The organism is Mycobacterium venezuelense (assembly GCF_054919535.1).
In genome coordinates this window covers 57672-173014 of sequence record NZ_JBONDW010000005.1, presented here as the reverse complement: position 1 = coordinate 173014, position 115343 = coordinate 57672, and the positions used below count along the sequence as shown (strand labels likewise).

Here is a 115343-nt window from a genome sequence, read left to right as displayed (position 1 = left end):
CAGGAAGTAGGACGGAAAGCCCTTGTCGCAGATGACCTTGATCTCGTAGGCCGCGCGTTCGGTGTACTCGGCAGGCACCGCGTCACCGCGGAACCGCCGCTGCAGGCCGGCCGTGACCTCGTGCGTCAACCAGGACGCCTGATCGTGACCGTCGGGGACCGGGAAAACCGGCATCCGGTCGGTCGGCTCCCACACATCGGCGTAGGACTGCACCCGCTCGCCGATGAGCACCGTGGAATCGCACGCGCCCGGCACCTGGGAATCCCACAGCGCCCGCATCTCCTCGGCCGACTTCAGGTAGTAGCCGTCACCGTCGAACTTGAACCGGTTCGGGTCCGACAGGGTCTTGCCGGTCTGGATGCACAGCAGGGCTTCGTGATTCTGCGATGCCTCGCGCGTCACGTAATGGCAGTCATTGGTCGCCAGCGGCGGAATGCCGAGCTTCTGCCCGATCTCCAGCAGGCCCTCGCGGACCCGGCGCTCGATGTCGAGGCCGTGGTCCATCAACTCAAGGAAGAAGTTCTCCTGGCCGAAAATGTCGCGCCACTTCGCGGCGGCCTCGAGCGCCTCCTGACGATGACCGAGCCGCAGCCGCGTCTGCACCTCGCCGGACGGGCAGCCGGTGGTTGCGATGATGCCCGCGGAGTGCTCGGCGATGAGCTCGGCATCCATGCGCGACCACTTGCCGAGCTGGCCCTCGAACGAGGCCAGCGAGGACAGCTTGAACAGGTTCCGTAGACCCGTGGCATTCTCGGCAACCATCGTCATGTGCGTATAGGCGCCGCTACCCGAGACGTCGTCGCCCTTCTGGCTCGGATCGCCCCATTGCACGCGCTTCGTGTCGAACCGGGAACCGGGGGCGATATACGCCTCCACGCCGATGATGGGCTTGATCCCCGCCTTGGTCGCCGAGTTGTAGAACTCGCTGGCGCCGAACATGTTTCCGTGGTCGGTCATGCCGATCGCCGACATGCCCAAACGCTGCGCCTCGGCCAGCATGGGGGTGATCTTCGCGGCACCGTCCAGCATGGAGTACTCGGTGTGGTTATGCAGGTGCACGAAGGACCGCGAAGATGAACCGCTCATAGGCACGCCAGTCTATTGCGGCCCACCGACACATTCGGGCGTGTCGGATCGCGTGTCTTTGCCGGCTGTTCAGATTCCCAGGCCCGCATCCGTCAGCAACCCTCTGCCGAGCATGTGATCAAGTTGCTTGGTTACCAATCGCGGATTGGGCACCGTCCCGCACCCGGCCCACGCGCCGACACCCCACAGGATCGCATGCAGAAGCTCGGCTATCGGTTCGGGCTGCGTGCGAGGCGGCAGTTCGTCCCGGGCGATCGCCTGCTCGACCACCTCGTCGAGAAAGCCGCGGATGGCCGCCACGGACGTGTTGGGCAGGGCCGGGTCGCGCCCGGCCTCCAGGCGCGCGCTGACAAGAAACGCGACGAGCGTCGGGTCGCGATGCCATACGTCAACCAACGCATCGACCAAGGCGCCCAATCTGTTCAGGGGTGCCGCGTGCCGTTTCGCCTGGTCGATGCACTGGTGGACGACCCCGGCGGCGTCCTCGACCAGCGAGTCGTACAACGCCGCCCTCGTCGCGAAGTAGTAGTTCAACGTGGGCCGGCTCAGCCCGGTGCGCTTGGCGATCTCCTGGAAGGTCATGGCCGCGTAACCGCGTTCGTTGATGATCTGACAGCCCGCACGCTTGATACTCGCCCGCGTTTGCGCAGAATCCGCGCCTACCGGCCGACCGGGTCCGCGGCTGGGCCGAAGCCCCCCAGCTTCAGTCATAAGAGCAAACGCTATGACATAGCTACGGTCGCGTCAACAATACGAGTCTGGCAAACTATGCCTCGTCTGCCGTCGACAGCAGGCCGGGCAAGACTCTCAGACCCGGTCACCGCCCCCGAGCGCCGCCAGTCGCCCCGACAGGTACGCGCGCACCTCCGGATCGTCGGTCAAGGCGATCGCCCGCCGGTATGCCGCCGCAGCGTCCACGGCCCGCCCCGCGGTAGCCAGCAGGTGAGCGCGCGTGGCCCACGCCGGCTGAAATCGGTCGGCTCCGCGGTCGGTTATCCCGTCAAGAGCACGCAGACCCGCCTCGGGGCCGTCGATTTCGCCGTCCAGCGCCGCCAACGCCACTCGCGCGCCGAGGGATGGCGCCATCCGAACGAGCGCACGGTGGAGTTTGCGCAGCACAGTCCGGTCGACCGGTCTGCTGCAGTGCGCGGACTGGATCGCGGCCTCGTACTGGAACCGGCCTGGCCGCCCGAGCCCGTGTGCGCGACGCAACAGCGACTCGCCCCGATCGATCAGTCCACGGTCCCATCGGTCACTGTCCTGTTCATCGAGCGGGACGAAAGCGCCACCGGCGTCCCGTCGTGCCGGGCGCCGCGCCTCACACAGGCACAGCAGTGCCGCGAGCCCCAACACCTCGGGCTCGGTCGGCAGCAGTTCAGCCAGGATCAGCGCGAGATGCAACGCCTCGGCCGACAGCGTTTCGATGGCAGCGCCGGCCGGCACAACCTGCCAATCGATCGCGTATGCGCCGTAGATCGCCTCCAGTAGCGACGGCAACCGCTCGGCGAGGCCGGCACGGCCGGGGACGACGAACGGGACGCCCGCGTCCCGGATCCGTCGCTTCGCACGCACCAGACGCTGCGCCATGGTCGCCGGGGCGACGCCGAATGCGGCGGCTATCGCGGCCGCGTCCACCCCGAGAACCACTTGGAGCATCAACGGGCTGCGGATGTCTGGAGCGATGGCCGGGTGAGCACACACCAGCATGAGTTCGAGCCGGCGGTCGGGTATGTCGGCCGGATAACTACCGGGCGCGGCTTCGGCGCTGGTCTCGGCCAGATCCTGCGGCAGCACCCCGGTGAGCCGGTAGGCCGACGATTTCCACAGATCCCGCAGCCGGTTGCGGGCGACAGTCAGGATCCAACCTTCGGCGTTGTCGGGCACACCGTCATGCGGCCACCGTTGCAACGCCCGCTCGAGTGCATCGGCAAGCGCGTCCTCCGCGGCAGCGATGTCGCCACCCGGTGCGGCGAGCACGGCCAGCAGCCGCCCGTAGGACTCCCGGGTGACCCGAGCGACCCGGTCCGCAGCGTTCAGGGCGTGTACCAGCCCTGACCACTCCGGTACGTCACCGCCACGGGACGCACCTCGACCGAACCCCATTGCGCGGCCGGGCAGCGCCTCGCCCACGCCAGCGCGGCGTCAAGGTCGGGCACATCGAGGACGAACACCCCACCCAGCTTTTCCCTGGTGTCGGCGAAGGGGCCGTCCTGGATCTCGGGTGTTCCCGTTTGTGCGCTGTATGTCGTTGTCGCCGAGGCGGATTGGAGTACGTGTGTGCCGACCAACACGCCCGCCTCGTCGAGATCGGCGGCATATCGGTCGAACGCGGCCCGGCCGGCTGCCATGTCCTCCTCGGTCAGGCCGATCTCCTGGCCCTCCTGGTAATGCATGAGCAGGCAGTAGTGCACGGTGTCCTCCCGATGTCGTCGATGTCAGCCTGTCACCGTGATGACGATTCCGGCTCCACACGATCGACACTTTCGGACGCGAATTCTTCGGATTTCCGCGACCTTCGGGTCAAGGCCTCCACCGCCATGATCGCCAACGCGAGCCAGATCAGCGCGAAACCGATCCACCGGCCCACCGGCATGGGCTCGTGCCCGATCAGCACGCCCCAGGCCATCTGCAGCGCCGGATTGAGATAGAACAACAGACCGAGCGTGACCAATGGCAGTCGCTGTGCCGCCGCTGCGAACAGCAACAGCGGAATCGCCGTGACCGGCCCCGCCAACAGCAGGAGTAAGGCATGCCCGGTGCCGTGGTTGACGAAGTTCGCCTGGTCGAGAACCTGCAGCGCAATCAGGTAGCCGCCGGCGATCGGCAGCGCGATCAGCGTCTCGACCGCCACGGAGACCCGGGGGTCGGCGGTCACCACCTTCTTGACCAGACCGTAGAAAGCCCAGCTCAACGCCAACGCGAACGCAATGTAGGGCGGCGCGCCGACTTCAACCGTGAGCAGCACGACGGCCGCGACAGCCAGCAGCAGCGCGGCGAACTGCCAGCGGCTGATCCGCTCCCGGAACACGAGCACACCCAGCGCGACGCTGAGCAAGGGGTTGATGAAATACCCGAGCGCGGCGTCCACCACGTGCGCGTGGGTGACGGCGTAGATGTAGACGCCCCAGTTCACCGATACCAGCGCCGCCGCGAGCGCCAGCTGCAACCACGTCTTCGCCCCGAGCCGAAGCAGATCGCCGACGCGTCGGGCCACGATGACGACCAGGAACAGGAACACCGCACTCCACACGATGCGGTGCGCCAGAATCTCCAGCGGCCCGGCGGGAAGAAGCAGCACGAAGAATCCCGGGCACAGGCCCCACCAGGTATAGGCACCCGTGCCGAACAGGAGTCCGGACCGCCGCCTGTCGCTCACAGCTGGTGGTTGCGTAGTTTGTCGAGCGCGGCCTGGAGGTCAGCAGGGTACGGGCTCGTGATCTCGATTCTGCGACCGTCCGCGGGATGGGCAAACGCCAGCGACCGGGCGTGCAGCCACTGTCGTTCGAGCCCAAGCTTTTTCGCGAGCGTCGGGTCGGCCCCGTAGGTGATGTCACCGCAACACGGGTGGTGCAGCGCGGCGAAGTGCACGCGAATCTGATGGGTGCGCCCGGTCTCCAGTTCGATGTCGAGCAGGCTCGCGGCCTGGAACGCTTCGAGCGTGTCGTAGTGGGTGACGCTGTGCCTACCGCCCTCGACGACCGCGAACTTCCAGTCGTGGCCGCGGTGACGGCCAATGGGTGCGTCGATGGTCCCGCTCGACGGATCGGGGTGGCCCTGCACCAGCGCGTGGTAGCGCTTTTCCACCGTTCGCTGCTTGAACGCGCGCTTGAGCACGGTGTAGGCGCGCTCCGACAACGCGACGACCATGACACCCGAAGTGCCGACGTCGAGCCGGTGCACGATGCCTTGGCGCTCGTGGATTCCCGACGTACTGATGCGAAAGCCGGCAGCCGCCAACCCGCCCAGCACGGTCGGGCCGTGCCAGCCGACCGTTGCATGCGCGGCGACCCCCGGCGGCTTGTCGACCGCGACGATGTCGGCGTCGGAGTACAGAATCTCCATGCCTTCGATGTCGACCGGAGTGTTCTCCACGGGGGCCGGCGCTTCCGGTAGCCGTACCTCGAGCCAGGCCCCGGCAACGAGCTTGTCCGATTTACCGGCCGGTGCGCCGTCGATATCGACCCCGCCTTCTTCGGCGAGCGTCGCGGCGACGGTTCGGGACAATCCGAGCAGCCTTGCCAATCCGGCGTCGACCCGCATTCCCGCCAGCCCTTCGGGGACCGGCATCGACCGGGTGGCCACTATGAGGGCTCGGCCTGGCGGCCGACCGCGCTCGATTCGTCGGACTGGGTCACCTCACCGGCAGGCTTCGCGGGGGCATCCGCCGCTCGTGCGTCTTCACCCGATGGCGTATCCGGCCGCCTGCGGCCGACGGTGTCGAAATCGAACCCGAACAGCGACAGCGCCACCAGCAGGATCGCGCCGCCCACCACGGATGGGTCGGCCACGTTGAACACCGGCCACCAACCGACCGAGAAGAAATCGACGACGTGGCCACGCAGCGGGCCGGGCGACCGGAAGAACCGGTCGACCAGATTGCCTGTCGCGCCGCCCAGGATCATGCCGAGCCCGATCGCCCACCACGGCGACACAAGCCGGCGCCCCATCCAGACGATGCCGATCACCACGCCCGTCGCGATCAGGGTCAAAACCCACGTGTAACCGGTCGCCATCGAGAACGCTGCCCCCGAGTTGCGCACCAGGGTCCAGGTCACGGTGTCTCCGATGATCGACACCGGTTGGCCGGGCGTCAGGAGGCGCACCGCGAGCACCTTGGTCACGACGTCGAGGAACAACACCACTCCGGCGACCGTGAGCAGCAGGCGTAGCCGACGCCTGGGCGGTGCAGGGGATTCTGCATCCCCGGGTGCGTCGGTCACCGGCTCCGCCGGCCCTGACGTTTCATCAGTCACTCCCCCATCATCCCAAAGTGCCGGTGCGGAACAATCACGAGCGTGACCCGCGCTGCTGACATCGTCGTGATCACCACTGGCGGCACCATAGCGACCAGCACCGACAACGCCGGCGTGCGGCGTCCGACGCGAAGCGGCGCCGACCTCGTGGCGGGCCTGGCGAGCGCGGGCAACGTGCAGGTGATCGACCTGATGGCGGTCGACAGCGCGTCGTTGGGACCGGCCGAGTGGGACAGCATCCGCACCGCCGTCGCGACGGCCGCCGAGTCGGCGGACGGCGTCGTGGTGACCCACGGCACCGACACCATGGAAGAAACCGCGCTGTGGCTGGAGCTGACCTATGCCGGCAGCGTGCCCGTGGTGCTCACCGGCGCCCAGCGCGGCTCGGACGCTACGGACAGCGACGGCCCGGCCAATCTGCGCGACGCCCTTGTGGTCGCGTCCAGTCCGCAGGCGCGCGGTCTCGGCGTGGTGGTGAGCTTTGCCGGCGCGGTGTGGCAGCCGCTGGGTCTGCGCAAGCAATCCACGAGCGACCTCGCCGGGTTCACCGGCAGCAGCCTGGGCACCGTCGACGGCGGGTTGTTCGAGCTCGCCGGGAAGAAGCTTCGCCCATTTCTTGGCGAGCTGTCTGCCGCGGATGCGCCACGGGTCGACATCGTCGCCACCTACCCCGGCGCTGACACCGCCGCACTGGACGCATGCGCGGCGGCCGGAGCACGCGCCGTGGTGCTCGAGGCGATGGGCTCGGGCAATGCCGGCGCGTCGGTGATCGACGGGGTTCGCCGGCTTTGTCGAGACGGCGTGCTCGTCGCGGTCTCCACCCGCGTGCCCAACGGCCCGGTGAGCCCCGATTACGGGCCCGGCAGGCAACTGGTCGACGCCGGGGCGATGGTGATGCGCGGGCTGCGCCCCGCGCAGGCGCGCGTTCTGCTGATGGCGGCACTGGCGTCCGGCCGGCCGGCCGCCGAGGTCGTCGCGGCTTGGGGTTGACGGCCCCGGTTAAATAGGGAACGTGCGTTTCCACATTGCCATTGCCGCGGCGGTTGCCGTCGGCTTATCGGTGCTCGGACCGCTTCCAAGCGCGCAGGCTCTCCCAACGCCACCCGGCGTCCAAGAAATCGACGGCTTTCCGATCGCGACGGGCAACTACAGCTCGCCCCCTGACTTCTACGGACTGTTCTTCCGGACCCCGGACGGCCGCTTCTGCGGCATCCGCCCGAACCGGGGACCGGTCGGCTGCGACGCGGTGCCCGGCGACGCTCCGGCGGGCACCAACCAGACGTTCGTGGAGAGCGGCGCACCGGCCTCCTACCGGTATACGGGGACCGCGTCGTTCACGCGCGACGTCGACGTGCTGCCCGTGGGCTACCGGCTGGAGAGCTGGGGGGCCAGCTGCGGCGTCGTCGACGACGTCACGGTGACCTGCAAAACCTCAGGCCGGCATGGCTTCTCCCTGAACCCCACGTCGGGTGTGCTCTGGTAGTCGGTGCCACTGACATCGCGGCCGCGGGGTTGACGTCGCCGGTTGAATGGAAGCTATGCGCCACTTCACGGCAATCGCCGCGACCGGCCTGATGGCGCTTGGCGCGGCGCCGACCGCCACGGCCGAGCCGCCGCTCGGCGCCGACGACATCGACCGCTATCCCGTCGCACAAGGGCACTACAACTCGCCCACCGACTTCTACGGCGTGTTCTTCAAGACGCCGGACGGGCGTGCCTGCGGAATCGGGCCCAACGGGGGCCCGGTCGGATGTGACGCGGTACCGATCGACGCGCCGCCCGGCATGAACCAGACCACGGTCAGCAGCGGAGTGGCTGCGACATACCGGTTTTCGGACCATCCGTCGTTCACCCGCGATGTCGACGTGTTGCCGGAGGGCCACCGGCTGGAGAACTGGGGCGCCAGTTGCGGCGTGGGCTATCAAGGCACGGTGACGTGCAAGACCTACGGCCGCCACGGCTTCATCCTGTCGGCCGGCTACGGCGTGCTCTGGTGATCGGCGAGCCCGCTGAGGTAGTCGGCCCAGTCCAGGCTGTCGAGCGGATTGGCGCGGCGGAACCCTGGCGTGTCCTCGGGGAAGGTGCGTGCCGGACCAGGCCCTGACGCGCGCGTCTCGAACCGCACCGTCATCACGCCGTGCCCGGCGCCCTGGATCCAGCCATGCCCGTGGTCGGGGTGTACGACGTCATCACCGATGCGCCACGCGGCGGTGGGCTGCGCGGCCGGAGCGGCAACCTCGGGCGAATACGTGAGCTGATGATCCGATAGCTCCTCGGGCTGCTCCAGATCCGGGAACAACGATTCCTGCCTCGCGTCGGTCAGCCCCGAAAAGCCAACGCCGACAAGGCGTATCGGGCCGATCTCCACGGGATCGAGCAGCAGCCGGCGAGCCGTCCCGATGAGCGTGGCCGGCTCGGTGGTCGCGTACGCCAAGGTGGCCGAGCGCGTCAGGGTGCTCATGTCGGATTTCTTCAGCTTCACGGTCACCGTGCGCGCGCCGCGGCCGTCCTTTTCCAGGCGACGGTGCGCGTGCTCGCCGATCGGGCCGATGGCGTCCTGCAGTTGAGCCAGCGTCGTGAGGTCTTCTGCGAATGTCGATTCCGCACTGATCTGCTTGGCCTCGGCCCGTTCTGCCACCGGGCGGTCGTCGATGCCGCGAGCCAGCCGGTGCAGTGCCGGGCCGATCGTCGTGCCGAGCACGCTGGCCGCTTCGGTGTCCGACAGCGCAGCGAACGCGCCAACCGTCTCGATACCCAGCCGGTGCAGTTTCTCCTCGGCGACCGGGCCGATCCCCCACAGCCGGCGCACCGGAAGTCCCTCGAGCAGCAGCGCCTCTTCGTCGCGGCTGACCACGCGGATACCGTCGGGCTTGGCCAGCCCCGATGCGATCTTGGCGATCTGTTTGCCCGAACCGGCTCCCACCGAGGCCACCAGCCCGGTCTCCTTCAGCACCTTGGCGCGCAGATGCTGGCAGAACGCCTCGACATCGGCGGCGTCGGCGCCGGCCAATTCGGCCGGTTCCCCGAACGCTTCGTCGAACGAGAGTTGTTCGAGCACCGGGACGACGCCCCGCACGGTGTCGAGGGCCCGGCGGCTGGCCACGCCGTAGACCGCGCCGCGGGGCGGGAGCACGACGGCTGGGGCACCGACGAGCCTGCGCGCCTGGTGCATCGGCATCGCCGAACGCGCACCATAGCGGCGGGCCTCGTAGCTGGCCCCGGCCACCACGCCGCGACCACCCAAACCGCCGACCAGTACGGGCCTGCCCCGCAGTGTCGGCCGGGTCAGCTGCTCGACCGATGCGAAGAACGCGTCCATGTCCAGGTGCAGGACCCAGCGCCCGCTCGCAGCCCGGAATGCGCCGCCGTCCATAACAGCCGATGCTAAGGCGTTAGCCTGACCAGCATGGAACCGGATGACGTGCCGATCACCGACGAGTCGATTCGGCTGGGGCAGTTCCTCAAACTCGCCGCGCTGATCGACAGCGGCGCCGACGCCAAGGCCGCGATCAACGATGGCTCCGTCACAGTGAACGGTGAAGTGGAGCTACGGCGCGGCCGCCAGCTTCGCCCGGGCGACACGGTGTCACTGGGAACTCGGTCGGCGCGCGTCACCCGGGGCTGACGCGGCCGGGATCACGCCTTGGCGATCTCGACCCGTACGCCGTCCCCGATCTCGGCCCCGTCGGCGATATCGGTGAATTCGAAGGTCGTGGCAAGGATTTCACCCGCGATGAGGTCGCGGTGCGTACGCGCCCAGGCCTCGTAGTCCGCCGGCACCGACATCTGGACGGCGATCCGGTCCGAAACCTCCAGCCCCGTCGACTTGCGCAGCTCCTGCAGTTCGCGGATCCGGTCCTTCGCCCAGCCCTCGGCCTCCAGTTCCTCGGTCACGGTGCCGTCCAGCACCACCAGGCCCGTACCGTCGGGCAGCGCCGCCGTCCACTCCGGGTCGGCCGCAACCAGCTTCGAGGTGTATTCCTCGGGCTGCAGTACCACCGGGCCGGCCGTCAGCGTGCCGTCGGCGTTGACCACGCCCTCGCCCGCCTTGACGGCTTTGATCGCCGCCTGGACGTCCTTGCCGATACGCGGCCCGGCGACGCGCGCATTCACCGCCAAGTCGAACCGTCCGTAAGCCGGGACGTCGTCCGTCAAGTCGACCTGCTTGACGTTGAGCTCATCGGCGATCAGATCGGCGAACGGCGCCAGGCTGTCTGGATTATCCACCGCCACAGTCAGTTTGGGCAGTGGCAGCCGCACCCGGAGCTTCTTGGCCTTGCGCAGCGATGAACCCACCGAGCACACCTCGCGCACCTGGTCCATCGCCGCTACCAGGTCCGGGTCCTTGGGCAGCACGTCGGCCTCGGGCCAGTCGGTCAGGTGCACCGAGCGCTCACCGGTCAGGCCACGCCAGATGACCTCGGTCGCGAGCGGCAGCAGCGGCGCAGCCAGCCGGCAGGTCACCTCGAGAACCGTGTGCAGCGTGTCGATGGCATCGGCATCCTCTTCCCAGAACCGCGAACGAGACCGGCGCACATACCAGTTCGTCAGCGCTTCGGTGAACTGCCGCAACTCGTCGCAGGCCCCGGAGATGTCGCAGACATCAAGCGCGGCGGTGAGGTCATCGCGCAACTGTGCGAGCTTGGCCAGGATGTAGCGATCCAGCACATTCGCCGAATCCGTGCGCCAGTTGCCTTTTTCGGGCGCGTAGAGCGCCAGGAAGCTGTATGCGTTCCACAGCGGCAGCAGAACCTGGCGGACACCCTCACGAATGCCCTGCTCGGTCACGATGAGGTTGCCGCCGCGCAGGATCGGTGAGGCCATCAGGAACCACCGCATGGCGTCGGACCCGTCGCGATCGAACACCTCGCTGACGTCGGGGTAGTTGCGCAGCGACTTGCTCATCTTCTGGCCGTCGTTGCCAAGCACGATGCCGTGCGACACACAGGTTTTGAAGGCGGGCTTGTCGAACAGCGCCGTCGCCAGCACGTGCAGGGTGTAGAACCAGCCGCGCGTCTGGCCGATGTACTCGACGATGAAGTCCCCGGGGAAGTGCGCGTCGGCGCCTGCCGCATCGCCGTCGAACCACTTCTGGTTCTCGAACGGGTAATGGACCTGTGCGTAAGGCATCGAACCGGAGTCGAACCACACATCGAGCACGTCCTCGATACGGCGCATGGTCGATTTCCCGGTGGGGTCATCGGGATTGGGGCGAGTGAGCTCGTCGATGTACGGCCGGTGCAGGTTCGCCGGCCGGACTCCGAAATCGCGTTCGAGTTCGTCGAGGCTGCCGTACACATCGATCCGCGGATAGGCCGGATCGTCGGACTTCCACACCGGAATCGGAGTGCCCCAGTATCGGTTTCGCGAGATCGACCAATCCCTGGCGCCCTGCAGCCACTTGCCGAACTGCCCGTCCTTGACATGTTCGGGATACCAGGTGATCTGCTGGTTGAGCTCGACCATCCGGTCCCGGAACTCGGTCACCCTGACGAACCACGACGATACGGCGCGGTAGATCAACGGATTCCGGCACCGCCAGCAGTGCGGGTAGGAGTGTTCGTAGGTCTCGTGGCGCAGCAGCACCGCACCGTTGACGCCTGCCGAACCGTCGCCGTTCTTGAGGTCGCGGATGATCTGTGGGTTCGCTTCGAACACGTGCTGTCCCGCATAGTCCGGCACGGTCTCGTCGAAGCGGCCCTTGGAGTCGACCGGAGTGACGGCCACGATGTCGGCGGCATCCGCGGTGGCCTTGTCGTCCTCGCCGTATGCCGGCGACATGTGGACGATTCCCGTGCCGTCCTCGGTGCTGACGAATTCGGCGGGCAACACCTGAAAAGCGTTGGGGGAACCCATGAAGTACGGAAACGGCGGCAGATAGCGCGTGCCGAGCAGCTCACGGCCGGTAAAGGTGGCCACAACACGGGGGTCCTCCCCCAGCTCCCTGGCATACGCCGCGAGCCGGGCCTGCGCTAGCACGTAGCGCCGCCCGTCAGCTCCCTCGACCTGCACATACGTCACGTCGGGGTTGACGGCGACAGCCTGGTTCGACGGCAACGTCCACGGTGTCGTCGTCCAGATCAACAGGTAGGAACCGGCCAGCTCGCCGTCCTGAACCCGGAAGCCGACCGTGAGCGCCGGATCCTGGCGGCTCTGGTAAACGTCGTCGTCCATGCGGAGCTCGTGGCTGGACAGCGGGGTCTCGTCGTTCCAGCAGTACGGCAGGACGCGGTTGCCCTCATACGCCAGACCCTTGTCCCACAACTGCTTGAAGGCCCAGATGACCGATTCCATGAACGACGGGTCGAGGGTCTTGTAGTCGTTGTCGAAGTCCACCCAGCGGGCCTGCCGCGTGACGTAGGCCCGCCATTCGTTCGTGTACTTGAGTACCGATGCACGACACGCGTCGTTGAACTTCTCGATACCCATCTCTTCGATCTGGGCTTTGTCGGTGATGCCGAGCTGGCGCTGCACCTCAAGCTCGGCGGGCAGCCCATGCGTGTCCCAACCGAATCGCCGCTCCACCTTGTAACCGCGCATGGTGCGGTAGCGCGGCACGATGTCCTTGACGTAGCCGGTCAGCAGGTGGCCGTAGTGAGGCAGGCCGTTGGCGAACGGCGGTCCGTCGTAGAAGACGTACTCCTCGGCGCCGTCTCGCCGCTCGACACTCGCGCGGAAGGTGTCGTCGCGGGCCCAGTAGTCGAGCACCTCGAGCTCCCGCTCGGGGAAGTTCGGTGCGGCCGGCTTGGGATAGGCGGTCACTGCTTCGTCTCCTGTGCCTGATGTTCGGCACGGGGACGACGTCGCGCCGGTGCGCGAGCGCCGCGGTACCACCCCGCTTGCGCGCAGAATGCGCGCCGCTCAACTGTCAGGCGATGACGGGCCCACCCGTTCGGTTCTACTTGGCCGGAAGGTACGAGACCCGCCGCGGCTGTTCTTCCGAAGGCTCCCCGGTGATGGCCGGATCAGCGCCGATGCATCAAGTTTAAAGGCCGACGCAAATCGGATTGCCAGGGCTAACCGGACGTGACCTCGATGAGCGCCAGCGGGAACTGCTCGGCCAGCTCCTCGACCGTGTAGGCATCGAAACTGCGGACGTCGAACGACCAGTCGACCGTGAGCGTGCCGGCCGGCCCGGAGTGCACATCCATCTCCAACAGATACCGGCCTGGCTCGGCGAAGGCGCCCTCGCCATGGCCGATACGCACGGCGGCCGTGACGTGAGCGGCGCCTTCGGCTGCGGAACGGGCCGTGGCCAGCAGTTCCGACCCCGAGAGTCCGCGCTGTGAGACGCACGGAACGGCGACGCGGCGCGATGCACCGTCGTGAGTATCGACATCGACGACGAGCATGCCGTCACCGATCACCCGTGCGACGGTCCGCCCGAACGCCGCCAGCACGATCTCGTGAGCAGAGCATCCCATCACTTCCTGTGCGCCGTGGAGTTCGGCAGCCAGAACGGCGTCCAGCGCGTTCGACACCGTGGACACATCGGAAGGGCGGGGCGGCGTGGCGGTGGCGTGATCAGCAATCCAGCACGTCACGCCCGACGCGCCGGTCAATAGAGGAGCAGCCATGGCTTCAACGCTAGCCATACTGTCCCAAAAATGGGAGAGTAGTGCCAGAACTCTTACACGCCTGTCAATTAAGGAACACCCACAGACATCTCGGTTCGTGATGCCCGAGATCGACAATGGGGTTTATGGTGTGGTAGTGCCACGCACCGATGAGAACGGCAGGCAACTCAAAGCCCTGTTGGACTACCTGCTGGACGGCGAGATCGACGCCAAGGCGATTTACACCGCCCTCGGTGTATCGAGCAGCACGTATTACCGGCGCATCAAGGAAGCCGACTACCCCAACGCCGAGGAGTTGCGCCAGGTCGCCGACCGGTTTCACCTCAGCTATCCAGACCTCCAGATCCGGTTCGGTTTGATGAGCCGACAGGAGGTCTGGCACTACATGGAATCGGCACCGGTCACCGTGGCGCCCGTCGAGACCGCCACTCGGGTGAGCCGACCCAAGAAGCTCTCCGAGCTGACACCCCGTCCGGACGCGCCACCCCTTTAGCCATACGATTTGCTGAAACGCAAACCCGCCCGAGGCAAAATCTGATGTCCGTAGCCATACTCATCGCCATCACGTTGCTCTGCATCATGTGGAGCTTGTGGATCCGCCGTGTCACGTGGACATGCCGGTGGGAGGTCGCCGCCACCCTCAACATCGCGCTGCAGGGGTTGGCCGTACTGCTGATGTCGCCGTTCGCCTCGGAGACTGTCGGGCAGCTGCTCTACGAGCTCACCGGCAAGTGGAACGTCGAGGATTACATCGGGCACGACTGCTACATCGTCGCGGCGTCGGCCGTCGTCTACAACGCACTCGGCCGGCTGCAGGACGACCACGGGATGCAGCACTCGTTCAAGCAATATGTCGAGCGCCCCGCCACGGTGTGCATCCCACTCCTGCTCGCCGCATTCTCGATCGGCAACGGCGCGGCGGTCTACCGCCCAGACTTCTTCCAGGTGCCCACCGACTTCTGGCTCAACGTCTACTGGGCGCTGCTCTGCGGCATGCTGATCTATCTGCTCGGCTACGGTGTCCGCGCGATGCTGATCCTGCGCCGGGATCCCCGGTCCCGGCGGATCGCGAACATCTATCTGTTCGCATCGGTCAGCGGAATACTCGCGTGCGTCGTGCGGATCGTCACCGCGTTCGTGCCGCAGTTGCAGCCGATCGAGAACGGCCGGATGGTGTGGCTGTTCGCGTGCACGTGCGGCGCGGTCTTCGCGCTATCCGCAGCCCACTCGTGGCGGTTGAAGACACGGGTCTTCACTGACGCGAGGCGTTGAGCGCAGCGGGCAACTGGGCACGTCGACCCTCATCGGATGTTTGCATGTGTGACGATCATCTGGTGTCCGATCATCTGAGGAAGATTGCCGCGGTCGGTTTGCTCGCCGCCGGGCTTACTGTGAATCAGCCTTTGGCGCATGCCGATTCATGTCCCGATGTCGAGGTTGTTTTCGCCAGGGGAACCGGCGCCCCGCCCGGGATCGGCGTGGTCGGGCAGGCGTTCGTCGATTCACTGAGAGCGAACGTACCGGCGAAGACAATCGGTGTGTATGCAGTCAACTATCCCGCAGGGCTCGACTTCAGCAACTCTTCCACCGCGGGCGCGAACGATGTGAGCGCACATCTGCAAACCATGGTTGTCAACTGTCCCAGAACCGAATTCGTGCTTGGCGGCTTTTCACAGGGTGCCAATGTCATCGAGCTCGTCACCGGTACCGAGAGCGCCGCCTGGGGGTATTCGGCACCGCTGCCACCTACCGTCGCCGATCATGTCGCGGCGGTCGCGCTGTTCGGCAATCCGGCCCGAAAATCCGGGCGGGCTTCGTTCACGCAGACGAACTCACTCTATGGAGAGAAGAGCATCGACCTGTGCGCGATCGGAGACCCCGTGTGCTCGAACGGCGTCAATCTGCCGGTGCACGGCGCTTACGTACAGGTAGGCGCCACGGCGGAAGCCGCCAACTTCGTGGCCGGTCGCCTGTAGCCCGGCCACCGGCAAATCACACGCACTGCGCCGGCAATCCGCCAAGCGCCAGCGCAGTTTTGGGCAACCGGTAAACTCCGATGTGCCTAAGCCCGGCCAATCAGTTCCCGGGCTGGAGTTTTCGAGAGGGCGCCCATGAGTCAGTCATCCATCCCCGCCGTGTTGCGTGAGCGGGCGAGTCTTCAACCCAATGACGTCGCCTTCACATTCGTCGACTACGAGCAGGATTGGAATGGCGTCGAACAAACGCTGACCTGGGCCGAGCTGTACCGACGGACGCTGAACCTGGCTCAGGAACTGGTAGCCAACGCCACCGTCGGCGACCGCGCGGTAATCTTGGCGCCCCAGAGCCTCGAGTACCTGATCGCGTTTCTCGCATCGCTCGAAGCGGGCATCATCGCGGTGCCGCTCTCGGTGCCACACGGTGGTGCCCACGACGAGCGCACCACCTCGGTGCTCACCGACACCTCCCCGACCGTCGTCCTGACCACGTCCGCGGTGTCGGCCACCGTCCGCGAGTACGCCAACGCGAACGGTAACCAGCCCGTCGTCATCGAAGTGGACACGCTCGACCTCGACAGAAAAGGGGCACGCCCGGCACGCGTGCGCCGTCCCGACATTGCCTACCTGCAGTACACGTCGGGGTCGACGCGCCGCCCCGCCGGTGTCGAGATCTCCCACGGCAACCTGTCGGCCAACTTCGAGCAGATGATGGCCGGATTCTTCGCCGACTACGGAAACGTCGCGCCGCCGGACACCACGTTTGTGTCCTGGCTGCCGTTCTACCACGACATGGGACTGATGCTCGGCATCTGTGTGCCCATCCTCGGCGGCATTCGCACGGTCCTCACCAGTCCGGTCGCGTTCCTCCAACGGCCGGCGCGATGGATGCAATTGCTGGCCAGCCATCCCCGAACCGTCTCGGCCGGACCCAATTTCGCGTTCGAACTGGCGCTGGGACGCACCTCGGACGAGGACATGGCCGGGCTGGATCTCGGCCATGTGATGTATCTGCTGAGCGGCGCGGAACGAGTGCATGCGGCGACCGTGCGGCGGTTCACCGAGCGCTTCGCACCGCTCAACTTCCCCGCGGCGGCCATCCAGCCGTCATACGGTCTTGCCGAGGCGGTCGTGTACGTGGCGACGCGCGAACCGGGCGAACCACCGCGCATCACCAATTTCGATGCGGACAAGTTATCCGCGGGTCATGCCGTCTCCACCGAAAGCTCAAGTGGCAGCCCGCTTGTCGCATACGGCTTACCCGCATCGCCTATCGTTCGTGTCGTCGATCCGGATACCCGGATCGAGCGACCCGACGGCGCCACGGGCGAGATCTGGGTGCACGGCAACAATGTCGCGCTCGGCTATTGGCAGCGGCCCGAGGACAGTGACCGAGTGTTCCGGGCAACGATCGACAATCCGTCCGAAGGTACGCCCGCCGGTCCTTGGCTGCGCACCGGCGACCTTGGCTTCGTCGCCGACGGTGAGCTCTACATCATGGGTCGCATCAAGGATCTGCTGATCGTGTACGGCCGCAACCACTCCCCTGACGACATCGAAGCGACCGTGCAGGAGATCAGCCGAGGCCGCGTGGCGGCCATATCGGTGCCGGATGACCGCACCGAACATCTTGTCGTGATCATCGAACACAAGAAGCGCGGCGACTCCGAAGAGGAAGCCCTGCAGCGTCTCGATTCCGTCAAACGCGATGTGACGTCGGCGATTTCGAAGTCACACGGACTCAAGGTCACCGACTTGGTGATGGTCCCGCCGGGATCGATCCCGATCACGACCAGCGGCAAGGTGCGGCGAGCATCCTGCGTCGAGCAGTACCGCCAGGATCAATTCGCACGTCTCGACGCCTGAGAGAGGACGGTGGGGCGGGTGCAGCCCGGCCCCACCGGAGCCTCAGTTACACGGCGACATTCTGCGCGTAGGCCGTGATCGGCCGGCCATCGGCAACGCGGGCATACACCGATTTCATGGTGTCGATGAATTGGGCGACGGAGTTTCGCGCCACCGAGTTGCCCGGGAACAGTGCGGTCACCACGGTTTCGTTCTTGAGGCGCGTCACCCACATCGAAACCTGGTGCGACGCACGGCCTTCGTTGTAGATCTGGAAGTTGAGATCAGAGCTCGCGACGGTGGACAGCGGCGCGACGCTGGCATCAAGGAACGACATCACGAAGTTACCCGGCCGCGGGCTCTTGATACCGCGATTCGGCGGCGCCAACTGCATGACCCGGTCGAAGGGCACCTTGGCGAGATGAGTACCCGAGTCGAACGATTCCTGCGCTGCCTCCGCGGCCTCCGGGAACGACATCGATGCCACCGGGACACTGACCGGAACCAGACCGGTGAACCAACCCGTGGTGACCAGTTCGGTCGGTGTCGTGCGAGTGTCGGTGGGCGTGATCACGTGGAAAGAGTCCACGCCGGTGAGCTCTCCCGTGGCAAGCGCCGCACACGCGAAAACCCCACCGCTGAAGCGAGCACCGCCTGCGACACAAGCGGATTCGAACCGCTCGGTCTGGCGTGAATCGAGCACCGAGACGGTCATCGTGTCACCGTCGCAGGGCACCGACAGATCGCCGAGCGGCAACGGGAACGCGGGCAGGGTGCCGTCGTTGTTCGCCGCGAAGTCGATCCAGGCGCGAATCTCGGGTGAATCCGCGGTGAGTGCTGCTGTGTACTCGCGCTGCTGCAGGCAGTACTCCTCGTAGCTACCCGCCTGCGGCAACTGCACGGGTGCGGCACCCTGTACCAGCGCGCCGTACATCATGTAGATCTCGCCGAACAGAACTCCCATGATCATCGGATCGATGTACAGGTGAGCGATGCTGGCGTAGAAGGTGAAGTGATCCTGGCGCTGGATCACCCCGAAGCGGAACCCGTCCCAGTGCCGCGGATCTGGCGTCGTCAGGATGTGTTCACGCAATTCGGATGGGCTCAGTTCGCCGTGCCGCTGCGGCGCCACCGCAATGTCGGCAGGATCGGCGATGGTGTGGCGCACGATGTGGTCCGGGTCGTCGAACTCGAACCAGCTGCGATAGGTGTCATGGCGGCGCAGATGGGCGTTCAGGACATACGTCATCGCGCGGACGTCGCACTTGCCGGGTATGTCCCACGTGAAGATCATCAGCCGGGACATGTCGAGTCCGCGTGCGGCGTGGTCGGCGAAGCGGCGCAGGTGCTGGGTCTGCTGATAGCTGGGCGGCACGGGATTCACGGGTGCCTGCGACGCCTTGGCGCACGAAGCCGGTGATGCATGCCAACAGACGACAGAGCCTCTGCTCGGATTCCACTCGTCGATCGTCGCTATCCCAAACACACAGCCTCCTTCGAACGGGCGTTCAATCGAGCGACGCCCCTGTCGGTTGCGTCCGCCGCCGTCTCATGCCGCGACAGGCTTACGATCACGCTTCGCTCCGCGGGTATCAACACGGAGCACCATCTCGCCATCTGGCCGACACATGCCGGCCGTCGCCTCTCCTGCTCTGGTTTCGCCTCCGCCGAATCGCGCACGTCGTTGTCGCGCGAAGTTCTCACTGTGTCACACCTAACCAGAGGACCATAGAAATTGGGAGACTACCGGCATCTGCTTGCATCGATGTTACAAAACGCCGAACCGGCGAAAAGCGGCGATGAGGCGTTTGCCTGACACATACGACAACTGACGTTTTCGCTTCAGCTGCGATGGCTCGGGGCGCATGCGCCGCGCTCGGGCACCGCTCATTACGGTCGGATTCGGGCAAAGTAGGGCCTGTGAGCACCAGCGTTGTTGAATGTTCCGCGGACGCGCCGCAACACCGAGGCCGGGCGGCGTGTGGGAATTCCCAATATCGCCGCCCCGTCGGCTTCAAAGAAGTCACCACCCCGGATTGCGGCTGTCACCGCGATTCCGGCACAGAGAAAAAGGCGGCCAGGGTTCGTTGTTCAAGATTGCGATTTCGTTTTCAGCGGCGCTCGATGCGCTGAGGCAATTGGCACAATTCGGCCCGGCGTAAAACGATCAACGATCAACGCTCGATCAATTGCGAATGAGGTATCGGCGGGATACAACACCGAAGGACCCGGCCCGTACTGCGGCCGTCACCGCCTACCAACCAGTTTGCTGTCTACCGGCGACCACAGACTCGGCACTGCGTCGGGGGACACACGCTCCGGTAAGCGCTGTGCCAGATTTCCGCGTCGGGCGGGCAGTCAGCGCTGTTGCGCGGCTCGCGCGTGCCGCGAGTGAGCGCAAGGGAAAGAATCACGTTGATTCCGTCCCGGCTTGAAGATGAACAATGGCAGGCGGTTCGCCGGGTCATCGGGCGAATGATCCATACCGGCGAATTCGCCCACAACGGAGTAAGGCTGCGAAGCCGGGTGGATCACCGTCTCAACCGATGCCGCCACGCCTCCGGAATGAGTCCGGCGAGCAGTTCCGAGAATGGTGGGCCGAGCCGACATTCTATGACGTCTACGTCAATTAATGTTTCCCACGTCTTCACTTGTGCGCGACGCCGATAGGCGTGCCAGCGCTCGTCCGAGCAACGCCCACAAGGAATTCCGGCAAAGATGTGCCGGTGTCTGACATCGCGCGCCGACTTCGGACCAGGCGGATCAGGTTGGCAGCCCGTGCTTCACGGCATCGTCGCGGTAGAGGTTCGCCCACTCGTCGGAGCGGCCGTCAGCCTGCCGCTCCAACGCAGGCCCGGGCGCCAGGCCCGGATCGAGGCCGAGCGCGGACATGATGGAACCCGCGACACCCGTGAAGTCGCTGCACAGTACGGGATACGAGACTTCGATCGGCGTGATGTCCTCCTCGGCGAACCAGCTGCGCCAGCCTTCCTCCTGCGCTCGCAGCATGCGCACCAGATGAGCGATCGCCCCGGCGTGATACTGGGCATGCGCGTCGCGGACCGGCTCCGGCCTGCCCCGCCACACCTTCGTCTGCACCGCGCGCCAGAACGAAACAGCCTGTGACACCACGTCCGGGCGATGCACATGGACGAACAGCGGTTCCTCGCCGATCACATCCCGAATCGCGGCACGTAAGCCGTCTCCCGACCGATCCGGCAGGTCCTTGGCACGGTTGAGCAGCAACGGAGTCTGATTCCACATCAACTTGCCGCCCCAAACACCATTGGGGGTTCGGCCCACCGTGCGGACGTATTCACGCCAAATCCGCGCGGGCGCAAGGTCGGGTGTTCCGGGATCGAACGGGTCGAGCAGCCGCAGTATCGAGTCATCCTCGACGCCGGCGAACCACTCGCGCGGCTGCGGAGCCCGACTTGTCCACGGCTGATATTGGAAGAACTCCTCCGGTTTTCCGGCAAGTCCCGTCGAGCGCAGCGATTCGACAAGCAGCGTACTGCCGCTGCGCTGCGACGCCAGGACCAGATACGACGACGGCCTATCCGCCACAACAAACCGCCACATCAACGCGCGATATGCGCAGGTCTTCGCCGAACATTCGTCTCCTTCGCCCGCTTTGGCACCGTGCGCGACTCCCCCCGGAAAGCGCGACCGACGGACCTTAAGTCAGTACCCTAGGCGAGCAACCTGTTTCTCGCCTATCCCTGGACCGATCTCCGATCCGTGTTTTGTCGGCACATGCGTGTGATCGCAACGAATTCGAGGTTGTCCGAACAACTTCCACAGAAACTGCGGCGCGCTCGCACGCTGGACAAACCGCCCTGAAGTCAGACGGCAGGTAACCCGGAACCGCCATGCGGATGCGAGATCCGCAAACAGCGGCGCGATACGAAGTTTCATTCGACCGGTGCGGCAACATGGCGCGACCACCCGATCCGAAGGGTACGGTGCTTGGTCATGTGGGCAACCGTGTTGGTCATGGCCTTCGCGGTGATCTTCGAACCGATTCGCATCGGACTCGCTGTCTTGATGCTCAATCGACCGCGCCCGCTGTTGCAACTTCTGGCGTTCCTGTGCGGCGGATTCACCATGGGAATGGGTGTCGGCCTCATCGTGTTGTTCGTTCTTCGTTCGACGCCGTTGGCATCCGGGCGTTTCACTGTCCCGTCGGTACAGATCACCGTCGGCGTCATCGCCCTGCTCATCGCAGTGGCTCTGGCCACCAACATCTCCATGCGAGGCCTGCGCAGGCGCCCGGCACCGGCATCCACGGGGCCGGAGGCGGCGTCGTACGACGATGTTCCGGCAGGGCGCCGCAGTCAGATCGCGATCCGAATCCGCCAGATCCTGGGCGGCGACTCACTGTGGGTCGCATGGGTGAGCGGACTTGGAACCGCTTTACCCTCAGCCAATTTCATGGGCGCGATGGCAGTGATACTGGCTTCCGGCGAGGCGCCCATCGCGCAAGCCCAGGCGTTGCTGCTGTTCAACGTCGTTGCGTTCACCCTGGTCGAGATTCCCCTCATCGGATACATCGCCGCCCCCAAGCGAACTCAAGCTCTCCTGTCGTCCTTTCACGTGTGGTTGAAGAATCGACCACGGCGCGACATGGCCGTAGTTGTTGCCGCGGGAGGGTGTCTGATGCTCGCCATGGGGCTTGCGCACATGTGACGGAGTTGGCCTGATCACGTCCGCCGCACCAACACCGTTTGCTGAAAGTGCTTCGATCGAACAGTTTCTGTGCCCGATCCATCGAACCGCCACTGCGTACGGCCACAAGGACACATCCGATGAGGAACGGGACTCGATCCTGCCGCCGACACGGGTTACGATCACAGGGATGCATATTTGCCGGGCGATCGCTCTTGCCCACCGTCAGGAGGACGCATGAACAGACTGTTCGCGGCCGCCGTCGCCGCGGGGATGGTGGGCTCGGTCACCGCCTTCGGCAGCGGAGTGGCATCGGCTGAGACAGCGTTCATCGTTCCAGGAACTGCACCCTCGCCGTACCCGGCGCTGCGCGCGTTGTACCACTTCAACCCCGCAACGCAACCGGCCATCGGCGAAAACTATTACGACAGTGCCGGCGCGACACGTGAAGTCGTTCCGTACCCGGGCAGCCTGTGGCCGATCACCGGCGAGAATTCGCCGACGCTCGCACAGTCGGTCGCCGATGGCACCAACAGCCTCGATTCCCGAATTCGGAGCACTGACGGGAATGTCACCGTGACGGGTCTGTCGCAGGGTGTGCTGGCTCTCAACGCCGAGCAGGCCCGACTCGCGAACGACCCGACCGCACCCGCCCCCGACGACCTGACCTTCGTCAAGACGGGCAATCCCGATCGTCTGTTCACCAAGTGGTTCCGCCCCGGCACGACGGTGCCCGTCCTCGATTACACCGTCCCGGCGCCGGTCGAGAGTCAGTACGACACGGTGGAGGTCGTCGCCCAGTACGACATCTTCAGCGATCCGCTGGATCGGCCAGGCAACCTCCTGGCATTGGCCAACGCTCTCGTTGCGGGCGGCACGTCACACACCGCGACCGCGTTCTCGGATCCCGCGCGTGTCCCGGCACAGAACGTCACCGTGACCACCAACAGCCGGGGTGCCACCACCACCACATATTTCATTCCGGCAGAACAGCTTCCGCTCGTGGAGTATCTGAGCCAGGGCGGAATGTCACCGGAAATGGCCGCAGAGCTCAACCGGTACCTGACGCCGATGGTCAACCGCGCCTACGGTCCGCCACCGCCGCCGGTGGAGCCGGGCGTGCGGCTGGCTGACCTCCGCGGCATCGCACCGGGCAACATCGCGACGCCGATCTCGATTCCGATCAACGCCGTTTCCACCGCGACCAATGTTGCGTCGAACGCCGTCAACGCGGTCAACATCGCCAACCAGGTTCGCAATCTGCTGCCCAAGAACGGCGTGCAGCTTCCCAAGAACGGCCTGCCGTTGCCGAAGAACGGCATCCCGCTGCTGCCCAAGGGCAAGAAGAAGCGCTGACGCACCAACGCGATCGAACCCGATCAGTGGCCGTGGGTCACGGCGTCTGCCCGTGACGGCCACCAGTTGGCCTTACCGACCAATGTCGCCGCAGCGGGCACGGTGATGGTTCGCACCAGGAACGTGTCGAGCAGCAGTCCGACGCCGACGACGAATCCGGACTGCACCATCGTGCTGATGCTGCTGAACACCAGGCCGAACATGGTCGCGGCGAAGATCAGCCCGGCTGCCGTGATCACGCCACCCGTCGCCCCCACCGTACGGATGACACCGAGCCGCAGACCCGGTGACGATTCCTCCCGGATCCGCGATATCAACAGCATGTTGTAGTCGGCTCCGACCGCCACCAGGATGATGAACGTCAATCCCGGTACGCTCCAATGCAATTCCTGCCCGAGCAGGAACTCGAAGAAGAGGGTGCCGATTCCCAGAGCGGCCAGGTATGAGACGACCACCGACAGGATCAAATAGATCGGCGCCACGATGGCCCGCAGCAGCACCACCAGGATCAGCATCACCACCAGGATCGTCACGACGACGATGAACCGGATGTCATGGTTGTAGAAGTCGCGGGTGTCGCGAAGGATCACGGGGAACCCCACGACAGACACCGAGGCGTCCGCCAGCTCGGTGTTCGGCTGTGCGCCGCGGGCGGTGTCCATGATCTCGTTCACCTGGTCCATCGCCTCGACACTGAACGGATTCAGATCGGTCTGAAGCAGGTACCTCACCGAGTGACCGTCCGGCGAGATGAACAGCTGCGCTGCCTTCTTGAAATCCTCGATCCCGAAACTCGTTGGCGGAACGTAGAAACCGGCCATCGCGGGGGTGTCCGCGTCGTGCTTGAGCGTCATGAGGAACGCCGAGGCCTCGGCCAGGCTGCCGCTCATCTTCAGGGTCTCGCCCACCAGCTGCTGCACGCCGTCGGCCACCTGCCTGCTGGCGTCTGCAAGTTTGTCGGCCCCGTCCTGCACGTTGTTCAACCGAGATTGCACGCTGCTCGGATTGTTCAACCCCAATGAACGCATCGCACTCGACGCGGTGTTGAGTGCCCGCCGCAATCCTGCCGTTGTGCTGGCCAGCGACTGCGCAGCCTGCGTCGATTGCAGCTCCCGGCCCAGTTCTGCGAGCCGGTCGAAGGTGCCGTCGGTGCGCGCAGCCGAGAGCCGCACCAACTGATTTCGCGCGGTGACGCAACCAGGATCGGCGTCGCATACCGGGCTCGCGTTCAGTGCGTTGAGTACCGGCCCTATCCATTCGAAGCTGTTGGACAGGTTGGTCACGTTGACCCCGATCGACTCGCCAAGCGACCGCATGTTGTTGACGAACTTCGTCGCATTGTCGATGTCGCGCAAGGTCTTATTGCCGCCCACCGAGTTCTGGACCGCGGCGAGCGTGTCGAGCATGCCCCTGGCCTGGGTGATCGCCTGGCTGACCTGTGCCCGGACCGTGCCGAGGCTGTCGGCGAGGGCGTCGGCACCGGAGTTCAGCCGCGTGAGATCGTTTGTGCGGTCGACGATCTGCTGTGATCCCGCACCGAGCTGCTTGCCCACCTCGCCGGCCTGATAGGAGATCTTCGCCTGCTCGAGCGGCTCGCCGGTGGGTCGGGTGATACCCCGGACCGGCCCCATCCCCGGCAACTGGCCGACCCGCTGGGCCATCTGTTCGAGGTCGGCAAGGGCCTGCGGTTCGCGAAGGTCCTTCGTGGAACTGATCACCAGGTATTGCGGAACGATCGAGTTCAGCGGGAAGTGTTGTTCCAGTGCGGCGTATCCCTGCGAACTGGTGGCGGTCGCGGGCAGTGCCTTGCGGTCGTCGTAGTTGTAGCTCGTCGTCAGTACGAATCCGGAAAGCACCGCCAAGATGATCAGGCTCGCGACGAGGTGAGCGACGGGCCTGCGCACGATCCGGATACCGGAGCGCCGCCAGAAGCGCGTCGTGAGATCACGTCGGGGGGCGATCCAGCCACGCCGCCCCACGATCGTCAACACCGCGGGAAGCAGCGTGACGGCACCGAGGAACGCGACCGAAATCGCTATCGCCAGAGCCGGGCCCACCGAGGAGAACAACGCGAGCTTGGTGAACGACATGCCGAGGAACGTCACCGCAACGGTCGCGGCGGACGCCGCGATCACCTTGCCGATGGATGTCAACGCCTTTCGGACCGCGTCGTCCGAGCTTTCGCCCTGACGCAAGTAGTCGTGGTAGCGACTGATGAGGAACACGGCGTAGTCGATGCCTGCCCCAACCATCATTCCGCTCATGAAGACGATCGTCTGGTTGGCGATGCCGAGACCCAACAACGCGGCACACGCCACGACGGATTGCGCCACCACCACCGCCACACCGATCGACGCGAGCGGCACCACCATGGTCACCGGGTTGCGATAAATCATCAGCAGGATGAACAACACCAGGACGGTGATCGCGGTTTCGATCACCTTGAGGTCGCGCTCCCCCACGGCATTCAAATCCGCCACGGTGGCCGCGGGCCCGGTCATGTGCGGGGTCAGCGCCGTATCGACGACTTCGCGTTCGACGACCTCGGCGACCCGCGCGTAAGCCTCCTTCGACTGCGGCGTACCGAGGGTGCCGGGCAGCGTGATGGGCAGCAACCACGCCTTGTTGTCCTTGCTCGTCATGACCTCGCGCAGCGGAGGTGCACTCAAGAAGTCCTGGAGCTTGGCAACGTCACCGGTGTCGCGGTGCAGCGCATCGACGAGTTTTCGGTACACCGCCTCGTCGGACTTGCTCAGGCCGTCTTCGTTGGTCAGGACGACTACGACGAAGCTGTCGGTTCCGGCTTGCTGGAAGGCCGTGAGCATCTGCTTGCTGGCGACCATCGCCGGAGCGTCCTCCGGCAGGATCGCCACGGGCCGCCGCTCGGCCATCTCCTTGAGCGTTGGCGACACGGCGGGCAGGCATACGGCAAGCGTCAGCCACAACGCGATCACCGCCCACGGGAACCGCACGATGACGTCGCCGAGCCGGGCGAACACTCCGACGCCTGCGTCGGCCGGATCCGTTCGCCGCGCCACTCGAAACCGCCTGATAACTCTGCTGACCCTCAAAATAGTACGCCGACGCGCCCTTCCATCCCGTCGCTCAGTCAGCGCACGGGCTGCCGCTCAGCCCCATTTCGAGTGGCCGGCACGAGCGCCTCACGGCCGCCGGTGACGCGGTCACAGACCTCTTTGAGCGCAGCCACATACCGGTCGACGGACTGGCGAGCCACCGGGTTCTTCGGGAACACGACGGTTGCGAACGTCTCGTTGAACCGCCCGACGAGGGTACTCAGCGGATACGTGACGCGGCCATCGCTCAGCGTGGCAATCCTGACGCCGTCCTGCAGGTTCGTGAGCAACGGAGCCATCGGACCAGAACTGGCGTCGAAGAAGTTCAGCATCGGGAACAGCGGCTGCGGCGGCGTCAGGTGCGGGGCCAATTCGACGACACGCTCGAACGGCACGAGCGCAGCGGACCGGCCGCTGTCGAAGTCACGTTGGGCGGCGCGGATACTGTCGGTGAACGACGCACCGGCGACGGGGACGACAACCGGGATCAGGCCGGTGAACCAGCCCTGGGTCGTCAGCTCATCCGGCGTGCGGGTATCGATCGGGGTCAGCCCGTAATAGGTGTCGAGCCCGGTCAGCTCGTGGAGTGCGTGCGCCACCACCGCGAACAGACCGCCGATGAAACGGGACCCGGCTGCCACACAGAGGTCCTCGAACCGTTCGGTCTGCTGCCGATCCATCAGCTTCACCGCGACGAGATCACCGCCGGCCGAAGGCGATCCATCGTCGAGCGGCAGCGGGAACACCGGAAACGTCCCATTGTTCTTCTCGGCAAACGACTTCCAGGTCTGCACCTCGGGTGTGTCGAGCGTGAGCGATGACGTGAACTCGCGCTGGCGCAGGCAGTACTCGTCGTAGCTGCCCGCATCGGGCAACTGCAGCGGCGGGGCACCCGACACCAGCGTGGAGTACATCGCCTGGAACTCCAGCAGACCGACGCCGACGAACTGACCGTCGACGTGCAGATGGTCGATGCTGGACCAGAACGTGAACTTGTCTTCGCGCTGGATCACCCCGAACCGGAAGCTGTCCCACTGCAACGAATCCGGCGTCGCGACCACCTGGCTGCGCAGCTTGTCGGCATCGGCCGAACCGTGACGCTTCGGCACGAACTCGATGTCGGCGGCGTCCGTCATCGTGTGCCGGACGACGGTGCCCGATGTGCCAGGGCCGTCCGCGCGACGGTATTCGAACCAACTCCGATAGGTGCTGTGCCTGCGCAGGTGTGCGTTGATCACATACGTCATCGCGCGGATGTCGCAGCGACCCGGCATATCGCACGCCGCGATGAACAGCCGCGAGTGGTCGACGCCACGGCTGCCCTGCTCGACGAAGCTGCGCAGATGGCGTGTCTGGATGTAGCTGGCAGGCACCGGGCTTTCCGGCGCCTCCCGCGCCTTGGCCAACGCGGCTTCCGTCGGCTGCCAGGAAATCAGCGAACCCGGTTCAGGTGTCCATTCGTCGATCGATGCGATCTCTACCGGACCTAACAGCACTCTTGTCTCCCGATGTCCGGCCCCCGCTCAAGGATCACCAATTCCTCAGTGCCGACGGTGATCACGAGGCCGCCGTCGCGGGTTCCTGGCCGGCCAGCCTCTCACACAGGTGATCGGCCAAGCCCCGGATGGTCGTGATGTCCATCGAGTTGATGCGCACACCGGTCTCGGCCTCGATGCGGGTACGCAGTTCGAGGTTGCCCAGCGAATCCAGCCCGTATTCCGGCAGCGGACGGTCGGGATCGACCGCACGGCGAAGCAGCAGACTCACCTGCTCGGAGATGACCCGGCGCAGGTGCGTCGGCCACTCCTCGGTGGGCATGGTGTTCAGCTCGGCCCGCAACTTCGAGCCCTGCGGGCCACTTTGCGCTGCGGACTTGAACATTTCGGCGAACGGCGTCCGCTCGGCGAACGCGACAAGCCACGGGGCGCCCATGATCGGCGCGTATCCGGTGTACGCCCGCCGATAGCGCAGCAGCGATTCAAAGGCATACGCGCCCTCGTCCGGTGCGATCGAATTGTCGCCCGCCGCCATCGCGACGCCGCGGCCGATCTCGGCCCAGGCACCCCAGGCGATCGTCGTGGCGGGCAGCCCCTGCGACCGCCGCCAGAAGGTGAACGCATCCAGCCAGCTGTTGGCCGCGGCGTACGCGCCCTGCCCCGGCGAACCGACCAGCGGCGCGGCGGAGGAGAACACGCAGAACCAGTCGAGCGGTAGCGACGATGTGGCCTCGTGCAGATTCCAGGCGCCGTAAACCTTTGGCGCCCAGTCCCTTTGGATGATGTCGTCGGTGATGTTCGTCAACGTGGCGTCCTCGACGACGGCGGCCGCGTGCACGACGCCACGCAGCGGCAGCCCGGTGGCTGTCGCGGCTTCGACCAGACGCTCCGCTGTCCCGTCCTCGGCGATGTCTCCGGACTCGACCACGATGTCGCCGCCCGCGGCACGGATCAACTCGATGATCTCAAGTGCCTCGGCACTGGGCCGGCTGCGAGAACTCAGCACGATCCGGCCACAACCCGCCGCGGCCATCTTCTCGGCGAGGAACAGACCCAGACCGCCGAGACCACCCGTGAGGATGTAGGAGCCGTCCTCCCGGAATACCGGAACCTCTTGCGGCGGAACGACAACGGTGCTCTGTCCGGTACGTGGCACGTCGAGCAGTAGCTTGCCGGTGTGTTGAGCCCCGCCCATCGCGCGGATCGCGGTGGCCGCATCGGCCAACGGGTAGTGCGTGCTGCGCGGCATCGGCAGATACCCCTCCGCGGTCAGCTGGAAGACCTTCTCCAACAATGCCCGCATGATCCCGGGGTGGGTCACCGACATCAACGCCAGGTCAACCGCGTAGAAGGTCAGGTTGCGCCGGAACGGGAACAGCCCGACCCGGGTGTCGCCATAGATGTCGCGCTTGCCGATCTCCACGAATCGCCCGTTGAAGGCCAGCAATTCGATGCCCGCGCGCTGCAAGGGACCCACGACCGAGTTGAGCACGATGTCAACGCCGTAGCCGTCGGTGTCGCGGCGAATATCCTCGGCGAAGGACACCGAGCGCGAATCGTATACGTGCTCGATTCCCCAGTCGCGCAGGAGCTGTCGACGCTGGTCGCTACCCGCGGTGGCGTAGATCTCGGCTCCGGCCGCCTTCGCGATCGCGATCGCGGCCTGTCCGACGCCGCCCGTGCCCGAGTGAATCAGAACCTTGTCGCCCGCAGTGATCCGGGCCAGATCGTGCAAGCTGTACCACGCGGTCGCTGCCGCCGTGGCGACCGCCGCCGCCTGCGCCTCGGTCAAACCCTCGGGAAGAGTGACGGCAAGGTCGGCATCGCACGTGACGAACGTGCCCCAGCAACCGTTACCGGAGACTCCGCCGACGCGGTCGCCGACCTTGTGCCGCGTCACGTCCGGCCCCACTGCGGTCACGACACCCGCGAAATCCGTCCCCAGTTCGGGCAGGCGGCCCTCGAAACTCGGGCACTGCCCGAATGCCACGAGAACGTCGGCGAAGTTGATGCTGGAGGTGCTGACCGCCACCTCGATCTGGCCGGGACCCGGCGCCTCCCGATCGAAGGACACCAGTTCCAGCGACTCGAGGTCGCCCGGATTGCGCACCTGCAGGCGCGTACCCGCGCGGTCGTTGTCGATCACCTTTTCCAGCCGCTCATCGGCCTGCAGCGGCGCCGGGCACAGCCTCGCCACATACGACTTCCCTTGGCGCCAAGCAGTTTCGTCTTCCGCGGAGTCGCTGAGCACCTGCTTGGCCACCAACTCGACATCGGTGTCGGCGTCCACGTCGACCTGGGTGACCCGGCTGTGCGGGTACTCCATCGCGATGACTCGCATGAGGCCGCGCAACGCGGCCTGCTCCATGTTGAGCGCGTCGCCGTCCGTCACGCGCTGCGCGTTACGGGTCAACACGACCATACGAGGCAGTTCACCGTGGGCGTCGACGAGCGCCTGCGCGATGTGCACCAGGTCGTGCACGGACTGCTCGCCGCGACGGCATGCCTGCCAGTCGACCTCTGCCGACGCCGGACCCGCGACGATCACCACACCGGTGAGTGACTCATCGCGCAGCGCGGCGATCTGGCTTGCCGTCGCCTGCTTGTCCGATTCGGTCCATGGCACGACGGTGCAGTCGGCACCCTTTGCTTTCAACGCCGCAACGAGGTTGGCGCTCAAGGCATCTCGATCACCGCCGCGGTCGATCAGCAACCACGAACCCGGCTGGTCGTGCTCGGGTTCCTTCAGATCGCGCTGCAGCCAGTCGATTGTCAGCAACCGTTCGTTGAGCACCTGGTCGGCGCGGCCACTCTCCGACATGCCGGTGCCGAGTCGCAGGCCCTCGACCTCGATGAGGACCGTGCCGTTCTCGTCGAGCACCTCCAGGTCCGCCGCGACCCCCGACGTGTCGGTGCCGGTGACACGCACCAGGCAGAACGCCGCGTGACGGGTCGTGTTGTGCAGTCGCAGCCGGCGCACGCCGAGCGGCAAAAGCAGGCTGCCATTGGCCACCGCCTGTACTCCGGTATCGGCGACGACCGCCTGGAAGCACGCGTCGAGCACGGCCGGGTGCGCACCGTAGCCGCCCTGCTGCGAGCGCAGCGGGCCGGGCAGGGCGACCTCGGCAAGGACGGTGCCACCGTCTCCGGTGTGGGCGGCCGCAAGTCCGGCGAACGCCGCACCGTGATGGACGCCTGCCGCCTGGAAGGCCGAACGCAGATCCTCACCTTCGACACGCTCGGGGTGAGCGGCGCGGAGCGCTTGAATGTCGCGGACCGCAACGCCTTCGCCTGCCGCGCCCGCACGCAGGGTCGCGGTGGCACGCTGGGTCAGTCCACCGGCGATGTAGGTCTGCACGGCGAAATCGACGACGCCTTCCGAGACCACCGTGGCCGCCGCGGACACCGGTGTCTCCTCGTCGAGCAGAAGCATCTCCTCGAACGTGATGTCGTGCACCTCACCGGATTCACCGAGCACGGTGTGTGCGGCCGCCAGCGCCATTTCGCAGTACGCGGCGCCGGGCAGCACCGCGACATTGTGCACCTGGTGATCACCCAGCCACGGCTGAGCCTCGGTACCGACCTCGCCCTGCCACACATGGCGTTCCGGCTCTTCAGGCAAAACGACATGCGAGCCGAGCAATGGGTGAACCACGACGCTTGCGGCTCCGCGACCGCTCTCATGGCCGTCCCGGTCGAGGAGCAACTGGCGATGGGTCCAGGTGGGAAGCGGCGCGTCCGTCACCTGCCCGTCGGCGTAGAGCACCGAGAAATCGACCGCGGCACCCGCGCAGTGCAGATCCGACAGCAGTCCGCGCATCCCGAACGGGAGTTCCTGCTCGCGCCGCATCGCGGCCAGCACCGTGAGGGGGATGTCGAGACTGCGGGCCGTCTGGTCGACGGCATGGTTGAGGAGGGGATGCGGTGACAGTTCGGCGAAGACACGGTGACCGTCCTCGAGTGCGGCCTGAACCGCGGCCGCGAATCGCACCGTGTGGCGCAGGTTGTCGGCCCAGTACCAGCTGTCGAGCTCGACGACGTCGCGGGGATCGTAGGAGGTCGCCGAGTAGTACGGAACTGTCGGTGCGCTCGGGGTGAGCTCCTCGAGTTGTTCACCCAACTCGTCGAGGATGGGATCGACCTGGGCCGAGTGCGATGCCACGTCGACCGCGATCTCGCGCGCCATGACACCGCGTTCGTCCCATGCGGCTACGAGGTTGCGAATGGACTCCGCGTCGCCGCCGAGCACCGTCGACTGCGGTGAGGCGACCACTGCCAGGCTCACATCGGTGATGCCGCGCGCCGCGAGCTCCGACAGCACTTGCGCGGCAGGCAGTTCGACAGACGCCATGGCCCCGCCACCGGCGAGCCGCAGCATCAGCTTGGAGCGACGGCAGATGACGCGCACGCCGTCTTCGAGAGTGAGGGCCTCGGAGACCACCGCAGCGGCCACCTCGCCCATGGAGTGGCCGATGACCGCTCCCGGCACGACGCCGTAGGACTTCATGGTCATCGCGAGGGCAACCTGCACGGCGAAGATCGTGGGCTGGATGCGGTCGATTCGGGTGACCGTCTCGGCCGCCGACATCGCTTCGGTGACGGAGAACCCGGACTCGGCCTCGATCAGCGGTTCCAGCTGAGCGACCGTCGCGGCGAACACCGGCTCTTTGGCGAGCAGCTCACTGCCCATCGCGGCCCACTGCGAACCCTGTCCCGAGAACACCCACACCGGTCCCCGGTCGCCCTGTCCGACCGCGGGTTCGCTGAGGGTGTCGCCGTCGGCGACCTCGTTGAGCGCGGTCACCAACTCGTTCGCATCGGTGGCGGTGAGCATCGCTCGGACCGTGCGGTGGCCTCGCCTGCGGGACAACGTGTAGCCGAGATCGGCCAACGCGGGGCCGTCGGGCGTTCCCACGCGCTTGGCCGTCACCCAGTCGGCGAGCTGCCGCGCGGTCCGGCGCAGTTCTTCTGCCGAGCTCGCCGAGATCGGGAAGACCATCGGTTCTGCGGTCGCCGGCGCCGCGGGCAAAGCGGCCACGGTGGATTGCTCGGGCGCCTGCTCGACGATGGCGTGAACGTTCGTACCGGACAAGCCGTAGGACGAGACCGCCGCGCGCCGTGGCTGACCGCCGTTGGACGGCCACTTCGTCGCCGCCTGGGGTACGAACAGATTCGTCTCGACCGAGGCCATCTCGTCGGGCAGGGCGGTGAAGTGCAGATTCTGCGGCACCACGCCGTGTTGGACGGCCAGCACGGCCTTCATCAGCCCCAGCGTGCCTGCGGCCGACTGCAGATGTCCGAAGTTTGTCTTGATCGAGGTCAGCGCGCACGGACCCGCGGTTCCGTACACGGCCGCGACGCTCGCGTACTCGAGCGGGTCACCGACGGGGGTTCCGGTGCCATGCGCCTCGACCATGCCGACTGTTGCCGCGTCGACGCCTGCGACGTCGAGCGCCGCCCGGTAGACCGACTCCTGCGCGTCGCGCGACGGAGTCGCGATGTTGACCGTGTGGCCGTCCTGATTGCTCGCGACACCGCGGATCACGGCGAGCACGCGATCGCCGTCACGCTGTGCGTCAGCCAGCCGCTTGAGCACCACGACCACCGAGCCCTCGGCAGAGACGAACCCGTCGGCGCCGACATCGAAGGCACGGCAGCGCCCACTCGGTGACAACATGCCTGCCGCGGAACCGGAGGCCGCCTTACGCGGCTCAAGCAACACCGAAACGCCACCTGCCAGGGCGAGGTCGCTTTCGCCGTCGAGCAGGCTGTGGCAGGCCAGGTGCACTGCCGTGAGCCCCGACGAACATGCCGTGTCGACGCTCACCGCGGGCCCGTGCGCACCGAGCGCATAGGAGATCCGCCCCGACGCCAGGGAGAAGCTCGTACCGGTGAAGCCGTAGGGCCCCTCGAGCGATCCGGTATCGGCAGCCAGATAGGCGTAGTCATTGTGCGTCACGCCGGCGAACACGCCGGTTTTGGAACCGGCAAGCGATGCCGGGTCGAACCCGGCCCGTTCGACGGCCTCCCACGCGGTCTCCAGCAGCACGCGGTGCTGAGGGTCGATGGCGATGGCTTCACGTTCACTGATGCCGAAGAAGTCGGCGTCGAACCCGCCGACGTCGTCGAGGAAAGCGCCACACTTGGACACCGACCGGCCCGCGACTCCGGGCTCGGGGTCGTAATACTCCTCGACGTCCCAGCGGTCGGAAGGCACCTCGGTGACAAGGTCCTCACCACGCAGCAGTGCGTCCCACAGCTGGTCCGGGGACTCGATGCCGCCTGGCAGCCGGCAGGCCATACCGATCACGGCAATCGGGGTGACAGAAGTATCAGCCAAGTCGGCTCACCTCTTTCGATGTGATCGATGGGCAAAGCATCGATGGACAACATAAAACGCGGAAAAGAATGTTCGCCACGTCGACATCGACGCACGCTACCGGATCCCCGTATCCAGTCAGAGTTGTTGCCAACTCGCGTGCGTAGCGTAGCGCTTCGGCCAACTACGATGTTGGAAACATCTGATCGCAAAAATGGCGATCAGGTTCCTGCTGGACGCCCGTCTTCCGGACATCGTCGGGTATGTCAGTTTGACCCCCCACCCGCACACGACGCGATCTCTCTCGTCTCCCCCAAGGCGAAAATCGTTGTAGCACAGCACTGTAGCGTTGATCCGCCAGCCTCGGTAGGCCTGCACACCATGTCTAGCGCGGCACCGCGCAGACGTCAATTCTGACAATACACGCTGTCATAAGCTCAATTTCCCGCAGGTCGCGCCGCAATTCCGGCCCGGGGTTCAGAATATCCATATCTTTTACATAGGCAGTTAGCTGACAAGTGCGGTGCAAACATCGGATCGCGTTGCAGAATCGCTATTAACTTCTATTGCGAGTATTTATTTACTTTTGCGAAGCATTCCAAAACCGCAATTTCAGCTAATCCACGCCGAGGGTCGCCGATCGCGTGAACTGGATGAACACCCACAGACTCACTGTGATCGCAATGCTTGACGCCACGAGCGAGCAAGCCCCGAGGCGGAAGGTCCGACCTCTCCGGTGCGCGGCAGGCCCACACGGAAACGGTGGTGCGCGTCACAATTTACGTAAACGGCAAATTGGATCACGTTAACGAAGGACAGTTCTCCCAGATTTGATAGCACATTCCCAAGACTGGGAATGGATGTGATTCAAATCACTAGTTTCGGGTACTAACGAGTCCCTGCACCACCCAGAAGGTAGCTGACGACCATAGGGTGAGTTCGCTGGAACTGCGCCGCCGGGCATTTTCAAGATCGGCCCGCGCCGTCGAGCGCTAGCCGGCGACCGGTTTGGGTATCTCGTACGGCGCCGCCCCGAGTTCGGGAACCGGCAGGTATCCACGCTTACGCGCGCGGGCCACATCGTTGCGGATCAAGGCGTTCAGGCCGACGAAGGCCGCCATGTCCAGAACCATCGGCGTCAGCAGGCGGTTGTGGACATACCCGATTGCCAGCCCACTGGCCGGGTCCGCCCATCCCACCGAACCACCGAGCCCGACGTGGCCGAAGCCCGGCATCACACTAAACGGGACGGAGTGATAGCCGAGATGAAACGCCAAGGGAACCACCAGGTTCCGATCCGGGCGCAGGCTCGGCCGGCCCGTGAGCCCGGCGACGGTGCGCTGCGACAGGTACTCGGCGCCCCCGAACCGCCCGCGGTTGGCTATCGCGCCGTACATCTTCGCGAGGCCGCGAGCCGTCGCGACTCCGTTGGCGGCGGGAACCTCGGCGTCGAGGAACGGCGTATCCCCCTGCACCAACGACATGACCCCGGGAAAGTACGTCGACCCGAAGAATCCGGAGAACTCCAACGCGGCCACTCTGGGCGCGAAAAAATCGAACACCTGGTTGGGCCAGGTGCGCTGCGGTGCGAGGATCTGAGCTGCCCGAGTAGGGGCGCCGACCGGTGGGCGCCCGAGGTGCAGGCCATCGGTGCGCAACGGTTCAGCGAGCTCGGTGCGGAACAAGGCCCGCATGTCGTGACCGGTCACCGCCCGAGCCAGCCCGGATATCAGCCACCCGTAGGTCAGCGCGTGATATGCGGACTTTCCGTAGAGCAGGCGATTGACGGGCGTGGCCGCGATGCGCGCTTCCATCGCCCGGTGATCCAGCAGATCCGCCTTACTCACCCCGTTGAGCTGGGACAGTCCGGCCTCGTGCCGCATCACCTGCCGTACCGTGATGTCGGCCTTGCCGTTCGCGGCGAATTCTGGCCAGTAGGCGCACACCGGGGTGTCGTATTCGATCAGCCCGCGATCGACGAGCCGGTGTATGACCGTCGACGCCATGCCCTTGGTCGCCGAGAACACCATCGCGCCGGTATCGGCGGTCCACGGTTGAGTGCCGGCGCGGTCGGAGTACCCCGTCCACACGTCGACGACGGGCTCGCCGTCGAGGTAGATCGCCAACGCGCCTCCGCCGAACCGCCGGCCCGGGAACAACTTGGCGAAACCACGCACGGTGCACGCGAAGCTGCGGTCCGCAGCGCCATCGACGCCCGGTGAGAGCGCCACACTGCGCTCCCGAATGTGATCGGTCACACTAATGAATTTACCTGGACCCCCGGCAAATTCTCCATGCGTTACCTATCTGTTAGGTCGGCCGCGCCCGGGTGTCATCCCATCGGCTTGTCATCGACCTTGAAGTCGACGTTGACGTTGGCTTTGTCGCCATCGCCGTCGACTCCTTCGACCGTCGCGGTGAGCCCGATCCTGGTGCCGTCTTTCGCGGTCAGTACGCAACGTTGCGTCGCACCGACAACGCCGGCGATGCCGTCCTCACATTCCACCGATTTGGCTTTCTTGCCCGCCGCGGCCTCGAGCTCGGCTTTCGCCAGGGACTGCAGCTTCGATTTGGCGACAGTCGGCTGGCTACCGCCCCCTGTCGCACCGCCGCAACCGGTCAGTGCCGCGCCGGCTACTGCCACGGTGATGACGAGCAGGCGGAATCTCGACTTCGCATCCATCATTCGGGTTCTTCCAGCCTTTCGCGCGGCGCCGTCACTGCGATCAGCGTAAGCGGGGCGGCCGGCCGCCCGTCAGTCCGCCGCGTCCAGAATCTGCTGTGCGGCCAGCGCCGGGGTGAGTTCACCCTCGCGCACCCGGCGTTCGACCTCGGCCCGGATGCTGCGCACCTCGGGATGCGACATCAACCGGTCCAGAACGGTGTCGCGCACCATCGACCATGTCCAGTCGACCTGTTGCGCACGGCGGCGTGCCTCGAACTCGCCGGCTTCGGTGAGCACCTGACGATGTTTGAGCACCGTCTCCCACAGCTCGGGCAATCCGGTGCCCTCCACCGCACTCATGGTGAGAACCGGTGGTCGCCATAGGGTTTCGCGCGGATAGATGAGCCGGATCGCCGCGGTGAGTTCCCGCGCGGCGCCCTTGGCCTCGACGGCGTGCTCACCGTCGGCCTTGTTCACCACGATGACGTCGGCGAGTTCCAGCACGCCTTTCTTGATGCCCTGAAGTTGATCTCCGGTGCGGGCCAACGTGAGGAAGACGAACGTGTCGACCATGTTCGACACCGTGACTTCCGACTGTCCCACGCCGACCGTCTCGACCAGGATGACGTCGTAGCCGGCCGCCTCGAGCAACACGATGGTCTCGCGGGTCGCCTTGGCGACCCCGCCGAGCGTTCCCGACGTGGGCGAGGGACGGATATAGGCATCGGGATGCACGGCCAGCCGTGCCATGCGGGTCTTGTCCCCCAGGATCGACCCGCCCGTCCGGGTCGACGACGGATCGACGGCCAGGACGGCGACACGGTGGCCCGCCTCGATCAGATGCATGCCGAGCGCTTCGATGGTCGTCGACTTACCCACCCCTGGCACCCCGGTGATACCGACGTGCAGTGCCTTGCCGGCATCTGGCATCAGCTGCAGCAGCAGCTGTTGGGCCTGGTCGCGATGATCGGCCCGGGTCGATTCGACCAGCGTGATGGCACGCGCCAAGGCGGCGCGGTCACCAGCACGGATGGCGTCGGCGAGGTCAGGGACGGTAGGCATACCCCTAGCTCAACTGGTAGCCGAGCCGCTCAGCCAACTTGCGCAGCAGGCCGATCGCCGCATCGGCGATCACAGTGCCTGGCGGGAAGATCGCGGTCGCGCCTGCCTCGTACAACTCGTCGAAGTCACCGGGCGGGATCACGCCGCCGACGACGATCATGATGTCGGGCCGGCCCACCTCGGCGAGCGCGTCACGAAGCGCCGGTACCAGTGTGAGGTGTCCGGCGGCCAGTGACGAAACGCCCACCACGTGGACGTCGTTGTCGGCGGCCTGACGCGCCACCTCGTCCGGAGTGGAGAACAACGAGCCGACGTCGACGTCGAAGCCGATGTCGGCGAACGCGGTCGCGATCACCTTCTGGCCGCGGTCGTGCCCGTCCTGGCCCATCTTGGCCACGAGGATGCGCGGCCTGCGCCCATCGGCTTCGGCGAACTTCTCGACGAGTTCGGTCGCGCTTGACATTCCGCCGACCTTTCCAGCTCCCCCGATTTCGTCGCGGTAGACCCCGGAGATGGTACGGATCTCCGCTTGGTGGCGTCCGTACACCTTCTCCAGAGCGTCCGAGATCTCCCCCACCGTCGCCTTGGCCCGTGCCGCGTTGATGGCGAGCGCCAGCAGGTTGTTGCCCAATCCGTCTTCGCCCGCGACGCCGGTGGTCCCGGCCGCCCGGCTCAGCTCGGCGAGCGCGGCCTGGGTCGCCGTTTCGTCCCGATCGGCGCGCAGCTGCTGCAATTTGGCGAGCTGTTCGGCGCGCACCCGGCTGTTCTCGACCTTGAGGACCTCGATCTCCTGATCCTCGTCAACCTGATACTTGTTCACGCCGATCACCGGCTGGGCGCCGGAGTCGATACGGGCCTGGGTGCGGGCGGCGGCCTCCTCGATGCGCAGCTTCGGGATGCCGTCGCTGATCGCCTGAGCCATGCCGCCGTGCTCGGCGACCTCCTTGATGTGGGCGCGGGCCCGCTCGGCGAGCTGGTGAGTCAACCACTCGACGTAGTACGAGCCGCCCCACGGGTCGATCGGTCGGGTCGTACCCGACTCCTGCTGCAGCAGCAGCTGGGTGTTGCGGGCGATGCGGGCCGAGAAATCGGTCGGCAACGCGAGCGCCTCATCGAGGGCGTTGGTGTGCAGCGACTGGGTGTGGCCTTGGGTGGCGGCCATCGCCTCGATGCACGTGCGGGCGACGTTGTTGAACACGTCCTGGGCCGTCAACGACCAGCCCGAGGTCTGCGAGTGCGTGCGCAGCGACAGCGATTTGTCGCTCTTCGGATCGAACTGGGCCACCAACTCACTCCACAGCAGCCGGCCCGCGCGCAGCTTGGCCACCTCCATGAAGAAGTTCATGCCGATGCCCCAGAAGAACGACAGTCGCGGCGCGAACTTGTCGATGTCGAGGCCGGCGTCCAGCCCCGCCTTGATGTACTCGACACCGTCGGCCAGCGTGTAGGCGAGCTCCAAATCGGCTGTGGCCCCGGCCTCTTGGATGTGATAGCCGGAAATCGAGATCGAGTTGAACTTCGGCATCCTGGCGCTGGTGTAGCCGAAGATGTCGGAGATGATCCGCATGGACGCCTGGGGCGGATAGATGTAGGTGTTGCGGACCATGAACTCTTTGAGGATGTCGTTCTGGATGGTCCCCGCCAGCTTCTCCGGGGGAACCCCCTGCTCCTCGGCGGCGACCACGTACAGCGCCAGAATCGGCAGCACCGCGCCGTTCATGGTCATCGACACCGACACGGTCGACAGGTCGATGCCGTCGAACAGCTGACGCATGTCGAGGATGGAATCGATTGCGACACCGGCCATTCCGACATCGCCCTGCACCCTCGGGTGGTCGGAGTCATAACCCCGGTGGGTGGCGAGGTCGAACGCGACGGACAAACCCTTCTGCCCCGCGGCGAGGTTGCGACGGTAAAACGCGTTGGATTCCGCGGCGGTGGAGAATCCGGCGTACTGCCGGATGGTCCACGGCTGGTTTACATACATCGTCGGATAGGGCCCGCGGACGAACGGCGGTGCGCCGGGGAAGCTGTCCAGCGGGTAGCCCGCGGCGACAGCTGCGTCCCGGTCGGCCGCGACGTAGACGGGCTTGACGTCGATGCCTTCGGGCGTGGCCCAGGTCAACTGGTCGGGGGTGTAGCCGTGCGCGGCCGCGGCAGCGGCCACCTGCGCGTCGACTGCCTCCGGTGTCGCCGGTTGGCCCGCGGCGTCTCCGTTGAGGGGTACGTCGGCGAAGCTGCGGATCTCGGATCCCGTTGTTGCGGTCATGTCAGGCCCCCAGTCCGGTGAGCAGGTTCGACAAGGCTTCGACCGCGTCGATCTTGGCGGTCAGGTAGCCGTCCGGTTTCGAATCAGCCTCTGCTACGGCCTTTTCCGGACCGGCCAGCAGAATTTGGCGCACGCCCGCGGCGCGTGCGGCGGCAACTGCCGCGCCGGCGTCGGCACCGTAGCGGGCGTCGGTCCCACACAGCACGGCGACTGCCGGCGCCCCCGCCTCGGCGACAGCCGCTGCGATTCCGCTCGCGTCGACGGTGCCGGGGTTGACGGCTTCGATACCCCCGGAAGCCAACAGGTTCGACGCGAATGTCGTGCGGATGTTGTGTTCGGCCAGCGGACCGAGCGGCAGCAGGAGCACCTGTGGCCGCGTTCCGGTCCTGGCCAGGTACGCATCGGAGCGGTCCCGCAGCGCTTCGAAGCCGGCCGCGTAACGTGCGATCGAATCGGCCGAGTTGCTTTGCGGCAGCGGCTTTTCCGCGAGATTCGGGAACTCGTTGACACCGGTGATCGCGGTACGGCGATGGGCGATGTCGGCACTGCGCCTGGCGGCGACCTCGGCGATCTGGGCGCCGACGTAGTCGCGCGCCGCCACGAATCCGCCGCGCGCTTCGATGTCCTGGAAATGCGCCCAGGCTTGTCCCGCCAGCTGGGCGGTGAGATCCTCGACGAACCACGAGCCGCCTGCCGGATCCAGCACCTGCCCGATGTGCGACTCCTCCAGGAGCAACAGCTGGGTGTTGCGGGCGATACGCCGCGCGAACGTCGCCGAAGTGCCCTCCAACCCGCCGGGGATCGCGACGTCGAACGGATGCACCTGAACGGTGTCGGCTCCCCCGACACCCGCCGAGAACGCGGCCAGCGTCGTGCGCAGCATGTTCACCCATGGGTCGCGTTGGGCCATCATCGGCAGCGACGTCACGGCGTGGATCGTGGCTGCGCCGGCATCGGCGGCGCCCACCACCTCGGCGACCCGGGCCCACAGTTGCCGCGCCGCACGCAGCTTCGCGATGGTGGTGAACTGGTCGTCGTCGGCCGCATAGCGGAAACTGATCTGTTGCAACGCATCCGAGATCGAGGACGCTCCAGTGGTCAGCATGCGCAGGTACTCGACTGCGGCGGCGATCGAGCCCGCGAGCTCCCAGGCGGCACTGGCGCCGAGATTGTGCAACGCCGGGCCGTCCACGGTGATGGCACGCACCCCGCCCCGGTAGCCGGCCGATTTGGCGGCCACGCTCAGCAGGTCGGCGTCGTCAGCCGCGGGCCGCCCGGAAAGCGGAGCCGTCAACGGGTCGGCGCCCAGGTCGATGGACAACCGCGAGCGCTGGTCGTCGTCCAGCCCGGCCAGCAACGACAGCACCGCGTCGGCGGTGGCGGCCAGGTCCGTGCCGGTGTCTTCGAAGATCACCGGCACCAAATCGAGGAAAACCCCGTCCAGGAGGCGGTCGAGTTCAGCCGGGGCGATACCGTCTGCCCCGCCGATCCGCAGAGCGAGTGCGCTTGCGCCCTCGGTGAGGGCCACGAGCACCGCGCCGTTGACGGTGTCCACGCCGCTCCCGGAGACCGCGGGGAATCCCTCCACGACCTTCCAACCCGACTTCACGTCGCGCAGGGCGTCACCGCCGCGGATGAAGGGCCATTGGCCGGGCAGTGCGGGCTCGGGCAGCGCGTCCAGGCTGGTGTAGAGCGGCCGGATCGCAAAACCCTCGTAGGTCGGGGAATCGAGCAGTCGTTCGGGCTCCGGCCCCAAGTCGGCCGGCTCGCGCCGACTGCTCTTGGCGAGCACACCGGCGACTCCCGCACGCCACTGGTCGCGATCCGCTTCGATCGCGCTTGACCCCTGTAAAGACACCCGCATCTCCTGTTGTCGCAGCGTGTGACCTACCCACTTGCCCCTCAGGCTAAATGATCGCCATCACCGCTCTGACCGCCGGTCAGCAGACTCACGGCGCTGCGCAATGGGGCCGCGGGGCGACGCCCCGTAGTCTTGGTAGACGTGAAAGCCGTAGTCAGCACCCTGCGTACCGTGCGCGCTGCGGTAATCACGACGGCTTCGCAGCTCTCGACATGGCGCATCGTCGCCCTTCTCGCGGGCATTGTGATTCTCGTCGCAGTTGCGCTGCTCGTGCCGTTGCCCACCGCGATGCAGCTGCGGGACTGGGCCACCTCGGTCGGCCCGTGGTTCCCGCTCGCCTTCCTCGGCGCACACATCGTGGTGACCGTCTTCCCGTTTCCCCGCACTGCTTTCACACTGGCGGCCGGTCTGCTGTTCGGCCCCGCGACCGGCGTGGCGATCGCTGTCGTCGCCAGCACGGTCAGCGCGGTACTGGCGTTGCTGTTGATCCGGGCCGCCGGTCTGCAGCTCAACCGGCTCGTATCGCATCCGCGGGTCGAGTCACTCGATGCACGCCTGCGCCAGCGTGGCTGGCCGGTGGTCCTGTCCACGCGGATGATCCCCGCCGTGCCGTTCTCGGTGCTGAACTACGCCGCGGGCGCCTCGGCGGTGCGGGTGCTGCCGTACACCCTCGCCACGGTGGCAGGCCTGCTGCCCGGCACTGCCGCCGTCGTCATCCTGGGTGACGCGCTGACCGGCAATATCAGTCCGATGCTGTTCGTGGTGTCGCTGTGCACCGCCGGTCTCGGCGTGGCCGGGTTGGTGTTCGAGGTGCGCAGTCACCGCCGCGAGCAGCGCAAGAACAAGTCACCCGATACTCCGGCACAGAAGGCCTTCTCCCGCTGAGTCACGCCGCGCGGCCGGTGCCCTTGGCTGTCAGCGCCGCATAGGTGGCCACGAAGCCGGCTGCCGGAATCGCGTTCACGGGCTTGTCGTGGGCCCGGATGTGGGCACCTACCGCGAGCACGAAATACACCGTCAGCAGCGCGGTGGTCAGCCGGCCAAGCGCCGGGTAGCGCCCGGCCGCCAGCAGACCCACCGCCGAAGCCGACTTGATGACCGGAAATATCCACCGGATCCGCTGCGGCACACCGAGATCGTCGAAGGCTTTGACGACGGGCGGCGCCTTGAACGCACATGCGGCGGCGTCGCCCGCCTGGATCGCGGCCAACGCAGCATATGTCTTGGAGACAGCCATACCTTCACGCTAACCAGGCGACGCCGCGCGTCAACTGCTACTGCGCGCGGTGTGCACCACCGGGCAGTTCCTGCGAAGGCGGAACACCCAATGACGGATTGACCGGCGCCGACCCGAGCGGCGGGGTGGTCTTGCGCGCTTCGGCCTCCGCCTTGGCGACCGCCTGCGCGATCTCCGGATCGGTGTCGGTGGAGAACCAGTCGGCGACCTCGTCGCTGTCGTCCTCCGGCTTGGGCAGGTCCTCGTCCACCGGCGACGGCGTGTAGCGGAACACGCCGTCCTCGCCGGGCGCGCCGAGAAGCTTGGTGAATCCCTGCAGGGCGGCTCCGAAATCGCTTGGCACGAGCCACACTTTGTTGGCCTCGCCCTTGGCCATCTGCGGGAGCGTCTGAAGGTACTGATAGGCCAGCATCTCGGGAGTGGGCCGGCCGGCCTTGATGGCGGCGAACGTCTTCTCGATGGCCTTTGCCTGGCCCTGCGCCTGCAGGTACTGGGCAGCGCGCTCGCCCTGCGCCCGCAACATGCGCGACTGGCGGTCGGCCTCGGCGGCGAGAATCGCGGCCTGCTTGGCACCCTCCGCGGCGAGGATCTGCGACTGCTTCTGGCCCTCGGCCTGCTTGATCGACGATTCGCGCACACCTTCTGCGGTCAGGATCATCGCGCGCTTCTCCCGGTCGGCCTTCATCTGCTTCTCCATCGATTCCTGGATCGACGGCGGCGGATCGATGGCCCGCAGTTCCACGCGCGCAACCCGCAGACCCCATCGCCCCGTCGCCTCGTCGAGCACACCGCGCAGCTGGCCGTTGATCTGGTCGCGCGACGTCAGCGTCTGCTCGAGCGTCATACCGCCGACCACGTTGCGCAGTGTCGTGGTGGTCAACTGCTCGACGCCGACGATGTAGTTGCTGATCTGGTACACGGCCGCTTGCGGATTGGTCACCTGGAAGTAGACGACCGTGTCGATGTTGACCGTCAGGTTGTCCTCGGTGATCACCGGTTGCGGCGGGAACGACACAACGCGCTCACGCAGGTCAACCCGGGCCCTGATCTTGTCGATGAACGGCACGAGCAGCGTCAACTGGCCCGAAACGGTCTTGCTGTACCGGCCGAGCCGCTCGATGACCGCCGCCTCGGCCTGCGGAATGAGTGCGACCGACTTGGCAACGATGATGATCGCGAACACCACGAGCACGATCAGTAAGACCAGGCCCGCTACCGCACCTTCCATGGGGATTCCCTCCTGAGGTCAAAGCGTCTTGAAGACAACCGCGGTGGCACCGTCGATCCGGACCACCGTCACATGGTCACCCGGTTCGTACACATCGTTGTCGTTGAGTGGCCGGGCCGTCCAGACCTCACCGTCGAGCTTCACCTGACCCTCGTGCTGCGCAACCCGGTCGAGCACCAGCGCGGACTTGCCCTCAAGGGCCTTCACCGGCTCGGGAAGGCCCTTGCCTGCCTCGAATCGCCGCCGCAACGCGGGCCGAACCAGCACGAGCAGCAAAACCGAGACCACGAGGAACACCAGACCGTCCGCCCAGATCGGCCAATCCAGCAGCCAACTCGAACCGGTTGCCGCCAGTGCGCCGCCCGCGAGCATCAGCAAGAACATGTCGCCGGTCAGCGCTTCAGCCCCGGCGAGCGCCAGCGCCAGGATGAGCCAGATCAGCGGAACGGGCATGCGCCTACCCTAGCGAATCCGGCCTGATCGGCGGCCGACAATTACACTGCGAGCATCATGTGGTGTCCAAGTGCAACGCTGTCGATGTGGGTCAATGCCTGGCTCGCCGGTGCCGCCGCGCCTGACGATGTTCTGGATGCGCTATCGCAGTGGGCGCCAACGCATTCTGTGACGGCCTACGATTCGGGCGCGGCCGCCAGGACCGGCTTGCCCTGGCCCGATCTGGAGGACTCCGGGTCGGTGTCGCTTCTGCAGACACTGCGCACCGCTGTCGCGGGCAGCACGTCGAAGCCCGCGATCACGGTCGCCCAGCCGGTGCCCGGCGACGTGCGCGGTCTGCCCGCGGGCACCCAGTTCCAGCGCGATGCGCTTGCGGTCGGGGAAGCCGTGATGGTCACGCACGACGAACTCGACAGCGTCGGGCTGGTCCCGGAATTCGAGTACTACGAACTCGACGACGTCGAGATGGCGTCGGCATTCGAACCGGAACCCCGCGCGCTGTCCTGGACGGTGTACTCCGTTCCGACCATGCCCGTGGCCGAGTACTTCGACCTCGGCGAAGCCGAGTACGAACTGCGTGCGGCCGTCCGATCGGCCGCCGAAACCCTCGGTGCACTCCGCGCCGGCGTGGGAATCGACGTCGACGACCCGCGCGGGATGGTCGAACAGATCCTGGAGGCCAACCGCCTGCACCGGATTCCCGACCACGCACCCACGCGAGCGGTCCGGGTGCTGGAGACCGCGGCACACGTCGACGCGATCATCGCGGTGAGCTCGGGGCTGATGCCGATCGGACTGCAGAGCTCGTCGGAAGTGCAGATCGCAGGCGACGCACTGCGACCGCTCGCACTGGTTGTCCGCTCGGCACGCCTGGCCGCACTCAACGCGATACTGCGGTCGGCCTGGAGCGACTAGGGCGCGACCGGCCTAGGCAGGCCCACCGCAGCACTGCGGCGCACACGGGGCCCCGTTCACACAGAATCCGTAGCCCGGCACCGGGTTTGGGTCGACCACTCGCTGCGGCTCCGAGCCGTTGCGGAGTTCGTCGATCAAGCTCACCGCGAGCCGGGCGAACCGCGGATCGGCATTCGGGGTGGCGGCCCGCACGAAGGCGATGCCCGCCGCTTCGGCCTGCAACCGCAGTTCGTAATCGAGATCCCACACCACCTCGATGTGGTCGGCGACAAAACCGATCGGGCAGACGATGACCGCCCTGGTCCCCCGCTCACTCAACGCGGTCAGGTGATCGCCGACATCGGGCTCCAGCCACGGGATGCTCGGCGGTCCCGACCGCGACTGCCACACCTGGTCGTAGTCGTCGAAGCCCGCGGCGGCCGCCACCAACCGGGTGGCATAACCCACCTGCCGGCTGTACAGCCGTGGGCCGTGGCGCTCATCCGCCGCGATCGGGATGGAGTGCGCGGTGAACACCAACCGCGCCTCGTCCCGCAGTTCGGCGGGCAGCGAGTGGGCGGCAGCACCGATCGCGTCGGCGAACATCTCCACCAGCAGGGGGTGGTCGAAGTACTGCCGCAGCTTGACCAGTTCGGGGGCGCCCGCACCGACTGCGGCCCTGGCCCGCGCGATGTCCTCGACGTACTGCCTGCAGCTCGAGTAACCGCCCCATGCCGACGTGGTAAATACGGCTGCTCGTCGAATTCCGTTGTCGCGCATGGCCGCAACCGTGTCCTCGACATACGGGTCCCAGTTCCGGTTGCCGAAATAGACCGGCACACCCGGCAACTGGACCCGCAGCTGTTCGATGAGCGCACGGTTGATGCCGTTGATCGGCGAAACCCCACCGAAGTGCAGATAGTGTTCAGCGACTTCGGCGAGTCGTTCCGTCGGGATACCCCGGCCCCGCGTGACGTTCTCGAGAAACGGCATCACCTGCTCGGGACCCTCCGGGCCACCGAAGGACAACAGCAGAACGGCGTCGAAGGTGAGGCGTTCCATACCCGGTGGCCCTAGAGCAGCTGGGTGCTGGCGCCGCCGTCGGCGTAGATGACCGTGCCGGTCGTGGCGGGCAGCCAATCCGACAGCAGGGCGCACACCGTCTTGGCGACCGGCGTCGGATCCTTCATGTTCCAGCCCAGCGGGGCACGCTGATCCCAGCCCTCTTCGAGCAGCTGCATCTGCGCCCCGGCTTCGTCACCGAGCGCCCCACCGACGATCGCGCTCATCGCGAGCGTCCGGATCGGCCCGGCGGCAACGAGATTCGACCGAACACCGACCTTGCCCGCCTCCCGCGCGACGAACCGGTTGACCGACTCCAGGGCGCTCTTGGCCACCGTCATCCAGTTGTAGGCCGGCATCGCGCGAGTCGGATCGAAGTCCATACCGACGATGCCGCCACCCGGGTTCATGATCGGCAACACGGCCTTGGCCAGCGATGCGTATGAGTACGCCGAGATGTGGATGCCCTTGGCGACGTCCTCGTACGGCGCGTCGAAGAACGGGTTGACGCCCATACCGGTCTGCGGCATGAACCCGATCGAATGCACGACGCCGTCGATCTTGTTGCCCTCGCCGATCACCTCGGTGATGCGGTCGGCCAGCGTCGCCAGGTGCTCCTCGTTCTGCACGTCGAGCTCCAGCAGCGGCGCCTTCTCCGGCAGCCGGTCGGCGATGCGCTGAATGAGCTTCATGCGGTCGAAGCCGGTAAGCACCAGTTCCGCGCCGGCCTCCTGCGCGACCTTGGCGATGTGGAACGCGATCGACGAATCGGTGATGATCCCCGTGACGAGGATGCGCTTGCCTTCTAGAAAGCCTGCCATTTGAAAGTCCTTTTCTCTCTTAGTGGCCCATGCCCATGCCGCCGTCGACCGGGATGACCGCGCCGGCGATGTAGCTCGCGTCCTCCGAAGCCAGGAAGCTGACCGCCCCGGCGACCTCCTCGGCAGTGCCCACCCGCTTCGCCGGGATGAACTCGAGGGCGCCCTGCTGGATCCGCTCGTCGAGCGCGCGGGTCATCTCGGTGTCGATGTAGCCAGGGGCCACGACGTTCGCGGTGACACCGGCCTTGGACAGTTCGCGCGAGATCGACCGGGCCATGCCGATCAGGCCGGCCTTCGCGGCCGCGTAGTTGGCCTGGTTGCCGATGCCCCACATACCCGACACCGAACCGATGAAGATGATGCGGCCGAAGCGCTTGCGCTGCATGCTGCGCGACGCGCGCTGCGCCACCCGGAACGCCCCGGTCAAGTTGGCGTCGATGACATCGGTGAACCGGTCCTCGGTCATCCGCATGAGAAAAGCGTCCTTGGAGATGCCTGCGTTGGACACCAACACCTCGACCGGACCCTGGTGCTCCTCGACCTCTTTGAACGCGCGATCGACGGCCTCGCTGTCGGTGACGTCACACACGACGCCGAACAGCCCGTCGGGCGCTCCGGATCCGCGGTGTGTCACGGCCACCCTGTGGCCGTCGGCGGCCAGCCGCTGCGCGATCGCCAGGCCGATACCCCGATTTCCACCGGTGACCAGCACGGAACGGGATACGAAGGCAGGGCGGCCCGCAGCGGACTCACCCGCGGTCTCGGCTGGATTGTCGGTCACAGTAATTTCTCTGCTCCTCGCGTCCGCAGTCATCACCGTCAACTTAACGTGCGGCCTGCGGTTCCCCGAAATCGACACCGGGGGGCGCTCGGCGTAGCTCGACCGTGCGGTTACGGCGTCGAGTGTGCCGTGGCGGCGGGATCTACGCCGGAGACCCACCACCTGCGCACACTCGATCGGCCGCCACCTATCCGGGCAACCGACGATTGATCAGCAGCGCCGCGACGCCGGCCAACGCCAGCACCAGTGCGCCCAAACGCAGCCATCCGACACTCGCGTCACCCTTGATGGTCTCGTAGCCGATCTGCTGCTGCAGTGAGGTGAACACCGCCTTGAGCTGTTCGAGGCTCGACGCGGTGAAGGCGTCGCCACCGGACAGCTGCGCGATCTTCTTGAGCATGTCGTCGTCGACCGGCACCGGTTGGCGCTGATCGTTGATCTCGACGTAGCCGTACGGGGTTCCGAACGACACGGTCGAGATCGGCACACCCTGGTCGTGGGCGGTCCGCGCGGCGGTGAACGCGCCCTTCGGGTTGTCGGGGTTGGACGGCACGGTCTCCTTACCGTCCGACATGAGCACGATCCGGGCCGGCGGCGGTTCGTCGCCGCCACCGATCACCGCACCGACCGTGGCGATCGCCTGCAACGCCGTGAAGATGCCCTCGCCGGTGGCCGTGCGGTCGGCCAGCTGCAGTTTGTCGAGTCCGTTCTTGGTGGCCTCGCGGTTCGTCGTGGGCTGCACCAGCACGGTGGCGGTGCCCGCATAGGCGATGAGCCCGAGGTTGATGCCCGGGGTCAGCTGATCGGCGAACTGTTTGGCGGCCTCCTGTGCGGCGACGAGGCGGCTCGGCGAAACATCGGTTGCGCGCATCGACTGCGACACGTCGATCACGAGCATCACCACCGCGCGGTTGCGCGGGATCCGGACGTCATTGGTGGGCCCGGCCATCGCGATCGTGAACAGGACCAGCGACGAGACCAGCAGGATCGCGGGCACATGGCGCCAGCGAGTCGGTTGCTTGGGTGCAACGCTCTCCAACAGCTCCATGTTGGCGAACCGCAGGATGCGCTGCTTACGCGCGCGCTGCACCGCGATGTAGAGCGCCACCAGACCCGCGACCACGATGAGGAACAAGAACCACCATGCGTGCGCGAAGCCCGATAGGCTCATCGGACCGAGTAACGGTAAAGTCATGTGCTACTTGCCATTTCAGTTTCGTGTCCTCGACACCGGACGGGTCGGCCTAATGACCGGCCAGGGCACCGCGCCTCCGGTTGGCGACGAACCGGACCACATCGGCGATCCAGTCCCGGTCGGTGCGCAGGGTCAGCAATGGGGCGTCGCAGCGCCGCAGGGTGCGGGCCACCTCTTCGCGGTGCGCGGCGGCCGCCTGTTCGAAATCGCTGCGCAGTTGCGCGTCGATCGTGAACTCGCGAGTGACCCCGGTTTCGGTGTCCTGCAAGATGACGTCGCCGACGTCGGGTAGCTCGACGTCACGCGGGTCCAGCACCTCGATACCGAGCACCTCGTGCCGGCCCGCGATGGCCCGCAGCGGTCGCATCCAGTTGATGGGACCCAGGAAATCGCTGATGATGACCGCCATACCGCGACGGCGCTCGGGCCGGCGCAGCGCGTCGATCGCGGCCGCCAGGTCACCGCGGACACCGGTCGGCGCCTTAGGCGTGGTGGCGATCGCGCGCAACAGTTCCTGCTCGTGCACCCGGCCGCTCAACGCCGGAACCCGGCGCATCGTGTCACCGTTGGCGATGATCGCGCCGATCCGGTTGCCACCACCGCTGTTGAGAAACGCGATGGCCGCGGCGGCGGCCACCGCCAGATCACGCTTCTCACATCCGGTAGTGCCGAAGTCCAGGCTGGCCGAGACATCGACGACGAGCCAGGTCTCCAGCTCGCGGTCGGCGATCATCTGCCGCACGTGCGGCTGGGTGGTGCGTGCTGTCACCGACCAGTCCATCCGGCGCACGTCGTCACCGGGCTGGTAGATCCGCGACTCCCCCGGCTCCGACCCCGGACCGGGGATCAAGCCGAGGTGATCACCGTGCAGCACGCCGTCGAGCTTGCGGCGCACCGTCAGCTCGAGCTTGCGCAGCGCCGCCGTCAGCGCGGGGTCACGGATCTCCCCGCGCTTGAGCGACGGCAGGTCGACGGCGCGTCGGGAACTGGTCACCGACCGCTGGCCGCGGCAGCTGCGGCGGGAACGGCGGGCGGAACCGAATGACCTTGCTGCGGAAGGGCATTCACCTGCGGCAGGGCCACCGTCTGCAGGATGCGGTTGACAACGGTTTCCGCGGAGATCTCATCGGCCAGCGCGTCGTAGGTCAGCACAAGGCGGTGGCGCAGCACATCCGGGATGACCTCGACGACGTCCTGCGGGATGACGTAGTCACGCCCGCGCACCAAGGCGAGCGCACGCGCTGCCGAGATGATGCCGAGCGAGGCGCGCGGTGAGGCGCCGTAGGCGATCCACGCCTTGGCGTCGGGCATGCCGAACTTCTCGGGCTCGCGCGTCGCGGTCACGATGCGCACCACGTAGTCCACCAACGCGTGGTGCACGAACGTGTTGGCCGCGATGTCCTGCAGCCGCAGCAGATCGCCGGTCGCGAGGATCTGCTTGGGCTCTGGCGGCTTGACGCCCATCCGGTAGATGATCTCGCGCTCTTCCTCCGGCGACGGATAGTCGACGTTGAGCTTGAACAGGAAGCGGTCGCGCTGGGCTTCCGGAAGCGCGTACACGCCTTCCTGCTCGATGGGGTTCTGGGTGGCCATGACCAGGAAGGGGCTCGGCAGCGGGAAGGTCTTGCCGCCGATCGAGATCTTGCGCTCGGCCATGACCTCCAGCAACGCCGACTGCACCTTGGCCGGGGCGCGGTTGATCTCGTCGGCGAGCAGGAAGTTGACCACCACCGGGCCGAGCTCGATGTCGAAGTCTTCCTTGCCCTGCCGGTAGATGCGCGTACCGATGATGTCGGTGGGCACCAGGTCGGGGGTGAACTGGATACGGGCGAATGTCCCGCCGACCACCTTGGCGAACGTCTCGACCGCGAGGGTCTTGGCGACCCCAGGGACGCCTTCGAGGAGGACGTGCCCCTTTGCGAGCAAACCGACGAGCATGCGCTCAACCAGCTGGTCCTGGCCGACGATGATGCGCTTGACCTCGAAGATCGCGCGTTCGAGGGTGTGCACCTCGGCCTGCAGACCACCGTTGGTGGCTGCCTGCGGGGCGGCCTGCGCGGCATGGGAGCCGGTCGGCCCGGGCGGATAGCCCGGCGCGGGGCCCGAGCCGGGATACCCTCCGGCGCCCTGCGGCGGTCCACTCGGTGACGTCATCAACTTCCTCCCACGGTCTTGATCTGCAAAACGCTGGTCTTGCCGGTTCTACTTAGCCGGGCAATCAGGTGCCCGCAGTCAACTATTCCAGGCACCTCGGAATCCGTCGACGCTGGCCGGAAGTGCTCAGCTTCCCCTCAGGATTCGATGATGCGGGCCGCGTACGGCTGCAAACCCGATGTGCGCACCGGGCTCACCGTCACTTTGCCCGCGCTGCCGGACGCTTCGATCATCCGGCCTCCGCCGAGGTACATCGCCACGTGCTGGCTGCCGCCCGGCCCCCAGAACAACAGGTCGCCGCGCTTGGCCTGCGCCACCGGGACTTTGCGGCCGGTGTCGTACTGATCACCGGAGTACTTCGGGATCAGCACGCCGACACCCGCATACGAGAACTGCGTGAAGCCCGAGCAGTCAAAGCCGACCGTGTTGGCTCCGGAGTCGATGCCACGGCTCGGGCCGCTGGGCTTGCCGCCGCCCCACGAATACGGCACACCCATCTGCGTGCCGCCGCGCCGGATCACGTACTCGATGGCCTGCGGTCCCCGAACACTCCCGGCGGCCACGCTGGTCGGCGCATCGTTGACCAGTCCGAGGCTGGCAAGGAATTTACGGCCCAACCCCATGGTGACCTCGGTGGCCTGCGCGGTCGCTTGCAATGAAGCGTTGGCGATCGCCAGTGGGTCGCCCGGCGCCCCGGCACTGATCAGTTTGGGCAGCGTGGGGTCCCACTGACCGTCGTCGGGCGCGGCGCCGGCCGGGGTCACCAGTCCGATGGCCGCGACGGCGAGCGCCGCGACGACGGTCAGGCAACGTAAGACGAAGGAGCGCAAAGTAATCCCATCAGTATTCGATTAGCCGGGTCACGAACGGCGTCATGCCGCTGGTGCGTACGGGCGAGATCTTGACGTGCGATCCGGTGTAGGGCGCCTCGAGCATCTGCCCGTTGCCGAGATACATCGCGACGTGCTGACTGGCGTTGGGTCCGTAGAAGATCATGTCGCCGCGGCGCATCTGAGAAGACGGGACCTTACGTCCGGCGTTGTACTGCGACCCCGAGTAGTGGTCGAGCTTGATGCCGACGCCGGCGAACATGTACAGCATCAGCCCCGAGCAGTCGAAGCCGACCGTGCCTGCACCCGAATCGATTCCGCGGCTCGGGCCGGCCGCGTTGCCGCCGCCCCACGAGTACGGCACACCCATCTGCGACATCCCGCGCCGGATCACGTACTCCATGGCCTGGCGCCCGTAGACCCGCGGGATCGCGCCGTTGGTGTAGCCGGTCGGGGTCGGCAGGATGCCCAGCTTCTGCAGGAACGTCCGCCCCATGTTCGCAGTGACCTGAGCCGAGGTCTGCGAAATGCCGAGTATGGCATTGATTATCGCGACCGGGTCACCGCTCACGAACGCGCTGGGGATCGCGGGAAGCGTGGGATCCCATGCGGTGTCCCAGTTCTGGCCGGCCTGGACCGGCGCCCCCGGCGCCCGATCCCAGTCGCCTGCCGCGGCTTGCGGTGCCGGCTGGGGTGTCCGCGCCGGCGCACCGGATGGTGCCGAGACCTTACGCACCTGGTCGAGTTGGCTTTGGGCGGCGGCCCGTTCGGCGGTCAACCGCTGCAATTCGGTCTGCTGCGTGCTGAACGTCTGCTGCGCCTGCTTGAGCGCCGACACCGCGGAGTCCTGGCTGGTTTGCGCATCGATCGTCGCCTGGTCGGCTTTCTGCTTCGCCAGCCGGGCCGTCGATTCGCGGTTCACCTGCTCGGTACGCGCCCGCTGCAGATCTGCGATCACGTGATCGGCACTCGCCGCCAAGGTCTGTCCGGTGGCAGCGGTGCTGACCATGTCGGCGGGGTCGGCCGCCGTCAGGTACGAACTCGACGGTCCGTTGACATAGGTCGCCGCCGCGAACGTGTCGAACCGCTTCTGGGCGGCGTCGATCGCCGCATTCGCGTCGGCGATGCCCTGTTGGCTCGCCTCCACCTCGCGTTGCGCGGTCGCGGCGCCGTCGCGTGCGGTCTGCACATCGAGGATCGCCTTGTTGACGGTCTCCTGTTGCGCCTGGATCGCCGCACCGAGTTCCTGCAACTTCTGATCCGCGTTGGCGACGGCGGCGACCAAGGTCGCGAGGTCTGGATTACCGGGGTCGGCGACCGCTGGGCCGCCGCCGGACAGCGCTGTCGCCAGCAGCATGCCGAGCGTCAGCGGCACCGCGAAGATCCGGCCATACAGACGGGACGGAGAGGTTCGATCTGCTCCTCGCGTCCGCGTGCCCCAATCTGCTCCTCGCGTCCGCCACGCGCGCACGGTGCGTCTCATTCGACTCAAGTCTCCTATGGCTCAACGTCGGCCTACCGGCAGATTTGCTCGGCGCCTATGCGCAGAAGTCACATGAAGCACAACTACAACAATTGGTACCGATTGCACCGTACGTCACATGTGAAGCTAAAGAAACTTTAGTCACAAATTACAATAATGTAATTGCGGAGAGTGTGACCAATTAGAGATATTCGGACAATTCCGAACTAATGTTCGATGGCCTCTTCCGGCCTGTCCGGGCGCGCATCCGACGGCCCTGCCGTAGCCAGCCGTTTGCTGCGAACCTGCAGCATGCGGGTGGCGACGGCACCCGCGGCGACCCCGAGGACCAGCACGATCGTCAACGCCGTCCATGGGAAATCCGGCGTCGTAATCTCGCCGACGAAATTCTGCGAGGAAAGGACCGGGTTGCCCGTCTTTGCGACATCCTGACCGGCCTCCAAAGTCACCCGATCGAGAGTCGGGCTGTAGGTACCGGCGAATGACGGACTCAACGCCAACACGGTCGATCCGGGATTGGCCTGCCCGACCTCGGTCGCGATATCACGCAGCGGCGTATCGATGCCGGGATTCCTCGGCAGCACCACGATCTTGAGGTCGATGCCCTGCTGGCGCGCATCGCTGACCACCTGCCGCAGCGCATCGACGTCAGCGGCGGGCGCACTGACGCCGTCGTCGCGCACATCGGCCTGCACCGCCGCCATGCACTGGGCCACGCCGTCGGGCTGACCCGGATCGATGCCGACGGTTTCGCACACCTCGACCGGGATGAATGCCGGGAGGAACGGGATGACGTGCGGTCCAGTCACACAGGCAAGGTACCTGTGCCGTCGCCCCGCAGAGAATCGACACCGTCCATCGCGACGCCATCGTCATCGTCCCGTGCGCCGGTTGTCACGCCAGCGTGACCGTCGGCGCCGAGCGTCACGCTGGCGTGGACGCCAGCGGCCGGTTGTCACGCCAGAGTGGCCGTCGGGGCCGAGCGTCACTCTGGCGTGACAATCAGGAGTTCACTCGAACCGGGTGGCAGGCACACAGCGAGGAAGGAAGACTGGACCCCGGCGTGGAGCCCATTGCAGGACAAGCGTACTGTTAACATCGGAACGCCGCAGACACAGCCCGTCGCGGCGAGATTTGAGCCGGGAGTTGATGTGAGCAGCGAAAATACGGAAAGTTCGTCCCTTAACTCGTTTGGTGCCCGGGACACCCTGAAGGTCGGGGACCAGAGCTACGAAATCTATCGCCTGGACGCAGTGCCCGGTACCGAGAAGCTCCCCTACAGCCTCAAGGTGCTCGCGGAGAATCTGCTGCGCACCGAAGACGGCGCGAACATCACCAAGGAACACATCGAGGCCATCGCCAACTGGGATCCCTCGGCCGAGCCGAGCGTCGAGATCCAGTTCACCCCGGCCCGCGTGCTGATGCAGGACTTCACCGGTGTGCCCTGCATCGTCGACCTGGCCACCATGCGCGAGGCCGTGGCCGCCCTCGGCGGCGACCCGAACAAGGTCAACCCGCTTTCCCCCGCCGAGATGGTCATCGACCACTCCGTGATCCTCGACGTCTTCGGCAACGCCGGCGCCTTCGAGCGCAACGTCGAACTCGAATACGAGCGCAACTCCGAGCGCTACCAGTTCCTGCGCTGGGGCCAGGGCGCGTTCGACGACTTCAAGGTCGTCCCCCCGGGCACCGGCATCGTGCACCAGGTCAACATCGAGTACCTGGCCCGCGTCGTCATGGTCCGCGACGGCAAGGCTTACCCGGACACCTGTGTGGGCACCGACAGCCACACCACCATGGAGAACGGGCTCGGCGTGCTGGGCTGGGGCGTCGGCGGTATCGAGGCCGAGGCCGCCATGCTGGGCCAGCCCGTCTCGATGCTCATCCCCCGCGTCGTCGGCTTCAAGCTGACCGGTGAGATCAAGCCCGGTGTCACCGCCACCGACGTCGTCCTCACCGTCACCGACATGCTGCGAAAGCACGGCGTGGTCGGCAAGTTCGTCGAGTTCTACGGCAGGGGCGTGGCCGAGGTGCCGCTGGCCAACCGCGCCACGCTGGGCAACATGAGCCCCGAATTCGGTTCCACCGCAGCGATTTTCCCGATCGACGACGAGACCATCAACTACCTGCGCCTGACCGGCCGCAGTGAGCAGCAGCTCGCGCTCGTCGAGGCCTACGCCAAGACGCAGGGCATGTGGCACAACCCGGACAAGGAGCCGGTCTTCTCCGAGTACCTGGAGCTGGACCTGTCGACGGTGGTGCCGTCGATCTCGGGCCCGAAGCGCCCGCAGGACCGCATCGAGCTGTCGGATGCCAAGAACGCGTTCCGCAAGGACATCCACAACTACGTCGAGGAGAACCTCCCGACGCCCCACACCCAACTCGATGAGGCGGTCGAGGAATCGTTCCCGGCCTCCGACCCCGCCAAGCTGTCGTTCGCCGACGACGGCGCGGTGGACGTGCGTCCGTCCGCGGCGAACGGTTCCGAGGGCCGGCCGTCGAAGCCGATCACCGTGCGCTCCGAGGAGCGCGGTGAGTTCGTGCTCGATCACGGGGCTGTCGTCGTCGCGGGTATCACGTCGTGCACCAACACCTCCAACCCGTCGGTCATGCTCGGCGCGGCGCTGCTCGCCAAGAAGGCCGTCGAGAAGGGACTGAGCACCAAGCCGTGGGTCAAGACCAACATGGCGCCCGGCTCGCAGGTCGTCACCGACTACTACAACAAGGCCAACCTCTGGCCGTACCTGGAGAAGCTGGGCTACTACCTGGGCGGCTACGGCTGCACCACGTGCATCGGCAACACCGGCCCGCTGCCGGACGAGATCTCCAAGGCCATCAACGACAACGACCTGTCGGTCACCGCGGTGCTCTCGGGTAACCGCAACTTCGAGGGCCGCATCTCCCCCGACGTCAAGATGAACTATCTGGCTTCTCCGCCGTTGGTCATCGCCTACGGCATCGCGGGCACCATGGACTTCGACTTCGAGACCGACCCGCTCGGCCAGGACCAAGACGGCAACGACGTCTTCCTCAAGGACATTTGGCCCTCCGCCGCCGAGATCGAGGAGACCATCGCATCCTCGATCAACCGCGAGATGTTCACCGACTCGTACGCCGACGTGTTCAAGGGCGACGACCGCTGGCGTTCGCTGTCCACGCCGGAGGGCAACACCTTCGAGTGGGACGAGTCGTCGACCTACGTCCGCAAGGCCCCGTACTTCGACGGCATGCCCGCCGATCCGGAGCCCGTCACCGACATCAAGGGCGCCAGAGTGCTTGCGCTGCTTGGCGATTCGGTGACCACCGACCACATCAGCCCGGCCGGTTCGATCAAGCCGGGCACCCCGGCCGCGCAGTACCTCGACGCCAACGGTGTGGAGCGCAAGGATTACAACTCGCTGGGGTCGCGGCGCGGCAACCACGAGGTGATGATCCGCGGCACATTCGCCAACATCCGGCTGCGCAACCAGCTGCTCGATGACGTCTCCGGTGGCTACACCCGTGATTTCACTCAGCCCGGCGGCCCGCAATCGTTCATCTACGACGCCTCGGTCAATTACAAGGAAGCGGGCATCCCGCTGGTCGTCCTGGGCGGCAAAGAGTATGGATCGGGTTCCTCCAGGGACTGGGCGGCCAAGGGCACGGTGCTGCTGGGCGTCAAGGCCGTCATCACCGAGTCGTTCGAGCGCATCCACCGGTCGAACCTGATCGGCATGGGTGTCATCCCGCTGCAGTTCCCGGCCGGTGAATCGGCCGCGAGCCTCAAGCTGGACGGCACCGAGACCTACGACATCACCGGTATCGAGGCACTCAACGAGGGCAAGACGCCGAAGACGGTCAAGGTCACCGCGACCAAACAGGACGGCGCCAAGGTGGAGTTCGACGCGGTCGTCCGTATCGACACCCCCGGTGAGGCCGACTACTACCGCAACGGCGGCATCCTGCAGTACGTGCTGCGCAACATGCTGAAGGCGAAGTAGGCCCGGCGGACCGGCAGAAGGTAACGCGTTGCCCCGGGTAACCGATGACCATCTCGCGGCCCGGCGCCGTCAGATCCTTGACGGCGCCAGGCGCTGCTTCGCCCAATACGGGTACGAGAGTGCGACCGTGCGGCGGCTCGAGCAGACGATCGGGCTGTCGCGCGGCGCAATCTTCCACCACTTCAAGGACAAGGACACCTTGTTCTTCGAGCTGGCCCGCGAGGATGCCGAACGCATGGCCGACGTCGCGGCGCGCGAAGGCCTGATCCAGGTCATGCGCGATCTGCTCGCCGAGCCGGAGCAGTACGACTGGCTGGCGACCCGGCTCGAGATCGCCCGAAAGCTCCGTAACGACCCGGCTTTTCACCAAGGCTGGGCGGAACGGTCAGCCGAACTCTCGGCCGCTACCACCGAGCGATTGCGTCGGCAGAAGCAGGCCGGGCGCCTGCGCGACGATGTGCCGAGCGCAGTGCTGCACATCTACCTCGACCTCGTGCTCGACGGCCTGGTCGCCCGGCTGGCCTCCGGCGAAGACCCCAAGAATCTCAGCGCGGTGCTGGATCTCGTGGAAGCCTCGGTGCGACAGCAGCAACCGACGATTCAGTGAGCTCAGGCTCGCGACTTGGTGCGATGGTTTGGCCCACCGCGGCTACGCATGGTCGTCCCGGATTCGCGTAGCAAGCTGTGTATCGAGCCGTAGGACCGTCCGGTCCTAGCAACCAGCGAGCGGATGCTGGCGCCCCCCTCGTAGGCGCGGCGCAACTCGTTCAACAGCTCGTCCCGGGTCTTGTTCATATCCTTCATCGACATCTCCCCGCTCTTGATGTCCCGACGCATACCCACCCTAGGAAGCAGTCACACACCGATGGGCGGATTTGTCCAACGTCTTAAGATTTACGCGGCCGAAAATGAGACGGGTCTTGAGTTTTCGCGTCAGGCGAGTTCGATGAGGTCCCGGTAGTCGTTGGACCAGAAGTCCTCGGTGCCGTCCGGGAGAAGCACGACGCGCTGCGGGTCGAGAGCCTCGGCGGCACCCGGGTCGTGCGTGACCAGCACGACGGCACCGACGTAACTGCGCAGTGCGTCCAGCACCTGTTCGCGCGACGCCGGGTCGAGGTTGTTGGTTGGCTCGTCCAGCAACAACACATTGGCAGTCGAAGCGACGAGCCCGGCCAGTGCCAGCCGGGTCTTCTCGCCACCCGACAGGGTGCCGGCAGGCTGGTCCAGCTGCGGCCCGGTGAACATGAACGCGCCGAGCAGACCACGCAGATCCTGCTCTCCGGTGTCGGGAGCCGCGTGGCGGATGTTCTCCCACACCGTCGCGTGGTCGTCGAGCGTGTCGTGCTCCTGAGCGAAATAGCCGATTTTGCAGCCGTGTCCGGGTTCCAGTCCGCCGGCATCCGGCGTCTCCGCACCGGCCAGCAGCCGCAGCAACGTGGTCTTGCCCGCACCGTTGAGCCCGAGCACGACAACGCGAGACCCACGGTCGATCGCCAGGTCGACTCCGGTGAAGACTTCGAGCGACCCGTAGTTCTTGGTCAACCCTTTGGCCACCAACGGCGTCTTGCCGCACGGAGCCGGGGTCGGAAACTTGATCCGGGCCACCTTGTCGGCCACCCGTTCCTCGTCCAGGGAAGCCATCATCCGCTCGGCGCGACGCAACATGTTTTGCGCGGCAACGGCTTTCGTCGCCTTTGCGCCCATCTTGGCAGCCTGTGCGCGCAACGCGGACGCCTTGCGTTCGGCATTGGCGCGCTCGCGGCGGCGGCGCTGCTCGTCGGTCGCGCGGGCGTCGAGGTATTTCTGCCAGCCCATGTTGTAGACGTCGACCTCACCGCGGACGGCGTCGAGGAACCACACGCGGTTCACCACCTCGGCCAGCAGGTCGACGTTGTGGCTGATCACCACCAGACCACCGGTGTGATTGTGCAGGAAATCGCGCAACCAACCGATCGAGTCCGCGTCGAGGTGGTTGGTCGGCTCGTCGAGCAGGAGCGTGGTGGCCGACCCCGAGCCGGTGTCGCTGGCGGCGAACAGGATGCGCGCGAGTTCGATGCGGCGCCGCTGGCCGCCCGAGAGCGTCCGCAACTGCTGAGTGAGCACGCGCTCCGGTAGACCGAGGCTCGCGCAGATACGGCCCGCCTCGCTCTCGGCCGCATAGCCGCCGAGCGCGGAGAACCGTTCTTCGAGTTGACCGTAGCGACGCACCGCCTTGTCCCTCGCCGCGTCGTCGGCGACCTCGGCCATCAACACCTGCTGCTTCTCGAGGTCGGCCAGCAACGTGTCGAGGCCCCGCGCGGACAGCACGCGATCGCGGGCCAGCACGTCGAGATCGCCTTCTTTGGGATCCTGCGGCAGGTATCCGATCTCCCCCGTGCGCGAAATACTGCCCGCGTACGGTTCGCCCTCGCCGGCAAGGATGCGCATCGTCGTGGTCTTACCCGCGCCGTTTCGGCCAACCAGACCGATGCGGTCACCCGGCTGAATGCGCAACGCGGCACCCTCGGTCAACAGCAGCGTGCGCGCGCCGGCGCGGACCTCCAGGTCCGTTGCGGTGATCACGCTGCTCTACTCCTATCCACGGGTTCTCCCGGATGCGCTGTTTCGTCGGTGAGGGCTGGGAGTCGCATCTCGGCACGGGCCGCCCCGGCGTTGTCGAGTTCGCGGTGGCGGGCGCACGAAGAGTAGTCCCAGGCCTTCGGCCCGCATGTGCCCCTCCAGGCTAGCGGCGTCCAGTCCACTCCAAAGACCGCGCCTGGTCAACTCGGTTTCGTCACGGAAGACGCCGGTACCTGAGTTTGCCGACTTGCGACGGTGGCCCGAACAGCGTTTCCTGAGACGAACCTCACCGGCCAAGGGGGGCATCGGGCAGAGGGCACACCAACCAGATCCGTTCGCCTAAGCTCGTTTGGTCGTGCATCGGAGAGCTATGAGAGGGGCATAGTCATCGAGTCGTCAATCCCTGCCGTCCTGAGGGAGCGCGCGAGCATACAGCCCAACGATGTCGCGTTCACCTACATGAACTACGACACCGCTTGGGAAGGTGTTCCCGAGAGCCTGACGTGGTCGCAGCTGCATCGCCGGGCCGTCAATCTGGCCGACGAGATACGCCAGCGCGCCGAGTTCGGCGACCGTGCCGTAATCCTCGCGCCACAGGGCATGGAATATGTGGTCGGTTTCATCGGCGCACTGCAGGCCAATCTCATCGCGGTCCCGCTGTCGGTGCCCATGCCCGGCGTGAGCGACGAGCGCGTCAGCGCCGTCCTCGCCGACGCGACACCCACGGTGATATTGACCACGTCGGCCATCGTCGACGATGTCAGGCCGTACGCGACAAGCGTCGACGGGCGCCCCGCGCCGGCCATCATCGAAATCGACAAGCTCGACCTCGACACCCGGCGCCGCGTCGCACGCCGCCGCGAGGAGTGCCCGGAACTCGCCTACCTGCAGTACACCTCCGGTTCGACGAGGATCCCGGCCGGCGTCATGGTGTCGCATCTCAACCTGGCGACGAACTTCGAGCAGATGACCACCTACTTCTTCGCCGACCACGGCAAGGTGGCCCCGCCGGGAACCTCGGTCGTCTCCTGGCTGCCCTTCTACCACGACATGGGCTTGCTGCTGGGTATCTGCGCACCGATCCTCGGCGGTTGGGAAACCGTGTTCACCAGCCCGGTCGCCTTCCTGACCCGGCCGGCCCGCTGGATGCAGCTGCTCAGCAACCGGCAGTGGGGCCTGAGTGCGGCCCCGAACTTCGCGTTCGACCTGGCCGCCGCGCGGACCACCGACGAGGACATGGCCGGCGGCGATCTCGGCAACGTGCTCGCCATCATGAGCGGCGCCGAGCGGGTGCAGCCGGTGACGGTCCGCCGATTCGCGCAGCGATTCGCCCCGTTCAACCTGTCGGACACCGTCATCCGGCCGTCGTACGGCCTGGCCGAGGCCACGCTGTACGTGGCCACCCACGCGCCCGGCGCGAGCCCGACGGTGGTGACGTTCGAACCCGAGAAACTCTCTCAAGGCCAGGCTGAACGGGCTGACGGCGGAACCCCGTTGATCAGTTACGGCACTCCGGAGTCGCCTGCGGTGCGCATCGTCGATCCCGACACCCGGCGCGAATGCGGCGCAGGCTCGATCGGCGAGATCTGGACACGCGGCGACAACGTCTGCCTCGGCTACTGGAACAAGACCGACGAGACCGCGCATACCTTCGGCGGCCGGATCGAAAACCCGTCGGACGGCACCCCGGCCGAAAGCTGGCTGCGTACCGGCGATCTGGGCTTCATCTCGGAAGGTGAACTGTTCATAATCGGCCGTCTCAAGGATCTGCTGATCGTGCGCGGCCGCAATCACTATCCCGACGACATCGAGTCCACTGTCAGCGCTATTTCGAAGGGCCGTGTCGCGGCGATCTCGGTCGACCAGGACGGCACCGAGCAGTTGGTCGTCATCATCGAGGTCAAAGAACACGGCAACGACCCGGAGAACCGCGACAAACTCCGGGCGCTGAAGACCGACGTGACAGCCGCGATCGCCAACGCGCACGGGATTGGGCCGGGAGATCTGGTTCTGGTGTCCCGCGGATCGCTGCCGATCACCACGAGCGGCAAGATCCGCAGACAGAAATGCGCGGAGCTGTACCGAACCGATGCACTCACCCGCGTCGACGGCTGACGGGACGGTACCCAGCGGATGTATCAACAATCCAGCCAGGGCCGCCCGGTGCGATCGGCCGGGGCGTCATGATCTCGTTCGTCATACCGACGCTCAACGAAGAGGAGACGATCGGGAAGACCCTGGCATGCCTGTCGGAATACGTAGGCGAGCACGAGATCATCGTGTCCGACGGACGCAGTACCGATCGGACCGTCGACATCTGCCGCGAGTACACCGACACCGTGGTCATCCATGACAAGCCGCATCGGCAGACGATCGCCGAAGCCAGGAACGCGGGTGCCGCGGTGGCCCGCGGTGACTTCATCGTGTTCCTCGACGCCGACGTCATCGTGCCCGACGTCAACGAGTTCTTCCGGCTGGCCGACGACGCCTTCCGGTCGATCGACGGCTTGGTGGCGTTGACGGGCAAATATCGGGTCCTGCCGGAAGTGAGCACCGCTGCCGACAAGTACGTGTTCACCATGTTGGGCCTGCAATTCCTGCTGCAGAACAACGTGTTTCGGGTCGGCGCGGCCGGCGGCGAGTTCCAGATGATCGCTGCCGACGCGTTCAGATCGGTGGGCGGCTTCGACGAGAAACTCGTGGCGGCCGAAGACATGGACCTGTTTCGCCGGCTCTCGCGCATCGGCCGTACCCACTTCGCCCGGCAGTTGACGGTCTATCACTCCGGTCGCCGCGCGCACTCCATCGGTTGGCCGCGACTGCTGTGGAAATGGTTCAGCAATTCCGTCTCGGTGTTCCTGTTCAGAAAGTCGGTGAGTAGGGAATGGGAGGCGATCCGGTGATGATGACCACGGGCGTCAACCGCAACATCGATCCAGCCCAACGGTTTTCGCGATTTCGATATGGTGCGGCCGCGTGATCGAGCTGAGCGGCCTCACCAAGGCCTACCACGGAGTAGCCGCCCTCAACGACGTGAGCTTTTCGGTCCCGACCGGATCGGTCCTCGCGCTGCTCGGTCACAACGGGGCAGGCAAGACCACAACCGTCAAGATCCTGTCGACCTTGATCCAACCGACGGCAGGCAGAGCGCTCGTCGCCGGCTACGACGTCGTGACCCAGGCCGGTCAGGTCCGCGAGAACATCGGCGTGACCGGACAGGAAGCGTGTCTGGATCAGCTACTCACCGGTCGCGAGAATCTGACCCTGTTCGGCCGGCTCCATGGTTTGCGCCGCAAGCAGGCCCGTGCGCGCGCGGACGAGTTGATCGCCCAGTTCGATCTCGAGCACGCCGCCGACCGCTCGGTTCAAACCTATTCGGGCGGCATGCGGCGTCGGATCGACATCGCGGTAGCCCTCGTGGTGCCGCCCAAGGTGCTGTTCCTGGACGAACCGACAACGGGTTTGGATCCCCGAAGCCGCAGGCAGGTCTGGGCACTCGTGTCGTCGCTCGCGGCGCAGGGCGTCACCGTGCTGCTCACCACGCAGTATCTGGAAGAGGCCGACATCCTGAGCGATTCGATCGTGATCCTCGACTCCGGCCGAGTGGTCGCGAGCGGCACCGCCGATGATCTCAAGGGCCAGATCGGAACCAGCTACTGCCAGGTCACCCTGGTGCGCACCGCGGACGTCGCGCGCGTTGCGGCCGCGCTGGCCGACATCGACGAGATCGATGCCGACGAGGAGTCCAACACGGTCTCGGTGCGCGCGGCCGACGGTGTCGGCACGCTCAGCGAGGTGTTTCGGCGTATCGACCAGCTCGGCGTCGAGCTGATCGACATCTCGCTGCGCAAACCGTCGCTCGACGAGGTTTTCCTGCACCTGACTCCCCCGGCACTCACACCATGACCGCCGTTCCCGCCCTCACCGAGCGGGTGTTGCAGGTTGCGTTGCGCGACTTCGATTTACTGCTCGGCGTCCTTGCACCGGTGTTGACCCTGCTCGGTTTGAACTTCGCCCTGCAGAACGTCATCGACACCGGCGACATGAGCTATACCGAATACGTACTGCCCGCCACCATCGTTCAGGCGATGCTGCTGGGTACCGTGACCGCCGCGGACCGAGCGGCCTGGGAGCAGTCCTCCGGATTCACGATGCGCTTGCGCACGCAACCCATTTCGGCTCTCGCTCCGCTGGCCGCCAGGATGGTGTACGCGCTGATCCGCGGCAGCCTTGCCCTCGTCGCGACGGTGATAACGGCGTATGTTCTCGGCTTCCGGTTGACCGGCGGAGTGCTGTGGACCGCCGTATTCCTGCTCGTGCCACTCATACTGGCCCTCGGCCTGTCGTTGGGTGCGGACGCGACCGGCACGTGGGCGCACCGGGTGGGAGCCGGACAATTACTCCTCTTCCCGCAACTGCTGCTCGTCTTGGTGTCGACGGGTCTGGCGCCTGCCGAATCGTTCCCGGACTGGGTGCAACCGTTCGTGCAGAACCAACCGGTCTCCCAGATCACCTCGACACTGCGTGGTTTGGCCAGCGGACACGTGACGGGTGCGGATCTGGCGATCACGCTGGCGTGGTGTCTGGGTCTGCTCGCGGTGTTCGGCGGTATCGCGGTGCGGCTGCAGCGGCGGCGCGGATGAGCATCGATTCCTCGCCGCGGACGTCTTCGTGGACGGCGAGCCTGATTCTTGCGGGCCGCCTGCTGACCCATTGGCGTCGCCATCCGCTGGTGCCGATGCAGTCGCTGTTACTGCCCGCGCTTTTGCTGGTGACCTATTACCTGTTGGTGAGCAAGTCGATGGTGCGTCTCACCGGAGCCGACAATCTCACCGCACTGGTTCCCATGTGCACCGTTGCCGGCGCGATGATGGCGACCATCGGCGCGGGGTTCCAGATTCCCACCGAACGCGACAGTGGGCTGTTGAGCCGATTCTGGGTCTCGCCGGTGAACCGCGGCAGCTTTCTGGCCGGCACGTTGATCGCCGAGGCGGCAAGGACTCTGGGCGCCGGTGTCATCATCTTGGGAATCGGCATGGTGCTGGGTCTGCGATTCGACGGCGGCGTGCCTGCCCTGATTGCGTTCCTGCTGATACCGGTTCTGGTCGCGGTCGTGTTCGCGACAATCGTTGTCACCGTTGCGGTCTCGACCCGCAGCGCGGCACTGCTCACATTGTTGGGCACCGCGGCGACGGGCATGGCGTTCTGCACCGGCGGGGTGGCACCCGTCGAGCTGTTTCCCGCATGGCTGCAACCCATCATCCAGATCCAGCCGTTGACACCCGTCGTCGACTCGATGCGCGCACTTGCCGAGGGCGAACCCGTCGGCTGGTCACTGGTCGTGTGTTTCGCGTGGTTGGCCGTTCTGATCGCGATATTCGGCCCACTGGCGGTCCGCGGCTACCGCGCGGCCGCGGAATCAGGCGGTTCGGGATAGTCCGCCGCGCAATCCGGTGACGCTACCGGTTGCGCGATTCGTCGCTCCATGCGTCGGCGACGACACTCGCCGCGTGTGCTGCCGCGGCGAATTCGCAGGTTTGCAGTGCACTGTCGGCGTCGTCATCGTCGTCGTCAGAAATCACCGGCGTGTGCACCGGCGCGCCGGTGCGGGCCTTCTGGCGCCGAACCACGGTGGCTTTCCGTTGTGCGGGCGTGGTTTTCGCGGGCCACCAGTTCGCCTTGCCGATCAGCACGCAGGCGGCAGGCACCGTGATCGTCCGCACGAGGAACGTGTCAAGCAGCAACCCGACACCGATGATGAAGCCCATCTGGACGATCGTCGTGATGCTGCTGACGGTGAGGGCGAGCATGGACGCCGCGAAGATCAGACCGGCAGACGTGATGACGCCGCCGGTGGCACCCACGGTCGTCACGACCCCGGACCGCACACCGTAACGCGATTCGTCGCGTATTCGCGAGATCAGCAACAGATTGTAGTCCGCGCCGACCGCAACGAGCACCAGGAACGCCATGCCCGGCACACTCCAATGCAGATGCTGGCCCAGGATGAACTGGAACAGCACCACACCGATCCCGACCGCTGACGCATAGGACAGGATCACCGACGCCACGAGGTAAATGGGTGCGACCAGGGCCCGCAAGAGGAGCACGAGGATCAGGAAAACCACGATGAGAGTGGCGATCACGATGAACCGGATGTCGCCGTTGTAGTAGTCGCGGATATCGCGGTTCACCGCGGAGAAGCCGACCATCGAGATGTCGGCGTTGGCCAGGGTGGTGTTGGGCCGCGCGCTCTCCCCGGCCTTGATGATGTCGGCCACTTGGTCCATCGCTTCGGTACCGAAGGGATCCAGCGCGGTCTGCACCAGGTAGCGCGCGGTGTGACCGTCGGCGGACACGAACAGCTGCGCGGCCTTCTTGAACTCATCCTGCGTCAGCACCTGGGGCGGTATGTAGAAGCCCGACATGGGCGGGTCGGCGGCGTCGCGCTTCATCGCGAGCAGGAACGCCGAGGCCTGGTCGAGGCCGCCGCCCATCTGGCGGGTCTGATCGACGAGCAGCTGTACGCCTTCGGCGAGTTGGCGACTCGAATCGGCCAGGGTGTTGGCGCCCTGCAGGGCACTGTCGAGAGTTCTCTGCAACCCGCTGGGCGAATCGATGCCGAGCTCGCGCGCAGCCGCTGTGGCGGTCGTCAGATTTGTGTTGAGGGTGCGCAGAGAGTCCGACAGGGTGTCGGTGCCCTGGGTGGCTTCCAGCTGCCTGCCGAGCTCGGCGATGCTCTGTATCGCCGGATCGTCCCGTGCGTTGGCGATGCGTTGCAGGTCTGCCCGGGCCGCGACGCATTCCGGGTCGGTGTTGCACGTCAGGCTCGTGTTGAGGCCGTTGGCGACCGGACCGGCCCACGTGGACAGATCGGTGATCCGGGAGATGTTCACACCGAGGGAGTCCCCGAGCGTCTGCATGTTGCCCACCAGAGTGGCCGTCTTGTCGATCTCATCGAGCGTCGTGGTGCCGCCCTGCTCGGACTCCATGTCGCCGAGCGCGCTCGCGAGCCCGCGGACGCTGCCCAAAGCACCGACCATCCCGTTGCGGATCTCGTTGAGGACGTCGGCTAGCTGATCGGCGCCGCCGCTGAGCCTGCTCAGGTTCGACTCGTTCTGGCTGATCGTGGTCGAGGCTTCCTGGAGTTTTCCGCCGACCTCGCCGGCCTGATGAGTGGCCCGTGCCTGCTCGAGAGTTTCACCCGCCGGGCGGGTGATACCCCGGACGATGTCGATACCGGGCACCTGGCTGATCCGCGTCGCGAGCTGTTCCATGTCGGCGAGCGCTTTCGGCGTCCGCAGGTCCTGATCGGGCGACTGGATCAGGATGAACTGCTGCAGCGTGGTGCTGATCGGGAAATGCCGGTTCATCGCCTCGTAGCCGAGGTTGCTCTCGGAATCGGCGGGCAGGGTCTTGCGATCGTCGTAGTTGAACTTGACGAACGCCGCACAACCCGCGAGCGCGACCAGCACGGTGAGGCTTCCCGCCAGATGGATCGCGGGCCTGCGCACGATCTGAACGCCGGAACGCCGCCAGAACCGGCGTGTCCCCTCACCCTTGCGTGGTTTGATCCAGCCGCGCCGCCCGGCAAGCACGATCTGGGCAGGCAGTAACGTGATCGAGGCCAGGAAACCCACCGCGATCGTGACCGCGAGAGCCGGGCCGACCGTCGAGAACACACCGAGGGTCGCGAACGACAACGCGAGGAAGGTCAGCGCCACCGTGCCCGCCGAGCCTGCGATCACCTCGCCGATCGTGCGCAAGGCCTCGACGAGGGCATCGTCGGATTTCAGGCCCGTTTTGACCAATTCCTGGTAGCGGCTGAACAAGAACACCGCATAGTCGATGCCTGCCCCCATGATCATGCCGGTCATCAGCACCATCGTCTGGGGTCCGAGCCCGAGGCCGAACTCGCCGAGCGCGGCCACGACTTGCTGGGCGACGACGAGTGATACGCCGATCGTCAGGATGGGCATCAGCATCGCAACGAGGTTGCGGTACACCACAATCAAGATCAGCAGGACCGTGATCACGGTCGAGAGTTCGATGACGATCTGATCGCGCGCCCCGATCGCGTTGACGTCGTCCAACGTCGCCGCCGCGCCAACAATGTTGGCGGTCAGCGATGTGCCCGCCGTCACCTCTTTGACTTCGGCGATCACCGCGCGATACGCGGCCTGTCCCGACGGGGTACCCATGGTCCCCTTCAGGTTGATCGGCAGATTCCACGCCTTGCCGTCTTCGCTCGTCATCACCTGACGCAACTCGGGGATGGTGACGAAGTCCTGCGTGGATTCGACGTTGGTCGTGTCGGCCCGCAGTTTCTCGACGACTGCCCGGTAGACGCCTTCGTCGGCTGGGGTCAGCCCGTTTTCGTTGCTCAGAACGACCACAGCGACGTTGTCCGAGCCTGCCTCGCTGAATGCCGCCTTCATCTTTTCGCCGGCGATCAGAACACGCGACTCCGACGGCAGGAACGGCGGCGGATTGCGCTGTGCGACAACCGCCAACGGAGGCACCGCGAGGAACAGCGCCAAGGCCGTCGCGACCCAGGCTATGATCACCAAAACCGGGTGGCGGACGATCAGTCTGCCGAGTGCGGGAAGTCCGCCATGAGCGAGCACGCCGCTGGAGAAGGCGTGCCGAATCATCCCCCAAAGCTACATGGGAGGGGCATCGCCAGTGGGTTCTCCCCACGTGCCCTCGCGCCCCGCGAACCGACCGGTTCCCGCCTTGGCCGCGGGTGACCTGAGACCGGCTCGCGCGATCCACCCATGGTCTAATCGGGTCATGCCGCGGAGCGACGGATGAGGTTAGCCATTGCCGCGCACGGGACCCGTGGCGACATCGAACCTTGCGCGGCACTCGCGCTCGAATGCGTGCGCCGCGGACACGATGTGCGGATGGCGGTTCCGCCGAACCTGGTGTCGTTCGTCGAGGCGACGGGTCTCGGACCGGTCGCCTCCTACGGCGTGGACTCACAGCAGCAGCTCGAGGCCGAGATCTTCCGGAAGTCGTGGAAGCTGCAGAATCCGCTCACCGCGCTACGCCAGCTCAAGGACTACACGACCGAGGGCTGGCAGGACATGAGCCGCACCCTGGTCGAGGTTGCCGACGGCGCCGATCTCATTCTCACCGCCACGACCTACGAAGAAGTGGCCGCCAACGTCGCCGAGTACCTCGGCCTTCCGCTTGCGGCGTTGCACTACTTCCCTTTCCGGGCCAACACTCAGATACTGCCGGTGCCCCTTCCCAGCCGCCTGGTCCAGTCTGTGTGGCCTGCCGCCGAGTGGCTGCACTGGCGGCTGATCAAAGACGCCGAAGATGCGCAGCGCCGCGAACTGGGATTGCCGAAGTCGAGTGGACGGGCGATCGGGCGCATCCTCGACGCGGGAGCCCTGGAGATACAGGCATACGACCCGCAGTTCTTTCCGGGACTGGCCGAGGCATGGCGCGGCGTGCGTCCGGTCATCGGTGGGCTGACACTGCAACTCGACACCGAGGCCGATCACGACGTCTCGGCATGGATCGCAGCGGGGCCGCCACCGGTTTACTTCGGGTTCGGCAGCATGCCCGTGCAATCGCCGTCCGCCGCACTCGCGATGATCGCCGACGCCTGCTCGGCGCTGGGCCAGCGTGCGCTGATTTGTTCCGGCGTATGGGATGTCGAGGGTGTCGACGTGCCCGATCATGTGAAAGTCGTGCGCACGGTCAACCACTCGGCGGTCTTCCCGCGGTGCCGGGCGCTCGTCCATCACGGCGGTGCAGGCACCACCGCGGCCGGGTTGCGCTCGGGAATGCCGACCTTTGTGCTGTGGGTCGGTGCCGAGCAGCCGCTGTGGGCCGCCCAGGTAAAGCGGCTGGAAGTGGGTACCGCACAACGTTTTTCGGAGGTGAGCGCTAAATCGCTGCGGGCCGGCCTGAAAACCGTGCTCGAGCCCCGCTACCTCACCCGCGCCCGGGAGGTTGCCGAGCTGATGACCGCACCTGAGGTTGCGGTGGCCACCGCGGCCGATCTACTCGAGGCGGCGGTACGCCAAGGCCGCAGCCCGGTCAGACAATCTCGGCGGTGAGCCCGAACTCGTCGAGCACCTCACCGGCGAGTGTCCGCAACCACGCCTTCGTGTTGGGCGCACCCGGCTGGTATGCCACGACCGAGATGCTGATCTTTCCGGTGATCCGGCCCGCCGCGAGGACGAGTTGTCCTCCGGCGTCCTCGATCTGGGCACGCTTGACGTTCTGGTCGACGGGCCGCCACATCACATAGTCCGCGTCGGTGCCGTCGACCCTGCCCACCGCCGCGTCGACGTCGCCGAGGTTGGAACACGATACCGGCAGGTCGCCGAACACCATGGCGCCCATCCGCTTCACCGCACGCTTGGGGATGAACGGTGTCAGCGGCAGCAGTGCGAAGGTCTCGTCCGGTGTCTCGCGCAATTCGGCGAGTGCCGACCGGATCGCTGCCCGCGGTGTCGCGAGATCGGTACTGGCGGTGGCCGCTTCGACGTTCACCCGGGCGAACCGCAGAGCATTGGCGCGGGTGTCATCGGGCCCCCGGTCGCTGATCGCGATCAGCAGTGCGACGGTTCCGTCGCCGGCCCGGCACCGATCGAGCCGGGTTCCCAGTCGCGTCGACAACCCGGCGAGCAGAGAGTGACTGTTGCCGCCACGCTCTTCGGCCGCATGGTCCCATGCCGCGATGTCGACGAATACCGTGATGGTCGGCACGACGATTCCGCGGTGGTCGTCGGCTCCCGTCGCGCCGGGCGGCACGGCGGCGGACGACGGCTGACGTGCCGTGCGCGCGAGTCTCACACCCGCGCCCAGCGCGCCGACGAGCGCAGGCAGGTCGCGCCCGGTCTGGATGGCGTCGTCGATGATCGCGCGACGACGGGTGCGCGATCGCGGTGGTGGGTAACCGAAGTCGCGTACGGTACCGTTGACCGCTTCGGCGATCGTCTGCAGGAATCCGAGTCCGTCGAACAGACAGTGCGAGCCCACGAGGCTGACGGCGGTCGATCCATCGGTCATCGGCAGCACGCCGAGGTGCCAGCCCGGCCCGCGCTGGGGATCGACCGGAAGCTCGGCGCGTTCGTCGATCCAGTCGCTCATTGCCGTACGCGGTCTGGGTTCCTCGGCGATGTGGATCTCGGTGGCGGGCCCGACCGATGAGACCCACCGGTGCCTGCCGAACGGCAACGCCGAGTGTTCGATACGCCTGCCCGCCAGTCCGTATCCGAAATTCTGGTGAAAGGTCTTGAGCCCCGCGTAATCCAGCGGACGTTCGTACACCCACACTGATTGCGCGAGCTGCGCGCGGCCGGTCGCGCGCAGCGACAGATAGGTGGCTTGGTCGAGGTATTCGAGCCGGTTGTCGTCCATGTCAGATGATCACACCGGAAAGGTCGAACTCCGAAAGCGTGTGCTCGACCAGACCGCGAAGGCGGGCTCGGGTGTTGGCCGCTCCGAGCTCGTAACCGACGACGGTGATCGAGATGCGCCCGCCGATCCGCGCACCCACCACGGTCAGCAGCCCGCTGCGTTGTTCGAGCACTCGGCGCGTGATGTGCTGGTCGACGCCGCGCAGCAGCACGTATTCGGCGTCCGTGCCGTCGGCACGGCCGATCTCGGCTGGCAGGTCTCCCAGATTGGAGCAGGACACCGGCTGCTCGGCGAATCCGAAGGCGAGTTCCGCGGCGTGTTTGACCGCACGTCTTGGCATGAACGGGACCAACGGCAGCAGTTCCATGGCCTCGTCGGGCGCATCGCCCAGCTGCCGCAGGCTCTGCCTGATCTCGGCCCGCAGTGCCGACAGATCGCGTGTCACGCCGTCCGGATCGGCTGAGACGTTGGCCAGTTTGACGGCGTTGGCCCGCGTGTCGGTGAGGTCGGTGCGATCGTTGATCGGAATGATGAGCGGAACCCTGCCGTCGGCGGCGCGCCGGTTCATCGCCTCGGCCAGCTTGGCGGCGAAACCGGCGAGAAGCGAATACGTGTTTCCGCCAAGACTTGTCGCCCGCGCATCCCAGTCGTCGAGTTCGACGAAGGCCGTGAGCGCGGGCACGCGCACGTGCCGGTTGTCTTCCCACTGCGCGACCGGCGGTTTGCGGGCCGGCGCTGCGGCGCCGCGCTCCTTGCGCCGCCGCAGCGCCAATTTGCCTGCGGCGACGAGGGTTCGGCCGACCTCCGGAAGATCGTGCAGGAGCTGGCGGGTGTCCTCGGCGAGAGCTTGCCCGCGGGTCCGGGAGCGCGGCTGCCGGTAACCGAGATCGCGGACGTTGCCGGTGACCGCTTCGAGTACGGTCAGCAGTGCGCCTCCACCGTCACCGAGGCAGTGCGAACCGACCAGACTGATCGCCGTCGAACCGTCCGTCATGGGCAACACCCCGAGGTGCCAGCCCGGTCCCCACTCGGGGTCGACGGGAAGGGCGGCCCGCTCGTCGAGCCAATCGCCGAGCTCGTCTCGCGGGCGGGCGCCATCGGCGATATCGATATCGGCCTGCGGCCCAAGCGAAGACACCCAGCGATGGCGGCCGAACGGCAGCGCCGATGGTTCGATCCGCCTGCCGGCAAGGCCCGACCCGAAGTTACGGTGAAAGCGCCGCAACCCGTCGAGATCGACCGGATGCTCGTATATCCAGACACACTGCATGACCGCGGCCTGGCCGGTGGCCCGCAGGCCGAGGAACATCGCCTGGTCGAGGTAGGTCAACCGGTCGTCGGCGTGCGCGGCATGTTCGTTCGTCTCCCCCGCGGTGACCGTGGGTGATGTCGCGATCGCCACCGTCAGCCGCCGAGAACCCGGGACAACCCGTGCGACGCAGCATGATGACGACCCGCACCGTGGCGGCCGATCAGCGACTGTGCTGGCGATCCGCCCTCGGCCACGCGCTTGTACACCTGCTTCATGACAGCGACATAGCGCTGAACCGATTCGCGGGCGACCGGATTGTCCGGAAACGCGACGGTGACCACGGCCTCCTGCGCCGACCGATTCACCCAGATTCCGACTTGATCAGCAGATCTGTTGTCGCAATAGATTTTTCCGTTCATCCGTTCCCACTCGGCGATGATCGCCGGGGACAGCGGCGGCAGTGCCGCGTCGAGATAGGAGAGCATCTGCACGCCGGGGCCGGGGCTTCGCAATCCCATTCGGCCCGCTGCCAACTCGATGACCCGATCGAACGGCACGTGCGCGAGCTCGGTCCCCGAATCGAACGACTCCTGTGCGGCGCGGGCCGTGTCGCCGAACGACGCGGCATCTACCGGGACGGTGACCGGGACGAGCCCGGTGAACCAGCCGGTCGTCATGAACTCCGCGCGGCTGCGCCGGGTGGTCGTCGGCGTGATCGCGTAATAGGTTGAGGTCCCTGTCAATTCATGCTCGGTGAGCGCCCCGCACGCGAGCACTCCCCCGCTGAACCGCACACCCTCGTTCGTGCACACCTCGTCGAATCGGTGGCACTGCTGCGCGTCGAGCAACTGGACGGTGATCATGTCGCCGCCCCATGGCACCGACAGGTCACCGAGCGGCAGCGGAAAGTACGGCAGAGTGCCGTCATTGCGTTCGGCGAAGGCGATCCACTCCCGAACCTCCGGTGATTCCAGGGTGAGATCCGACGTGTACTGCCGCTGGCGTCGGCAGTAGTCGTCGTAGCTGCCCGCCTCCTCCAACGGAATGGGCGTATCGCCGCCGACGAGCGCGGCGTACATCATGTGGATCTCGACGAGCACCAGGCACATGAACATCGCGTCGGTGTGGACGTGGTCGACGCTGATGTAGAACGTGAAGTGATCTTTGCGCTGGATGATGCCGAAGCTGAAGCAGTCCCATTGCAGGGGGTCCGGCGTGGCGAGGACGTGGGTGCGCCATTGCGCCGCCGTCATCTCGCCGCGCTCGGTGGGCACGAATTTCAGGTCGCGCGGGTTTTTGATCGTCCGCCGCACGATCTCGTCGTCGGCGGTGAACTCGAACCAGCTGTGGTACGTGTCGTGCCGGCGTATGTACGCGTTCAGCACGTGGGTCATTGCGCGCAGGTCACACCGGCCCGGCATATCCCATGCCGGGGTGTTGAGCCGGGCCATGTCGGCGCCGGCCGAGCGGTGCCGACGGAACGTCCGGATGTGTTGCTCCTGCTGGTAGCTCACCGGCACCGGACTGACCGGTGCGTCGCGAACCTTGGCTTGCGTCGCAGGCGACGGATGCCAGGACACCACGTGCCCGGGTTCGCCGGTCCAGTCGTCAATGGCCCTCAACGCGACCATGCACCCTCCCCTCCGTCCGTGCCGCGGCGTGCGGCGTCACCGCTTGCAGTTCCGGTGATCACTGCGCAGTCACGACGACGGCGTCATCCGCCAAGGCCATCCCGAGATGCTCGGCGAGCGCGCGCACTGTCGTGATATCCGTTGTGCTGACCCGGATTCCGGTTTCGGCCTCGATTTTTGTCCGCACTTCCAGAACGCCGAGCGAATCCAGACCGTATTCCGCGAGCGGGCGGTCAGGATCGACCGTGCGCCGCATGATGATGCTGATCTGCTCGGAGATCAGCCTGCGAAGCCGAGCTTCCCATTCGTCGCGCGGGAGCTCTTTGAGCTCCTTGAGGAATCCGCTGCCGGTGGGCTTGGCGCCGCCGAGATCCCGGAACGCCTCCGCGAACTTGTTCCGCTGAGCGAACTCGACGAGCCACGGCGCACCAGCCACGGGTGCGTAACCGGCGTAGTCGCGACCGTGCCGCAGCAGGGTCTCGAACGCGTACGCGCCGTCATCGGGCGCAATCGCCATCGCGGTATCCGCCGCGACTGCTGTGCCCCTGCCGATTTCGGCCCACGCACCCCACGCGATCGAGTTGGCCGGCAGCCCCTGTGCACGGCGCCAGCGCGTGAAGGCATCCAGCCAGCTGTTGGCCGCCGCGTACGCGCCCTGTCCGGGCGAACCGACCAGTGCGGCCGCCGAGGAGAACACACAGAACCAATCCAGCGGCTGATCGGCCGTGGCGTCATGCAGGTTCCAGGCCCCGATTGCCTTCGGCGCCCAGTCCCGGCGGATCAGCTCTTCGGTGATCGAGGGCAGGGTCGCATCTTCGACCACCGCTGCCGCGTGCAGGACGCCGCGCACCGGCATTCCGGTCGCGGTCGCAACCGCCACGGTGTGCTCGGCCGCGGCGGCCGAGCTGATGTCACCCAGGGCGATCTCGATCTCCGTGCCGCCCTTGCGGATCGCTTCGATCGCAAGCTGGGCCGCCGGGGTCGGCGCGGACCGTCCGTTGAGGACGATCCGACCACATCCGGAGTCGGCCAGCCGCTCGGCGAGAAACAGCCCGAGCCCACCCAGACCGCCGGTGATGATGTAGGCCCCGTCGCCGCGGAACGGCACCGCTGCTTCCGGGGGAACGGTCGCGTTCGTGTACCCGGACTCGGGTACATCGAGAACCAGCTTGCCGGTGTGCTCCGCTGCGCCCATCACCCGGATGGCGGTGGCCGCATCTTTCATGGGGTAATGCGTGGTCTCGGGCAGCGGCAGAACGCCTTCGGCCATCTGCTGGAAGACGGTCTCCAGCAGGCGCCGAACACTGTCCGGATCGGTCAACGTCAAGAGCGCCAGATCGACCGCGTAGAACGACAGATTGCGACGGAACGGGAACAGGCCCAACTTCGAGTCGCCGTAGATGTCGCGCTTGCCGATCTCGACGAATCGACCGCCGAACGACAGCAGTTCCAACCCCGCCCGCGCCGCTGCGCCGGGCAGCGAATTGAGCACGATATCGACGCCGTAGCCGTCGGTGTCCCGCCGGATCTGGTCCGCGAACTCCGTGGTCCGCGAATCGTAGATGTGTTCGATGCCCATATCGCGTAACAGTTCTCGGCGGGCGGGGCTGCCCGCGGTCGCGAAGATCTCGGCACCTGCGGCCCGCGCGATCGCGATGGCGGCCTGGCCGACTCCACCGGTCGCGGAGTGGATCAGCACCTTGTCGCGCGCCGAGATCCGGGCCAGCTCGTGCAGGCTGTACCACGCAGTCGCGTGCGCGCTCGGCACGGCGGCCGCGGTGCGCGTCGGCACTGCTGACGGCAACGTGACGGCGAGATTCGCGTCGCACGTCACGAAGGTCCTCCAGGCGCCGTCGGCTGCCAGGCCGGCCACTCGGTCGCCCACCTGGTGATCGGTGACTCCGAGCCCGACGGCGGTCACCACACCGGCGAAGTCCGCTCCGAGCTGCGGCAGCCTGCCTTCGAAGCTCGGGTATCGCCCGTAGGCCACGAGCACGTCGGCGAAGTTGAGGTTGGATGCCGCCACCGACACCTCGATCTGGCCCGGTCCGGGCGGAACTCGGTCGAACGCGACCAGGTCGATCGACTCAAGATCACCGGGTTTGCGTATCCGTACCTGCAGGCCGTCGCGGTCGTGGGCGACCGTCCTGGTTTGGCGATCGTCTGGCTGCAGCGGGGCCTGGCTGAGCCTGGCCACGTACCATGCGCCGTCCCGCCACGCGGTCTCGTCCTCGTCGGAACCCGACAACAACTGCCCCGCAACCGAAGTGATGTCGGTGGCGCGGTCGATGTCGATCTGAGTCGCGCGCAGGCCCGGTTGCTCGACACCAAGCACGCGCATGAGACCACGCAACCCGGCATGTTCGAGTCGGACTACGTCCTCTTCGACGACGGTCTGGGCGTTACGCGTGAGCACGTACAACCGGGCTGGCTCGCCAGGGATTTCGGCGAGTTCACGCGCGATCCGTACGACGTGGGAGACCGAAGCCGCTCCGAGGTCGGCGGTGCGCGCCGACGGGTCTGCACCGTCGTCGGAAGTCAATACCACGACGCCCGAAAAAGCGTGTGCGGTCAACCGGTTACGCAGTTTCCCGGCTTGGTCGGCATGGTCGTCGCCGGCACCCCACGCCGTGGTCGACACGTCGGCGCGGTGCTTGTGCAGAGCGTCTGCCAGCGTTGCGGCGATCTCGTCAGTCTCACGGGATGTGCTGATCAGAAGCCAACGGCCGCCGATGTCGAGAGCGTCGGGCTCGGGCGAATCCTTCCGGTGCCAGTCGATGGCGAGCAGCCGATCGTTGAACACGCGATCTCGCTGAGTGCTCGTCGCGACGCCGGTGCCGAGCCGCAGGCCGGTGATCCGCAGCAGTACCGTGCCGTTCCCGTCGAGGACATCGATGTCGACTTCCACCTCGGCGAGGGTGACGGCAGTCGTTGTGACATAGCAGTAGCGCGCGTCGCGGGCCGCGCCGTAGGCGCGCAGTCTGCGCACCCCGAGCGGCAGCATGATGGTGCCGGACGGGTCGGCCTGCAACTCGGGGTGGGCTCCCACCGCCTGGAAGCAGGCGTCAAGCAGCGCCGGGTGGATCCCGTATGCGCTCTGCTGCGAACGAATCGGGCCTGGCAGCGCCACCTCGGCGAGCACCGTGGCGCCGAACTCCCCGCTGTGCGCGGCGCTCAACCCACTGAACGCAGGGCCGTACTGGATACCCCGATCGTCGAACCAGCTGCGCAGGGCAGCTCCGTCGAGCCGCACGGGGTGGTCGGCTCGCAGTACTTCGATGTCGTAGTCCGTGGGTTCCGGCTGATCCGTCGACCCGCGCAGGGTCGCGGCCGCCCGGCGGACCCGCGCACCGTCCGCGAAGGTGTCAACCTCGAACGTCATGGTGCCGGCGGCGTTCACCGATCCGACCGCAGAAAGCGTCGTCACCTCGTCCAGTAACAACATCTCGTCGAATGTGATGTCGTGCACCTCGGCGTCGTCACCGAGCACGGTACGTGCGGCAGCCATCGCCATCTCGCAGTACGCCGCTGCGGGCAGGGCCGCCACGTGGTGCACCTGATGGTCACCGAGCCACGGTTGGGCCGCCGTCCCGACCTCGGACTGCCACACGTGCTGCTCGGGTTCCTCCGGCAGCCGAACATGCGCCCCCAGCAATGGATGAATCGCGAGAGTCGAACTGCCCGTTGCAATTTCGCTTGTAGCGCGGGTGAGGATCAGCTGCGGCCGTGTCCACGCCGGCAACGGCGCGTCGACGAGCGCACCATCGGGATAGAGCGCGGTGAAGTCGGGACCGGTTCCTGCGCTGTACAGGTCGGCAAGAACGTCGCGCAGACCATGCGGCAACTCCTGCTCCCGCCGCAACGTGGCCAACGCGGCGACCGGGACGTCGCGCGTGGCGGCGTTCTGACCGACCGCGTGCAGAAGCAGCGGGTGCGGCGAGAGTTCGGAGAACACCCGGAAGCCGTCCTCCAAGGCGGCCTGCACGGCAGCCGAGAACCGCACCGCGTGGCGCAGGTTGTCCACCCAGTAGTAGGCGTCGTAGTCCGCGGGCTCGCGCGGATCATAAAGCGTCGCGGAGTAATACGGGATCGTCGGCTCGGCGGGCGACAAATCCTCGAGTACCTCTTCGAGCGGGTCGAGGATCGGATCGACCTGGGGCGTGTGCGAGGCGACGTCAACCGCGACCTCACGCGCCATCACACCACGGTCTTCCCATTCCCGGACCAGCGCGCGGATGGCCGACTTCTCGCCGCCGACCACCGCCGACTGTGGCGAGGCGATGACCGCGAGGACGACATCAGTGGCGCCGCGGGCAGCCAGCTCCGACAACACCTGCTGAGCCGGTAGCTCCACGGTGGCCATCGCGCCCGAGCCGGATATGGTCTGCATCAATTTCGATCGCCGGCAGATCACCTTGACGCCGTCCTCGAGCGTCAGAGCGCCGGCCACCACAGCCGCCGCGGCCTCACCCATGGAGTGGCCGATGACCGCACCGGGCTGGACCCCGTAAGACGTGAGTGTCCGGGCGAGCGCGATCTGCACCGCGAAAACCGTCGGCTGAACGCGGTCGATACCGGTCACCTTCTCGGAGGCCGACATCGCCTCGGTGACGGAGAAGCCCGATTCTCTGGCGATCAGAGGCTCGAGCTCGGCGATCGCCGCGGCGAAAGCGGGCTCAGTGGCCAGCAGCGCCGAACCCATCTGCGGCCACTGCGAGCCCTGACCGGAGAACACCCAGACCGGACCGCGGCCCAGCCCGTTCACTGCAGGCGCAAACGGCATATCGCTTGCCGCGATCTCATGCAGCCGGCTGACGAGTTCTTGTGCAGTGCTCGCCAACACCGCTGTCCGCACCGTGCGGTGCGCGCGGCGACGGGCCAGGGTGTAGGCCAGGTCGCGGAGTTCGAGACCGTCCGCGTTGGCGCTGACCCAGTCGGCCAAGCGAGTCGCGGTCTGGCGCAACCCATCTGCCGACGTCGACGACAGCGGGAAAATCCATGGGGCGGTAAGCCCTTGCGCGCCATCGCCATCCCGGTCGCCATCGATCAACCGCGGCACGTCCCGTACCGGCGCCTGCTCGAGGACCGCGTGCACGTTTGTGCCCGACAATCCGTACGCCGAGACCGCCGCGCGGCGTGGATGGTCCCCCTCGGTGGGCCAGAAGCTCACCGCTTGCGGTACGAACAGGCCCGTTGCGATCTCGGCCATCGTGTCGGGCATGCGGTTGAAATGCAGGTTGGGCGGCACCTCGCCGTGCTGAAGTGCAAGCACCGCCTTCATCAGGCCGAGCGCCCCCGATGCCGACTGGCAGTGCCCGAAGTTGGTCTTCGACGAGCCGAGCGCACACCGGCCCGCGGTTCCGTAGACCTCGGCCAGGCTGGCGTACTCGATCGGGTCGCCGACCGGCGTACCGGTGCCATGTGCCTCGACGAACCCGATGCTGGCAGGATCGACACCCGCCGCGGCCAGCGCGTCGCGGTAGACCATCACCTGGGCCGCCCGTGACGGCGTGGCGATGTTGACCGTGTGGCCGTCCTGGTTGCTCGCGGTGCCCCGCACCACGGCGAGAATGGGGTCGCCATCGGCCAGGGCGTCGGGCAACCGCTTGAACAGGAGCATCACCGCGGCTTCCCCGGATACGAACCCATCGGCGTCGACATCGAACGCGTGGCAGCGTCCCGTCGGCGACAGCATGCCCTGCGCGGATCCCGACGCGACCTTGCGCGGCTCGATCGTCAGGGAGACGCCACCGGCCAGTGCGAGGTCGGATTCGCCGTCGTGCAGGCTGCGGCACGCCATGTGCACCGCAAGCAGGCTCGACGAGCACGCCGAGTCCACGGTGAACGCCGGTCCGTGCACGCCGAGGTGGTAGGCGATCCGGCCCGACGCCATGCTGTAGTTGCTTCCGGTGAAGCCGTACGGCCCGACGATCGCGGGTGTATCCGCGGCCAGCAGCTGGTAGTCGCTGTGCGTCATGCCAACGAACACGCCGGTGCGCGTGCCGGCCAGCGTGACCGGGTCCATCCCCGCATGCTCGACGGCTTCCCACGCGGTTTCCAGCAGGAGGCGGTGCTGCGGGTCGATCGCTGTGGCCTCGCGTTCACTGATACCGAAGAACTCGGCGTCGAACCCGGCGATGTCATCGAGGAATGCGCCCCATTTCGACACCGAACGTCCGGGGACTCCTGGCTCCGGGTCGTAGTGTTCGTCGGCATCCCACCGGTCGAGCGGAACCTCGGTCACCAGATCGGCACCACGCAGCAGGGCATCCCACAGCTCTGTCGGCGACTCGATGCCACCGGGCAGCCGGCAAGCCATGCCCACGACCGCGATCGGAGTCACAGGCTGCTCATCAACCACAGGTTCCAAACCTCTTTCACACGTGCTCATGTCCTCGGCATGGCGCGACGCTGCGCTTCCCTATCGCTGGCCCAGAGCTGTCAGCCTGGGAACGCAGCGGACCATAGCAAATTCAATTTGGGGAACGTAGCACAGCCCACAAGGCTTCGCGAGTGCTATCCCAGGGAGTCAAAGAGGCTAAGTTATCGGCAAATCAGCACTCCAGCAATACATTCCGGGTACCGCCTGACATCTGTCAGATGCCCTGTTCAGAGCGGAATCAACCGCTGGTCGACACCGCGCCTCACCTTCTAGCAAACAACTGACCGAACCCGTCCAGGGGTTTTCGTCACCCTGATGCCAATGAGTCGACCACCTGCGGGAGTAGACAATAGCGCCCCCGCCGCCGGATTTGTGGAGCACCTCCACCGCCCCGCGGGTCGTCGACAGACCCGCGCGCTTCGGCGCGGCACTCGGGCCGCACACCGGGGCGAACCGAATTCAATTGAGAACCAACGGTTTCCACGGAAGCAGGGTCGATCAACGGCGCCGGGGGCGGCAATTTTCGTGAACCGCCCCACAGCGCGCACGCCTACATTGGCTAGGCTAACCTACCTCACATTCAGCATTCGGGCGGTCCTCCGTCCCACCCGGGTGGACCCGACCGTTACGCCGGAGCGGGTTCACGTCACGATGAGCGATAGGACGTCGAACGTTATGAGCCGGTTGAGACACACCGGTGTCGCCACCTCCCAAGCATCGGGCGGCGCGCCGTGGATCAAAGCACTTGCCGCGATCGCCACGACCATCGCTTTCTTGATGGCTGTCTGCGCCGGCGTTGCTCGTCGCCTGTCGGCCGGTCGATCACGAGCATCCCGCGGCAGCTCGACGGCCGGCTCGTCCGTACCGCTGCGCATACCGCCCGAGCGACCCATCGAACATCGGTCGGTGCCAGCCCACTTCGAGGCCACCGCTCGCAGCCGCCGCGATCAAGTGGCCCTCCGCACCGCGACCGACACCATCACGTACGGCGAGTTGCTGGCGGCGTGCAACGCTCAGACGGCGGCCGCACCCGCCGGAACACCGCCGCAGGCGGCGCTTGTCACTGCCGATCTCGCCGCGCCGACCGTGTCGAGGATTCTGGGACTGTTCGCGTCGAAAATCGCCGTTGTCGCCGTCGATCCGGCCACTCCCGACAATCGTGTGGAGAAGATCGCAGCGATTCTCGCCGAGCACGGTTACAACGTCTCCACCGGCGACGAACCAACCGACGGCACCGGCGACTCCGTGCCTGCGGCCGTCGCCGGATCCGATGATGGTCCCGGACTCGATGACATCACCAGTATCCAGTTCACGTCCGGTTCCACCGGTACGCCGAAAGCCGTGCTGCACACCAACGGCATCTGGCTGGCGGACGCGCAACTGTTGAACGACCGATTCGGTCTTGCCGACGGTCGAAAAGTGGCGCTGTGTATGCCGATCAGCTTCGCCGGCGGCCTCAACGTGCTGATCGGATGCCTCGTGGGCGGCGCCGAGATCGTCGGCGTCGACCCACGCGAGCACAGTGCAGCCGAGGCGTTCGCCCGCATCCGCGACTCGGGTGCCGAGGTGATCACCTGCACGCCGTCGTTCGTCGATGCCTTGCACACCGCGGCTCGCGGTGCCACGTTGCCGAACATCCACCGGATCGTCACGACCGGCGAACCCACCCACGTGCGGCACATCAAGCTGGCCCGCGAGCTGACACCGAACGCTGTCTTCACCAACTGGGCGGGCTCGACCGAGACGCTTGCCATCGCCAGCTATGACATCGCGCCGAACGCGCCAATCCCACATGGTGTCGTCCCGGTGGGAATCCCCGCTCCGCACAAGAAGATCCACATCGACGACAACGGGGCTGTCTCCATCACCTCCAGGTATCTCGGGCCGGGCTATCTCGACGCGGTTGCCACCGCTGCCACGTTCTTCTACAACGCCGACGGCACCACGACATACGTCGGCGGTGACGTCGGACGGTGGGACGCGCAGGACAACCTGGTCCTGTCCGGACGTGCCGGCAGCACGGTCAAGATTCGCGGGTACCTTGTCGAACCGAGCGAGATCGAGGCGACACTGTCGTCGTATGACGACATCCGCGAAGTGGTCGTCGTGACCGAATCCACCGAAATGCCGACGCTCACGGCCTATGTCGCACCGAGCGCGACGACGCGGACACCTGCGGTCGCGGACCTGCGGACACGACTGCACCGCGACCTGCCACCCTGGATGGTTCCGGCGAATATCGTCATCCTGCCCGCGCTGCCGCGCGGTGACCGGGGCAAGGTCGACCGATCGGCATTGCCGAAACCGGTTCGCCCGCCCTTCGATCCCCCACGAGGAGAACGCGAGGCGGCGGTCGCACGACTGTGGGCTGACGTGCTCGGGGTGGAGGCGGTGAGTCGAACCGACAGCTTTTACGCACTCGGTGGCGACTCGCTCTCGGTCATCCGAATGCTCGCGATTCTCAGGGAATCACAAGGTATTTGGCTGAAACCGGCAGACCTGGCGATGGCGCCGACAGTGGCCGCGTTTGCTGAGCAACTGTCGGACGATCACATCGCAGGGATACCACAGGGGCGCCGACCGCTGAATCCGACCACGGTGCCGCTGCGGCCCATCTCCGACCACACCGTCGGTCCGGTACTCTTCTGCTTCACCGGGGCAGGGGCCTTGTCGCTGTGCTTCGTGCCGCTCGCCGAACGTGTCGGCACAGAAACCGCCGTGTACGCGTTCGAACCCAGCGGACTCAACAGGGGTGCACTCCCCGATTGGTCGATTCGCCGTGCCGTGCAACGGCATCTGGCCGACCTCCGCCGTATTCAGCCGCACGGGCCATACACCCTCGTCGGACACTCGTTGGGTGCCCATATCGCGTTGGAGGCCGCGCGCCGGCTCGAAAGTGAGGGCGAGAAGGTCGAATTGGTGGCGATGCTGGACCCATGGCTCTCACCACGCGTAGCGCGCGACGCACGTAAAGACCTGCCCGGCGCGACCGTGACACTGCAAACCGACGATGCGAACACGTTCGGGACCTGGTGGGAGCGTCAGAAGCAGGTACCACTTGCGGGTCTGTTCTTCGGCGGCCATCGGCGCAGAACGCTGGCCACCGAAGAAGTCGGGATGATCACCGGCTACCGGCACCGGCCTGCGCCGTGGGCAGGTCGCAGCTTACTCATCCGCAGCCACCTCAACCGCGACGACCCCCGCCTCTGGGAGAGAATTCTGGTCGGCGACACGGATTTTCACGTCGTCGAATGCGACCACCATTCGATCGTGCGCGAACCGCACATCGGTGTGGTGGTCGACGCCATCACCGCAGCGCTGAATGAGGTCTATCGGCCGTAAGCCGGTCAGGGAGCCTCAGCGTTCGTCGGTGAAGACCGGGGGCCGCTTCTCGGCGCGGGCCGCGACGGCCTCCTCGAAGTTCGCCGTCAGCAGGCGCACATACAGCTGTCCGAGGCCCTCGGCCTGCATGTGCCCCTCGAGGCTCGAAGCGTCCAGTCCGCTCCACAGGGTGCGTTTGGTCAACTCGGTCCCGGGCCGGGAGAACGCCGCGATGCGCCCGGCCATTTCGTAACAGGTGTCGAGCAACTGGCCGCCGGGCACCGACCGCGAGACCAATCCGATCCGCTGCGCCTCGTCGGCGTCGACATCACGGCCCGTCAGCATGATCTCGAACGCCCGCGACGCACCGATCGCCCGCGGCAACAGATAGGACAAGCCCAGCTCGCTCGCGGTCAGCCCGTTGTTGATGCCCGCCGCCCGAAAGTAGGCGCCGTCGGCGGCAACCCGGATGTCGCAGGCCAGCGCTAGGCACAGTCCCCCGCCGATCGCGGCGCCGTTGACCGCCGCGATCACCGGCTGATGCAACCGGCGCAGCGCCAGGATCACATCGTCCAACAGTTCCATCGAGCGCAAGGCGTACGTCGGCCTGGTCAGCCCGTCCACATGCGGCACTGAGCCCGCCGACTTGTGGTCGGCCCCCGATGAGAAGCCGCGGCCGGCACCCGTCAAAACCACCACGCGTACGGAGTTGTCGTAGCGCAGCTCTTCGAGTGCGCGCTTGAGCGGAACCATGACATCGAACGCCATCGAGTTCATCCGCTCAGGCCGATTCAAAGTCACCAGGGCGATGTCCGGCCGGGAACGATCGACGAGGACGAAGTGGTTGTCGTCAGTCACGGACAAGCACGTTATCGCGCCGTCCCGCTCAGACGGCAGTGAAGCAAACCAATCTGGGTGTCAGCCCTGCTGGGCGTCATCCTGAGCGGCGATGGCCGCGTCGATGTCGAATTCCTTGATCTTCTGGACCAGGTCCTCCAGTGCGGCAGGCGGCAGCGCCCCGGCCTGGTTGAAAACCAATTTGCCCTTCTTGAACGCCATCAACGTCGGGATCGACCGAATGTCGGCGGCCGCGGCAAGCGCCTGCTCGGCTTCGGTGTCCACTTTGGCGTGAATGACGTCCGGGTGCTTCTCGGAAGATGCCGCGAATGTCGGCGCGAACGCACGACACGGCCCGCACCACGACGCCCAGAAATCCACCAGCACGATGTCGTTGTCGTTGATGGTGTCGTTGAACTGTTCTGCGGTGATGTCTTGCGTACTCACACTTGTCCTAACGCCGGGGTGGGACGGGCTGTTCCCCACCGTAGGGTCACAACAGGCTGGTTAGCGCTGTTTCGGCGGGGGTACCCCACGCCACCCGGGGCCAACCACTCACTGAAAGTCCTTGAATGCGTTGAGCAGACGGCCGCGGAATCCCGGGTCGATTTCGTCGTCGGGAATCCGGCCCACGGTGCGCACGGTCTCGCGAAACTGCTGCAGATAGCGCTCGCAGCCGTCGCACTCCAGCAGGTGCATGTCGAAACGCGCACGGGTGTCGGGATCGAGCGCACCGTCGAGATAAGCCGTGACCAGCTCGACGAGTTCATTGCAGTCCATCGCTATGACACCTCCTGCAGATAGTCCTCGAGCGCCTGCCGCACGGCGGCTCGCCCGCGGTGCAGCAGGACCCGTTGGTTGGCGACCGTGAGGTCGAGCAGCTGGCAGACCTCTGCCGAGTCGAAGCCGAGCATGTCACGCAACGTCACCACCATGCGCTGTCGCTCGGGCAGCTTCTCCAACTCGCGGCGTGCGAGTTCGATGAGCTCGGTGCCGAGCACCGACCCCTCTGGGGTTTCCGGAAACGCCGCAGGCTGCGCGTCTGCTTTCCAGTGCCCGGGCCATGGATCCGAACCGGTGCGGAATCGCGCCGGATCGACAGTTGTGCCGGTGAACGCCGCTATGGCCGCGTCGGCGTCGCGTCGTTCCCGTACGCCGCGGGTTTTGGCGATGTTGATCATCACCGTGAACAGCCACGTGCGCAGCGATGATCGGCCCTCGAATTTCCCGATGCCCTTGATCAATGCGATCCATGCCTCCTGCACCACCTCTTCGGCGATCTCAGCACTGGGCACGTAGCCGCGGGCGACCCGCAGCATGGCGGGCGCGTGCTGATCGACCAGCATCGCGAAAGCAGACTCGTCGCCATTGCGCAGCGCTTGAATCAGTGCCGTCTCGTCTACCGTCGCGACCATCGCCGATCCTCTCCGGGGTCTGACGACTGCTCAGTGCATGGAACTGTCCGAAGCGTTACACACTTTTTCCGATGGATTTCTCGAACCAATGATTCGCGTACGGTTCGTCGCTGAACGGCGCGACCTCGCGATAGCCACATGTGCGGTACAGGTTGAGCGCCTCGGTGAGCGCGGCGTTGGTGTCGAGGCGCACGATTCGGTCGCCGTGGTCGCGGGCCCTGGACTCGAGTTCCGACAGCATGCGCCTGCCGAGACCGATTCCGCGCGCATTCGGCGCGACCCACATCCGCTTGACCAGTGCAACCGCGTCGGGATACCAGATCAGCGCGCCGCAGCCGACCGGTTGCCCGTGCAGGGACGCGACGAGCAGCAGGCCCGCAGGTGCCGTCATCTCCTCGTCGGCGACGGGGCTGGCCGCGGGGTCGTAGCCGGCCGGGAAGCGCTGCGCCAATTCCGCGAAGTAGGTGTTGAGGCAGAACCGGGCATCGGCGTCGCGCGGATCGGATACGGCGATACGCACGGTCGATGCGGTGAGCAGCCGCTCGACTTCTGCCATCGCGTGCACAAGCCGACTCTGCTGGGTTGCCGTGAGCGGGGTGAGAATCGCCGTCGCAGCGTCGTCGGAACGTGTGTTGAGCATCGCGAGCTCGCTTTGCCCCGCATCGGTCAGCCGGGCTGTGCGCACCCGCCGATCGCCGGCTTGGCGTTCCACCGCGATCAGCCCCTCGCGCTGCAACGCACGCAAGAGCCGGCTCAGGTAACCGGAGTCCAGATCGAGCCGAGACCGGAGATCGCGGACATCGCAGCCGTCCGCGCCGATCTCCCACAACACGCGATCTTGGCCGAGCGATCGGCCGCTGGCCAGGTAGTTCTCGTACAACACCCCGGCGCGCTGCGTCACGGTCCGGTTGAACCTGCGCACCTGCGCGATCATGTCCGACGACATTCTCTGACCTTAGTCAGATAACCGGTTGGGTACACCAAGGACCGTGATATCGGTTGGTATCCCTGGAGGGAGTCGGACCCACAACCACTGGATTCCGAATCCAGCGCCTCTTCCAATTGGGCTACCGGGATTTGGGGCGGCCGGAGGGACTCGAACCCATCGACTGTGGCGTCACAGACCACTGTGTTGCCGTTACACCACGACCGCCATGGACAACCCGGTGAGGCAGGCGGGCAATTGACTGCTTGCGCCCGCCCACCGAGCTGTCAGACCGCTACGAGCGCCGGCGCATGACCGAAGACGTCGGGCTGCTTGGGCTCGAACGGCTCACGCATCATCGGCATTCCGGCCTCGGCCGGCGTCCGGTCACCCTTACGGCCGTTGCACGGCTGGCATGCCGCGACCAGGTTGAGCCAGTGATCCGACCCGCCGCGGCTACGGGGCAGGACGTGATCGACGGTGTCGGCCCGCCCGCCGCAGTAGACGCAGGTGTGGCGATCCCGGCGAAGCACCCCCACGCGAGTCGCCCGATCGGTCGGCCGGTACGGGATGTGCACGTACTCACGTAGCGCTATCGACATCGGCAGCTCGATCACCAGCGACGGGCTGTGGATGTGTACCGCCGGGTTGTGCGTGTCGATGACGTACACCGCATCCCGCAGGATGAGCTGCACGGCCTCCTGCCACGGAATTCGAGACAGCACACGGTAATCGGCGTTGTATACGTCGACGGTCAGTTCCTTCATCACGGTGTGCCTCCTCTCGGTCTCCGGTGCGCTGCCCTGGACGGCAGACTTTGTGGCGCAACACGATTCGGCTTTATGCTGCTATGTCGATCGTGTGCCGTAAAGCGAAATATCCCGCGACATTCGCTGATGTACAAAGCAATTGGGCACAACACGGCAGCGGAACGTCAGCCGACGTACCTAGCAGGGCAAACAGAGTTATTGAGATATGTACGAGATTTTTCGAGGGAGCCCGACTTGCGCTCGGCCGCAACCACGCACGACAACGCGGCCGCGGATGAACTGTGCATCCCGGCCGGCAAACGACAATCGCGCGTCACGAACATGCCGTGACGGTAGCACTCGGACGTGTTGCTCCCCACCGGTTTTTCCGTCGAGCGTGGGGGCCATGCACGCGAAACCGCAGTCGTGGGTACATGACCCCCACGCTGGGGCGAGTGCCCCGTTCAAGAAACCCGCTGATGCGGTCGTCCCGACTCGAACCGCCAGATCGCGTGATCGAGCGCGATTGCGTTCCATCCCGCCGCTTCGGCCACACCGCGAACCAACTCCGCCGCACGCGCGGCTTCGACCGTGCCGATCTCACGCGCGACATAGCCGACCACCACCGGGCCGGCGCTCGCCCCGGGCAACTGGGCGAGCTTCAACGCATAGTCCCACGTCAGGCCCGAGCGTTGTCCCGGTGCCGTGCACCAGGCCGCCCTGGCCTGCACGCGGCGTTCGTCGTCGGCGACAACAGTTCGAAGGTCGTCGGTCGTGTCGATGCCCATGGCCGCGAGCGCTTCGGCCACGTCGGTGATGGCCACGGCCTTCAACGGCGCGTTCGCCGCGCTGGACGTGGGTCGGCGGTTGCCGATGTGCGCGGCCCATGGATCGGGGCCACCGAGTTCGCGCACTGTGGCCAGAAGTTCGGTGAGACCGTCCGATTCGGCGTCGCCGTCTTGCGCAGTACGGTAATCCCGATACCGCGCGATCACCTTCTCGACGGTCACATACCGCGCCCCGGTCGAGTAGATCGCGTCAATCACGCACAGCGCCAAAGAATTTGGATACCCGATCGGACTGAACCACAGTTCGGGGTCGCCGAGGTCACGCTCGCATGCGGTGTGCAACAGGTCGATGTCGGTCGGCATTGCAGTACTCCTCTGATCGTGCGGCGACTTCGACTGTCGCCGTCGAGCAGGAAGCTAGTGACGCGACCCGACAGAGCGGCCCCGCAACAGTGCCGAAATCGGCAGTTATCCACAGGCGCGATCGACGTTCGCAAGCAATTGAGTCTGACGCTTGGGCCACCAGAAGACCTCGAGCAGCAACAACGCCAGGTATATGAACGACACCACGGCGTTGCCAATCGAACCGAACACCGCATCCCACACCGCTGTCGCCACGGCGACGCCCAGGACGAACAACAGCAGCCACCGCAGGGGCCGGGCCGCTTGGACAGCCGCGTGCATCCCCCGCCGATAGTCGACCGCGGCGTCGACAAGCCGCGGATCGTCGATGCGGTCACCCCGGCGTGCCGCACCGACCAGCGCGACCCGTTGGGCCCCGTCGATGTGTTTCGCCATGGGCCAGTACCGCGCCATCCGCAACGGCATCCAGGTGCCGTAGAAAAGTCCGACGATGACGAAGACCAACGCGCCTGCGAGGAAGAAGCCCGAATCAAGCCACGCAAGCACACCCAGACACAGACCGACACTGAGACCCGTGATCAGCGCGCGGTAGACGAAGCCGCCTCGCCAGACGAAGGCCGGGATCGTCACCACCCGGCCATTGTGACGGGTCTACTGACCGCTAGACGGTGAAACCGAGCGCCCTCAGCTGTTCGCGACCGTCGTCGGTGATCTTGTCCGGGCCCCACGGCGGGTTCCACACCCAGTTGATCTTGATCTCGTTCACCAGGCCGGCGCCCACGAGTGCGGTGCGCGACTGATCTTCGATCACGTCGGTCAGCGGGCACGCCGCCGAGGTCAGCGTCATGTCGATGAGCGCAACAGTTCCGGCGTCGCCCTGCTCGACGTTCAGCCCGTACACCAGCCCGAGATCGACGACGTTGATGCCCAGCTCGGGGTCCACCACATCGCGCATGGCCTCCTCGACGTCGGCCAGCAGTTCCTGATCAGGCGCTTCGGTGTCGCTCATCGTCGGTCTCCTCACTGGCTTGCGCCAACGCATCTTTGAAAGCCATCCACCCCAGCAACGCGCACTTCACCCGCGCCGGGTACTTCGCGACACCAGCGAATGCGATGCCGTCTCCGAGTACATCTTCGTCCCCCTCGACGTTGCCGCGCGAGGAAATCATCTCGGTGAATGCGGCGACGGTCTTGAGTGCGTCGCCGACACTCTGGCCGATCACCTGATCGGTGAGCACGGACGTGGCCGCCTGGCTGATCGAACAACCCTGACCGTCGTAGGAGACGTCGTTGACCGTCTCGCCGTCGTCGGACAGCGCGACCCGCAACGTCACCTCGTCACCACAGGTCGGATTGACGTGGTACACCTCGGCGCCGAACGGCTCCCGCAGCCCTCGGTGATGTGGATGCTTGTAGTGGTCCAGGATCACTTCCTGGTACATCTGGTCCATTCTCACGAAAAGAACTCCACGGCCCGTTTGACACCCGCGACCATCCGGTCGACCTCGTCGAGCGTGTTGTACACCGCGAACGACGCGCGTGCGGTCGCGGCGATGCCGAACCGGCGGTGCAGCGGCCAGGCGCAATGATGCCCGACCCGCACGGCGACGCCTTCGTCGTCGAGGACCTGCCCGACATCATGCGCGTGGACACCGTCGAGCACGAAACTCACCGGCGATCCCCGATGCTCCAGCGACCGCGGCCCGATGATGCGCACGCCCGGCACGCCCTCCAAGCCCTCCAGCGCGGCGCCGACGAGCGCGGCCTCGTGCGCCTCTACCGAGGCCATGCCGAGATCGGTCAAATATCGCGCGGCCGCGGCCAATCCGACCACCTGCGACGTCATGGGTGTGCCCGCTTCGAAGCGTTGCGGTGCGGGCGCGTAGGTTGTCTTCTCCATCGTGACGGTCTCGATCATGGACCCGCCGGTGATGAACGGCGGCATCGCGTTGAGCAACTCGCGGCGCCCATAGAGGACGCCGATCCCGGTGGGGCCCAACATCTTGTGCCCGGAGAACGCGGCGAAGTCGACATCGAGCGCATGGAAGTCGACAGGCTGGTGAGGCACCGACTGGCAGGCGTCGAGCAGCGTGAGGGCGCCGACCGCCCTGGCCCGCGCGACGAGCTCGGCCACCGGGGCGATCGCGCCGGTGACATTCGAATGATGGCTGAACGCCACCACTTTCACCCGCTCGTCGAGCTGCAGCGAATCCAGGTCGATGCGGCCCTCCTGATCCCCATCGGCGGAGACGCCGTACCAACGCAGCGTCGCACCAGTACGCTCCGCGAGCTCCTGCCACGGAATCAGGTTCGCGTGATGCTCGAGTTCGGTGGTGACGATGACGTCGCCGGGCCCGACGGCCCGGTCAAACCTCTTGTCCCCCAGGACATATGACACCAGGTTGATGGCCTCGGTGGCATTCTTGGTGAACACGAGCTCGTCGGTATCGGCGCCCACGAAGGCCGCGATGTCCGCGCGGCCCTGCTCGTAGGCGTCGGTGGATTCCTCCATGAGCTGGTGCGCGCCGCGGTGCACGGCGCCGTTCGACGTGAGAAGGAAGTTGCGCTCGGCGTCCAGCACCTGCAGCGGTTTCTGCGATGTCGCGCCGGAATCGAGGTATGCCAGCTGGTTTCCGCTGCGCATCACCCGGTTGAGGATCGGGAAGTCGGCCCTGATCCTGGTGAGATCGAGAGTCTGCGCAGATGCAGTCATGTCACGCTCCGACGGCTTGTGTGAAGCGCACGTATCCGTTCTCTTCGAGTTCGTCGGCGAGTTCCGGGCCGCCGGATTCGACGATCCGGCCACCGACGAACACGTGCACGAACTGCGGGCGGATGTAGCGCAGGATCCGGGTGTAGTGCGTGATCAGCAGAATGCCGCCGTGGGTGTCCTCGGAATAGCGATTGACGCCTTCACTGACCACCCGCAGCGCATCGACGTCGAGGCCGGAGTCGGTCTCGTCGAGAATCGCGATCTTGGGCTTGAGCAGTGACAGCTGCAGGATCTCGTGGCGCTTCTTCTCACCGCCGGAGAACCCTTCGTTGACACTGCGCTCCCCGAACGCCGGGTCGATCTCGAGTTCGTCCATCGCGGCCTTGACTTCCTTGACCCAGTGCCGCAGCTTCGGTGCCTCACCACGCACCGCGGTAGCCGCCGTGCGCAGGAAGTTCGACATCGAGACACCGGGCACCTCGACCGGGTACTGCATCGCCAGGAACAGACCGGCACGCGCGCGCTCGTCGATCGACATCTCCAGGACGTCCTGCCCGTCAAGCGTGATCGACCCCGACGTCACGGTGTACTTCGGGTGGCCGGCCACCGCGTAGGACAGCGTGGACTTACCGGATCCGTTGGGGCCCATCAACGCGTGGGTCTCCCCCGAGTTCACGGTGAGGTCGACACCCTTGAGGATCGGGATGTCGGTCCCGTCCTCGGCGGATGCGACGCTGACGTGGAGGTCCTTGATTTCGAGTGTGCTCATCAGTGCTTGATTCCTTCGGTTAGCGCAAGTTCGTGTTCGATGGCCTCGGTGAGGCGGTCGCGGACGGAGGGCACGGCGATCTTCTGGATCAGCTCGCCGAAGAACCCGCGCACCACAAGTCGCCGGGCCTGGTCCTCGGGGATACCCCGGGCCTGGAGGTAGAACAGCTGCTCGTCGTCGAAACGGCCCGTCGCGCTGGCGTGTCCGGCGCCGACGATCTCCCCGGTCTCGATCTCGAGGTTGGGCACCGAGTCGGCCCGCGCCCCGTCGGTCAGCACCAGATTGCGGTTGACCTCGTAGGTGTCGGTGCCGGTGGCCTCGGCGCGGATCAGCACATCGCCCACCCACACGGTGTGGGTGTCGGGCTTGTCCGTATCGGGATCGCCTTGCAGCGCACCCTTGTACGTCACATGGGAGCGGCAGTTCGGCTGGGCGTGGTCGACCAGCAGCCGCGATTCGAAGTGCTGGCCGTCGTCGGCGAAGTACAGGCCGAGCAGCTCGGCGTCGCCGCCAGGAGCGCAGAACCGCACGCGGCCGGTCAACCGCGCGACGTCACCGCCGAGCGTCACCGCGAAATGGCGCAACACCGCATCCTTGCCCAGCGTGGCGTGGTGCATGCTGACGTGCACGGCGTCGTCCGCCCAGTCGGCGATCGACACGACCTTGAGCTGCGCCGCGTCGCCGATCACGAACTCGACGTTGTCGGCATAGGTTCCGCTGCCGCGCTGGTCGATGACCACCACGGCCTCGGCCAGCTCGTCGACCCGGATCTGCAGGTGACCATAAGCCGTGGCGTCCGCACCGGGGCCGCTGATGGTGATCTCGATGGGCTCTTCGACCTGGGTATTGCGGCCGACCGTGACGATCGTCGCGTGCCCGAACGACGAATATGCCTGAGCGGCAATCCGATCGGCGGGCACTCCGCCCTGCCCGAGGCGGTCGTCGCCGCGCTCCACGGTCTCGACCGTGACACCGGGACGCTCCGACACCTCGATCAGCGCGCTGCCCGTCACGGGCGCCGAGCCGTTGTGCAGGCCACGCAGCCGCTTCAGCGGGGTGAACCGCCACAGCTCATCTCGACCGCCGGGCACCTCGAAGGCGTCGACGTCGAACGATGTGAACAGCTCGCCCTTGTTGGTTCCCTCGACGGCAGTAGTTAGCTCGCCCACTTAACCGACCGCACCTTCCATCTGAAGCTCGATGAGCCGGTTCAATTCGAGCGCGTACTCCATCGGCAGTTCCTTGGCGATGGGCTCGACGAAGCCGCGCACCACCATCGCCATGGCCTCGTCCTCGGTCAGGCCGCGGCTCATCAGGTAGAACAACTGATCCTCGCTGACCTTGGACACCGTCGCCTCGTGACCCATCGTCACGTCGTCCTCGCGGATGTCGACGTAGGGATAGGTGTCGCTGCGGCTGATGGTGTCCACAAGCAGCGCATCGCATTTGACGCTGGACCGCGAGCCGTGTGCGCCCTTGTTCACCTGGATCAGGCCACGGTAGGACGCGCGGCCACCACCGCGTGCGACCGACTTGGACACGATGTTGCTCGACGTGTTCGGCGCCAAGTGCAGCATCTTCGCACCGGTGTCCTGGTGCTGACCCTCGCCGGCGAACGCGACCGAGAGCACCTCGCCCTTGGCGTGCTCACCGGTCATCCACACGGCCGGGTACTTCATCGTGACCTTGGAGCCGATGTTGCCGTCGATCCACTCCATGGTGGCGCCCGCCTCGGCCCTGGCGCGCTTGGTCACCAGGTTGAAGACGTTGTTCGACCAGTTCTGGATGGTCGTGTACCGGCACCGACCACCGGGCTTGACGATGATCTCGACGACGGCGGAGTGCAGCGAGTCGCTCTTGTAGATCGGTGCCGTACAACCCTCGACGTAGTGCACGTACGCACCTTCGTCGACGATGATCAGGGTCCGCTCGAACTGGCCCATGTTCTCGGTGTTGATCCGGAAGTAGGCCTGCAGCGGAATGTCGACGTGCACGCCCGGCGGCACGTAGATGAACGAGCCACCCGACCACACCGCGGTGTTGAGTGCGGAGAACTTGTTGTCGCCGGCCGGGATCACGGTGCCGAAGTACTGCTTGAAGATCTCGGGGTGTTCGCGCAGACCCGAGTCGGTGTCGAGGAAGATGACGCCCTGCGCCTCGAGGTCCTCGCGGATCTGGTGGTAGACGACCTCGGACTCGTACTGCGCCGCCACGCCCGCGACCAGGCGCTGCTTCTCCGCCTCGGGGATGCCGAGCCGGTCGTAGGTGTTGCGGATGTCCTCGGGCAGGTCCTCCCATGAGGCCGCCTGCTTCTCGGTCGACCGCACGAAGTACTTGATGTTGTCGAAGTCGATGCCTTCGAGGTTGGAACCCCAGTTCGGCATGGGCTTCTTGTCGAACGTGCGCAGCGCCTTGAGCCGGATATCGAGCATCCATTCGGGCTCGTTCTTCTTGGCCGAGATGTCACGCACGACAGCCTCGGACAGGCCACGCTGCGCGCTCGCGCCCGCGGCGTCGGAGTCCGACCAGCCGTAGCCGTAGTTGCCCAGCGAGGCGATCGTCTCTTCCTGGGTAAGTGGCGTATCGGGCGTGATGGTCATTTCGCCGCTCCTTGATTGATTGCAGTGGTCGTTCGGGGGCGGGCTGTTCCCCGAACATCTGTCGAGTTGTCTGTGTCGAGTGGTACGTGGGTGGTACAGGCGCAATCGCCGTTGACGATGGTGGCCAGGCGCTGCACGTGCGTGCCGAGGATCTCGGCGAACGCCTCACTCTCCGTCTCGCACAGCTCCGGGAACTCCTCGGCGACGTGCGATATCGGACAGTGGTGTTGGCAGATCTGCACACCGTGGACCGGTCCGCCCACCGGCGTCGTCGTGGTCGCATACCCGGCCTTGGTCAAGGCGTCGGCCACGCGGTCGGCAGTCTCTGCAACGTCATCGGACCCGGCGGTTACTCCCGAGAGAATCGTGTCGATGCGGCGGCGTGCGAACGTCCGGACGGCATCTTTTCCGCCGATCTCCCGCAGCTGCCGGATCGCGGCGACTGCCAGGTCGTCGTAGGTGTGGCCGAGCTTCGCCCGTCCCGCCGCCGTCAGCCGGTAGCGTTTCGCCGGCCGGCCACGGCCATTGTGCTGCCACGCCGCGGCCGCGCTGGCCTGCGCGTCACCGGCGTCGATCAGCGCATCGAGGTGGCGGCGCACGCCTGCTGCGGAGATTCCGAGCCGCTCACCGATCTGACCGGCGGTGATCGGGCCTTCCAGCAGCAACTGGATGATGCTGCGCCGGGTTTGCCCGTCGGAAACGGGTACGACTTCGCCGGCGGGAGCCGGCAAACCGGCCGCAGCCGTGCTCGTGGTCCCTCGGCTTAATTTCACAACACCATTGTGACGGAATTCCGTGAACGGTTCTAGCAAGGGCACCCTTACGTGACGGGGGCCACCCTTGCCTCGCGGGAGCGCCCTTCACCGACGGCTACGCTGCTGGGATGGCCAGCCGCCTGTCGTCCTTCAGCTCGTCGATTGCCCGGTGGCACGGCGATGAACGCACGGTCGGGTCACCTCTCAACGATGCCGAAGTCATCGCCCTGCGCCGAACGCGGCTGTTCGGGGCCACCGGAACAGTGCTGATGGCAATCGGCGCCCTCGGGGCCGGAGCCCGTCCAGTCGTGCAGGATCCAACCTTCGGCGTGCGGCTGCTCAATCTGCCGTCGCGCATCCAGACGGTGTCGCTGACCATGACGACCACCGGCGCCGTCATGATGGCGCTGGCGTGGCTCATGCTCGGGCGGTTCGCGCTCGGTTCCCGGCGAATGTCGCGCAGCCAGCTGGACCGGACGCTGCTGCTGTGGGCGATACCGCTTTTGCTGGCGCCGCCGATGTACAGCCGCGACGTCTACTCGTACCTCGCGCAGAGCGAGATCGCGCTGATCGGCCTCGATCCCTATCGGGTCGGCCCGGCCACCGGGCTGGGCCTGGATCACGTGTTCACGCTTTCGGTGCCGAATCTGTGGCGTGAGACGCCTGCACCCTACGGCCCCCTCTTCTTGTGGATCGGCCAGGGCATATCGGCGTTGACCGGCGAGAACATCGTGGCCGCGGTGCTGTGTCACCGACTGGTCGTGCTGGCCGGTGTCGGGCTGATCGTGTGGGCGACGCCGCGGCTGGCGCGGCGCTGCGGGGTCGCCGAGGTGAGCGCACTGTGGCTCGGTGCGTGCAATCCGCTGCTGTTCATGCACCTGGTCGCGGGCATCCACAACGAGGCCCTCATGCTCGGCTTGATGCTGGCCGGTACCGAGTTCGCATTGCGCGGAATCGACGCCGCCCAGCCTCTCCTGCCCCGCCCGCTCGCGTGGCCGAACACCCGTGCCGACTGGGCGCGCTGGCTGCCGATGGCGACGCTGGTACTCGGCGCCGTGCTCATCGCGATGTCGTCGCAAGTCAAGCTGCCCTCGCTGCTGGCATTGGGATTCGTCGCCATGGCGCTGGCCTGGCGCTGGGGCGGCACGCTCAAAGCTTTCCTGCTGGCCGGGACGTCACTGGGCACACTGTCGCTCGCGGTCATGGCGGTGATCGGCTGGGCCAGCGGACTCGGCTTCGGTTGGCTCTTCACGCTCGGCACCGCCAACGTCGTACGCAGCTGGATGTCCCCGCCGACGCTGCTTGCGCTCGGTACCGGTCAGGTCGGGATCCTGCTCGGACTCGGCGATCACACGACCGCGGTACTCGGGCTTACCCGTGCGATCGGCGTGTTCATGATCTCGATCCTGGTCACCTGGCTGCTGTTCGCGGTGTTGCGCGGCCGCCTGCACCCCGTCGGCGGACTGGGTGTCGCGCTCGGCGGCACCGTGCTGCTGTTCCCGGTGGTGCAGCCCTGGTACCTGCTGTGGGCGATCATCCCGCTTGCCGCGTGGGCCACCCGACCCGGCTTCCGCGGCGCGACCATCGCGATCACGCTCGTGGTCGGCATCTTCGGGCCGACCGCGAACGGAGACCGCTTCACGCTCTTTCAGATCGTCATGGCGACCCTGGCCAGCTCCCTCATCGTGCTGATACTCATCGGGCTGACCTACCGGCGACTGCCGTGGCGTGCGTCACCCGAGACGTCGACAAGCCCACCGGCGGCACGAACTGAACACCGCGACGCCTACGCTGAATCCCCGTGACCTCGTCCGACCCTGCCTCTCGCGGCGATACCCCCGTGCTGCTCCGCGGCGTCACCAAGCAGTACGGGTCGACGACGGCCGTATCCGGGCTCGACCTCGAGGTCCGTCGGGCCGAGGTGCTGGCGCTGCTCGGCCCGAACGGCGCAGGCAAGACCACGACCGTCGAGATGTGCGAGGGGTTCATCCGCGCCGACGCAGGCAGCATCGAGATCCTCGGCCTCGACCCGGTCACCGACAACGCCCGCCTGCGTGAACGGATCGGCGTGATGCTGCAGGGCGGTGGCGGCTACCCCGCTGCGCGTGCAGGCGAAATGCTCGATCTGGTCGCGTCGTATGCGGCCAATCCCCTTGACCCGGCCTGGTTGATGGACACGCTCGGCCTGACCGAGTCCGCACGGACGACCTATCGTCGGCTGTCCGGCGGACAGCAACAGCGGCTGGCACTCGCGTGTGCCGTCGTCGGCCGGCCCGAGCTGGTGTTCCTCGACGAGCCCACCGCCGGCATGGACGCGCACGCGCGAATCGTGGTGTGGGAGTTGATCGAATCGCTGCGCCGCGACGGTGTCACGGTCGTGCTCACCACGCATCAGCTGACCGAGGCCGAGCAGCTCGCGGATCGGATCGTGATCATCGATCACGGTGTCGCCGTGGCCACCGGCACGCCCGCCGAGCTCATGCGCAGCGGGGCCGAGAACCAACTGCGGTTCAGTGCGCCACGCAAACTCGATCTGACGCTGCTCATCTCGGCGTTGCCCGAGGACTACAAGGCAACCGAGACGGCACCCGGCGAGTACCTGATCGAGGGACACATCGATCCGCAGGTGCTGGCGACCGTGACGGCGTGGTGTGCGCGGCTCAACGTCCTCGCGACGGACATGCGCGTCGAACAACGCAGTCTGGAAGACGTGTTCCTCGACCTGACCGGACGGGAGCTGCGGCCGTGACCGAACCGACGATGGCAACCAATCGATTCGCGCCGGGCACCTTCACGCCCGATCCCCGGCCAGCCACGGTGCAGAAGATGCTGGCCGCACAGTTCGGCCTGGAACTACGCCTCCTGCTGCGCAACGGTGAGCAGCTGCTGCTGACCATGTTCATCCCGATCACCTTGCTCATCGGCCTGACGCTGCTGCCGCTCGGCTCGTTCGGTGAGGACCGCGCGGGCACGTTCACGCCCGCGATCATGGCTCTGGCGGTCATCTCGACGGCGTTCACCGGCCAGGCGATCGCCGTTGCGTTCGATCGCCGTTACGGCGCGCTGAAACGCCTTGGCGCCACCGCACTTCCGGTGTGGGGAATCATCGCCGGGAAGTCGCTCGCGGTGGTCGCGGTGGTTTTCCTGCAGGCGATCCTGCTCGGCGCGATCGGTGTGGCCCTTGGCTGGCGGCCGCCGTTGGCCGGGCTTGCGCTCGGCGCCGTCATCATCGCACTCGGCACCGCAGGATTCGCCGCACTGGGACTGCTGCTGGGCGGCACGTTGCGGTCCGAAATCGTGCTCGCGCTCGCCAACCTGCTGTGGTTCGTATTCGCCGGACTCGGTGCGCTGACGCTCGAGGGCCAGGGCGGACAGGCGATCCCCACCGCGGTGGCCTGGGCCGCCCGGTTGACCCCGTCGGGCGCGCTCACCGAGTCGCTGACGCAGGCGATGACACTGTCGGTGGACTGGTTCGGCCTGGCCGTGCTGGCCGTGTGGGGTGCGGTGGCCGCGGTCTGCGCGCTGCGCTGGTTCCGCTTCACCTGACCCGCGGGAGAGGCAGCCCTACTACAACCTGTAGTTCGACGTCATCTACGATCAGGCCGTGCCCGTCGGACGACTTTTCCTGCGTCTGGTCGACCTGCTGCCCATGCCCAGTCTCCGGGTCCAGCGGATCATCGCGTTCCTCGTGATCCTGACCCAGGGCGGTATCGCGGTCACCGGCGCGATCGTCCGGGTCACCGCATCCGGCCTGGGCTGCCCGACCTGGCCACAGTGCTTCCCGGGCAGCTTCACCCCGGTACCGCACGCCGAGGTCGCGGTCGTGCACCAGGTCGTCGAGTTCGGCAACCGCATGATCACGTTCCTGGTGGTGCTCACCGCCGCGGCCGCGGTACTGGCCGTGACCCGGGCCAGGCGCCGTCGCGAAGTGCTGATCTACGCCTGGCTGATGCCTGCCTCGACCGTGGTGCAGGCGGTCATCGGCGGCATCACCGTGTTGACCGGATTGTTGTGGTGGACGGTGGCCATCCACCTGCTGGCCTCGATGGCGATGGTGTGGCTCGCGGTGCTGCTATACGTCAAAGTGGGCGAACCGGATTCGGGTGTGCCGGTCCACCGGTCGCCGAAGCCGTTGCGTCAACTGACGGCGCTGTCCGGCGTCGCCCTTGCGGCCGTCCTGGTGACGGGCACCCTCGTGACCGGTGCGGGCCCGCACGCCGGCGACAAGAGCCTCGATCGGGTGATACCGCGCCTGGAAGTCGAGATCCTCACCCTCGTGCACATGCACTCATCGCTTCTGGTCGCGTATCTGTCGCTCGTCGTGGCGCTCGGATTCGGGCTCGCGGCGGTCCGCGCCGCGCGACCGGTCATGGTGCGCCTCGGTGTGCTCGTCGCCCTGGTGTGCGCGCAGGGCCTCGTCGGTGCCGTGCAGTTCTTCACCGGTGTACCGGCGGCTCTCGTCGCGGTGCACGTCGCGGGCGCTGCGCTGTGCACGGCGGCCACCGCCGCGCTGTGGGCGTCGATGCGTGAGCGTCGCCCCGCGGACACTGTTGCGTGATCACAACGAGACCGACACATCGCGCAATAACCTGTGATTGATGTGAGCAATTCACAGAAGTGCCCTAAGCTGTCCACATGGCCCCAGGGTTGAGCGCGCACGCCCGCCGGGCGGCGATCGCCACCCGCATCCACACCGACCGCGAAGTGGACTTCACGTCGCTGGCAGACGAGTTCGGCGTCTCCGCGATGACGATCCGCCGCGACATCGAACGGCTTGAGGACCAGGGCATCGCCCGCCGCGTGCTCGGCGGTGCGATCGCATTCGGCGGTAAATCGACCGAGCCGTCGTTCGCCTCGCGCGCCGCCGAATCCGCCGACGAGAAACTACATATCGCCCGCGCGGTAGCCGACCTACTGACCCCACAGGAGACGGTGATACTCGACAGCGGCAGCACCGTGCTGGCCGTGGCGCGTGCACTCAAGGGCCGAGACCTCGGCTTGACCGTGATCACGCCAAGCGTGCTCGTCGCCGTCGAACTCGCCGACGAGCCCGACACCACGATCCTGCTGACCGGCGGCAAGGTGCGCCCCGGCGAGCTGAGTCTGATCGGCGCCGAGGCCGAGGACTTCTACCTGCGCTACAACTGCGACACCTATGTCATGGGTATCGCCGGCGTGGACGGCAGGCGCGGCGCCTCGGAGTACCACCGCGAGGAAGGCAATGTGAAACAGGCCGCGATGCGGTCGGCAGACCGGGTCATCGTCGCGGCCGACGCCACGAAACTCGGCCGCGTGCAGCTGATCAACGTCGCACCGGTGTCGGACATCTCGGTTCTGGTGACCGACGGATCGCCGACACATCCGACCGTAGCGGCACTGCGCGAAGCCGGGGTCGAAGTGCTGTGTGTCAACGCCGCCCGGTCAACTCCACCGCGCTGACACACCGCCGTCTCGGCCGGCGGGGCGCCGCACCTCGGCGCCGGCCTCCTCGGCGATCAGCGCACCCGCCGCCCAGTCGTGCACGGCGAGGTCGTCCTCGGCGAACGCGTCGAGGCTGCCCTGAGCCACCAGGCACAGGTCGATCGCCGCCGCACCAAACCGGCGCATATCGGTGTACTCGGACATGAGAGCGCCGAGTTCGCGTAGCTGACGTCTGCGGTGGCCCGGGTCGTAGGACAACCCGGTGCCGACCAGCCGCGCCGTCGTCGTCACGTGCGGTAGCGGCAACCGCTCCCGGCCAACAGCCGAATCAACAATGGCCCCAAGGTTTTTCGCCGCGCTCCACGTCGCACCGAGCGCCGGCGCCGACACCGCCCCGGCCAGCCATCGACCGTCGGTGACCGCACGCACGCCGACCGACGTCGCGAAATACGGAATACGGCGGGTGAAGTTGGTGGTGCCGTCGAGCGGGTCGATGACCCACTGCAGCGGGCCGGTACCGACCTGCTCGGCGAGCTCCTCACCGAGCACGGAATCGTCGGGGCGCGCGCTCAACAGGACCGCTCGCACCGCTTCCTCAGCTGCCCGATCGACGGCGGTGACGACGTCGCCCGCGGCGGTCTTCGTCGCGGCCGTAACCGGCTCGCCGAGCTGGCGCAGGCAGACGGCCGCGCCACGCTGTGCCGCCTCGACCGCCAGGACCCGCAGCTCCTCACTCATAGTGTCTTACGGAAATCCTTGACCACGTTCATCAATTCGGTGACGCGCGAGGCTACCGCCCGGTTCTCGAACACGCCGTCTTCTTTGAAGTACGTTCCGACGATCGCGCCGTCGGCTATGGACAGTTGGTCGGCGGCGTTGTTGGCACGCACGCCGGTGTTGACGAACACCGGCACGGCACCGGCGGCGTTCTTGACCACCTGCAGTGCCTGCGAGTCGGTCGACGCACCCGCGGTCAGCCCGGACACACAGATGGCATCCGGCCGGGTGGCGAACACCGTGGTGGCGGTGACGGAGGCGAGATCGCGGTCGGCCAGATAGACCGCCGACTCCGGAACGATGTTGAACAGCAGCTTGACCCCGTCGCCGCCGATGCGGTGGCGGTGCCGAGCGACCGCACCGACGTTGGTGTCCCACAACCCGAAATCACTCGCATAGACACCCGTGAAGATCTCGCGGACCCACTGCGCGCCGGTTGCGACCGCCAGATCGATGGACGCCCGCCCATCCCACAGCAAGTTCACGCCGTACGGAATCGAGAAGTCTGGTAGCAATTCGCCGATCACCCTGGCCATGGTGATCGCGGTGATCGGTTCGGTCTGGGTCAGATACGGCAGGCTGAACTCGTTCGAGATCATCACGCCGTCGACGCCGCCCTCCTGCAACGCCGCCAGTTCACCACGGGCACGGTCCACCACCGCACGGATGCCGGCAGCCGAATCGAAGCCGGGGTCGCCCGGCAACGCGGCCAGGTGCAGCATCGCGATCACGGGCTTTCGCACCGCGAACACCTCATCGAGCCAACTGGTCATTGGGAAGCCTCTCAGATCGTCGTCGGCAGACTGTGTCACATCAAGTGTTATCAAATCACAGTCAGACTACAGAATTTCGTGACTTTACGTGACTGTCACACATAACCTGTGAGAATCTAACAGCCACGGGGTACTGTAATGCCACCGCAGCGAGGTTGCGTGCAACCGCCACAGGCGACAGAGAAAGGACCGCATGCCGGAGTTCACGATCGGCGTCGACATCGGCACCACGGGGACCAAGACCGTGCTCGTCAATGTCGGCGAGGCGCGCATCGTCGCGCAGGCCTCCCGCGACACTCGGCTCTACGCCGACGCCCCCGGCCACGCCGAGGCAGATCCGGCGCAGTGGCTGGACAACGTGCACAGCGGAATCCGCGAGGTGCTCGCGCAGTCCGGTGTTCCCCCGCAGGAAGTGGGCGCGCTGGCGACCACAGGCATGGTTCCGGCTGTCGTACCGGTCGACCACGCCGGCTCGCCCGTCCGACGCGCCATGTTGCAGAACGACGCGCGCGCCACCACCGAGATCGAGCAGCTCAAGGCGGCATCAGACGCCGAGGCCGTGCTGGCCGCGACGGGATCGGCGATCACACAGCAGTCGGTCGCGCCCACCGCGATGTGGCTGCGCCACCACGAACCTGAGACCTGGGATGCCACTACGCATCTCGTCGGCTCATACGACTGGGTCCTGACGGCTCTCGGCGCCGCCCCGCACGTCGAGTTGAACTGGGCCGTCGAATCCGGGCTCGGCACCGTAGAGGGGGCCCGCTTCGGCCCGATGTTCGAAGCCGCCGGCCTCAACGCCGACCTGGTACCGGCGGTGCTCGCGCCCGGCACCAGGGCCGGCGAGTTGAGCCGCGACGCGGCGGAAGCCACGGGCCTGCCCGCGGGGGTGCCGCTGATCGTCGGCGGCGCCGACCACGTGCTGTCGGCGTACGCCGCCGGTGTGAACGCCGCCGGCGACTGGCTCGTGAAACTCGGCGGCGCGGGCGACATCCTGGCCGCCAGCGACACTCCGGTGATCGATGCGCGCCTGTATCTCGACGCGCACCCGGTGCCGGGTCGCTGGCTGCCCAACGGCTGCATGGCGACCAGCGGCAGCTTGATCCGGTGGTTTCAGACCCTGTCCGGCGGTGTCGACCTGCTCGCGCTCGACGACGAGGCGGCCTCCCGCGCGCCGGCCGAAGTGCTGTGTCTCCCATACTTTCTCGGCGAGAAGAGCCCGCTGCACGACCCCGATCTGCGCGGGGCGTTCGTCGGACTGGACCTGGCTCACACCCGGGCGGATATGTACCGCTCGGTACTCGAGGCCATCGCGTTCGGCTTCAAACACCACACCGAGGTGTTCACCTCGATCGGCGTGCCGCTGCAACGCGCGCTCGTCACCAACGGCGGAAGCCGCTCGGTGCTCTGGAAGCAGATCCTCGCCGACGTGCTCGACACACCGCTGTCCCCGATCCTCGGGCACCCGGGCGCGTCGCTCGGCGCCGCAGTCGTCGCGGCCGTCGGCATCGGTCTACTCGACGACTGGGACAGCACCGGCCCGTTCCGCACCCTGGGCGATCCCGTCACGCCCGATCGTCGAAACACCGACCGGTACGCGCAGGCGTACGCCGAATGGCGAACCCTCGGCGACGTACTGACCCCCGTCTCTCACCGCATCGCTCGAAAGGCCCGATCATGACCGCCCAGAACAACATCCGCACGGCCGTCGTCACCGGCGCCGGATCCGGTATCGGCCGGGCGATCGCCACCACACTGGCCGAACGCGGGTGGCGCGTGGTCGTCACCGACATCGACTCAGCGGCCGCCGAACAGACCGTCGCGGCGCTCGCGGGCGCGGGGCACGAGGCCGCCGCGCTCGACGTCACCGATCCCGCGCTCGCGAGTTCGGTGGCCGACGACGTCGCCGACCGGCTCGGCCTGCATGCGTGGATCAGCAACGCCGGCATCTCGGCCATGGCCAGGTTCGTCGACGTCTCCGCCGCTCAACTCGACCGCAGCCTCGACATCAACCTCAAGGGTGTCTTCTACTGCGGCCAGGCCGCCGCGCGGGCAATGATCCGCACGGGCGCGCACGGCACCATCGTCAACACCGCGTCGATGGCGGCCAAGCAAGGTCGCGTACCGTTCCTCGCCGACTATGTGGCGTCCAAGTTCGGCGTGCTGGGCCTGACCCAGGCGATGGCGTATGAGCTCGCCGAGCACCACATCACCGTCAACAGCGTGTGCCCCGGGTTCGTGGCCACCCCGATGCAATCCCGCGAACTGGAGTGGGAGGCCGAGCTCAGCGGGTCGACCCCGGACGGCGTGCGTCAGTCCTGGATCGACGCGACCCCGTTGGGCCGCCTGCAAACCCCCGACGACGTCGCCCGGGCGGTGGCGTTCCTGGTCTCCGAGGATGCCCGGTTCATCACCGGAGAAGCACTGTCCGTCAACGGCGGTGCCTACATGGATTGAGCCTTCCTCCCCTACCGCTCGATCCATCCCACCCGGACAAGGGAAAGTGAGAACGCATGAAAATTCCGATGTTGCGCCGGCGCCCGGCGCGGCCGAAAGCGACCCGCTGGTTGCCGGCAATCGCGATGGCCGCCGGACTCGTGCTGGCCGGTTGCGCCGGTACCGGTGGCCCCGATGAGCAGAGCGCTTCGGGACTCGGCGACATACCGACCGACACCAATGCCACCGTCCGTGTGCTGATGGAAAACGTTCCCGACACCGACATCGTGAAAAACCTTGTCGGACAGTTCAATCAGAAGTATCCGGGCATCAAGGTCCAGATCGAGACCATGACGTTCGACCAGATGCGTGACCGGTTGGTGTCGTCGTTCCAGGCCGCCGAGCCCGCCTACGACCTGATCGTGGTCGACAACCCGTGGATGGACGATTTCGCCGACGCCGGGTTCCTGGCGCCGCTGGGCGACCGCATCGCCTCGACCACCGACTACCGGCCCGACGACTTCTTCCCGTCGCTGACCGCGATCACCGACGTCGACGGAACCACCTACGGCGTGCCGTTCTACAACTACGCACTGGGCTACATCTACAACAAGCCCGATCTCGCGGCGTCCGGACAGCAGGTCCCGACCGATCTCGACGCCTTGATCGCCACGTCGCAACGACTCAAAACCCCGGACCGGGCCGGCATCGCCATGCAGCCCCAGCGTGGCTACAAGATCTTCGAGGAGTGGGCCAACTGGCTGTTCGCCGCGGGTGGGTCCATCTACGGCCAGGACGGCAAGCCGACGCTGAACACCGAACAGGCGGCCCGGGCGCTCAACGCCTACATCGATACCTACCGCACGGCAGCGCCGCCCAACAGCCTCGCGTGGGGCTTCGACGAGGCGTTCCGCTCGGTGTCCAGCGGCAAGGCCGCGTCGATGATCGGCTACAACTGGAACCTGCCCGCGCTCAACGACCCGGCAGGCGCGTCGGGTGAACGAGCCGGCCAGTACGCGCTCGCCCCGATACCTGGCGGCAAGTCCGCGCTCGGCCTGTGGAGTTGGGCGATCCCGGCCAACTCCGCGGCCGCCGACGCGGCGTGGGCATTCGTCTCCTGGGTCACCTCGCCCGATGTCGACGCACAGCGAGTCGCCGACGGCGGCGCGGTGATCCGTCAGAGTTCGCTGACCGACCAGAAAGTCCTCGCCGACGGATACGGCGCCGACTACTACAAGACAGTCGGCGAGATCCTCAAGAACGCCGAGCCGCTGAGCCAGGGCAAGGGCGGTGAGGAGATGATCCAGGCCGTGGGTACCGAACTCAACGATGCCGCCGCCGGAAACAAGAGCGTCGCCGACGCGCTGCGTGACGCCCAGGCCGCCGCGGAGCGGATCCAGCAGTGACAGAAGGGAATCCGGCGGCCACCCCCGTGAGGACGCGCAGATGAAGTTCAAGTACGGCATGCTCATGCCCCTGCTCGCCCTGTTCGGCGTGGCCGTCGGGTTCCCGCTCTGCTATGCCGCGTACCTGTCGGTCACCGACTACAAATTGACCGATCGCGAACCTCCCGGTTTCGTCGGCGCGGCGAATTTCACGAGCGCCCTGTCGAACACCGCATTCTGGGAGGCGTTCGGCACCACGGCGATCTACGTCGTGATCGCGGTGAGCGTCGAACTCGTCCTCGGCTTCTCGCTCGCGCTGGCACTGCATCAGCAGCGTTGGGCCAAGGATCTGTCCCGGGCGATCGTGCTGGCGCCGATGTTCATCACTCCCATCGCCGTCGGCCTGATCTTCCGGTTCCTGCTCAACGACCAAATCGGTGCCATCCCAGCGCTTCTGCACGCGGTCGGTGCGGACTACGACTTCTTCGGCGCCGGACGCGCGCTGCTGACGCTGGCGTTCATCGACGTCTGGCAGTGGACGCCGTTCATGGTGCTGCTGATCCTGGCGGGCCTGGAGTCGATGCCCAAGCAACCGTTGGAAGCGGCCCGGGTCGACGGAGCCGGACCGATCTATCGGTTGCGGCGCGTGATGATCCCCATGCTTGCGCCGGTGCTCACGGTCGCCGTGCTGCTGCGCGGCCTCGACGCCCTGCGCGTGTTCGAGTACGTCTACGCCACCACGCGCGGCGGTCCCGGCACCGAAACCCAGACGTTGCAGTACTACATGTACCTCGAAGGCATCCAGTTCTTCCGGCTCGCGCAAGCCAGTGCGATGGCGTTCGTCGTCCTGGTCCTGGTGCTCGCGGTGATCGTGGTGGCGTTCCGCACGATGGAACGCAGCCGGGAAGGAAGCTCCGTCCGATGAGCCGACCGCGTTGGCTGGAGACCGTGCGCATCGCCGTCCTGACGGCAGCGTTCATCTTCGTGCTGTTCCCAATTGCCTGGGTGGCGCTGGCGAGCTTCAAGACGCCCGCGCAGATGGCCGAACCGTTCCTGCTGGCTTTCTCGCCCACGATGGGCAACTGGCACGCGGTGCTGGAGTCGGGCATCTTCGCCGCGGCCGGGCGCAGTGCGCTTGTCGGGCTGGTCACCGTGAGCATCAGCTTGATCGTCGGCAGCATGGGCGCCTACGTCATCGCCAAGTACCGGGCCGGCGGATCCTTGACCCGGTTCGGCATGCTGGCCGCCCAGGTCGTGCCGCCCGCGGTCATGGTTTTCCCGTTCCTCACCATGGCGCATGCCCTGCGGCTGACCGACACCCTTGCGCCGGTGATCTTCGCGCATCTGTCGTTCGTGCTGCCGCTCGTGACGTGGTTTCTGATCGGGTTCTTCGAGGCCGTGCCGCCGTCGTTGGAGGAGCAGGCCCGCGTCGACGGCTTCACGCGCTGGCAGGCATTCCGGCTGGTCGTGCTGCCGCAGGTGTTTCCTGGCATCGGCGCCGCAGGCATCTTCGGCTTCACGCTGTCATGGAACGACCTGTTCTACGGGCTGATCCTGGCGCCGGGCAACGCCGCGATCCTTCCGGTGGCGATCTCGAACTTCAACACGTTCCGCGGTGTGCAGATCGGCACCATGAGCGCGGCCATCATGATCGCGATCATCCCGGTCGTGGTGGCCAGCTTCTTCATCCAGCGACGCCTGGTCCAGGGGATCAGCGGCGGCGCGGTCAAGTACTAGACAAGCAAGGTTGGAACAAGATGGCAGCGGTGACATTCTCGGCGGTCAGCAAGTCCTACGGGGCCGCGACCGTGGTTTCCGGACTCGACCTCGAGCTCGCCGACGGCAGCATGACGGTCCTCGTCGGCCCATCGGGTTGTGGCAAGACCACGTCGTTGCGGATGCTGGCCGGCCTCGAGGCGGTGACGTCGGGAACCATCCGCATCGGCGAGCGGGACGTGACAGGTCTGGAACCCAAGGAACGCGATATCGCGATGGTGTTTCAGAACTATGCGCTTTACCCACACCTGTCGGTGCGGGAGAACATCGCATTCCCGTTGCGCGCCAAGCGGATCGAGCGCTCTGAGGCACTGAAGCGGGCCGATGCGATCGCCGAGTCGCTCGGGCTCGGTGCGCTGGTGGCCCGCAAACCCAAGGACCTGTCCGGCGGTCAGCAGCAGCGTGTCGCGATCGGCCGGGCGATCATCCGGGAACCGGCCGTGTTCCTGTTCGACGAGCCGCTGAGCAACCTCGACGCGAAGCTTCGGGTGGAGACCCGCACCGAGTTGCTGCGGCTGCAGCGCCAACTCGGCATCACGTCGCTGTACGTGACCCACGACCAGGAAGAGGCCATGACGTTGTCGGACCGCATCGTGGTGATGCGCGACGGCCGCATCGCGCAGGCCGGCCCGCCCGAGGAGGTCTACCGGCGGCCTGCCGACACGTTCGTCGCGACGTTCGTCGGGAGCCCGAAGATGAACCTCGTCGACGGCGCGGTGAGCGGTGGCGAGCTACGCACCGAATCCGGGGTCCGGATCAGGGTTCCCGGACCGGACGCGGCGGCGGTGACCGCCGGGATCCGTCCCGACGACCTGATCGTGACGCCTGCCGTGGACGGCGGGGCCACCGTCGAACTGGTCGAGCTGCTCGGCCCCCGCGCCATCGTCACCGTGCGTGCGGCAGACCAGCTGCTGACCAGCGTCGTGGAGGCCGCCGCGCTGAGCGAGGTCACCCCGGGCGTGCCGGTCGAGCTCTCGGCGACCGAGATCCACCGGTTCGATGTGACGAGCGGGGTGCGGGTGGACTGAGCGTCCACGCGGTCCGGATCAGCGCGCGGTCTGCGCGGCGACAGTTCGCGTGTCGATGGCCGACCACACTTGCGCGATCTTGGCGTCGCGGAAACGGTAGAAGACGTGCTCGGTGAACGAGACCTGTGCGCCGGACGGTTGGAAGCCGAGAAACTCTCGCTGCGGAGTGCACTGAAAAAGCAATCGGCCGGCCAGCAGATCGTCCTGAACGACGATCAGGTCGGCGTCGAACCGGAGGTCCGGTATGGCCGCTACGTCGGCTTCGAGCATCTCCCGATAACCACTGAGCCCCAGTGACTTCCCGTTGTGGATGACATCCGCACACACGAACTCACCGAGATCGTCCCACCGCCTCTCATTCAGGCACTCGAGGTATCGGCGGTAAGTGTCGGCGGTTGATGCCTCGATACTCACAGATCCCCCGCGTCAGCCGCGCCGGTGCGAGAGCGGTCCCAGCCCGAACCGCTCCAGCGCCGATTCGACGCCGATCGCGAACTCCCGTTCGGCGTCGGCCCGGTCGCTCTCTTTCAGCTGCCGGAAACCCAACGACGGCTCGACGAGTTCGAGCTCGAGCAGCCTCGGGTCCTCGGGTCCACCGATCACGTCCACCCGTGCGTAGAGCAGATCCTCGGCCTCGATGTCGAACAACCGCGTCACCGCCCATATCGCGAGGCGGCCTACCCGCCACACGTCGTCATCGGGATCGGCCGGGGACAACGATTCCTCGGCATAGGTTCCCGAGTCGTCGAACTCCGGGGTGTGCCCGGCCGGCGGCAGGATCGGGCCCTTGGTGAACGCGTGTGATTCCTCGCCGTTGAGAAACACCAGCGCGGTCTCGCCGTCGGCGATTCTCGGGTCATAGGGCTGCACGAGCACGCCCTTGCCCTGTGCCTGCAACGCGGTGGCGTGGGCGGCGGCCGCCACCGAATCGACGAAGCGCTGGGCACCGGCCGAACCCGCGCCGACCGCCGGTTTCACCACCACCTCACCGGCGGGCACGCGTACCGGCTCGTCGACGGTGAAGTACCGCGTCGGCACGACCGGCACGCCGAGACGCCGCAGATCGTCCAGGTACCGCTTGTCGGTGTTCCAGTCGACGATCTCGGGCGCGTTGAGCAGATTGCGCACCGATCGGGTCCACGACAGAAACTCGTCGAGCCGTTCGGTGTAGTCCCACGTCGCCCGCAGGACCACCAGATCGGCCTCCAACGTGGCAGGATCGTCCCAGGCGAGCCAGCGCGCATGGAGTCCGCGATCGCGCAGCGCGACAACGAGTCCGTCGTCGTCACCGTCGCCCTCCGGCAGGGCCGCACAGCCGGCGAAGACGATGCGGGGATGGAACACATCGGGACGGGCGAGCTTCACTCCCGCGATGATAGGTGTGGATGATAGGGGGCGTGTATGCCATCGAAGTCGCCGAGACCGGCGGACCCGAAGTCCTGAGCTATGTCGAGCGGCCCGAGCCCTCCCCCGGGCCCGGCGAGGTCTTGATCAAGGCCGAGGCGATCGGCGTCAACTTCATCGACACCTACTTCCGATCAGGGCTCTATCCGCGTGAGGTGCCCTTCATCGTCGGCACCGAGGTGTGCGGCACCGTCGCCGCCGTGGGCAACGACGTCGCCGCTCTCGCGGTCGGCGACCGGGTGGTCACCGCCAACGCCGTCGGCGCCTACGCCGACATGTGCATCGCACCAGCCGATTTCGTGGCCTACGTTCCGGACGGGGTGGCACCGGAGGCGATCGCCTCGGCCCTGCTCAAAGGAATGACCGCGCATTACCTGATCAAGTCGACCTACGCCGTGCAGCCCACCGACACGATCCTGGTTCACGCCGGTGCGGGCGGCGTCGGCCTGATCCTGACCCAGTGGGCCACGAGCATCGGCACCCGGGTGATCACGACGGCCTCGACACCGGAGAAGGCCGAACTGTCGCGGCAGGCCGGCGCCGTCGAGGTGCTCGACTACCCGGAGGACACCGATGAGTTCGCCGCCAACATCCGGGAGCTGACCGGCGGCGCGGGCGTGGCCGCGGTCTACGACGGCGTCGGGGCGTCGACGTTCGATGCGAGCCTGGCCAGCCTCGCGGTACGGGGCACGCTGGCGTTGTTTGGCGCGGCCAGCGGCCCGGTGCCCCCGGTCGACCCGCAACGGCTCAACTCCGCCGGTTCGGTGTTCCTGACCCGGCCCACGCTGGCCCACCACACCCGTACCCCGGATGAGTTCTCGTGGCGGGCAGGCGAGCTGATCAACGCGATCGCGGACGGTTCGATCACGATCACGGTCGGCGGAACATACCCGCTGGCCGAGGCCGCCCGCGCGCACACCGATCTGCAGGGCCGCAAGACGGTCGGCTCGATCGTGCTCGTGCCGTGACACTGAGCTCGCCGAGGCTACGGGTTATGACGGAAATCGGTCGATAACCGTCAGGAACCGTAGTCTCGGCGCAGATCAGAACAGCGTCGGCAGCGCCAGCGCCGAGTCGATCGCCAGGGCGCAGAACACCACGGCCAGGTAGTTGTTCGACTGCAGGAACAGGCGCAGCGGCTTCACCGGCTCGCCACGTTTGACCCCGGAGTACAGCTGGTGGGCCATCACCAGGAACCACGCGCCGGCCAGCAGCGCGACCGCCCCGTACAGCCAGCCCGTGGCCAGCGCCAGCACCAGCGTCGTGAGCACGGTCAGCCAGGTGTAGATCAGGATCTGCCGGGTGACCTGACGCTCGGTCGCCACGGCGGGCAGCATCGGCACCCCGGCCGCCTTGTAGTCGTCCTTGTAGCGCATCGCGAGCGCCCAGGTGTGCGGCGGTGTCCAGAAGAAGATGATCGCGAACATCACGAGTGCGGGCCACTGGATCGTGCCGGTGACCGCCGACCAGCCGATCATCACCGGCATGCATCCGGCCGCCCCGCCCCACACCACGTTCTGCGACGTGCGCCGCTTGAGCAGGAGCGTGTAGACGAAGACGTAGAACAGGATCGTCGCGATCGCGAGGAGCCCCGACAGCAGGTTCGTGGTCCACCACAGCCAGCAGAACGACCCGACCGACAGCACCAAACCGAAGATCAGCGCGTGCCGGGTCGGCACCGATGCCCGGGCCAGCGGCCGCCGCGCGGTGCGTTTCATGACCTTGTCGATGTCGGCGTCGGCCACGCAGTTGAGCGTGTTCGCCCCGGCCGCCGCCAGCATGCCGCCGACCAACGTGTTCAGGATCAGCAGCGGATCGACCGTTCCACGGTCGGCCAGCAGCATCGCGGGAATGGCGGTGACCAGCAACAGCTCGATCACGCGCGGCTTGGTCAGCGCCAAATAGGCCAGAAATGTGGTCCGTATTCGGCTCGGCGCCTCACCGCTGAGTCGGCGCTCGCGGATGCTCACGCAAATAACTCCTCGGGTGGCGTCACGTGGCTTCTACTACACACGATGGTAGACGGCGGCCTGACGGGCTCGACACCGCAGGGTCGAATCGGGTGCCCGCCCGAGGTGAACGGAGCCCAAATCGTGCGCAACCAGTCTGCGGCGGATGAGTCGCCCGCACTAGGGTGTTTGAAGTAGCAGCAAGTCAAGCGCGATTATCAGAATGAGGAGCGAGCACGTGACCACGGCCGAAGAGATCACCGCTCTCACAAAGCCCAACCACCCTGACGACTGGACCGATCTCGACAGCCTCGCGGTCGACACCGTCCGGGTGCTTGCGGCGGATGCGGTGCAGAAGGTCGGCAACGGCCATCCGGGAACGGCTATGAGCCTGGCTCCCCTCGCCTACACGCTGTTCCAGCGCCAGTTGCGCCACGATCCGAGTGACGTGCACTGGCTGGGCCGCGACCGCTTCGTGCTGTCGTGCGGGCACTCCAGCCTGACGCTGTACATCCAGCTGTACCTCGGCGGCTTCGGCCTCGAGCTGAGCGACATCGAGTCGCTGCGCACGTTCAAGTCCAAGACTCCCGGGCACCCCGAGTTCCGCCACACCAAGGGTGTGGAGATCACGACCGGCCCGCTGGGCCAGGGGCTGGCCTCGGCGGTCGGCATGGCGATGGCGTCGCGCTACGAGCGCGGGCTGTTCGATCCCGACACCCCATGGGGCGAGAGCCCGTTCGATCACTACGTCTATGTGATCGCCTCCGACGGTGACATCGAGGAGGGCGTGACAAGCGAGGCGTCCTCCCTGGCAGGCACACAGCAGCTGGGCAACCTGATCGTGTTCTACGACCAGAACCAGATCTCGATCGAGCACGACACCAACATCGCGCTGAGCGAGAACGTCGCCGACCGTTACCGCGCCTATGGGTGGCACGTGCAGGAGGTCGAGGGCGGCGAGAACGTCGTCGGGATCGAGGAAGCAATCGCCGAGGCGAAGAAGGTCACCGACAGGCCGTCGTTCATCGCGCTGCGGACGATCATCGGCTACCCGGCGCCGACGAAGATGAACACCGGCGGCGTGCACGGGTCGGCACTCGGCGCCGATGAGGTCGCCGCGACCAAGAAGGTGCTCGGCTTCGACCCGGACAAGAACTTCGAGGTGCGGCCCGAGGTCATCGAGCACACCCGCAAGCTGGTCGACCGCGGCCAGGAGGCACATGCCAAGTGGCAGAGCGGCTTCGACGCGTGGGCTGAACGCGAACCCGAGCGCAAGGCGCTGCTGGATCGCCTGCTGGCCAACGAACTGCCCGACGGCTGGGATTCCGAGCTGACGTACTGGGAGCCCGGCTCCAAGGCGCTGGCCACCCGCGCGGCATTCGGTCAGGTGCTCAACGACGTCGCGCCCAAGCTGCCCGAGCTGTGGGGCGGGTCCGCCGACCTCGCAGGCAGCAACAACACCACCATCAAGGGTGTCAAATCCTTTGGGCCGCCTTCGATCTCGACCGACGACTTCACCGCGGACTGGTACGGCCGGGTGCTGCACTTCGGTATCCGCGAGCACGCGATGGGCTCGATCCTGTCCGGCATCGTCCTGCACGGGCC

At 66.4% G+C, this 115343-nt stretch carries 92 protein-coding genes, 2 tRNA genes and 2 pseudogenes (2 of these 96 cut by a window edge); 34 read left to right on the top strand and 62 right to left on the bottom strand.

The genetic code is table 11. The features are described from left to right. From dnaE to lspA, 7 genes are all read right to left on the bottom strand, one after another. Nucleotides 1-1086 carry the 5' end (the start) of a DNA polymerase III subunit alpha gene (gene dnaE, locus ACRCUN_RS10065; protein ID WP_462141482.1) on the bottom strand. 2469 nt of this gene lie to the left of the window's left edge, so the window shows 1086 of its 3555 coding nt (coding positions 1-1086); it begins with the start codon at nt 1084-1086; the stop codon falls past the left edge of the window. Between the two features lie 69 nt (nt 1087-1155). Beyond that, complete coding sequence (locus ACRCUN_RS10060) at nt 1156-1797, bottom strand: TetR/AcrR family transcriptional regulator (RefSeq protein ID WP_462141481.1); 642 nt, start codon at nt 1795-1797, stop codon at nt 1156-1158. Between the two features lie 96 nt (nt 1798-1893). After that, nucleotides 1894-3072 (bottom strand): RNA polymerase sigma factor, encoded by a 1179-nt coding sequence (locus ACRCUN_RS10055; RefSeq protein ID WP_462141694.1) that lies wholly within the window; start codon nt 3070-3072, stop codon nt 1894-1896. Between the two features lie 47 nt (nt 3073-3119). Beyond that, a complete protein-coding gene (locus ACRCUN_RS10050; RefSeq protein WP_462141480.1) occupies nt 3120-3497 on the bottom strand; it encodes a YciI family protein in 378 nt (125 codons plus the stop codon). Nucleotides 3498-3529: 32 nt separating this feature from the next. Then, nucleotides 3530-4462: an EamA family transporter RarD gene (rarD, locus tag ACRCUN_RS10045; protein WP_462141479.1), complete on the bottom strand. Its 933-nt coding sequence runs from the start codon at nt 4460-4462 to the stop codon at nt 3530-3532. After that, nucleotides 4459-5388: an RluA family pseudouridine synthase gene (locus ACRCUN_RS10040; RefSeq protein ID WP_462141478.1), complete on the bottom strand. Its 930-nt coding sequence runs from the start codon at nt 5386-5388 to the stop codon at nt 4459-4461. The genes rarD and ACRCUN_RS10040 overlap by 4 nt, the downstream gene beginning before the upstream one ends. Continuing rightward, nucleotides 5388-6059, bottom strand: a complete 672-nt coding sequence (lspA, locus tag ACRCUN_RS10035; protein WP_462141477.1) for a signal peptidase II — start codon at nt 6057-6059, stop codon at nt 5388-5390. The genes ACRCUN_RS10040 and lspA overlap by 1 nt, the downstream gene beginning before the upstream one ends. Nucleotides 6060-6101: 42 nt before the next feature. Here lspA and ACRCUN_RS10030 point away from each other — a divergent pair, with 42 nt between their 5' ends. The 3 genes from ACRCUN_RS10030 to ACRCUN_RS10020 are packed head-to-tail and all read left to right on the top strand — an operon-like array spanning nt 6102 to nt 8056. Then, nucleotides 6102-7049 (top strand): asparaginase, encoded by a 948-nt coding sequence (locus tag ACRCUN_RS10030; protein WP_462141476.1) that lies wholly within the window; start codon nt 6102-6104, stop codon nt 7047-7049. A gap of 22 nt (nt 7050-7071) precedes the next feature. Next, nucleotides 7072-7542, top strand: a complete 471-nt coding sequence (locus tag ACRCUN_RS10025) for a hypothetical protein (RefSeq protein WP_462141475.1) — start codon at nt 7072-7074, stop codon at nt 7540-7542. A gap of 55 nt (nt 7543-7597) precedes the next feature. After that, on the top strand, nt 7598-8056 hold the full coding sequence (locus tag ACRCUN_RS10020) for a hypothetical protein (RefSeq protein ID WP_462141474.1): 459 nt from the start codon (nt 7598-7600) through the stop codon (nt 8054-8056). On the opposite strand, the gene ACRCUN_RS10015 is transcribed toward ACRCUN_RS10020, so the two are convergent. Further along, complete coding sequence (locus tag ACRCUN_RS10015; protein ID WP_462141473.1) at nt 8038-9432, bottom strand: DNA polymerase IV; 1395 nt, start codon at nt 9430-9432, stop codon at nt 8038-8040. The genes ACRCUN_RS10020 and ACRCUN_RS10015 overlap by 19 nt on opposite strands. A gap of 33 nt (nt 9433-9465) precedes the next feature. On the opposite strand from ACRCUN_RS10015, the gene ACRCUN_RS10010 reads away from it, so the two are divergent. Continuing rightward, complete coding sequence (locus ACRCUN_RS10010; protein ID WP_462141472.1) at nt 9466-9684, top strand: RNA-binding S4 domain-containing protein; 219 nt, start codon at nt 9466-9468, stop codon at nt 9682-9684. Nucleotides 9685-9695: 11 nt separating this feature from the next. On the opposite strand, the gene ileS is transcribed toward ACRCUN_RS10010, so the two are convergent. Then, nucleotides 9696-12821: an isoleucine--tRNA ligase gene (gene ileS / locus ACRCUN_RS10005; protein WP_462141471.1), complete on the bottom strand. Its 3126-nt coding sequence runs from the start codon at nt 12819-12821 to the stop codon at nt 9696-9698. 254 nt (nt 12822-13075) lie between these two features. Then, nucleotides 13076-13636: a polyketide synthase gene (locus tag ACRCUN_RS10000; protein WP_462141470.1), complete on the bottom strand. Its 561-nt coding sequence runs from the start codon at nt 13634-13636 to the stop codon at nt 13076-13078. Between the two features lie 136 nt (nt 13637-13772). Here ACRCUN_RS10000 and ACRCUN_RS09995 point away from each other — a divergent pair, with 136 nt between their 5' ends. The 4 genes from ACRCUN_RS09995 to ACRCUN_RS09980 all read left to right on the top strand — a co-directional run bounded on the left by ACRCUN_RS09995 (nt 13773) and on the right by ACRCUN_RS09980 (nt 17478). Then, nucleotides 13773-14129, top strand: coding sequence for an XRE family transcriptional regulator (locus tag ACRCUN_RS09995; protein ID WP_448462783.1), 357 nt, complete (start codon nt 13773-13775; stop codon nt 14127-14129). Nucleotides 14130-14173: 44 nt separating this feature from the next. After that, nucleotides 14174-14908 (top strand): hypothetical protein, encoded by a 735-nt coding sequence (locus ACRCUN_RS09990; protein WP_462141469.1) that lies wholly within the window; start codon nt 14174-14176, stop codon nt 14906-14908. 62 nt (nt 14909-14970) lie between these two features. Beyond that, a complete protein-coding gene (locus ACRCUN_RS09985; protein ID WP_462141468.1) occupies nt 14971-15612 on the top strand; it encodes a cutinase family protein in 642 nt (213 codons plus the stop codon). Nucleotides 15613-15747: 135 nt separating this feature from the next. Continuing rightward, the gene (locus ACRCUN_RS09980) at nt 15748-17478 is read left to right on the top strand and encodes an AMP-binding protein (protein WP_462141467.1); all 1731 of its coding nucleotides are present in this window, start codon (nt 15748-15750) and stop codon (nt 17476-17478) included. Between the two features lie 46 nt (nt 17479-17524). On the opposite strand, the gene ACRCUN_RS09975 is transcribed toward ACRCUN_RS09980, so the two are convergent. Together ACRCUN_RS09975 and stf0 are read right to left on the bottom strand one after the other, a co-directional pair. Next, nucleotides 17525-18943, bottom strand: coding sequence for a condensation domain-containing protein (locus tag ACRCUN_RS09975; RefSeq protein ID WP_462141466.1), 1419 nt, complete (start codon nt 18941-18943; stop codon nt 17525-17527). A 1277-nt stretch (nt 18944-20220) separates the two neighbouring features. Next, entirely contained in the window at nt 20221-21039 is an 819-nt protein-coding gene (gene stf0 / locus ACRCUN_RS09970; protein ID WP_462141465.1) for a trehalose 2-sulfotransferase, read from the bottom strand. Between the two features lie 393 nt (nt 21040-21432). On the opposite strand from stf0, the gene ACRCUN_RS09965 reads away from it, so the two are divergent. Together ACRCUN_RS09965 and ACRCUN_RS09960 are read left to right on the top strand one after the other, a co-directional pair. Next, nucleotides 21433-22146, top strand: coding sequence for a GAP family protein (locus ACRCUN_RS09965; RefSeq protein ID WP_462141464.1), 714 nt, complete (start codon nt 21433-21435; stop codon nt 22144-22146). Nucleotides 22147-22362: 216 nt separating this feature from the next. Beyond that, on the top strand, nt 22363-23481 hold the full coding sequence (locus tag ACRCUN_RS09960) for a PE-PPE domain-containing protein (protein WP_462141463.1): 1119 nt from the start codon (nt 22363-22365) through the stop codon (nt 23479-23481). Nucleotides 23482-23504: 23 nt separating this feature from the next. On the opposite strand, the gene ACRCUN_RS09955 is transcribed toward ACRCUN_RS09960, so the two are convergent. The 8 genes from ACRCUN_RS09955 to mutA form a co-directional block, all read right to left on the bottom strand. Further along, nucleotides 23505-26519, bottom strand: coding sequence for an MMPL/RND family transporter (locus ACRCUN_RS09955; RefSeq protein WP_462141462.1), 3015 nt, complete (start codon nt 26517-26519; stop codon nt 23505-23507). Nucleotides 26520-26590: 71 nt separating this feature from the next. Then, nucleotides 26591-28051: a condensation domain-containing protein gene (locus ACRCUN_RS09950; protein ID WP_462141461.1), complete on the bottom strand. Its 1461-nt coding sequence runs from the start codon at nt 28049-28051 to the stop codon at nt 26591-26593. Nucleotides 28052-28112: 61 nt separating this feature from the next. Continuing rightward, nucleotides 28113-34391: a sulfolipid-1 biosynthesis phthioceranic/hydroxyphthioceranic acid synthase gene (gene pks2, locus ACRCUN_RS09945; protein ID WP_462141460.1), complete on the bottom strand. Its 6279-nt coding sequence runs from the start codon at nt 34389-34391 to the stop codon at nt 28113-28115. Nucleotides 34392-35362: 971 nt separating this feature from the next. After that, nucleotides 35363-36628: an esterase/beta-lactamase LipL gene (gene lipL / locus ACRCUN_RS09940; RefSeq protein WP_462141459.1), complete on the bottom strand. Its 1266-nt coding sequence runs from the start codon at nt 36626-36628 to the stop codon at nt 35363-35365. Nucleotides 36629-36702: 74 nt separating this feature from the next. Then, nucleotides 36703-37053 carry a DUF4333 domain-containing protein gene (locus ACRCUN_RS09935; RefSeq protein WP_462141458.1) on the bottom strand — a complete coding sequence of 117 codons (351 nt, stop codon included), beginning with the start codon at nt 37051-37053 and terminating at the stop codon, nt 36703-36705. Nucleotides 37054-37125: 72 nt separating this feature from the next. Continuing rightward, nucleotides 37126-38097, bottom strand: a complete 972-nt coding sequence (gene meaB / locus ACRCUN_RS09930) for a methylmalonyl Co-A mutase-associated GTPase MeaB (protein ID WP_462141457.1) — start codon at nt 38095-38097, stop codon at nt 37126-37128. Between the two features lie 4 nt (nt 38098-38101). After that, nucleotides 38102-40366, bottom strand: coding sequence for a methylmalonyl-CoA mutase (gene scpA / locus ACRCUN_RS09925; protein ID WP_462141456.1), 2265 nt, complete (start codon nt 40364-40366; stop codon nt 38102-38104). 1 nt (nt 40367) lies between these two features. Then, on the bottom strand, nt 40368-42230 hold the full coding sequence (mutA, locus tag ACRCUN_RS09920) for a methylmalonyl-CoA mutase small subunit (RefSeq protein ID WP_462141455.1): 1863 nt from the start codon (nt 42228-42230) through the stop codon (nt 40368-40370). A gap of 138 nt (nt 42231-42368) precedes the next feature. Between mutA and ACRCUN_RS09915 the strand changes: the two genes are divergently transcribed. Beyond that, complete coding sequence (locus tag ACRCUN_RS09915; RefSeq protein ID WP_462141454.1) at nt 42369-43112, top strand: TVP38/TMEM64 family protein; 744 nt, start codon at nt 42369-42371, stop codon at nt 43110-43112. A 1-nt stretch (nt 43113) separates the two neighbouring features. Here ACRCUN_RS09915 and ACRCUN_RS09910 read toward each other — a convergent pair whose 3' ends face one another. From ACRCUN_RS09910 to ACRCUN_RS09900, 3 genes are read right to left on the bottom strand one after another with little or no spacing between them, the layout of a single operon-like run. Continuing rightward, a complete protein-coding gene (locus ACRCUN_RS09910) occupies nt 43114-43464 on the bottom strand; it encodes a DoxX family protein (RefSeq protein WP_462141453.1) in 351 nt (116 codons plus the stop codon). A 37-nt stretch (nt 43465-43501) separates the two neighbouring features. Continuing rightward, nucleotides 43502-44692, bottom strand: a complete 1191-nt coding sequence (locus ACRCUN_RS09905; protein WP_462141452.1) for an SPFH domain-containing protein — start codon at nt 44690-44692, stop codon at nt 43502-43504. Nucleotides 44693-44710: 18 nt separating this feature from the next. After that, nucleotides 44711-45145, bottom strand: coding sequence for an NfeD family protein (locus ACRCUN_RS09900; RefSeq protein WP_462141451.1), 435 nt, complete (start codon nt 45143-45145; stop codon nt 44711-44713). A gap of 57 nt (nt 45146-45202) precedes the next feature. On the opposite strand from ACRCUN_RS09900, the gene ACRCUN_RS09895 reads away from it, so the two are divergent. After that, complete coding sequence (locus tag ACRCUN_RS09895) at nt 45203-46060, top strand: Rv1486c family protein (protein WP_462141450.1); 858 nt, start codon at nt 45203-45205, stop codon at nt 46058-46060. On the opposite strand, the pseudogene ACRCUN_RS09890 reads toward ACRCUN_RS09895, so the two are convergent. From ACRCUN_RS09890 to ACRCUN_RS09850, 9 genes and pseudogenes are all read right to left on the bottom strand, one after another. Next, nucleotides 46026-47101 (bottom strand): annotated as a pseudogene (locus tag ACRCUN_RS09890) (ferrochelatase). The gene ACRCUN_RS09895 and the pseudogene ACRCUN_RS09890 sit on opposite strands and share 35 nt — an antisense overlap. Nucleotides 47102-47112: 11 nt before the next feature. Next, on the bottom strand, nt 47113-47922 hold the full coding sequence (inhA, locus tag ACRCUN_RS09885) for an NADH-dependent enoyl-ACP reductase InhA (protein ID WP_085145631.1): 810 nt from the start codon (nt 47920-47922) through the stop codon (nt 47113-47115). A gap of 19 nt (nt 47923-47941) precedes the next feature. Continuing rightward, nucleotides 47942-48736, bottom strand: coding sequence for a 3-oxoacyl-ACP reductase FabG1 (fabG1, locus tag ACRCUN_RS09880; RefSeq protein WP_462141449.1), 795 nt, complete (start codon nt 48734-48736; stop codon nt 47942-47944). Between the two features lie 154 nt (nt 48737-48890). Continuing rightward, nucleotides 48891-49898, bottom strand: coding sequence for a VWA domain-containing protein (locus ACRCUN_RS09875; RefSeq protein WP_067845337.1), 1008 nt, complete (start codon nt 49896-49898; stop codon nt 48891-48893). A 49-nt stretch (nt 49899-49947) separates the two neighbouring features. Beyond that, nucleotides 49948-50892: a DUF58 domain-containing protein gene (locus ACRCUN_RS09870; protein WP_067845336.1), complete on the bottom strand. Its 945-nt coding sequence runs from the start codon at nt 50890-50892 to the stop codon at nt 49948-49950. Then, on the bottom strand, nt 50889-52052 hold the full coding sequence (gene moxR1 / locus ACRCUN_RS09865; RefSeq protein ID WP_067845335.1) for a chaperone MoxR1: 1164 nt from the start codon (nt 52050-52052) through the stop codon (nt 50889-50891). Before moxR1 ends, ACRCUN_RS09870 begins: the two co-directional genes overlap by 4 nt. 137 nt (nt 52053-52189) lie before the next feature. Beyond that, nucleotides 52190-52882 (bottom strand): NlpC/P60 family peptidoglycan endopeptidase RipB, encoded by a 693-nt coding sequence (ripB, locus tag ACRCUN_RS09860; RefSeq protein ID WP_462141448.1) that lies wholly within the window; start codon nt 52880-52882, stop codon nt 52190-52192. 10 nt (nt 52883-52892) lie between these two features. Beyond that, nucleotides 52893-54365 carry an NlpC/P60 family peptidoglycan endopeptidase RipA gene (gene ripA, locus ACRCUN_RS09855; RefSeq protein ID WP_462141447.1) on the bottom strand — a complete coding sequence of 491 codons (1473 nt, stop codon included), beginning with the start codon at nt 54363-54365 and terminating at the stop codon, nt 52893-52895. A gap of 206 nt (nt 54366-54571) precedes the next feature. Beyond that, the gene (locus tag ACRCUN_RS09850) at nt 54572-55174 is read right to left on the bottom strand and encodes an Rv1476 family membrane protein (RefSeq protein WP_462141446.1); all 603 of its coding nucleotides are present in this window, start codon (nt 55172-55174) and stop codon (nt 54572-54574) included. Nucleotides 55175-55516: 342 nt separating this feature from the next. On the opposite strand from ACRCUN_RS09850, the gene ACRCUN_RS09845 reads away from it, so the two are divergent. Together ACRCUN_RS09845 and ACRCUN_RS09840 are read left to right on the top strand one after the other, a co-directional pair. Further along, on the top strand, nt 55517-58345 hold the full coding sequence (locus tag ACRCUN_RS09845) for an aconitate hydratase (protein ID WP_462141445.1): 2829 nt from the start codon (nt 55517-55519) through the stop codon (nt 58343-58345). Nucleotides 58346-58373: 28 nt separating this feature from the next. Beyond that, a complete protein-coding gene (locus ACRCUN_RS09840; protein WP_462141444.1) occupies nt 58374-58952 on the top strand; it encodes a TetR/AcrR family transcriptional regulator in 579 nt (192 codons plus the stop codon). Between the two features lie 2 nt (nt 58953-58954). Here the strand turns inward: ACRCUN_RS09840 and ACRCUN_RS09835 are convergent, their stop codons facing one another. The 3 genes and pseudogenes from ACRCUN_RS09835 to ACRCUN_RS09825 form a co-directional block, all read right to left on the bottom strand. After that, entirely contained in the window at nt 58955-59149 is a 195-nt protein-coding gene (locus ACRCUN_RS09835; RefSeq protein WP_462141443.1) for a helix-turn-helix domain-containing protein, read from the bottom strand. 129 nt (nt 59150-59278) lie between these two features. Continuing rightward, on the bottom strand, nt 59279-60907 hold the full coding sequence (locus ACRCUN_RS09830; RefSeq protein WP_462141442.1) for an ABC-F family ATP-binding cassette domain-containing protein: 1629 nt from the start codon (nt 60905-60907) through the stop codon (nt 59279-59281). Beyond that, a pseudogene (locus ACRCUN_RS09825) lies at nt 60904-61132 on the bottom strand (hypothetical protein); the annotation flags it as partial. The gene ACRCUN_RS09830 and the pseudogene ACRCUN_RS09825, both read right to left, overlap by 4 nt. 153 nt (nt 61133-61285) lie before the next feature. On the opposite strand from ACRCUN_RS09825, the gene ACRCUN_RS09820 reads away from it, so the two are divergent. The 5 genes from ACRCUN_RS09820 to ACRCUN_RS09800 all read left to right on the top strand — a co-directional run bounded on the left by ACRCUN_RS09820 (nt 61286) and on the right by ACRCUN_RS09800 (nt 66341). Next, nucleotides 61286-63019, top strand: coding sequence for an AMP-binding protein (locus tag ACRCUN_RS09820; protein ID WP_462141693.1), 1734 nt, complete (start codon nt 61286-61288; stop codon nt 63017-63019). 68 nt (nt 63020-63087) lie between these two features. Beyond that, nucleotides 63088-63807 carry a glycosyltransferase gene (locus ACRCUN_RS09815; protein ID WP_462141441.1) on the top strand — a complete coding sequence of 240 codons (720 nt, stop codon included), beginning with the start codon at nt 63088-63090 and terminating at the stop codon, nt 63805-63807. A 73-nt stretch (nt 63808-63880) separates the two neighbouring features. Further along, nucleotides 63881-64810 (top strand): efflux ABC transporter ATPase subunit, DrrA-related, encoded by a 930-nt coding sequence (locus ACRCUN_RS09810; protein WP_462141440.1) that lies wholly within the window; start codon nt 63881-63883, stop codon nt 64808-64810. Beyond that, the gene (locus tag ACRCUN_RS09805; RefSeq protein ID WP_462141439.1) at nt 64807-65547 is read left to right on the top strand and encodes an ABC transporter permease; all 741 of its coding nucleotides are present in this window, start codon (nt 64807-64809) and stop codon (nt 65545-65547) included. The genes ACRCUN_RS09810 and ACRCUN_RS09805 overlap by 4 nt, the downstream gene beginning before the upstream one ends. Continuing rightward, nucleotides 65544-66341, top strand: a complete 798-nt coding sequence (locus tag ACRCUN_RS09800; RefSeq protein WP_462141438.1) for an ABC transporter permease — start codon at nt 65544-65546, stop codon at nt 66339-66341. Before ACRCUN_RS09805 ends, ACRCUN_RS09800 begins: the two co-directional genes overlap by 4 nt. Before the next feature lie 22 nt (nt 66342-66363). On the opposite strand, the gene ACRCUN_RS09795 is transcribed toward ACRCUN_RS09800, so the two are convergent. After that, nucleotides 66364-69558: an MMPL/RND family transporter gene (locus tag ACRCUN_RS09795; protein WP_462141437.1), complete on the bottom strand. Its 3195-nt coding sequence runs from the start codon at nt 69556-69558 to the stop codon at nt 66364-66366. A 156-nt stretch (nt 69559-69714) separates the two neighbouring features. Here ACRCUN_RS09795 and ACRCUN_RS09790 point away from each other — a divergent pair, with 156 nt between their 5' ends. Continuing rightward, nucleotides 69715-70980: a glycosyltransferase gene (locus ACRCUN_RS09790; protein ID WP_462141436.1), complete on the top strand. Its 1266-nt coding sequence runs from the start codon at nt 69715-69717 to the stop codon at nt 70978-70980. On the opposite strand, the gene ACRCUN_RS09785 is transcribed toward ACRCUN_RS09790, so the two are convergent. From ACRCUN_RS09785 to pks2 (ACRCUN_RS09770), 4 genes are read right to left on the bottom strand one after another with little or no spacing between them, the layout of a single operon-like run. After that, on the bottom strand, nt 70961-72289 hold the full coding sequence (locus ACRCUN_RS09785) for a hypothetical protein (protein ID WP_462141435.1): 1329 nt from the start codon (nt 72287-72289) through the stop codon (nt 70961-70963). The two genes, ACRCUN_RS09790 and ACRCUN_RS09785, sit on opposite strands and share 20 nt — an antisense overlap. A 1-nt stretch (nt 72290) precedes the next feature. Continuing rightward, nucleotides 72291-73691, bottom strand: a complete 1401-nt coding sequence (locus ACRCUN_RS09780) for a hypothetical protein (RefSeq protein WP_462141434.1) — start codon at nt 73689-73691, stop codon at nt 72291-72293. Between the two features lie 2 nt (nt 73692-73693). After that, nucleotides 73694-75172 (bottom strand): condensation domain-containing protein, encoded by a 1479-nt coding sequence (locus ACRCUN_RS09775; RefSeq protein ID WP_462141433.1) that lies wholly within the window; start codon nt 75170-75172, stop codon nt 73694-73696. A gap of 58 nt (nt 75173-75230) precedes the next feature. Then, on the bottom strand, nt 75231-81563 hold the full coding sequence (pks2, locus tag ACRCUN_RS09770) for a sulfolipid-1 biosynthesis phthioceranic/hydroxyphthioceranic acid synthase (protein WP_462141432.1): 6333 nt from the start codon (nt 81561-81563) through the stop codon (nt 75231-75233). Between the two features lie 666 nt (nt 81564-82229). Between pks2 (ACRCUN_RS09770) and ACRCUN_RS09765 the strand changes: the two genes are divergently transcribed. Further along, nucleotides 82230-84896, top strand: coding sequence for an alpha/beta hydrolase (locus ACRCUN_RS09765; protein WP_462141431.1), 2667 nt, complete (start codon nt 82230-82232; stop codon nt 84894-84896). Between the two features lie 15 nt (nt 84897-84911). On the opposite strand, the gene ACRCUN_RS09760 is transcribed toward ACRCUN_RS09765, so the two are convergent. The 17 genes from ACRCUN_RS09760 to ACRCUN_RS09680 all read right to left on the bottom strand — a co-directional run bounded on the left by ACRCUN_RS09760 (nt 84912) and on the right by ACRCUN_RS09680 (nt 96807). After that, the gene (locus tag ACRCUN_RS09760; RefSeq protein WP_462141692.1) at nt 84912-85748 is read right to left on the bottom strand and encodes an enoyl-CoA hydratase; all 837 of its coding nucleotides are present in this window, start codon (nt 85746-85748) and stop codon (nt 84912-84914) included. Between the two features lie 45 nt (nt 85749-85793). Continuing rightward, nucleotides 85794-86159 carry a thioredoxin gene (gene trxA, locus ACRCUN_RS09755; RefSeq protein WP_462141430.1) on the bottom strand — a complete coding sequence of 122 codons (366 nt, stop codon included), beginning with the start codon at nt 86157-86159 and terminating at the stop codon, nt 85794-85796. A gap of 108 nt (nt 86160-86267) precedes the next feature. After that, nucleotides 86268-86492, bottom strand: a complete 225-nt coding sequence (locus tag ACRCUN_RS09750) for an anti-sigma factor family protein (RefSeq protein ID WP_462141429.1) — start codon at nt 86490-86492, stop codon at nt 86268-86270. A 2-nt stretch (nt 86493-86494) separates the two neighbouring features. Then, nucleotides 86495-87127, bottom strand: coding sequence for an RNA polymerase sigma factor (locus ACRCUN_RS09745; protein WP_462141428.1), 633 nt, complete (start codon nt 87125-87127; stop codon nt 86495-86497). A gap of 55 nt (nt 87128-87182) precedes the next feature. Beyond that, a complete protein-coding gene (locus tag ACRCUN_RS09740) occupies nt 87183-88073 on the bottom strand; it encodes a bifunctional helix-turn-helix transcriptional regulator/GNAT family N-acetyltransferase (protein WP_462141427.1) in 891 nt (296 codons plus the stop codon). A 54-nt stretch (nt 88074-88127) separates the two neighbouring features. Further along, nucleotides 88128-88204: transfer RNA gene (locus ACRCUN_RS09735), tRNA-Pro, on the bottom strand. A gap of 1 nt (nt 88205) precedes the next feature. Then, nucleotides 88206-88280 (bottom strand) — tRNA-His (locus ACRCUN_RS09730). A gap of 59 nt (nt 88281-88339) precedes the next feature. Beyond that, nucleotides 88340-88819 carry an HNH endonuclease gene (locus ACRCUN_RS09725; protein ID WP_462141426.1) on the bottom strand — a complete coding sequence of 160 codons (480 nt, stop codon included), beginning with the start codon at nt 88817-88819 and terminating at the stop codon, nt 88340-88342. A 446-nt stretch (nt 88820-89265) separates the two neighbouring features. Continuing rightward, entirely contained in the window at nt 89266-89952 is a 687-nt protein-coding gene (locus ACRCUN_RS09720; protein WP_462141425.1) for a DUF8548 family protein, read from the bottom strand. Between the two features lie 105 nt (nt 89953-90057). Next, nucleotides 90058-90585 carry a hypothetical protein gene (locus ACRCUN_RS09715; RefSeq protein ID WP_462141424.1) on the bottom strand — a complete coding sequence of 176 codons (528 nt, stop codon included), beginning with the start codon at nt 90583-90585 and terminating at the stop codon, nt 90058-90060. Between the two features lie 28 nt (nt 90586-90613). After that, complete coding sequence (locus tag ACRCUN_RS09710) at nt 90614-90961, bottom strand: metal-sulfur cluster assembly factor (protein WP_462141423.1); 348 nt, start codon at nt 90959-90961, stop codon at nt 90614-90616. Next, complete coding sequence (sufU, locus tag ACRCUN_RS09705) at nt 90939-91403, bottom strand: Fe-S cluster assembly sulfur transfer protein SufU (protein ID WP_462141691.1); 465 nt, start codon at nt 91401-91403, stop codon at nt 90939-90941. The genes ACRCUN_RS09710 and sufU overlap by 23 nt, the downstream gene beginning before the upstream one ends. A gap of 2 nt (nt 91404-91405) precedes the next feature. Further along, nucleotides 91406-92665: a cysteine desulfurase gene (locus tag ACRCUN_RS09700; RefSeq protein ID WP_462141422.1), complete on the bottom strand. Its 1260-nt coding sequence runs from the start codon at nt 92663-92665 to the stop codon at nt 91406-91408. A 1-nt stretch (nt 92666) separates the two neighbouring features. Then, on the bottom strand, nt 92667-93434 hold the full coding sequence (gene sufC, locus ACRCUN_RS09695; protein ID WP_462141421.1) for a Fe-S cluster assembly ATPase SufC: 768 nt from the start codon (nt 93432-93434) through the stop codon (nt 92667-92669). Further along, on the bottom strand, nt 93434-94603 hold the full coding sequence (gene sufD, locus ACRCUN_RS09690) for a Fe-S cluster assembly protein SufD (RefSeq protein WP_462141420.1): 1170 nt from the start codon (nt 94601-94603) through the stop codon (nt 93434-93436). The genes sufC and sufD overlap by 1 nt, the downstream gene beginning before the upstream one ends. Beyond that, the gene (sufB, locus tag ACRCUN_RS09685; protein ID WP_462141419.1) at nt 94604-96034 is read right to left on the bottom strand and encodes a Fe-S cluster assembly protein SufB; all 1431 of its coding nucleotides are present in this window, start codon (nt 96032-96034) and stop codon (nt 94604-94606) included. Then, on the bottom strand, nt 96031-96807 hold the full coding sequence (locus tag ACRCUN_RS09680; protein WP_462141418.1) for a helix-turn-helix transcriptional regulator: 777 nt from the start codon (nt 96805-96807) through the stop codon (nt 96031-96033). The genes sufB and ACRCUN_RS09680 overlap by 4 nt, the downstream gene beginning before the upstream one ends. 110 nt (nt 96808-96917) lie before the next feature. On the opposite strand from ACRCUN_RS09680, the gene mptB reads away from it, so the two are divergent. From mptB to ACRCUN_RS09655, 5 genes are all read left to right on the top strand, one after another. Then, complete coding sequence (gene mptB, locus ACRCUN_RS09675) at nt 96918-98594, top strand: polyprenol phosphomannose-dependent alpha 1,6 mannosyltransferase MptB (protein ID WP_462141417.1); 1677 nt, start codon at nt 96918-96920, stop codon at nt 98592-98594. Nucleotides 98595-98629: 35 nt separating this feature from the next. Beyond that, nucleotides 98630-99538, top strand: coding sequence for an ABC transporter ATP-binding protein (locus tag ACRCUN_RS09670; RefSeq protein ID WP_462141690.1), 909 nt, complete (start codon nt 98630-98632; stop codon nt 99536-99538). An 11-nt stretch (nt 99539-99549) separates the two neighbouring features. Continuing rightward, nucleotides 99550-100335 carry an ABC transporter permease gene (locus ACRCUN_RS09665; RefSeq protein ID WP_462141689.1) on the top strand — a complete coding sequence of 262 codons (786 nt, stop codon included), beginning with the start codon at nt 99550-99552 and terminating at the stop codon, nt 100333-100335. 103 nt (nt 100336-100438) lie between these two features. Next, nucleotides 100439-101347 (top strand): COX15/CtaA family protein, encoded by a 909-nt coding sequence (locus tag ACRCUN_RS09660; RefSeq protein ID WP_462141688.1) that lies wholly within the window; start codon nt 100439-100441, stop codon nt 101345-101347. 77 nt (nt 101348-101424) lie between these two features. Next, nucleotides 101425-102228, top strand: a complete 804-nt coding sequence (locus tag ACRCUN_RS09655; RefSeq protein ID WP_462141416.1) for a DeoR/GlpR family DNA-binding transcription regulator — start codon at nt 101425-101427, stop codon at nt 102226-102228. Here ACRCUN_RS09655 and ACRCUN_RS09650 read toward each other — a convergent pair. Then, a complete protein-coding gene (locus ACRCUN_RS09650; RefSeq protein ID WP_462141415.1) occupies nt 102211-102948 on the bottom strand; it encodes an inositol monophosphatase family protein in 738 nt (245 codons plus the stop codon). The genes ACRCUN_RS09655 and ACRCUN_RS09650 overlap by 18 nt on opposite strands. Then, the gene (locus ACRCUN_RS09645; RefSeq protein ID WP_462141414.1) at nt 102945-103760 is read right to left on the bottom strand and encodes a BtpA/SgcQ family protein; all 816 of its coding nucleotides are present in this window, start codon (nt 103758-103760) and stop codon (nt 102945-102947) included. The genes ACRCUN_RS09650 and ACRCUN_RS09645 overlap by 4 nt, the downstream gene beginning before the upstream one ends. Before the next feature lie 193 nt (nt 103761-103953). Here ACRCUN_RS09645 and ACRCUN_RS09640 point away from each other — a divergent pair, with 193 nt between their 5' ends. From ACRCUN_RS09640 to ACRCUN_RS09615, 6 genes are read left to right on the top strand one after another with little or no spacing between them, the layout of a single operon-like run. Next, complete coding sequence (locus tag ACRCUN_RS09640; RefSeq protein ID WP_462141413.1) at nt 103954-105441, top strand: FGGY-family carbohydrate kinase; 1488 nt, start codon at nt 103954-103956, stop codon at nt 105439-105441. Continuing rightward, nucleotides 105438-106217: an SDR family NAD(P)-dependent oxidoreductase gene (locus ACRCUN_RS09635; RefSeq protein WP_462141412.1), complete on the top strand. Its 780-nt coding sequence runs from the start codon at nt 105438-105440 to the stop codon at nt 106215-106217. Before ACRCUN_RS09640 ends, ACRCUN_RS09635 begins: the two co-directional genes overlap by 4 nt. A 56-nt stretch (nt 106218-106273) precedes the next feature. Next, nucleotides 106274-107602 carry an ABC transporter substrate-binding protein gene (locus ACRCUN_RS09630; RefSeq protein ID WP_462141411.1) on the top strand — a complete coding sequence of 443 codons (1329 nt, stop codon included), beginning with the start codon at nt 106274-106276 and terminating at the stop codon, nt 107600-107602. Between the two features lie 40 nt (nt 107603-107642). Beyond that, nucleotides 107643-108506 carry a carbohydrate ABC transporter permease gene (locus ACRCUN_RS09625; protein ID WP_462141410.1) on the top strand — a complete coding sequence of 288 codons (864 nt, stop codon included), beginning with the start codon at nt 107643-107645 and terminating at the stop codon, nt 108504-108506. After that, nucleotides 108503-109318, top strand: a complete 816-nt coding sequence (locus ACRCUN_RS09620) for a carbohydrate ABC transporter permease (protein ID WP_462141409.1) — start codon at nt 108503-108505, stop codon at nt 109316-109318. Before ACRCUN_RS09625 ends, ACRCUN_RS09620 begins: the two co-directional genes overlap by 4 nt. Nucleotides 109319-109338: 20 nt before the next feature. Further along, nucleotides 109339-110385, top strand: a complete 1047-nt coding sequence (locus tag ACRCUN_RS09615; protein WP_462141408.1) for an ABC transporter ATP-binding protein — start codon at nt 109339-109341, stop codon at nt 110383-110385. A gap of 18 nt (nt 110386-110403) precedes the next feature. Here the strand turns inward: ACRCUN_RS09615 and ACRCUN_RS09610 are convergent, their stop codons facing one another. Then, nucleotides 110404-110799 (bottom strand): ester cyclase, encoded by a 396-nt coding sequence (locus tag ACRCUN_RS09610; RefSeq protein ID WP_462141407.1) that lies wholly within the window; start codon nt 110797-110799, stop codon nt 110404-110406. Nucleotides 110800-110811: 12 nt separating this feature from the next. Next, entirely contained in the window at nt 110812-111750 is a 939-nt protein-coding gene (locus ACRCUN_RS09605; protein ID WP_462141406.1) for an ATP-grasp domain-containing protein, read from the bottom strand. A gap of 32 nt (nt 111751-111782) precedes the next feature. Between ACRCUN_RS09605 and ACRCUN_RS09600 the strand changes: the two genes are divergently transcribed. Next, nucleotides 111783-112757, top strand: coding sequence for a quinone oxidoreductase family protein (locus ACRCUN_RS09600; protein WP_462141405.1), 975 nt, complete (start codon nt 111783-111785; stop codon nt 112755-112757). Between the two features lie 75 nt (nt 112758-112832). On the opposite strand, the gene ACRCUN_RS09595 is transcribed toward ACRCUN_RS09600, so the two are convergent. After that, nucleotides 112833-113759 (bottom strand): heme o synthase, encoded by a 927-nt coding sequence (locus tag ACRCUN_RS09595; protein WP_462141404.1) that lies wholly within the window; start codon nt 113757-113759, stop codon nt 112833-112835. A 217-nt stretch (nt 113760-113976) separates the two neighbouring features. Between ACRCUN_RS09595 and tkt the strand changes: the two genes are divergently transcribed. Then, nucleotides 113977-115343, top strand: the 5' portion of a protein-coding gene (gene tkt, locus ACRCUN_RS09590) for a transketolase (protein ID WP_462141403.1). It continues 724 nt past the right edge of the window; 1367 of the gene's 2091 nt are visible here — the first part of the coding sequence; its start codon is at nt 113977-113979; its stop codon lies off the right edge, out of view.

What these genes read in the sequence shown, in the direction of transcription:
- meaB (WP_462141457.1), bottom strand. Translation starts at nt 38,097, where the DNA reads ATGCCTACCGTCCCTGACCTCGCCGACGCCATCCGTGCTGGTGACCGC.
- ACRCUN_RS09750 (WP_462141429.1), bottom strand. Translation starts at nt 86,492, where the DNA reads ATGGACTGCAATGAACTCGTCGAGCTGGTCACGGCTTATCTCGACGGT.
- ACRCUN_RS09620 (WP_462141409.1), top strand. Translation starts at nt 108,503, where the DNA reads ATGAGCCGACCGCGTTGGCTGGAGACCGTGCGCATCGCCGTCCTGACG.
- ACRCUN_RS09635 (WP_462141412.1), top strand. Translation starts at nt 105,438, where the DNA reads ATGACCGCCCAGAACAACATCCGCACGGCCGTCGTCACCGGCGCCGGA.
- ACRCUN_RS09800 (WP_462141438.1), top strand. Translation starts at nt 65,544, where the DNA reads ATGAGCATCGATTCCTCGCCGCGGACGTCTTCGTGGACGGCGAGCCTG.
- ACRCUN_RS09615 (WP_462141408.1), top strand. Translation starts at nt 109,339, where the DNA reads ATGGCAGCGGTGACATTCTCGGCGGTCAGCAAGTCCTACGGGGCCGCG.
- ACRCUN_RS09795 (WP_462141437.1), bottom strand. Translation starts at nt 69,558, where the DNA reads ATGATTCGGCACGCCTTCTCCAGCGGCGTGCTCGCTCATGGCGGACTT.
- ACRCUN_RS09740 (WP_462141427.1), bottom strand. Translation starts at nt 88,073, where the DNA reads ATGTCGTCGGACATGATCGCGCAGGTGCGCAGGTTCAACCGGACCGTG.
- stf0 (WP_462141465.1), bottom strand. Translation starts at nt 21,039, where the DNA reads ATGTGGCGGTTTGTTGTGGCGGATAGGCCGTCGTCGTATCTGGTCCTG.
- ACRCUN_RS09655 (WP_462141416.1), top strand. Translation starts at nt 101,425, where the DNA reads ATGGCCCCAGGGTTGAGCGCGCACGCCCGCCGGGCGGCGATCGCCACC.
- pks2 (WP_462141432.1), bottom strand. Translation starts at nt 81,563, where the DNA reads ATGAGCACGTGTGAAAGAGGTTTGGAACCTGTGGTTGATGAGCAGCCT.
- ACRCUN_RS09980 (WP_462141467.1), top strand. Translation starts at nt 15,748, where the DNA reads ATGAGTCAGTCATCCATCCCCGCCGTGTTGCGTGAGCGGGCGAGTCTT.
- ACRCUN_RS09700 (WP_462141422.1), bottom strand. Translation starts at nt 92,665, where the DNA reads ATGACTGCATCTGCGCAGACTCTCGATCTCACCAGGATCAGGGCCGAC.
- moxR1 (WP_067845335.1), bottom strand. Translation starts at nt 52,052, where the DNA reads ATGACGTCACCGAGTGGACCGCCGCAGGGCGCCGGAGGGTATCCCGGC.
- ACRCUN_RS09900 (WP_462141451.1), bottom strand. Translation starts at nt 45,145, where the DNA reads ATGCCCGTTCCGCTGATCTGGCTCATCCTGGCGCTGGCGCTCGCCGGG.
- inhA (WP_085145631.1), bottom strand. Translation starts at nt 47,922, where the DNA reads ATGGCAGGCTTTCTAGAAGGCAAGCGCATCCTCGTCACGGGGATCATC.
- ACRCUN_RS09935 (WP_462141458.1), bottom strand. Translation starts at nt 37,053, where the DNA reads ATGGATGCGAAGTCGAGATTCCGCCTGCTCGTCATCACCGTGGCAGTA.
- ACRCUN_RS10015 (WP_462141473.1), bottom strand. Translation starts at nt 9,432, where the DNA reads ATGGACGGCGGCGCATTCCGGGCTGCGAGCGGGCGCTGGGTCCTGCAC.
- fabG1 (WP_462141449.1), bottom strand. Translation starts at nt 48,736, where the DNA reads ATGACTGCGGACGCGAGGAGCAGAGAAATTACTGTGACCGACAATCCA.
- ACRCUN_RS09640 (WP_462141413.1), top strand. Translation starts at nt 103,954, where the DNA reads ATGCCGGAGTTCACGATCGGCGTCGACATCGGCACCACGGGGACCAAG.
- ACRCUN_RS10000 (WP_462141470.1), bottom strand. Translation starts at nt 13,636, where the DNA reads ATGGCTGCTCCTCTATTGACCGGCGCGTCGGGCGTGACGTGCTGGATT.
- ripA (WP_462141447.1), bottom strand. Translation starts at nt 54,365, where the DNA reads ATGAGACGCACCGTGCGCGCGTGGCGGACGCGAGGAGCAGATTGGGGC.
- ACRCUN_RS10010 (WP_462141472.1), top strand. Translation starts at nt 9,466, where the DNA reads ATGGAACCGGATGACGTGCCGATCACCGACGAGTCGATTCGGCTGGGG.
- ACRCUN_RS09725 (WP_462141426.1), bottom strand. Translation starts at nt 88,819, where the DNA reads ATGAAGGAACTGACCGTCGACGTATACAACGCCGATTACCGTGTGCTG.
- ACRCUN_RS09875 (WP_067845337.1), bottom strand. Translation starts at nt 49,898, where the DNA reads ATGACTTTACCGTTACTCGGTCCGATGAGCCTATCGGGCTTCGCGCAC.
- ACRCUN_RS09665 (WP_462141689.1), top strand. Translation starts at nt 99,550, where the DNA reads ATGGCAACCAATCGATTCGCGCCGGGCACCTTCACGCCCGATCCCCGG.
- ACRCUN_RS09790 (WP_462141436.1), top strand. Translation starts at nt 69,715, where the DNA reads ATGAGGTTAGCCATTGCCGCGCACGGGACCCGTGGCGACATCGAACCT.
- ACRCUN_RS09910 (WP_462141453.1), bottom strand. Translation starts at nt 43,464, where the DNA reads ATGGCTGTCTCCAAGACATATGCTGCGTTGGCCGCGATCCAGGCGGGC.
- ACRCUN_RS09630 (WP_462141411.1), top strand. Translation starts at nt 106,274, where the DNA reads ATGAAAATTCCGATGTTGCGCCGGCGCCCGGCGCGGCCGAAAGCGACC.
- ACRCUN_RS09645 (WP_462141414.1), bottom strand. Translation starts at nt 103,760, where the DNA reads ATGACCAGTTGGCTCGATGAGGTGTTCGCGGTGCGAAAGCCCGTGATC.
- ACRCUN_RS09710 (WP_462141423.1), bottom strand. Translation starts at nt 90,961, where the DNA reads ATGAGCGACACCGAAGCGCCTGATCAGGAACTGCTGGCCGACGTCGAG.
- ACRCUN_RS09990 (WP_462141469.1), top strand. Translation starts at nt 14,174, where the DNA reads ATGTCCGTAGCCATACTCATCGCCATCACGTTGCTCTGCATCATGTGG.
- scpA (WP_462141456.1), bottom strand. Translation starts at nt 40,366, where the DNA reads ATGACCGCAACAACGGGATCCGAGATCCGCAGCTTCGCCGACGTACCC.
- ACRCUN_RS09625 (WP_462141410.1), top strand. Translation starts at nt 107,643, where the DNA reads ATGAAGTTCAAGTACGGCATGCTCATGCCCCTGCTCGCCCTGTTCGGC.
- ACRCUN_RS10020 (WP_462141474.1), top strand. Translation starts at nt 7,598, where the DNA reads ATGCGCCACTTCACGGCAATCGCCGCGACCGGCCTGATGGCGCTTGGC.
- ACRCUN_RS09895 (WP_462141450.1), top strand. Translation starts at nt 45,203, where the DNA reads ATGTGGTGTCCAAGTGCAACGCTGTCGATGTGGGTCAATGCCTGGCTC.
- ACRCUN_RS10060 (WP_462141481.1), bottom strand. Translation starts at nt 1,797, where the DNA reads ATGACTGAAGCTGGGGGGCTTCGGCCCAGCCGCGGACCCGGTCGGCCG.
- sufC (WP_462141421.1), bottom strand. Translation starts at nt 93,434, where the DNA reads ATGAGCACACTCGAAATCAAGGACCTCCACGTCAGCGTCGCATCCGCC.
- sufB (WP_462141419.1), bottom strand. Translation starts at nt 96,034, where the DNA reads ATGACCATCACGCCCGATACGCCACTTACCCAGGAAGAGACGATCGCC.
- mutA (WP_462141455.1), bottom strand. Translation starts at nt 42,230, where the DNA reads ATGCGGGTGTCTTTACAGGGGTCAAGCGCGATCGAAGCGGATCGCGAC.
- sufU (WP_462141691.1), bottom strand. Translation starts at nt 91,403, where the DNA reads ATGGACCAGATGTACCAGGAAGTGATCCTGGACCACTACAAGCATCCA.
- ACRCUN_RS09765 (WP_462141431.1), top strand. Translation starts at nt 82,230, where the DNA reads ATGAGCCGGTTGAGACACACCGGTGTCGCCACCTCCCAAGCATCGGGC.
- ACRCUN_RS09965 (WP_462141464.1), top strand. Translation starts at nt 21,433, where the DNA reads ATGTGGGCAACCGTGTTGGTCATGGCCTTCGCGGTGATCTTCGAACCG.
- ACRCUN_RS09785 (WP_462141435.1), bottom strand. Translation starts at nt 72,289, where the DNA reads ATGGACGACAACCGGCTCGAATACCTCGACCAAGCCACCTATCTGTCG.
- ACRCUN_RS09805 (WP_462141439.1), top strand. Translation starts at nt 64,807, where the DNA reads ATGACCGCCGTTCCCGCCCTCACCGAGCGGGTGTTGCAGGTTGCGTTG.
- ACRCUN_RS09815 (WP_462141441.1), top strand. Translation starts at nt 63,088, where the DNA reads ATGATCTCGTTCGTCATACCGACGCTCAACGAAGAGGAGACGATCGGG.
- ACRCUN_RS09905 (WP_462141452.1), bottom strand. Translation starts at nt 44,692, where the DNA reads ATGGAAGGTGCGGTAGCGGGCCTGGTCTTACTGATCGTGCTCGTGGTG.
- ACRCUN_RS09745 (WP_462141428.1), bottom strand. Translation starts at nt 87,127, where the DNA reads ATGGTCGCGACGGTAGACGAGACGGCACTGATTCAAGCGCTGCGCAAT.
- ACRCUN_RS09835 (WP_462141443.1), bottom strand. Translation starts at nt 59,149, where the DNA reads ATGAAGGATATGAACAAGACCCGGGACGAGCTGTTGAACGAGTTGCGC.
- ACRCUN_RS09650 (WP_462141415.1), bottom strand. Translation starts at nt 102,948, where the DNA reads ATGAGTGAGGAGCTGCGGGTCCTGGCGGTCGAGGCGGCACAGCGTGGC.
- ACRCUN_RS09775 (WP_462141433.1), bottom strand. Translation starts at nt 75,172, where the DNA reads ATGGTCGCGTTGAGGGCCATTGACGACTGGACCGGCGAACCCGGGCAC.
- ACRCUN_RS09960 (WP_462141463.1), top strand. Translation starts at nt 22,363, where the DNA reads ATGAACAGACTGTTCGCGGCCGCCGTCGCCGCGGGGATGGTGGGCTCG.
- ACRCUN_RS09660 (WP_462141688.1), top strand. Translation starts at nt 100,439, where the DNA reads ATGCCCAGTCTCCGGGTCCAGCGGATCATCGCGTTCCTCGTGATCCTG.
- ACRCUN_RS09720 (WP_462141425.1), bottom strand. Translation starts at nt 89,952, where the DNA reads ATGCCGACCGACATCGACCTGTTGCACACCGCATGCGAGCGTGACCTC.
- mptB (WP_462141417.1), top strand. Translation starts at nt 96,918, where the DNA reads ATGGCCAGCCGCCTGTCGTCCTTCAGCTCGTCGATTGCCCGGTGGCAC.